This is a genomic window from Ruegeria sp. H8, assembly GCF_056532905.1.
Window position 1 is genome coordinate 620,479 of sequence record NZ_JBQFNY010000001.1, and the last position, 112,208, is coordinate 732,686.

Here is a 112,208-nt window from a genome sequence, read left to right on the forward strand (position 1 = left end):
CCTGACCCAGTTCCACCGGGTCCAGCCCCAGCAGCAAGTGATGCATGACCGGGTTGCAGACGAACACAGTTTCCACGATCAGAGAGGCATCGATGCTTGCCTCTTCGGCAATCGACGTGGCCAGGTCATTGATTGCCTCGCGCACTGCCTTGGTCATTTCCTGATCACCGCCGGGGTTCATCATGGAATACGAAACACGGCTCATCAGGTCTTCGCCGAACCGGATCTGGGGATTCATGAGGCCAGAGGATGCCTTGACCTCGCCGGTTTCCAGATCGGTCAGATGCGCGGCGATGGTGGTCGAGCCGAGGTCGATGGCCAGACCATACAGCCCGCCTTCATGCAGGCCGGGCCAGATTTCGACGATACGCGCCACGCTGTCTTTGTGACCTTTGTGGACCGCCACGGTGACTTCCCATTTGCCCTTGCGCAGAACCGGTTGAAGTTTGGACATAAGCGTCAGGTCCGCCGTGACGGCTTCGATGTCCCACTGTTCGCGCAACGCGCGCTCGAGCCGTTCCAGATCACCGGTGGGCGAATGCATGTCGGGTTCTTCCACCACAACGAAGTAAAGGCGCGTGGCCGGGTCCATCGTGATGGCACGCGCGGCTGCCGCCTTGCGCACGACTTGCCGGTGCACCTGGCTTTCGGGCGGTACGTCGATCACCACATCGCCCTGAACCGAGGCCTGACAGCCCAGACGGCGGCCCGGTTTCAGACCGCGTTTGTCGTCATAACGCTGTTCGACGGCGTTCCATTCGCTCAACGCATCCTCTGACACCTTGACGCCGTGCTTGGGAAATTCGCCATAGCTGGGTGTGATCTGGCACTTTGAACAGATGCCGCGGCCCCCGCAGACCGAATCCAGATCCACCCCCAATTGACGGGCCGCCGTCAGAATTGGGGTGCCGACGGGGAAGTGCCCGCGTTTGCCGGACGGGGTAAAGACGACAAGAGGGTCGGTGGTCATCAGTGACATACCTTTTCATATTCGCGCGTATGCCGTGCAAGATATGGGTTTGCGCGAAAAGGGAAAGGCCATCAGCGGCACGATCTGCACAACGAGCGTCGTTTTCTTCCACTGCATCGACAACCAGAGCCAAAGAGTTGCCCCCAAGGGCTTTTCCTTTGGTTCAATCCATGTAATAGGGTCACCGCCAAACGGGCTTTTGCATGGGGTATTCAGATGCAGATTCGTGAGGCACTTACCTTTGACGACGTTCTCCTGGTTCCGGGCGCATCTTCCGTGCTGCCGGCAACAGCGGATACGACCACGCGTGTGACGCGCGAAATCACCATGAACATCCCATTGTTGAGTTCGGCCATGGACACCGTGACCGAGGCGCGCATGGCCATTGCCATGGCTCAGGCGGGCGGCATCGGTGTGGTACACAAGAACCTTTCGGTGGAAGAACAGGCCCGCGAAGTCCGCCGGGTCAAGCGGTTCGAATCCGGTATTGTCTATAACCCCGTGACGTTGCGGGTGGATCAGACATTGGCCGACGCCAATGCGCTGGTACAGCGCTACAACTTCACCGGTTTTCCAGTCGTCGACGAGCAGGGCCGCGTGGTGGGTATCCTGACCAATCGCGACATGCGCTTTGCGAACTCGGACGATACACCGGTACACGCGATGATGACTTCGGAAAACCTGGCGATGCTACAGGAACCGGCCGATCTGGAAGAAGCCAAAAGCCTGATGCGGGCGCGCCGTATCGAAAAGCTGCTGGTCGTGGATGGCGAAGGCAAGCTGACCGGTCTTCTGACGCTGAAGGATACGGAACAGGCCGTTTTGAACCCAACCGCCTGCAAGGACCGCCTGGGTCGCCTGCGGGTTGCTGCGGCGACGTCGGTCGGAGATGCCGGGTTCGAACGGTCCGAACAATTGGTGGATTCGGGTGTCGACATCATCGTCGTCGATACGGCGCATGGTCATTCTCAGGGCGTGCTGGACGCTGTAAAGCGGGTCAAGACCCTGTCGAACGAGGTTCAAATCATTGCCGGTAACGTTGCAACCGGCGAGGCGACCAAAGCGCTGATCGATGCTGGTGCCGACGCGATCAAGGTGGGTATTGGCCCGGGGTCGATCTGTACCACACGGATGGTGGCGGGGGTTGGTGTTCCTCAGTTGACCGCGATCAGCGATTGTGCGGCAGCAGCGGGCGACGTTCCGGTCATCGCGGATGGCGGTATCAAGTTCTCGGGTGACTTTGCAAAGGCGATTGCCGCCGGGGCATCCTGTGCCATGGTCGGGTCGATGATTGCGGGCACCGACGAAAGCCCGGGCGAGGTGATCCTGTATCAGGGCCGTTCGTTCAAATCCTATCGCGGCATGGGCAGCTTGGGTGCAATGGCGCGCGGATCAGCCGACCGCTATTTCCAGAAAGATGCAGCCAATGACAAACTGGTGCCCGAAGGCATCGAAGGGCAGGTGCCCTACAAAGGCTCGGCCAGTGCCGTGATCCACCAGCTGGTTGGCGGCTTGCGTGCGGCGATGGGGTATACCGGCTGCGCCACCATCGAAGAGATGCGCAAGAACTGCAACTTCGTGAAAATTACGGGCGCCGGTCTGAAGGAAAGCCACGTCCACGATGTTCAAATCACTCGCGAAAGCCCGAACTACCGGGTCATGTAAGCCATCCAGCAAGACACAAGGCACCCGGGAACGGGTGCCTATTTGCCACTTGGATCGGCCAGCCGGGCCCATTTCCGCCGAGGTATTCCACAATGACACCCGCCGCCCGTGTTCAGGCCTCGATCGAAATTCTGGATGATATTCTGGCTGGCGCGCCGGTCGAAAAAGCACTCACCGGCTGGGCGCGGCGCAGTCGCTTCGCCGGATCTAAGGATCGGGCAGCCATTCGCGATTACGTATTCGACGCACTGCGACGCAAGCGCTCGTATGCGGCGTTGGGAGGGTCCGACACCGGGCGCGCTTTGATGATCGGTGCGACCCGTGCGTCAGGCGGGGATCTGACCGACCTGTTCACCGGCGACCGTCACGCTCCGATGCCGGTTGAGGAAACGGAAACGGCGCGAGATTTCGCGTCCGAGGCCGAAAGATATGACATTCCGGAGTGGCTGTGGCCTCGGTTCGTTGACTCTCTGAAGGATGCCTTGGTTCCTTGCGCGATGTCATTGCAGAACCGGGCACCTGTTCACCTGCGGGTCAACTTGCGAAAAACCGATCTGGGCGGGGCCATCGACGCCTTGAAGTCCGAGGGTGTGATCGCCCATCCGGTTCAGGTATGCCAAACCGCGCTCGAGGTGACAGAGGGGGGCCGGCGCATTGCCCAAAGCCAGGCCTATGCCCGGGGTCTGGTCGAGCTTCAGGACGCTGCAAGCCAGGCGGTCGTGGCCGCGCTGGATCTGCGGCCGGGGATGCGTGTTCTGGATTATTGCGCGGGTGGCGGCGGCAAGGCGCTGGCGCTTGCAGCGCACGAGGGCGTCGAAGTGTTTGCACATGATGTGAATGCCGGTCGCATGAAGGATATTCCGACCCGGGCGGAACGAGCAGGTGCAAAGATAACCATCCTCAACTCCGATGACCTTACAGGTGTTGATCCGTTTGATGTGGTTTTGGTTGATGCGCCGTGCTCTGGCAGCGGATCGTGGCGAAGGGCGCCTGCCGGGAAATGGGCCTTGACCGAGGATCGCTTGCGGGACCTCACCGCCATTCAGGCCGGTATTCTATCGGACATTGCGCCTTTGGTGCATCCGGGCGGCCTGCTGGCTTACGCAACCTGTTCGGTTCTGAACGATGAAAACGGCAAGATCATAGACGATTTTCTGGATCAGTTTTCCCAGTGGCGGGAAACCTTCCGGAAAACGTGGCACGTTACACACGAATCTGACGGGTTCTTTACGTCGCACTTGACGCGCTGAGCTTTTGGCAAATAACAACCTTGGGTAGATCGCTGCTTTCCGAACGCCGTTAAGCGGGAATTAACCAATTTTGGCCGTTATAGCCGATAACTTTGCGCCCGAGCCGTTTATGTCTGACACAGCAGAATTTTTCAGCGACCCATCTCTTGTCCACACGCCGTCGGCATCTCGTCTATGGTCGTTGGTGGCGGTGGCATTGTTGATCAGCATTGCCCCCATGGTCGGGTTGCTGCCACCGGATTGGACCATGGGCATGATGGTCGCGGGAACTTCGCTTTTGATTGTGGCACTATGCGTCGTGATCAAGGGCCAGGTCGACGCCAGACATGCGCAACAAACCACTGCCGTCATGGCCGCGTTTGCAGAACAGGAAGAGTCACCTTTCCTGATCGCAAACACCTATGGCGACATTCTGGCGTCCAACGCAGCAGCACGGGAACAGTTCGGCGCGGCGAAAGGAGCCAGCCTTGAAAGCTGCCTCGGTTCGACGTTCTCGACCCCTCAGGTGATTTTGTTGAGGTTGCAATCTCAGGCCCGATCCTTCGGTCGGGCCCGCGAAGACTGCGTGATCAGGGGAAACACAAACAGTGTCACCGTGTTTCAATTGGCTCCCGACATTTTTTGCTGGCGGTTTCAACAGTCAGAACAGGAAAGCTGGGAGTCTCTCAACCTGCCGGTTCTGACCATCGGATGCGCGGGTGACGTGGTGCGCCCGAATCCGGCGGCGAAAAAGTTGCTTGGGCCGCGTCCCGGTCGGGTGCGCGACATCTTCGGTGATGCTGATCCCCGGATCGGAGCCTCAAACATCATCAAGTCACAGGACGGAATGATACCGGTCGCCGTGACGGAACTTTCCCGATCCAGCAAGGAACGAAGCCTTGGTTTGGTCCCGCTCATTGAAACTCCGACGCCCGGGGCCAGCACGTCTTTTGCAGATCTTCCGGTTCCGGTTCTCACCCTGTCTCCGGCGGGGGCCATTCTGAATGCCAACAGGCTGGCGAATAAGCTGCTTGGAAATGAAAGCCTGGAAGGCACGAACATAGCCGACATCATGCGGGGTATGGGGCACCCCATTCTGGATTGGCTGGCACGGACGGCCGCGCAAGAAGATGCGCAACGATCCGAGTTTCTTCAGTTGACCCGAAAAGACAAGGAAGTCTTCGTACAGGTCACGCTGAGCCGTGTCGTTGTCGATGGCAATATCTGTCTGATCGCGGTTCTGAGTGATGCGACCGAGCTGAAGACTTTGGAGGCTCAATTTGTACAAGGGCAGAAAATGCAAGCTGTGGGTCAATTGGCCGGCGGGGTCGCACATGATTTCAACAACCTGCTGACGGCCATTTCCGGGCACTGCGATCTGCTGTTGTTGCGTCACGATCAGAATGACCCGGATTATGGGGATCTGGTTCAGATCAATCAGAACGCCAACCGGGCCGCTGCGCTGGTCAGCCAGCTTCTGGCATTCTCGCGCAAACAGACGCTCAGGCCCGAAGTTCTGGATTTGCGCGACACGATCTCAGATCTCATTCACTTGTTGAACCGGTTGGTGGGCGAGAAAGTTCTGCTGACCCTCAGCCATGATCCGGTGTTAAAGCCGGTTCGGGCGGACAAACGGCAGCTGGAACAGGTGTTGATGAATCTGGTCGTCAACGCGCGCGATGCTATGCCTGACGGGGGCGAGATCCGCATCGAGACCGAGGTATTGAACCTGTCGCAACCGCTCAGCAGGGACAGGGCGACCGTCCAGCCCGGCGAATACGTTACGGTCAGGGTCATGGACAGCGGCGTGGGAATACCTGCCGACAAACTGCAAAAGGTCTTCGAGCCGTTCTATACGACAAAGCGCACGGGCGAGGGGACAGGGCTTGGGCTTTCAACAGCGTATGGCATCGTCAAGCAGACGGGCGGCTTCATCTTTGTCGATAGCACGGTGGGTCGAGGCACCGAATTCACCGTCTTTCTGCCGGTTTGCGCCACGGTGGCAGAGGCTGAACAGGACACTCCGGCCCAGCCCGAAGCTCAAAGCGCCCGGCAAGGAGAGGGTGTCGTGCTTTTGGTTGAAGACGAAGCACCGGTCCGCGCCTTTGCAACCCGGGCCCTGCGGCTCAAGGGCTACACTGTGCTGGAAGCGGATTCGGCCGAGGAAGCCCTGCGACTTCTGGAGGATCCATCTTTGAACGTGGACGTATTCGTAACGGATGTGGTCATGCCCGGCATGGATGGGCCGACCTGGGTGCGCAAAGCTCGGGAAACACGTCCGGATGCCCGCGTGGTCTTCGTATCGGGGTATACGGAAGGTGCCTTTGGCGATTCAGAACCCGAGATCGCCAATTCGACCTTCCTGCCCAAGCCGTTTTCTCTCACCCAGTTGACCGAGGCGGTTTTCCAACAGCTGAACTGAGCACCCTACAAGGCTGCATCGTGGAGCGCGAACTCCTCTGCGTGTCTTTTGCGAAATTTCTGACGAGTCTCTGGCGTCAGCGTCAGATCACCCGGTGGTGATACATTCTCTTGCGGCAGGTCGATCTGCATATTCAGTCGCGCTTGCAGGAAGTCGAGAATTTTGTCCCGGTTTTCGTATTTGAAAATATGCGTGGCGCCGCGACCATTGCTGCGGGTACGGAAAAACTGGCTTTGGCTGCCAACATCGGCAAAATCCGGGCGCGGGTTTGACATATAGGCCTGCACAAACGTGTCGAAACTCATGTCTCGGGTCGAATGGACGTGACCGACCAGATCGGCGCGGCTGCGAAATCGATACCAGCTGCCCAGCCAGTCAACGGGTTCGCGAACAACTGCCAGGATCTCCATCTCGGTATCGTACATTTTCCGAAAAATGTTCTGGAAAAACCGATCATACCTGCGCACCGGAGCATGTTTAAGCTCGGGCGGGTGAGTGACGACGATATCAGCGCGATCCCGCAACGCCGTGTGATAAGCCGTGCTGCCGGTTTTCGGAACGGCAAGGAAGGCAAGGCGTTCCTCATAGAAAACAAGCATTTAATTGCTCCAATTGTCATCCGGCTATGCGCGCAGATTGTCGTAAAGGACTTCTTAATACAATTGCTGAAGTTTAAATCCCGTAAGTTTTTATTGAAATGTTCTTCTTTTGGTCCCATAAGGAACAAGAGGCGAACAAAGCAGCGATTGCCGCCCGATCAAGGGTGTGACAAAAGGGAAGGCGACAGGACAATGGCGGATCTTCTGACAATGAGCGACAAGAAAAACGCAGACAAGCAAAAGGCGCTCGACAGCGCGCTGGCCCAGATCGAACGGCAGTTCGGCAAAGGCTCCATCATGAAGCTTGGCGAAGGCGCCAAACAGGACATCGACGCAAGTTCGACAGGCTCGCTCGGGCTGGATATTGCGTTGGGAATCGGCGGTCTGCCCATGGGGCGGATTGTTGAGATTTACGGCCCCGAAAGCTCGGGGAAGACGACGCTGACGCTGCATTGCATTGCAGAACAGCAGAAACGCGGCGGCGTCTGCGCCTTTGTCGACGCCGAGCACGCGCTGGACCCGCAATATGCGCGAAAGCTGGGCGTTGATCTGGATGAGCTTCTGATCTCGCAGCCCGATACCGGAGAGCAGGCGCTGGAGATCACCGATACACTGGTGCGCTCGGGCGCGGTCAACATGGTCGTGGTCGATTCGGTTGCGGCGCTGACGCCGAAATCCGAACTGGAAGGCGACATGGGTGACAGCAATGTTGGCGTTCAGGCCCGACTGATGAGCCAGGCGATGCGGAAACTGACGGGCTCGATCAGCCGTTCGAACTGTATGGTGATCTTCATCAACCAGATCAGGATGAAAATCGGCGTGATGTTCGGCAGCCCCGAAACCACCACCGGCGGGAATGCACTGAAATTCTACAGCTCGGTCCGTCTGGATATCCGCCGCATCGGCGCGATCAAGGACCGGGACGAAGTTGTCGGCAACCAGACGCGCGTCAAGGTCGTCAAGAACAAGGTTGCACCCCCCTTCAAGCAGGTAGAATTCGACATCATGTACGGCGAAGGCATCAGCAAGATGGGCGAGCTGCTGGATCTGGGTGTCAAAGCCGGTGTGGTCGAAAAGTCAGGGTCATGGTTCAGCTATGGCGACGAACGGATCGGGCAGGGGCGTGAGAATGCCAAACAATATCTGCGCGACAACAGCCGTATTGCCTTTGAGATCGAAGACAAGATTCGGGCGGCTCACGGGCTGGATTTCGACATGCCTCCGGGCGCAGCCGAGGATGATGACATCCTTGAAGCCTGACGATCGCTGACGGGGCTCGGTACGTTCCCGACCCAACATGTTATGTTGAAAATACCATGAACAAGGCGGTCCTCGGGCCGCCTTGTTTCGTTCGGACGCGCCTCTGCTGTGGACACTCGTTTGACAGGGGGATAAACCTGCGGGGACCAATTTTTTGTGCGCCGAGAGAGCCCTATGCCAACCCTGAACGACATCCGATCGACCTTTCTGAACTACTTTGAAAAACAGGGGCATGAGGTCGTGGCGTCCAGCCCGCTGGTGCCGCGCAACGACCCGACGCTGATGTTCGTCAATTCGGGCATGGTGCAGTTCAAGAACCTGTTCACCGGATTGGAAACACGTGACTACAAGCGCGCCACCACGGCGCAGAAATGCGTGCGTGCCGGCGGCAAGCACAACGATCTCGACAATGTGGGTTACACGGCGCGCCACCATACATTCTTCGAGATGTTGGGGAACTTCTCGTTTGGTGATTACTTCAAACACGAAGCGATCCCATTCGCGTGGGAGCTGATCACCAGGGAATTTGGGATCGACAAGAACCGCCTGCTGACAACGGTCTATCATACCGATGACGAAGCGTTTGAAATCTGGAAAAAGGTCGGTGTACCCGAAGACCGGATCATCCGCATCGCCACCAGCGACAATTTCTGGCAGATGGGCCCGACCGGCCCCTGCGGCCCATGTACCGAGATCTTTTATGACCATGGGGATCACATATGGGGCGGTCCTCCGGGCTCTGCCGAAGAGGACGGCGATCGGTTCATTGAAATCTGGAACGTCGTCTTCATGCAAAACGAGCAGTTCGAAGACGGCTCGATGGTCGAGCTCGACATGCAGTCGATTGATACGGGCATGGGGCTCGAGCGGATCGGTGCATTGTTGCAGGGCAGCCATGACAATTATGACACCGATCTGTTCAAGGCACTGATCGAGGCATCGGCCGATGCAACTGGCGTGGATCCTTACGGGGATCAGAACGTGCACCACCGCGTGATCGCGGACCACCTGCGTTCGACTTCGTTCCTGATTGCTGATGGCGTGATGCCCAGCAATGATGGCCGCGGCTATGTTCTTCGCCGCATCATGCGTCGTGCCATGCGTCATGCGCATCTGTTGGGTGCCAAGGATCCGGTCATGCACCGGCTCGTCCCGTCATTGGTACAACAGATGGGCGGTCACTATGCCGAGTTGACCCAGGCACAGCCATTGATCGAAGAGACCTTGTTGCTTGAAGAAACGCGTTTCAAGCAGACGCTGGACCGGGGGTTGAGGCTGCTGGACGATGAGGTGTCTGGCCTTTCCGAGGGTGCGCCTTTGTCCGGTGAAGCGGCATTCAAACTGTATGACACCTACGGTTTCCCACTGGACCTGACACAGGATGCTCTGCGTGAAAAAGGCCGGACAGTTGACACCGAAGGCTTTGAAACGGCGATGGCCGAACAAAAGGCCAAAGCGCGGGCTGCCTGGGCCGGGTCCGGTGAAGCCGCGGATCAGGCGGTATGGTTCGATGTTCTGGACAGCGCCGGAGCGACCGACTTCCTTGGCTATGACACCGAGAAAGCCGAAGCTCAGGTTGTGGCACTGGTTGTCGACGGTGCCTTGGTTGACAAGATCGAAGCGGGCAACAGCGGCTGGGTCGTGGTGAACCAGACGCCGTTCTATGGCGAAGCTGGTGGCCAGGTGGGCGACACTGGCGAGTTGCGGCGTCTTGAAGATCGCGATCACCTCAGCCGGGTGGAGGACACCAGAAAATTCGCCGATGGGAAGGTCTATGCACATAAGGTGACGGTCTTCAGCGGTGCCGTGTCAAAAGGCGATTCTGTCGAGCTGGAAGTCGATCATGCGCGCCGCACGGCAATCCGGGCCAACCACTCGGCCACCCACTTGCTGCATGAAGCGCTGCGGGAAACGCTGGGCGACCATGTGGCGCAGCGCGGCTCGCTGAATGCGGCGGATCGTCTGCGGTTCGACTTCAGCCATTCCAAAGCGCTGAGCCTGGAAGAAATCCAGAAGATCGAACGTGAGGTGAACGATTTCATCCGCCAGAACTCGGCTGTCGAGACACGGGTCATGACACCGGATGACGCGCGCAAACTGGGCGCGCAGGCACTGTTCGGCGAGAAATACGGTGACGAGGTGCGTGTTGTTTCGATGGGCAAGGCACCTACGGGCAAGGGCTATGATGGCGAAACCTGGTCGATCGAACTGTGCGGCGGCACCCATGTGCGCCAGACGGGTGACATCGGCACCTTTGTCATCCTGGGCGACAGCGCAAGCAGTGCAGGCGTGCGCCGCATCGAGGCACTGACCGGGGATGAAGCGCTCCGTTACCTTTCGGCACAGGATCATCGTCTTGCGCAGGTGGCGTCGGAACTGAAGGCGCAGCCGGATGATGTGGTGGCCCGCGTGAAAAGCCTGCTGGAGGAACGCAAGTCATTGCAGAACGAAGTGGCTCAACTGCGTCGAGATCTGGCGATGGCCGGCGGGAGCGGGCAGGGCGGCGGTGCCGAAGCGCGTGATGTGAACGGCGTGAAGTTCATAGCGCAGGCCCTCAGCGGGGTGTCCGGCAAGGATCTTCCGGCATTGATCGACGAACACAAGGCGCGTCTTGGGTCGGGGGCGGTGTTGCTCATCGCGGATACCGGCGGCAAGGCCGCGGTTGCGGCTGGCGTCACCGAAGACCTGACAGGAACCGTTTCGGCGGTCGATCTGGTCAAGGCCGCCGTGGTGGAATTGGGCGGCAAGGGCGGCGGCGGCCGCCCGGATATGGCCCAGGGCGGTGGACGGGATGCGTCAAACGCGGATTCGGCGATCAAGGCCGCAGAACAGGTTTTAGGAGGATAAGATGGCCGCACTTTGGATTGCACATGTGACGGTGACCGATGCTGAGGCGTATGGAAAATATGCCGAATTGGCCGGGCCAGCCATTGCCAAGCACGGGGGCACTTTCATCGCCCGTGCGGCGCGTTACGTTCAGTTGGAAGGCAAGGAACGGCCACGCAACGTTGTTGCCCGTTTCCCGTCGCTTGAAGCGGCTGTCGAATGCTATAACTCGGATGACTATCAACAAGCATTGAGTCATGCGCGCGACGCCAGTGAACGTGAATTGGTTGTGGTTGAAATCACGGAGTGAACGTCTGCGTTCACGAAGTGTAGCGCGGTTTGCCCGGTAAACGGGCAGCCAATAGGCAATCATTGGCTTATGCCACGATCGACCTTGGAAACTCAGCTCGCAAATATGGGCTGAGTTTATTTTTTCATTATTTCAATTACTTGTCAGGCCACGCCGTCGCGGATTTGCGCGTTTAGCGCCTGAATTGTGGCTGCTTCACCCAAATTCTTGCGCAAAAAGGTCAGATTGACGGACGAATTTCCGCCCTTTTTCCCCTTCAACTTTTTAGGTGATTGCCTGCGCGGGGTTGTTCGCGGATAGTTTCACGAATCGGAATGCGACCCTGTTTGACGTGCAATCGTACGAAGAACATCGGATTGGGGTACAGGCATGAAACACTTCACAAATCTGGCCAAGCGGTTTGGTGCAAGACTTCTGCCGGTTTCAGTGCGGGCCTTCAGCATCAGTTTTTTTGGCGTTTGCACCCTAGCGGTGGTCCCCGTCGCACATGCGTCCGGGAACGGGTTTATCCCAAGTGTCGCGTCCTCGCCGCCACCTTCAGGGGCGGCAAATCTGTGCGCCGAGTACAAATGGGCCTGTGCCGAAAAACGATCCGTGTCCATGTCCAGCCAGCAAGAACTGAAGGTTGTCGAACAGGTGAATCGGCGCGTGAACAGATCGACGCGAGAAGTCACCGATCAATCTCAGTACAAAATGACCGAGCGTTGGGCGCTTCCCACGGACAGGGGGGGCGATTGCGAAGACTTCGCGCTGTTGAAGAAAAGAGATTTGATCCATGCCGGCGTCGATCCAAGTAAACTGTTGATCGCGACGGTTCTGGACACGCGTCGGGTGCCTCATGCGGTGCTGGTGTATCGCTCTTCAAACGGTGATTTGGTTTTGGACAACCTCACGAACCGTATCAAACCCTGGACGGCGACGCGGTATCTGTTTCTTCGCATGCAAGACCCGAACCGCCCCGGACGTTGGGTTGGTGTGTACGGCCATAGCTGAGGAAACCTGAAAGTCTTTTTGAGAAACTGAATACCGGTGCAATCGTATCTTGCACCGGTATTTTTGCTTCCAAATTAAAACGTTTCGCCGCCGCCTTCGTTTTCGCCGCCGCCTTCGTTTTCACCGCCACCTTCGTTTTCGCCGCCGCCTTCGTTTTCGCCGCCGCCTTCGTTTTCGCCACCACCTTCGTTTTCACCGCCACCTTCGTTTTCACCGCCGCCGCCAGAGCCGCTGCCTTCGCCCCCTAGGCCAGTGCCACCGCCGCCGGTGCCGCCGTTTTCACCGCTTGTACCGCCGGTTCCACCGCTTAAACCGCCACCACCACCGAAAGCCGAGCCGCTGTCGACTGTCTCATCGGACGGACCATCTCCGGATCGCTGATCACTTGCGCCGATCGACGCCGTCGGCAAATCTGAAAGCAAGTCTGCAAGTGGCGCACATTCAGCACCTACACGCGCCAGAATTTGATCGAAATCGTGCCGGCGTTGAATGTATCGGATCATACCCGATGTCACAGCGTCACACTCACATAACACCTGTGCGGATGCAGCGGATTGTCTGGCTGTTTGAACGGTGCATGTTCCGGCGGCGAAAGCTTCACCCGTAGGCGAAAACAAAAATGTCGTAGCGACAAAATACAGCGGGATATTGCGGGACCGGATACCCATGTGGAACTCCTCGAAACTCGATACTTTACTACGTGTTCATATGAACCACCGCAGCGAGGGTGTTTATGAACGACGTCACACAACTGGCATATTTTCACCTTAAACGGGTCTCAATCACAACATGTGGATTGGGGGAGTGATGGAGAATTAATGCAACCCAAAGAAGAAAGTCTACTCTTTTCAATTGAAAACCGGGCGTAGTGCCCGGTTGTCCGTTTTTTATCTTTTGTCCGTTTGGACGCAAAATTGCCACACTTGGGCAATTGTTTCCGATTGCGGCAGCGGTCTGCCGGGTAAATCAGGCCGACTTGGCCATCCGCTTGCGCTCGTGCGGGTCAAGATAACGCTTGCGCAAGCGCACTGCATTCGGGGTGACTTCGACCAGTTCATCGTCGTCAATATAAGCAATTGCCTCTTCCAGCGAGAACTGAATATGCGGCGTTAGACGAACCGCATCGTCCGAGCCACTCGCGCGTACGTTTGTCAGCTTCTTGCCTTTCAGCGGGTTCACTTCCAGATCATTGTCACGAGAATGCTCGCCAATCACCATGCCTTGATAGACATCCGTTTGAGGACCGACAAACATCCGGCCACGCTCTTCCAGGTTCCACAGGGCATAGGCCACGGCTTGGCCATTCTCCATCGAGATCAGAACGCCCGCTCGGCGGCCCGGGATCGGGCCTTTGTGCGGCGCCCAGCCATGGAACACGCGGTTCAGAACGCCTGTGCCGCGGGTGTCGGTCAGGAATTCGCCGTGATAGCCGATCAGGCCACGGGACGGTACATGGGCAATGATGCGGGTCTTGCCGGCACCTGCGGGGCGCATCTCGACCAACTCACCTTTGCGGGCCCCGGTGATCTTTTCGATCACGGCGCCCGAGTATTCATCGTCAACGTCAATGGTGACTTCCTCGATCGGTTCCAGCCGCTGGCCGTTTTCTTCACGGAACAGAACCTGAGGGCGCGAGATGCTGAGTTCGAACCCTTCACGGCGCATGTTCTCGATCAGAACACCCATCTGCAACTCGCCGCGGCCCGCGACCTCGAAAGCCTCGCCGCCGGGTGTGTCGGTGACGCGAATCGCGACATTGGATTCGGCTTCTTTCATCAGGCGATCACGGATGACGCGCGACTGAACTTTCTTGCCGTCACGACCGGCCAACGGAGAATCATTGATACCAAAAGTTACGGTGATCGTCGGCGGGTCGATGGGCTGTGCAGGCAGGGCTTCTTCGACCTGCGGAGCAACCAGAGAATCTGCCACGGTTGCTTTGCTCATGCCGGCGATGGTGACGATGTCACCGGCTTCGGCCACATCGATAGGTTGCTGTGCCAGCCCACGGAACGCCAATATTTTAGAGGCGCGAAAGTTTTCGATCAACGATCCGTCACGGCTCAGGGCTTTCAGGCTGTCGCCAGCTTTCAATGTGCCGCTTTCCACACGACCCGTCAGAATGCGGCCGATGAATGGATCGCTGCCCAAAGTGGTGGCCAGCATCCGGAACGGTTCACCCTTATGCGCGATCTGTTTCGGGGCAGGAACGTGATCGACGATCAGATCAAACAGTGCGCTCAGGTCCTTGCGCGGGCCGTCCAGCTCCATATCCGCCCAGCCGGAACGGCCCGAGGCATACATGGCCGGGAAATCCAATTGATCATCATCGGCACCGAGGTTGGCAAACAGGTCAAAGCATTCGTCCAATGCGCGGTCAGGTTCCGCATCCGGCTTGTCGACCTTGTTCAGAACCACGATCGGGCGCAGGCCCAGCGCCAACGCCTTCGACGTCACGAATTTGGTCTGTGGCATCGGGCCTTCGGCGGCGTCAACCAGCAGGACGACACCATCGACCATGCTGAGGATACGCTCGACCTCACCACCGAAATCGGCGTGGCCGGGGGTGTCGACGATGTTGATGCGTGTGTCTTTCCATTCGACCGAAGTTGCCTTGGCCAGAATGGTGATGCCACGCTCGCGCTCCAGATCGTTGCTGTCCATGGCGCGTTCCGCCACGGCCTGGTTTTCCCGGAACGCGCCGGATTGTTTGAGCAGCTCATCCACCAGGGTCGTCTTGCCGTGGTCCACGTGAGCGATGATTGCGATATTGCGCAGGTCCATGAGAGGTCAGCCTTTGAACGGAAAGTTGCCGCGCGCATAGCGCGGCGCGACAAAATATACCAGCCCTAACCGTGGATCAGTGACCGGCAGTCTTGGAAAAGAGGTGAATGATCAGGATTCCGGACAAGATCAACGTCAACCCCAGGATCGCAGGCCAATCCAGCCTTTGGCCGAACACGATGAATCCGATCACGGCGATCAGAAAGATGCCCAGACCGGACCAGATCGCATAAACGATACCGACAGGCATGTATTTCAGCGTCAGCGCCATGAGGTAAAATGCGAGTCCGTACCCTACGACCACAAGGATGGACGGCCAGAACCGCGTGAATTGTTGACTAGCCTGCAAGGCCGTGGTGCCAATGGTTTCCGCAACAACAGCCAGCATCAGATACAGATACGCTTGGGGCATTTTGATCCTCGAAACAGGAAAGATACCCTCGCGTTGAGCATGAAACCGAAGGGGTGGGCAAGGCGATTTTTTGGGTCTGAGGATATGAGAATACCATCTGAGGTCAGGTATACCTGACTATTCAGAGAATCGAATTGGTGTAGTCTTCTCAACGTATTTTATGATTTGTTATTGAGTTTTGAGTTATGACGACATTTTCGAAATCCGTAATATTTGCTGCGGGTCTGATAGTGGCGATTGGGTGGCTTGCTGACGGGGGGTCCGTCGAAGTTGAAGCAGCCAACATGGTTGAACAGTTTGATGGTAGTAGTGTTTTTTAAGCGCCACGTAGAGCTTAGCAGGGAAAAAGGAGCCGTCGGGCTCCTTTTTTCTTTTCTGCCTAGTGGTGTACAGACTCGGCGCTTTGGAAGTGTGCAGCCAGTTGCGGTTGCAGCCAATCCCACAGCCCGGGAGAACCTGCTGCAATCGCAGGCTGAACGCGTGCCTCAAGCTGGGCATATGTTACCTTGTAATCGACCCACGATCCGCCACCGGTTTCCAGATTGGCGACAGGTGTCTGAAAACGATCAACGGCTTTGGCGAACCTGGCGTCGGGGCTGTCTGCCGCTTCAAACTCGTGCCACAATGTCGTGAAGGTGTTGGATTGCGTGTCGGGCAGCAACCCGAACAAGCGCTTGGCCGCCGCTTGTTCCTTGGCTGCTTGCGCTGCGTGATCGACCTGCCCGTGGATCGGATTGTCGCCAGCGTCGATTTCAACAATATCGTGCAGCAACAGCATTTGAAGGACCCGATCAACACTGATCCCTGTGGGCGCATTTTCAGCCAGGACCCAGGCGTAGAGCATGATGTGCCACGAGTGTTCTGCCGAGTTTTCGAAACGATCACCCGCCATCAGCCGCGAGGCACGAAGAACAGACTTCAGCCGATCAGCTTCGGTCAGAAACGCCAGCCGTGTCGTAAACGCGTTGGCCTGCGTATCTGCACCAGCCAGCAGGTTTGCGGCGTGCTCGTAGGCCAGTGGAAAAACCTGTTCCAGATAGGCGGCGCGACCGCCTTCGAGATTTGAACGCGCTATGTCCACGTGATCCGGATCTGGGTTCGGGGCACACAGAACCTGAAACAGTGGCTGACAACGATCCAGAACCTTTGCAAACCGGGCGTCGGCGGTCTGATCCTCTTCAAATTCACGCCAGACAGCGTGAAACGCATCGGCCTGATCCTTTGGCAAAAGCCCAAACAGTTCTTTGGCTGCAGCTTGCTCAGCTTTGGCAACCAAGTTCCAGTCAGTCTTAAGGTGGATTGGATGGTCGCCGACAACGATTTCAACAAGGTCATGCAGCAACAGCATGCGTAAGACCCGATCAATCGAGACATCCGGCCCTGCCAACGGGGCCATGACAAGGGCCCACAAGGCCAAATGCCAGCTGTGTTCTGCCGAGTTTTCGGGTCTGGACCGGTCAAGCAGGACATTTGCCCGCTCGACCATTTTCAGTTCGTCGGCCCGTTTCAGAAATGCGATTTGCGCCGGCAAACGGTCGGTCATTGCTTTTCGATCGCCTTCTGCTTTGCACGATGCGCAGACAAGCGTTTGATCACGAACTGCCTGGCTTTCCGTTCAGCCAACCGAACACGAATTTCCGTCAGAAACGCCTCTTCCAGAGACTGAGACGCGGCCCCGAGCACTTCACCAACTTCGACAAAGAACCTGTCTTCGCCCGTCTCATCCATTACCTTCATCGTATCTTCGGCCAGTTTGGCGGCAAGAGATGTGATGGTGTCGGACATCAGCGGGTGTTCTCGGTCAGGCGGCGTTTCACATAGTCGCTGACATTGGTGATCAGCGTGTCCATGTGACGATCCTGAAAGAAGTGATCTGCACCTTCCACTTCGGTGTGCGTGATGGTGATTCCCTTCTGCTCGTGCAGCTTGTTCACCAGCGAGGTCGTGTCAGCCGGTGGCGCCACCCTGTCAGCCGTTCCGTTGATGATCAGGCCGGAAGACGGGCAGGGGGCAAGGAACGAAAAGTCATACATGTTTGCAGGGGGCGATACACTGATGAACCCCGTGATTTCAGGGCGGCGCATCAGCAGCTGCATACCGATCCACGCACCGAACGAAAAACCTGCGACCCAGCAGTGTTTCGAATTGTTGTTCATCGATTGCAGGTAGTCCAGCGCCGATGCCGCATCGCTCAGCTCGCCCACGCCCTGATCATACTCGCCCTGGCTGCGACCGACGCCGCGGAAGTTAAAGCGCAACACGGTGAACCCCATGTTGTAGAAGGCATAGTGAAGATTGTAGACCACCTTGTTGTTCATGGTCCCGCCGAACTGAGGGTGCGGGTGAAGCACGATGGCGATCGGTGCGTCTTTTTCCTTTTGCGGGTGGTAGCGGCCTTCCAGGCGGCCTTCGGGTCCGGGAAAAATCACCTCGGGCATGTGTGCTTTGGTCCTGTCTTTTTCGTGCCGATGCCCGGATATACTTGACGATAATCGTCGGGCACCTTAGAACGGTTCTAATTATGTTGCTTGGCGCATACCAGCGCTGTCAGTCGGAGATACGCACTGGCAACGTCGGCGTCAATGATTTCGCGCAAATCCTGCTGAAAGGGGGCATGGAATGAAGCTGTCGACCAAAGGGCGTTACGCAATGGTCGCCCTGGCGGATATTGCGCTCCAGCCGACGGAACGACTGGTGACGCTTGGGGAAATCTCCGAGAGGCAGGACATTTCGTTGCCATATCTCGAGCAGCTCTTCGTCAAACTCCGCCGGGCGGACTTGGTGTCTTCCGTGCGGGGGCCCGGCGGCGGGTATCGACTGGCACGCCCGGCATCCGAAATTCGTGTCGTCGAAATTCTGGCGGCCGTGGACGAAACCGTTGATGCGCTGCAAAAAGGGGCCGGAGCGTCCGGGGCCTCGTCCGGCAGCCGCGCTCAATCATTGACCAATCGGCTTTGGGAAAGTCTCAGCGCGCATGTCTATGTGTTCCTGCATCAAACCCGTTTGTCAGATGTGATCAAGAACGACCTCGCCCCGTGCCCGGCCGTTCCGAGCCTGTTTTCCGTTGTAGATGAATGATCTTAACGGGCGGGATATGAAATGAAGTCTGTCGGCAAAAAGATGTATCCATGAAACGTGTTTATCTGGATCACAATGCAACAACGCCGCTGCGCCCCGAAGCGAGGGACGCGATGATTGCGGCGATGGAAGTCTGCGGCAATCCCTCGTCGGTTCATGCGGAAGGTCGGGCCGCCAAAGCTCTGATCGAGCGCGCCCGGGCTCAGGTTGCATCGGCCTTTGGGGCGGATGGTGCGGATATCGTCTTTACATCTGGTTCAACCGAAGGTGCGGCACTGGCATTGTCGGGGCGCCAATTGCACGGCGCGGCGATTGAACATGACGCGGTAAGAGCCTGGATCAACGAGGATCTTACGGTTTCCGAGGCCGGAGACGTGCAGGTAACCGCGCCTGAAATGTCGACATTGCAACTGGCAAACTCAGAGACGGGGATTGTTCAAACACTGCCGTCCGGCCTGGCCGTGACAGACGCCACACAGGCTTTTGGCAAGCTGCCCGTCGCGTTCAACTGGATGAATGCCCAGATGGCCTTGGTCTCGGCGCATAAACTGGGCGGTCCAAAGGGTGTAGGTGCCGTTGTGATACAACGCGGAACCGATCTGGCGGCACAGATCAAGGGGGGCGGCCAGGAAATGGGCCGCAGGTCAGGAACCGAAAATGTAATTGGTATCGTGGGGTTCGGGGCCGCAGCTGAAGCTGCGATGCGGGATCTGGCCAATGGCGTTTGGGAGCAGGTCGAAGAATTTAGAAATATTCTAGAAAACGCTCTTGAGGCCGCTGTAAAATCACCTATTTTTGTCGGGAAAGGGCGGCAACGCCTGCCGAACACCCTGTGTTTTGCTGCGCCCGGGTGGAAGGGTGAAACCCAGGTCATGCAAATGGACCTGTCGGGATTTGCGGTCAGTGCGGGCTCTGCCTGTTCCAGCGGCAAGGTTCGTTCCAGCGCGGTGCTTACCGCCATGGGATTTGACGAGGAAACGGCCAGCAGCGCAATCCGCGTATCGCTGGGACCTCGGACAACGGAAGAAGATGTGCTGCGTTTCGCCGAAACGTGGCTTGAGAAAGAGAAAAAGCATCGCGCGCGCGCCGCGTGATCTGACGGAGGTTAAGTTATGGCCGCTTTGGACCAGACCCAGGTGAAAGAGGGTGTCGATCAGGAAACCGTGGATGCGGTTCGCGAGGTCGGAACCTATAAATACGGCTGGGACACGGACATCGAAATGGAGTACGCGCCGAAAGGTGTGAACCCGGACATCGTTCGTCTGATCTCGGAAAAGAATGAAGAACCGGAATGGATGACCGAGTGGCGTCTGGCCGCGTTTGAACGCTGGACCAAGATGGAAGAACCGAAATGGGCCATGGTCACATATCCGAAGATCGATTTTCAGGACCAGTATTACTATGCGCGTCCGAAATCGATGGAAGAGAAACCCAAATCGCTGGACGATGTCGACCCAAAGCTGCTGGCCACTTACGAAAAGCTTGGTATCCCTCTGAAAGAACAGATGATTCTGGCCGGCGTCGAAGGTGCTGAGGATGCGCCGGCCGAGGGTCGCAAGGTTGCTGTGGACGCGGTGTTCGACTCGGTGTCCGTCGGCACGACCTTTCAGGCCGAACTGAAAAAGGCCGGTGTGATTTTCTGTTCGATTTCCGAAGCGATCAAGGAACACCCTGAGCTGGTCAAAAAGTATCTGGGCACTGTGGTCCCGGTGTCGGACAACTTTTATGCAACTTTGAACTCGGCCGTGTTTTCGGATGGGTCCTTCGTCTACATTCCGCCCGGTGTCCGCTGCCCGATGGAGCTGAGCACCTATTTCCGCATCAACGCCGAAAACACCGGCCAGTTCGAGCGCACGCTGATCATCGCTGACAAAGGCTCGTACGTGTCCTATCTGGAAGGCTGCACCGCGCCCCAGCGCGACACCGCGCAGCTGCACGCGGCCGTGGTCGAGATCATTGTCGAAGAAGACGCCGAAGTGAAATACTCGACCGTTCAGAACTGGTTCCCGGGCGATGAGAACGGCAAGGGCGGCATCTACAACTTCGTGACCAAGCGCGCCGATTGCCGGGGCGACCGGTCCAAGGTGATGTGGACGCAGGTTGAAACCGGCTCGGCCGTGACGTGGAAATACCCGTCCTGCATCCTGCGCGGCGATGAAAGCCAGGGTGAGTTCTATTCCATTGCGATTGCCAACAACTATCAGCAGGCCGATACCGGCACCAAGATGGTTCATCTGGGCAAGAACACCAAGTCGCGCATCGTGTCCAAGGGCATCAGTGCGGGCAAGGCGCAGAACACCTATCGCGGTCTGGTCTCGATGCATCCGAAGGCCAAGGACAGCCGCAACTATACCCAGTGTGACAGCTTGCTGATCGGCGACAAATGCGGCGCGCATACGGTTCCGTATATCGAGGTCAAGAACAACTCGTCCCGCGTTGAGCATGAGGCGACGACGTCCAAGGTGGATGACGATCAGCTGTTCTATTGCCGTCAGCGCGGCATGGATGAAGAAGAGGCCGTGGCCTTGGTGGTCAACGGGTTCTGCAAAGACGTTCTGCAAGCACTGCCGATGGAGTTCGCCATGGAAGCGCAGCAATTGGTGGCAATCTCGCTGGAAGGGTCGGTTGGCTGATGACGCGGGCGTCACGAAGCGGCATCCGGAAAGAAGACGTGCTGACCTGGTTGGGTTACGCGTTGCCGGTTCTTGGCGGTCTGCTGGGTATGGCTTACGTCAACATCAACCACATGGAATTCATCAACCCGGTTTGGGCGGTTGGCGGAGGGGCGATCCTGGGCTGGATCGTCGCGCGTCTGATCCGCAAGTTGCTGGGATAAGAAGGTTTCGGGGCCACGGTGCCCCCTGCGATACGCAAAAGGATAAAAAATGCTGGAAATCAAGAATCTGCACGTGAAGCTTGAAGAAGAAGACAAGCAGATCCTAAAGGGTGTGGACCTGACGGTTGAAGCCGGCAAGGTACACGCGATCATGGGGCCGAACGGGTCGGGCAAGTCAACACTCAGCTACGTGCTGTCGGGCCGCGACGGGTACGAAGTAACCGAGGGTTCCGCCACGCTGGATGGCGAGGATCTGCTGGAGATGGAACCGGAAGAGCGCGCCGCTGCCGGCGTGTTTCTGGCGTTCCAGTACCCGGTCGAGATTCCGGGCGTGGGCAACATGACCTTCCTGCGCACCGCCGTGAATGCACAGCGCAAGGCGCGCGGTGAGGACGAGCTGTCCGCCGCGGATTTCCTCAAGGAAGTGCGTGCCAAGGCCAAGACGCTGAAGATCGACGCGGATATGCTCAAGCGTCCGGTCAATGTGGGCTTCTCGGGCGGTGAGAAAAAGCGCAATGAGATCCTGCAAATGGCCATGCTGGAACCCAAGATGTGCATCATGGACGAAACCGACTCGGGTCTGGATGTGGATGCGATGAAGCTGGTCGCCGAAGGTGTGAACGCCCTGCGAGATGAAGGTCGCGGGTTCCTGGTCATCACCCATTACCAGCGCCTGCTGGATCACATCAAACCCGACGTCGTGCATATCATGGCCGATGGCCGCATTGTCAAAACCGGAGGCCCAGATCTGGCGCTTGAGGTTGAAAACAACGGTTATGCCGACATTCTTGCCGAGGTGAACTGATGGCCTTGCCCGAAGTCAAACAAACCGCGACCGAGGCCCGGCTGTCTGCCTTGACCATGCCCGACGCGGGATGCACCCGCGCCGCGCGCGAAGACGCGCTGGCCCGTGTTCTGGAAACTGGTCTGCCCGGACGGCGTGACGAATATTGGAAATACACTCAACCGGACACTCTGGTCTCGCCAGACGCGCCTCCGGCTGCGGTGTTTGCCGATGATGAGCCGTTGATGTTCAGCGGACTCGACCGGCTGAACATCGTCTTCGTGGACGGTGAATTCAGCGCCGAAGAGTCGGACGACCTGACGCTGGAAGGCGTGACCATCGATAGGCTCGAGGATATCTGCTGCAAGGACATTCATTGGGCGAAAGACCTGTATGGCGTGCTTGAGACGCGCGGTCAGTCTCCGGTCCAGCGCCCGCTGGCGGCGCTGAACACGGCTTTTGCGTCGGATGGTGTGGCCATTCATGTCACCGGCAAACCGTCCAAACCGATCAACCTGATCTATCGTCATGCGTCGCCGACCTCGGATGCGATCCTGCACCACGTTATTCGCGTCGAAAGCGGGGCCGAGGCCACCATTCTGGAAACCGGTCCGGCTGCGTCACGCTTCAACAAATGCATGGAGATCGACATCGCCGACAAGGGCACGCTGCACCATGTGCGCGCCCAGGGCAGGGACCATGAACGCCGGGCCGCGACCCATATGTTCACCCGTCTGGGCACGGAATCGGTCTATAAATCCTTCACTTTGACCGTGAATGGCGTGCTGACCCGCAATGAGCAGGTCGTCGAGCTGACAGGCGATGACGCGGTCGCCCATGTGGCCGGAGCCTGTGTTGGCGATGGCGACTTCCATCATGACGACACGGTTTTCATCACCCATGATGCGGTGAACTGCGAAAGCCGTCAGGTGTTCAAGAAAGTGCTGCGCAACGGAGCGACGGGCGTGTTTCAGGGCAAGATTCTCGTGAAGGAAGGCGCCCAGAAGACCGACGGTTACCAGATCAGCCAATCGCTGCTTCTGGATGATGACAGCCAATTCCTCGCCAAGCCCGAGCTTGAGATCTATGCCGATGACGTGGCGTGTTCGCACGGCTCGACCTCGGGTGCGATCGACGAAACCGCGCTGTTCTATCTGCGGTCCCGTGGCGTGCCGGTCAAGGACGCAACCAACATGCTGACTTTGGCCTTTCTTGCCGAAGCGGTGGATGAGATCGAAGACAGCGCCTTGGCGGAAGAGATCGTAAGCCGTCTGGAAGGGTGGCTGGCGCGTCGTAGCTGATGGCCGTCTCGTCTGACATATTGGCCACATACCGAGGGCCGGGGCGCGTGGTGCGCCGGCTTCTTGAAATGGGTCAGCGGGAAGACAGGGCGCTGGTGTTTGTCATGGCGTTTTGCTTGGTGGCTTTTGTCGCGCAAATGCCCAGCCTTGCCCGCAAAGCGCATCTTGAAGGCGTCGAGCTGAACATGCTTTTGGGCGGCGCTTTGCTGGGGTCGGTGTTCATACTGCCGTTGTTTTTCTACACGCTGGCGCTGATTTCGTATTGGGCGGCGCGGATGACGGGCGGGCAGGGCACTGCTTATGGCGCACGACTTGCCCTGTTCTGGGCGTTGTTGGCATCTGCCCCCCTGGTCTTGCTGAATGGTCTGGTTGCCGGGTTCATCGGGCCCGGGCCCGCTTTGACAATTGTGGGCATCGCCTGGGTTGCTGTTTTTGTCTGGTTCTGGTTATCCGGTCTGAGACAAGTACAAAGGTCCGCTGCATGACTATCAATTCCCTCGGCGCTCTGGCGGTTCTGACGATCAGAAGCCCAGACCAAGCCGCCCGCCAGCTGTTGTCCCTGAAACCGGGGCGGGAAGGGTTGTGGCTGGCCTTTGCGCTGGCAGTGGTTTTGAACTGTCTCGTGCAGTTGGGAATCGATTTGTCGGTGCCCGTGCCGCAAGGTCAAATCGCACCGCCTCCCGAAAGCATCCCCGTTGTTTTGCTGCGATCCGCCGGAGCAATGCTGCTGAGCATCCTCGCGTTCTTCGTCGTTGGAAAAGCGATAGGCGGCAAAGCAAGCTTTGACGATCTGATGGTCCTGACGGTGTGGTTGCAGTTCCTGCAAATCGTCGCCCTGGTCATGACCCTTATTCTAAGCCTGACGATGCCGTTTCTGATGATGATGATGCTGTTCGCGACGGCGATCCTGAGCCTTTACATCACGCTTCATTTCCTGAACGAAGCGCATCAATTCGGATCCCTTTGGAAGTCTTTCGCCGTAATTCTGTTGTCAGCCCTGATTGCGGTTCCCTTCGTCCTGTATTTAACACCGGCCGCGCCTGTCTAGGAAAACCGTATCATGTATGATGTGCAGAAAATTCGCTCTGACTTTCCGATCCTGTCACGTCAGGTGAATGGCAAGCCGTTGACCTATCTGGACAACGGTGCGTCTGCTCAAAAGCCTCAGGTCGTCATCGATGCGGTGACCCGTGCCTATTCCGAAGAGTATTCGAATGTTCACCGTGGATTGCACTATCTGTCCAATCTGTCGACCGAGAAATACGAAGCTGTCCGCGGCATCATCGCCCGTTTTCTGGGGGCATCGAACGAGGATGAGATCGTTCTGAATTCCGGAACGACCGAAGGGATCAATCTTGTTGCCTATGGCTGGGCCATGCCGCGCCTGGAAGCCGGGGATGAAATCGTCCTGAGCGTCATGGAGCATCACGCCAACATCGTGCCCTGGCATTTCCTGCGGGAACGGCAGGGCGTTGTTCTGAAGTGGGTGGATGTGGACGCTGACGGGGGGCTGGATCCGCAGGCGGTAATCGATGCGATCGGCCCGAAAACCAAACTTGTGGCCGTGACGCAATGTTCCAATGTTCTGGGTACCGTCGTGGATGTCAAAGCCATCACCGAAGGTGCACATGCCAGGGGCGTCCCGGTGCTGGTTGATGGCAGTCAGGGCGCGGTGCATATGCCGGTGAACGTGCAGGACATCGGTTGCGACTTTTACGCCATTACCGGCCACAAGCTGTATGGCCCGTCGGGGTCGGGTGCGATCTACATCAAGTCCGAACGCATGGCCGAGATGCGCCCCTTTGTCGGTGGCGGTGACATGATCAAAGAGGTCAGCAAGGATCAGGTGATCTACAACGACCCGCCAATGAAGTTCGAGGCCGGAACACCCGGCATTGTCCAAACAATTGGCCTGGGCGTTGCGCTGGAATACATGATGGATTTGGGAATGGACAACATTGCCGCCCATGAATCCGACCTGCGGGACTATGCGATGCAGCGCCTGAACGGTCTCAACTGGCTTCAGGTTCAGGGCACGCGGCCAGACAAGGCAGCCATCTTCAGCTTTACGCTGGACGGGGCCGGCCATGCCCATGATGTATCCACGATATTGGACAAAAAGGGGGTTGCCGTCCGCGCCGGGCATCACTGTGCGGGCCCGCTTATGGATCACCTGGGCGTCACGGCGACCTGCCGTGCCAGCTTTGGTCTATATAACACGACGGATGAGGTCGACACACTGATCGAAGCGCTTGAATTGGCGCATGATCTTTTCGCCTGATTTTGGTTTCAAAGAGGGTGCAACAATCACGATTTTCAGTTGCACCCGGATTGGAACAAGGTTAGCTAACGGCCAAGGCACCTGTAGCTCAGCTGGATAGAGCGCTGCCCTCCGAAGGCAGAGGCCAGAGGTTCGAATCCTCTCAGGTGCGCCACCATCGCCATATTTCTAAGGCTTTTTGGCAAAACAGGAACTTCTGCGCCGAATTGGCAGAAGTTCGCGGGCCACATGGCCGTCGCTAATGAAGGACAAGCGTCCTGCGCTGGTCCGAGGATATGCGCAGCATAGCGTTATTCAACATCTACCCCGGCCAAGCGCTTCTTTAGCTTTGACGTTTTCGGTTTCCAGCGCCCGAAGCTTCTTTGCTTCCGACAATTTCAACCCACGTCTGCTATTGAAACTACGAAAGGTGCCCTGGCTGATCCCTTCTCGGGATATTTTCAATGCGAATACCCTTTCGGGCCATGGATAGTGTCTGCAAGCCTCCGTTCTTCGCCCGCTTGCCACCACCCTATTAATCCTGACAATCATTTTGAGGCTTAACCCCTCAAGCAGTGGTTTTTTTGATGTACACTTTCCGAACGAGGCTGGCGCGCGTCAGCTCAAATGGAGGAAGGAATGTGAAAGTCATCTCTTCAAATAAGAAGCTGATAATCGTTGTCGTGATTGTAGCACTATTGGGTAGCGCGATTACCGGGGTTTCAGCTTCAAGCGTTTTAGGATGGATCGTGGTCGCCGTAATTCTGGCGTTTATCCTTGGAAAGCTGACCGATGATGAAGAACCCGAAAGCGATGATGATTCAGAAAGCGACAATGCTTCCGGTTCCAGTGTTCCCACTGACGTCGGTTATGAAAAGTCTCGTGAGACCAGCAATTCCACTGCGGCGACAGCATCCAGCAATGACACCGGAGGCGGTGATGCCGGCGGCGGAGGGGGTGACGCGGGGTGTAACTGGCCGCCCCAGTCAAATCCCTGTCAACTAAGCCGAGATCGTGAAGTCGCTGTCTTAGCCGCGCCAGGTGCGGACGACACCGCAGTCCATATGCACGAAATTGGACCCGTAATATTGACCGACACCGCCGGCCCGGCATGACATAGCAGCCTTAGCCATCTGCGAGACGGAGCGGGAAGACAGGCGCAGGTCTGCCGCCTGTCCCTTCATATGAAGGGACTTCCGGGCGACGCCGCGAGAGCGGGCGCGGAGCATGGCGTTGGTCTGGGGGGAGCGATAGCCCGACAGCAACATGTAAGGTTCGTTGACATCCAGAAGGTTGTGTGATGCCGCCATGATATCAATCGTGCGTAAATCGATGGATTTTACGTGATCCGTGCGCCAATCGCGCATGAAATGGTTCACTTCTTTGACAGCGTCCTTGATATACTTACCATCGACCCAATAAATCATGTCCAACCGTTCGCCCGTGCGACCGGAATACATGCGAATGCGACGGATATCGCCGCCGCCGCGCAAAAAGCCTGCTGCTTTGGAGTAGGTGGGTGCTGCTGCGACTGCTGTTGCTGCAAACGCACCCAATAGGGCACGTCGGGTCAAACCCGAGGAACTGCTCTTGGTCATTTTGGTTCGTCCCGTACTGTTCCTGCCTGCGCACGATGTTACGCGCGCTGTTTTAATTTTTTCCCATCCCAGATGCGGAATTTATGACACAATCGGATTCGACGGCCAAGAAGTGTTTCATAGTCACCTTTTCAAGGGGGAATTTTCGGCAGATTTTTGCGCAAATGTCACAGCCGGGCGCAGAATATTTGCAGGTGTGGGCTGCGCATCACCGGGCCGATGCAAACGCGCATCAGACGACAACAGAAGCAATTCGGTAAGGAATTTGTGAATAGACAAGTCTGCGCAGTCAAACTCATAGTTGTTCGACGCACGTATCACCAACCAAGCCATTGATTCCAAGGCCATCCAATGCTTTCTGTTTTCCGAACACGTACCAGTATCCTGCTTGCCGCCTGTTTTGCGGCCACTGCCAGTATGGCAAACACCACTTCTGAACCTGCGCACAACACGGCGTTTCAGATGGCTGTTGCAGAACATACCCCACGGGAATCGCAGATCGCAGAGTTTTACCGGACAAACGGGTTTTCGCCGATTTGGGTGGGTGAATCCGATGAGCATATGCAACGCCGGGCCGCATTGATCCAGGCACTGTCACATGCGCATCTGCACGGTCTGCCGCGGGCCGATGCGACAGTTTCATCCTTGATGCAGAAAATGCAGGATGCGCGCTCGACACGCGACCTTGGCGCCGTTGAAGCGGAACTGAGCCGGGTTTTCGTAGAGTTTGCCGACGCATTGTACTCGGGTTTTCTTAGGCCCGGAAACATCGACGATGGACTTGTTCGGTCGGTGGATCGTCGCAGCGCGGCCGAGCATCTGAACGCCCTGAACACACATGGCGCCGCGTATCTTGCGCAATTGGCTCCTCAAACCCGTCAGTACCGGGCTCTGATGAAGCAGAAACTGGCGCTTCAGGCCTTGATAGAACAAGGCGGTTGGGGGGCGACTGTCCCGGAAACCAAGCTGGAATACGGGGATACCGGGCCCAATGTCGTGAAGCTTCGCAATCGGCTGGTGTTGATGGGCTACATGAAACCATCGGCCAGCCCGTCTTTCGACGCCGCGCTGCTGGAAGGGGTCAGGGCTTTTCAAATCGCGCATGGATTGGAACCCGATGGCGTTGCCGGCAAGGGCACGATTGCCGAGTTGAATCGCCCGGCCGTGGACCGGCTCAAGGCTGTTTATGTCGCTCTGGAACGGGAACGCTGGCTACCTCGGGAACGCGGCCCGCGTCATATTCTTGTCAACCAGACAGATTTTTCGGCAAAGATCGTGGATGACGGGCAAGTCACGTTTGAAACCCGTGCGGTGATCGGCAAGAACACGCATGATCGCCGCAGCCCGGAGTTCTCGGATGTGATGGAACATATGGTGATAAACCCCAGCTGGTATGTTCCGCGCTCGATCATCACCAAGGAATACCTTCCGAAGCTGAAAGCCAACCCCAACGCGGTCGGTCATATCCAGATCACGGACAGCAGGGGGCGGCAGGTCAATCGCGGGGCGGTTGATTTCAATCAGTTCACCGCGCGAAGCTTTCCTTTTGCGATGCGCCAGCCGCCCAGCAAAAGCAATGCTTTGGGGCTGGTCAAGTTCATGTTCCCCAACAAGTACAATATCTATCTGCATGATACGCCTCAGAAAAGCCTGTTCGCGCGTGAGGTGCGGGCGTTCTCGCACGGCTGCATCCGACTGGCTCAGCCTTTCGAGTTTGCTTATGCATTGCTGGCCAAACAGGAAGAGGACCCCAAAGCATTCTTTCATCGTGTTCTGAACACGGGAAAGGAAACCAAGGTTGATTTGGAACAAAAAGTTCCGGTCCACCTGATCTATAGAACGGCATATGTCGGGCCAAAAGGCGAGGTGCAGTATCGCCGCGATGTCTATGGCCGGGACCGCAAGATTTGGGAGGCCCTGCAAAAGGCAGGGGTGGCCCTGCCGGACGTTCAGAGTTAAGCACAGGGCAAATCCTGCCAAAAGGAAGCCCGAGATGCAGTTTACCATTCAGCAAATCGCCGACGCTTTGGGTGCCGAATGCCAAGGCGATGGTGGCCTGACGATCGTGCGGGCCGCCGAGCCGGGCGATGCCGGACCAACAGATCTGGCCATGGCCATGTCACCGAAATACGCCGAAGCGCTTTCGAAAGGGGACGCGCGCGCCGCCGTTCTGTGGGAAGGCGCGGATTGGCAGGCCATGGGGTTACGAGCGGCTATTTACGTGAAGCGTCCGCGCATGGCGATGGCGGGGATCACCGCAATGCTGGATCGCGGGCAAGGGATTGAACCGGGCATTCACCCTTCCGCTGTGATCGATCCAACGGCCGAAATTGGACCAGATGTGGCGATAGGACCTCTGACTGTTGTTGGTGCTCGGGCGCGAATAGGTTCGGGCTCGGTCATCGGTGCACACTGCGTGGTGGGAATGGACGCCATTCTTGGCGAACAGGCCCTGTTGCGCGAAATGGTTAGTATTGGCGCGCGCGCACAAATCGGGGATCGGTTCATCGCGCAACCCGGTGCAAGGATTGGCGGCGACGGGTTCAGTTTCGTAACGCCCGAGGTCTCTGGCGCTGAGCGCGCCCGCGAAACGTTGGGCGATCAGGGCGACGCCAAGGCCCAAAGCTGGCTTCGCATCCATTCTTTGGGCGCGGTTGAGATCGGTGACGATGTCGAGGTTGGCGCCAATTGCACTGTCGATAATGGAACCATCCGCAACACGCGGATCGGTGACGGCACCAAGCTGGATAATCTTGTCCATGTCGGGCACAACACCCGCGTCGGGCGGGATTGTCTGCTGTGCGGTCAGACGGGTGTGTCTGGCTCGGTCGAGATCGGCAACAACGTTGTTCTGGGTGGTCAGACCGGAGTGGTCGACAATATTTTCATAGGGGACGGCGTCATTTCGGGTGGGGGCACGAAGATTCTGTCAAATGTGCCCGCCGGGCGCGTCATAATGGGGTATCCGGGCATCAAAATGGAGACCCATACCGATGTCTACAAGGCGCAGCGGCGACTGCCCCGAATGGCACGCGACGTTGAGGCACTGAAAAAGGCTGTTTTCAAACAGACCCCAAGCGATTAAATCATCGTCAAACTGAAAATCAGGGGATCGACATGAGCATCAGCGACCGCGTCATCGCAATCATTGCAGAGCAGGCCGTGCTGGAGCCATCGGATGTGACGCCCGAAAGCACGCTGGAAGATCTGGGAATCGACAGCCTTGGTCTGGTCGAAAGTATTTTTGCCATCGAGGAAGAGTTCGACATTTCAATTCCGTTCAACGCCAACGAACCCGAGGCCAACGATTTTGACATATCCAATGTCGCTGCGATCATTGCCGGGATCGAAAAGCTCGTGTCGGAAAAGGTCTGACTGACGCTCATGAAACGTGTTGTCATTACCGGCGCAGGTACGATCAATTCACTGGGCCATTCGGTTCCTGACACGCTGGAAGCCATGCGCGAAGGCCGTTGCGGCATCTCGGAACTGGAATTTCGGGATGTTGATCGGTTGGCCATCAAAATCGGCGGGCAGGTTCGCGGCTTTGAGGCTGAAGGTCGGTTCAACCGTCAGCAGATGTCGTTGTATGACCGGTTCACTCAGTTCACTCTGACCGCCGCCAAAGAGGCCATCGATCAGTCCGGCATCGAGTTTCACGGAGAGTTGGCCGCAAAATCAGGTGTTGTTTTGGGGACCGCCGGCGGTGGCGTATCGACCTGGGATGACAATTATCGCTCGGTTTATGAGGACGGAAAGAACCGGGTACACCCGTTTGTTGTTCCCAAACTCATGAACAATGCGGCGGCCAGCCATGTTTCTATGGAACACAATCTCAAAGGCCCCAGCTTCACCGTGTCGACCGCCTGCGCGTCGTCGAACCATGCCATGGCACAGGCCTTTCAGATGGTCCGAAGCGGCATGGCCCCGGTCATGATCACTGGCGGATCCGAATCCATGTTGTGCTTTGGAGGCGTCAAGGCCTGGGAAGGGTTGCGCGTCATGTCCAAGGATGCGTGTCGACCGTTCAGCGCCAACCGCAACGGAATGGTACAGGGCGAAGGGGCCGGGGTCTTTGTTTTCGAGGAATACGAACACGCCCGCGCCCGTGGCGCCGAGATCATGTGCGAAGTCGTTGGTTTTGCCATGTCGTCGGATGCGGCCGATATCGTGATGCCCAGCAAGCAAGGGGCTTCAAGGGCCATGTCAGGTGCCTTGGCCGACGCCAGATTGAATGCAAGCGATGTGGGCTATATCAACGCACACGGCACCGGGACGGCCGCGAATGACAAAACCGAATGCGCCGCCGTTGCGGATGTTTTTGGGCCCCATGCTGACGACCTGATGATATCGTCGACCAAATCCATGCATGGTCACCTGATTGGTGGAACCGGTGCGGTGGAACTCTTGGCATGTATCATGGCGCTACGGGACGGTGTGATTGCACCCACCATCGGATACGAGGAACCCGATCCGGAATGCGCGCTTGATGTTGTGCCGAACGAGGCTCGGGAAGCCAAAGTTGACGTCGCGCTCAGCAATGCGTTTGCTTTCGGCGGGCTGAATGCGGTTTTGGCGTTGAAGCGGATTTGATCCGCGAAGCGCCGCCGCAGTCGGTGCGGCGGCACAATCGTAAACGCACCCTCAGTTCGCGTTGACGGTCAGAGTGTCATAGCCGGACGTAAAGCCGGACAACGACATTTCCATCTCCAGTACCTGATCAGGGAAGCGGGCCGGAACCAGCGAAAAGATCGCCTTGGTGCCAGCTTTCATTGCATCGATATCGCCTTGGCTCAGGCCCAGCTGCGCGACGCAGCCAACAGGCAGGCAATGATGATAGTTGTACAACTTGCGGGGCGCACCATCGATGGACAGGGCGAGCTGAGCTTGCAGCAGTGTTTCCAAGGGAACGATCACATTCGCCCATGCAACTGCCGCGCCGCCCTCGGGCAGTCTTCCAATCGACACCTCAGCTATCGGATCACCCTGGTTGCCCTTCAGAATCTGGACGATGGCGCACGGGTCTTCGCCTTGCTGCGCCTTGATGCAGGACAAGTCCCAGTCGCCGAACTTTTCCTTGACGAACTGTTCTCCGGGGCGCGGGCCTTCCTGACCCAAATCGAGACCGTTGTCCGGTTCGGGGGTCGTTGTGTCCTGCGCATATGCTGCGCCACATAGAAGAATTGCCGCCACTGTACTTAGCGAGAGGATTTTCTTGATCATGAATGCCTCGACTTGATGCTTGAGCTTTTTGCTTCGTTTAACACTCTTCCGAACTGGTGTCAGGCACTAACAGAACGCCATGTCTGAACGTGAACGGATTCTTGCCAGAACACCAGAAACCAACTGCCCTGAGACAGAAAAAGAGAGCTGTATAAGCCAGCTCTCTTTTCCAAAAGGTTCTCCCCGTCGGACTGGCCGACTTATTTATGCGCAAACCCTACGAAAGGGGTGCAGACGGGTCAACAGCTATCCTCAAATTTTAATATTACGGTCAGAACTTTGAAACCAAATTTGAACCTGCAAAAAAGCCGTGCCCGAAGGCACGGCCAGTCGACAGGGAGGAAGTCTGCCCCACGTGAAGGAAACAAACGCGGGGCAAATTGACTATCGCAGTCAAAGGTTAACTTTGTATGCTGGTCACGGATCGGTGAAACATAAGGCAATGTTAATGGGCAAGAATATATTTTTGGGTGGCGGAGGCGAAGGCTATGGCCAGCCGCAGGAACTGGCGCTGAAATATGCGAACCGCCATGGGCTGATTGCCGGCGCCACCGGGACCGGTAAGACCGTAACGTTGCAAATCCTCGCGGAAGGCTTTTCCCAAGCCGGAGTTCCGGTGTTTTTGTCCGATGTCAAAGGCGATCTGTCGGGCCTGGCTTTGCCCGGAAGCGACGCGCATAAACTGCATCAGGCATTTATGGATCGTGCCAAACGCATTGGGTTCGACGATTTTGCCTATTCCGCCTGCCCGGTTACGTTCTGGGATCTTTTTGGCGAACAAGGCCATCCGGTGCGGACGACGGTCACTGAAATGGGCCCTTTGCTGCTGTCCCGGTTGATGGAATTGAGCGAAGCGCAGGAAGGCATCCTGAACATCGCGTTCCGCGTGGCCGATGAAGAGGGAATGCCTCTTCTGGATCTCAAGGACCTTCAGGCGCTGCTGGTCTGGATCGGCGAGAACCGGGCCCAGCTTTCATTGCGATATGGCAATGTATCGACATCCTCGATCGGCGCGATCCAGCGGCGATTGCTGGTGTTGGAAAATCAGGGCGGAACAAAGCTGTTTGGCGAACCTGCGCTGGATCTGTCCGATCTGATGCGCACCGATGAAAACGGGCAGGGGATGGTTAACATCCTTGCTTCGGACAAACTGATGGCCGCGCCACGGCTGTATGCGACATTCCTGCTGTGGCTGCTGAGCGAGTTGTTCGAGGAGCTTCCCGAAGTCGGTGATCCTGACAAACCCAAGCTGGTGTTCTTCTTCGACGAGGCCCATCTGTTGTTTGACGGTGCTCCGAAAGTGTTGGTGGACAAGGTCGAACAGGTTGCCCGCCTGATCCGATCCAAAGGGGTGGGGGTTTACTTCATCACCCAAAATCCGGCTGATATACCCGAGGATATTCTGGGCCAGTTGGGCAATCGCGTTCAGCACGCATTGCGGGCCTTTACGGCGCGTGACCGAAAGAACCTGCGCCTGGCGGCGGAAACCTATCGCGAAAACCCCGCCTTCAACACCGAAACCGCAATCCGTGAGGTGGGCGTTGGCGAGGCTGTCACGTCGATGCTTCAGAAAAAAGGCGTTCCCGGAATCGTCGAGCGCACATTGATTCGTCCGCCGGGATCCCAGTTGGGGCCCATTTCTGATGCCCAGCGGCGGGCCATTCTCGATGCCTCGCCGATGGCGTCTAAATATGACAATGGAATTGATCGAAAATCGGCCTTTGAAATCCTTCAGGCTCGGGCTGAGGCCGCCGCTAAGGCCGCTGAACAGGCAGAGGCCGATGAAGTTCTGGAGGCACAATCACCGATGGAACGAGAGTATTCTTCGGCCCGCAGATATTCGGGAACCCGGGTCGGCAGATCCTCTTCTCGGGTGCAACGGAGCAAAGACACGTTTGCATCTGCGATGACCGACGCGGTTATCAAAGAACTTAAAGGAACGACCGGACGCCGGATCGTTCGCGGTATTCTGGGTGGATTGTTCCGCAACAGATGACGAAACGGCGCCCATCACGGGCGCCGCATTGCTTACTTCAGACGACGCTGGCCTTCCTGACGGCAGTAGGCGTCAGCCTCCGGCACGGACATTTTCGAAGCCGGGAAGTCAATCGCCCGGTCCCAGGTCACCCGGTCGTGACGATATAGCTGACAGGTTACGACACCTTTGGGCGTTTGAACCTTGACGGGAGTTGTTTCAAGTTCTTCCGGAGTGGGAATGCAGGCGGTTGTTACGATGGCAACAACCGGAAACAGAAGTAGTGTCTTGAACCGTGGTGCTTTCATTTTTGACTCTTTTCAAAACGTGTAAATGATCGTTACAGATCGGCGAAGACGGATGTGAGTGCCGACGACATACCGCAAAAAGAAAACACTGCGGTGGGTCCGTTTATTCAGAAAATCGTTAAGAATCAAGAAACCGTGCCGAATAAGAGGCACGGTTTCGCATATTGAAGGGGGATGTGATCTATTTTTCCGGGATCAGCCCTCTTGGGCTGAATCTGAGAACAATCAACAGGATCAGACCCATCGTGAACAGGCGCATATGTGCGGCGCTGTCCAGCAGGTGGGCTTTCAATGCACTTCCGTCCGGCAAGCCGGCGGTAATGACATTCATCAGCCACAAGCCGATCGGTTCAACCTGAACCCACAGGAACCAGATCAGGAATGCGCCCAGAACGGCCCCGAAGTTGTTGCCCGAACCACCCACGATCACCATCACCCAGACCAGAAAGGTAAAGCGCAGCGGTTGATACGCGCTTGGCGTCAACTGGCCGTCCAGCGTTGTCATCATCGCACCCGCGATACCGCAAACGGCCGAACCCAGTACGAATATTTGCAGATGACGACGGGTGACATCCTTGCCCATGGCCTCAGCCGCCACTTCATTGTCACGGATTGCGCGCATCATCCGGCCCCACGGGCTTTTCAGCGCCATCTGTGCCATCCAGAGCAGAACCAGAAGCACTATCATGAACAGCAGCGAATAACCGAGTTTGACCGAAAGGGTGGACGCGGTGACGGGATCCAATCCCAACCATTCAGCCCGCGCCAGAAAGGCCGGGTCGTTCTGCAAATCCACTTCGTAGCCCACAACAGGGGACGGGCGTGGGATGCCGTAGACGTTCTTGACGCCCCGGGCCAGCCAGTCTTCGTTTTTCATGACTGCAATGATGATTTCGGCGATACCCAATGTGGCAATCGCCAGATAATCCGAACGAAGGCCCAGCGCCGTTTTACCGATCAGCCACGCAGCACCTGCCGCCAGCAAACCGCCCGCCGGCCAGGCCAGCAGAACGGGTAGGTTAAGACCTCCGATATTGCCGGAAATCGCCGGGTCGATGGCCTCGACCGCCGCAATGCTGGGATCGAACACCGCGCGATAGACAAAAAAGCCCACGACAAGAACGGCGATGATCGTCAGGGTTTGCACACGGCCCTTCGGCAGCTTTGTTGCCACCAGAACGGCGGCAACCACTGTCGCGGCGCCCAGCAGCAAAGACAGAACGATGCCATAACCTCCGGCGGCCCAAGCACCGGGCGTGGGCGGCGTTGAAACCAGTACGACGGCCAGACCGCCCAGTGCGACAAAGCCCATCACGCCCACATTGAACAGACCGGCAAAACCCCATTGCAGGTTTACTCCGATCGCCATGATGGCGGAAATCAGCCCCATATTCAGAATCAGGATCGCGGTGTTCCAGCTTTGCGTGAAACCGGTCAACAGGATCAGGCCGCCGACGATTACGAACAGCAGCGTGTTTTTGACAGAGTCGGTCATACGGCCTTTCCCTTGAAAAGTCCCGTGGGCTTGAACAGAAGCACGATCAGCAGGATGACAAAGCTGACCGCGAACTTGTAATCGGTCGAGAGGAGCTGGACCAAACCTGACGGCGCCAGACTTTCAGGAGACACATAGGTCAGCACCTTCTTCCAGGCGTATGTTATCGTCACTTCGGAAAACGCGATGATAAACCCGCCTGCGATGGCGCCCAGAGGATTGCCTAAACCACCCACGATGGCCGAGGCAAAGATCGGCAGCAGAAGCTGGAAGTAGACGAAGGGTTTGAAGCTTTTGTCCAGCCCGTAAAGAACGCCAGCAGTTGTGGCCAGCGCCGCAACGATGATCCATGTGATCATCACCACACGTTCCGGGTTAATGCCTGACAGCAGCGCCAGATCCTCATTGTCCGAATAGGCCCGCATCGACTTGCCCGTGCGCGTCTTGTTCAGAAACCAGAACAGCAGCGCCACGGCAACAACGGCCACGATCACCGTGATACCTTGCGACGTCTTGATGGCCAGACCCTCACGCAGACCGGTCATCGCCTTGAAATCGCGTGCCGAAACAATGAACCGAGCCCCATCCGAGAACCGTTGGTCATCCGGCCCGATGATAAACCGGACAAGGCCGTTCATGATGAACATCACGCCCATGGAGACGATCACCAGAATAACGGGCTTTGCCTTTTGTTCACGGTAGAATTTGTAGACCAGCCTGTCGGTGATCAGCACCAGCACGATACAGCCCAGGATGGCAAAGGGCAGGGCAAGCAGGGCGGTTGGCAACGGTCCAAAGCTGATTCCGGCGGCCTGCAACCCCCATGTGACCAGTACAGCGACCATCGCGCCAAAGGCCATGGTGTCACCATGGGCAAAGTTCGAAAACCGCAGGATGCCGTAGATCAGGGTCACGCCAAGCGCGCCCAATGCCAGTTGGCTGCCATAAGCGACCGCTGGAACCAACACAAAATTCGCAAGCGCAACAAGCGCGTTGAGTAGATCCATTATTTCTTCTCACTGTCCGGGTGCGGCTTTATGGCACGACGCCGACGAAAGACACAACAATTTGGAACATGATTTTTAGGGCTTTATGCATGTTTTTATGCCGCTTGGCAGGCTTCGGACACGCTGGCAGAGGCCCCTTGGTTCTTCCCCAAAGAAAAAGACCGCGCCTCAATGAGGGGCGCGGTCCGAAATCATGAAAGATCGCGGGTCTAGGCACCGGTTTCCGTGCATTGGCCGCGATCATTTTGCAGAACCGGGCGGCGGATGGACAGGTTGTAGGACAGATCCGGGCTTTTGACGAAGAACGTCATGACATGCTGCTCGGTCGTCAGGATGAACGTCAAGTTGTTCAGCCCCGGAAACACCTGCGCATCCCCGGTCGTGTCACCGAATTTGACCGATCCCTTTTGCGCACCTTCGAACCGTGTCAGCCGATACTCGGTTCCATCAATTTCCGATGTACACACAAATTCGCGCTGCTGAGCGACGGCGCCGGTTGCCAGTTGTGCGGCCAGGGCGGCGATCATCCATTTTTTCATTTTGACGTCCAATTCTTGTGTCCCCAACCGGGGCGCGTTTCGGGGATTGGTTTAGGTGTTCGGGCGCAGCGATATTTTTGAAATTGGGCCTGATTAAAGCAGCAGATTGGCATTCGGCGCGTTTTCAAAGTCTTTTTTCCGCAACGGCCCGCAAGAGATTAATTGATATTTTTCAGATGCCTAATACAGGCTCTCATGTCCTGAGCCTCGGTTTGAAGCACCGGTTGCCATGTTCTGGCCTTCAATTTTGCGCATTGCGATCAAGCAAATGGACCAGCCGAGAATCTCGACTGGCCCCACATGAAAATCTGCCATTGAAAAGCGCCGATCAGCCGCCCAAAAACGACTTTCGCACCTCGGGGTCGGCCAGCAGTTCCTTGCCCGTTCCGGTATAGGCGTTGCGCCCCTGAACCAGAACGTATCCCTTGTCGGCAATCTCCAAGGCCTGGCGGGCGTTTTGCTCGACCATCAGGATCGGCAGGCCGGTGCGGGACACTTCGATGATCCGGTCGAACAACTCATCCATCACGATCGGCGAAACACCTGCCGTAGGCTCGTCGAGCATCAGCACCTTGGGCTGGGTCATCAGGGCGCGGCCCACGGCAACCTGTTGGCGTTGTCCGCCCGACAGCTCTCCGGCGGCCTGATTGCGCTTGTCGCGGAGGATGGGGAACAGGTCATAGACCTGCTCCATCGTCTGGCTGATGTCGTCGCGACGGATGAAGGCGCCCATTTCCAAGTTTTCCTCCACCGTCATCGAGGTAAAGATGTTCTGTGTCTGCGGCACAAAGCCCATGCCACGCATAACCCGATCCTGCGGGGTGAGGTTTGTAATATCCTCGCCATCCAGACGCACAGACCCTGAACGGACATCCAGCATCCCGAACACGGCTTTCATCGCCGTAGACTTTCCCGCACCGTTGGGGCCGACGATGACTGCGATTTCACCCTTGTCCACCGCGATGGTGCAATCATGCAGGATGTCGGGCCCTTTGCCGTAGCCACCCGTCATGGTGTCGCCGATCAGAAACGGGCCGCCCCCGACCTTATGCGTCGCACCACTTTTGCGATGGGCCGGCGTCATGGTGCCGACACCGTGCGGATTGGTGATCGAGGCGTCCTTGTTGCCCTTGTCATCCTGATAGGGGTTGTCGCTCACGCGCCTGCCTCCAGTTTGTCTTTGTTCTTCAGGCCGGTGCCCAGATAGGCTTCGATCACGTGCTCGTTCGCCTTGATCTCGTCCAGGGTACCCTCAGCCAGAACCTTGCCTTCAGCCATGCAAATAACCGGATCACAGATTTTGCCGATGAAATCCATGTCATGTTCGATGACGACGAAGGTATAGCCGCGTTCCTTGTTCAGGCGCAGGATCGTGTCAGCAATGGTCATCAACAGGGTGCGGTTCACACCCGCGCCGACCTCGTCCAGAAACACGATCTTGGCGTCCACCATCATCGTGCGGCCCAGCTCCAGCAGCTTTTTCTGACCACCCGAGACCTGACCCGCTTTGTGATCGGCCAGATGTTCGATGGTCAGAAACTCCAGCACCTCATCGGCCTTGGCCTTCAGCGCGCGTTCTTCATCAGCGATGCGCTTGCGGGCAAACCACGTGTTCCACAGCGACTCGCCTGATTGCGCGCCGGGCACCATCATCAGGTTTTCACGGCAGGTCATCGACGGGAATTCATGTGCAATCTGAAACGTGCGCAACAGACCCTTGTGGAACAATTCATGCGGGGGCAGACCGGTGATATCTTCGCCATCCATCACCACCTTGCCGCTGGTCGGCGGCAGAACACCTGCGATCACATTGAACAGAGTGGTTTTTCCTGCCCCGTTGGGCCCGATCAGGCCGGTGATCGACCCTTTCTGGATTTCCAGCGATGCCCCGTCCACCGCATGAAATCCGCCGAAATGCTTGTGCACGTCCTCGACGACGATCATCTTTTCCCCTTGCCGCCTGTTCGGCGCTGTTGTCTCGACCCCGTTTGCCGGGTGCGGTCTTTTTTCATTGAAACAGCCCGGACACAAGGCCCGGGCTGCTTGCATTCATAGCCTTTGGCGATCAATCAACGGAAGTTGACGGTCTTGTTTTCACCGTCGGTCACTTCGATCTCACGATAGGACCCCGCGCTTTCGCCGGGGCCGATCAGCTCAACACCGGACGCACCGACATAGTCGATGTCCTGACCGTTTGCCAGCAATTCCAGACCCTTGGCCAGTTCGCCGGGATAGATCTTTTCGCCCGGAGCGTTGGCGACGTCCATGATCTTGGCGCCATAGTCGGCCGGATTGGTCGATCCGGCAGCCTGCATGGCCAGCATGAACAAAGCCGCAGCGTCATAGGATTCGGGCGAATAGGGCGACGAACCGTCGAACCCTGCCGCTTCGGCCATGGCAAAATACTTCTCGGCGCCTTCACCGCCCGAACCGGCGATCTGACCGAACGAACCGTTCAGGTCGGGGCCGACATTGGCCGGCAGCGAGTCACCGATCATGCCGCCGGGCAGGCCAAAGGTGTCAAACGCACCGCTGTCCAGCGCCGACTGAATGATGCCCAGACCGCCCTGATCCAGATAGCCCGCAACGACCAGAATGTCGCCACCGGCCGAGGCCAGAGCACCAACTTCGGCCGAATAGTCGGCCTTGCCATCCTCATGCGCTGCAACGATGGTCACTTCACCACCCGCTGCTTCGAAAGAGGTTTGGATCGCGTCCGCCAGACCCTTGCCGTAGTCGTTGTTGGTATAGGTCAGAGCGATCGAGTTGATGCCGCGATCCTTCAGGATATCCGCCATCACCTGGCCTTCGCGCGCATCTGACGGCGCGGTGCGGAAGAACAGGCCGTTGTCTTCCATGGTCGACAGGCCCGGCGAGGTCGCCGAGGGTGAGATCATGACCATGCCATTCGGAATCGCGACGTTCTGAAGGATCGCACCGGTCACGCCCGAGCAATCGCCGCCTATGATTCCGGCAACACCGTCCGCAATCATGCGTTCGCCGTTCGAAGTGGCCAAACCGTTATCAATGCAGCCGGTGTCGGCGCGCGATGCGGTCACTTTGGATCCATCCAGCAGTTTTCCGGATTCGGTGACTTCCGCCATCGCCAATTCAGCGCCCGAACCCATTGCAGGTGCCAGCGATTCAATTGGACCGGTGAATCCGAACAAAACACCAAGCGTGATGTCCTCGGCCAGCGCAGGTCCGGCCAGCAAAGCGGATGCTGCAGTTGCTGTAAGCAGCTTTTTCATATGGTTACTCCCTATTGTGAACGTATTCGTTCTGGCCACGAACCTAGGCAAGCTGCCCGGAAAAGAAAAGTCCTAACGCAATCGTGCTTTTATCGATCGGAAATCTATCTGTTTTGTTAGGGTTTGCCCAAGATTGTCCGGAGAGGGGTCAACATGCGCAGAGCTGCCGCGATTCTGTTCTTCACTTTTTGCACTCAAAGCGCCTTTGCACAGGCGGTGTCGACCTCGGTCGGGAAAATTGAACTCACCGAAATGGCAGGCGGGCTGGATACGCCCTGGGCCGTCGGCATCCTGCCTGACGGCAGTTTTCTTGTCACCGAACGGGACGGAAACCTGCTGTATGTTCAGGACGGAGAGGCGAAAGCCATATCCGGCGTTCCCAAGGTTGCAGCTTCGGGGCAGGGCGGATTGCTGGACATCACGATCCCGCGCGATTTCAATCAAAGCCGCGAGGTCTTTCTGACCTTTTCAAAACCGCAAAAGGGTGGCGCAGGCACGGCTGTCACCGTCGCGCGCCTGTCTAAGAACGGCACGCGTCTGACGAATCTGCGGGTCATTTTCGAGGCTTCCCCCGGCGGATCAGGCGGGCGGCATTTCGGCTCGCGCGTTGTAGAAGCCAATGACGGCACGCTTTTTGTAACCATCGGAGATCGAGGGGATGCGCCACAGGCGCAGGATCGCTCGAACGCCATAGGGTCCGTGATCCGTATCAACCGCGACGGCTCGGTGCCGTCGGACAATCCTTTCATCGGGCAGGCAGATATCCGACCTGAAATCTGGACCTATGGGCACCGCAACCCACAGGGGGCCGATCTGGATGCGCGCGGCCGATTGTGGGTGTCGGAACACGGGGCGCGCGGCGGCGACGAGGTGAACCTTGTCAAACCCGGCGCCAATTACGGCTGGCCGGTCATCTCGTACGGCACGCATTATTCCGGAGAGAAGATCGGCGAGGGCACCAGCAAGCCCGGTATGGAACAGCCGCGCCTGTACTGGGACCCGTCGATCGCGCCGTCGGGGTTGATGGTCTATTCCGGCGATATGTTTCCTGAATGGCGGGGCGACATTTTCGTGGGCTCGCTGAAATTCGACTATATCGCGCGGCTGTCTGGAGATCCGCTGCGCGAGGTCGAGCAGATCAAGGGCCCCGAGACCGAACGGGTCCGTGACATAGTGCAGGCCCCGGATGGGGCGATCTGGTTCATTTCAGTAGGGCAGGGCGCGGTTTACAGGATGTCTGTCAAACAGTGACATACGAAGCATGCCAGCAGACTTTACAATTCCATTTGCGCGTTTCCATCGTCGCAGTCACTCTGTCCAACAGGTTACACGGTTAAGGGGATACCAATGAGTGATTTCGACATTGAATTGAGCACAAGTATCCCGCCAAGAACCGAGCTGAATATTATTTTGGAGCAATATTATGCTCTTATCGCTCAAAGAATGCAGGGTATGGGGTTCGAATTGGATCCTTCCGCACCGCAAAGCGCACTTGAGGAATTCTGGGCGAACACGGATGACTACATGCCTCCGAACGGATGCCTAATCGTCGCAAGAAACCGAGGTGGCAAAATCGTGGGGTGTGGAATGATGAAACGGTTTGATCAGTCTACCGGCGAGTTGAAACGTGTATTTGTAACCGAAGACGCTCGGGGTACCGGAGTCGGGCGCGCATTGATTCAAGCACGAGAACAAGCCGCCAGAGCTATGGGGCTGAAGCGGTTGATCGCAGATACACTCACCCCAAATGTGGAAATGCGGTCTTTGTATCCCAAGCTCGGGTTTGTGGAACTGGACTCTCCGATCAAGACAACAACCTACAAAGATCAGCCCATGCTCCGACCGCACTTGCACTATTTCGTCAAAGAGCTTTGACGCTGAACCTTAGACTGAAAGTCTTCCACTTTGCGCACCACGTTCGCGATAGGGCGTGGTGTTGTAATGCGCCCGGTAGCATTTCGAGAAATGGCTGGGCGAGGCGAACCCACAGGCCAGCGCCACGTTGATGACGCTCATATCGGTCTGCATCAGCAGGTTGCGGGCCTTGTGCAGGCGCAGTTCCATGTAATAGCGCTTGGGGGAACGGCTGAGATACCGGCGGAACAGACGCTCCAGCTGGCGGGTTGACATACCCACGTCCTTGGCAAGGATCGAGGGCGAGATCGGCTCTTCGATGTTTTTCTCCATCATCAGGATAACCTGGCTCAACTTCGGATGCCGCACACCGATTCGGGTCGGAGTTGACAGGCGCTGCGTGTCCTGGTCGGTTCGAATCGAGGAATAGATCATCTGATCCGCCACCGCGTTGGCCAGATCCTCGCCATAGTCATCTGCAATCAGTTTTAGCATCAGGTCAATCGACGAGGTGCCGCCCGCAGTCGTCATGCGACTGCCATCGATCTGAAAGACGGCTTTGGTCAGCTCGACCTCATCGAATTCCTCGATGAAACTGTCAGAGTTCTCCCAATGGATCGTTGCCTTCTTGTTGTCCAGCAACCCGGCCTTTGCCAGAGTATAGGCCGCAGTGCAGAGGCCACCGATCCGCAATCCCCTTCGGGCTTCGCGCCGCAGCCAGTTCAGCACGCGCTTGCTGGTGGCCGCCTGAACGTCCACACCACCGCAGATCAAAACGACGTCGTCGCGCTGTAGCTCTACCAGATCACTGTCCAGCTTGAACTCGGTCCCGGCCGAGCAGGTTACCGTTTCCCCGCCTTCTCCCATCAGCTTCCAGGTGTAAAGCTGTCTGTTCGCCATGCGGTTGGCGATGCGCAGACTGTCAAGCGCCGAAGCAAAGGACAGAAGCGAGAATTTGTCCAGAAGGACAAACACGAAATTCCGGGGTGGGGCCGCAGTGTCTTCCACCGTGACAACTTGGCGTTGCTCTTGCATGGCGAGATGTCCTTGCTTCGCTGCTGGTCAGTTTATTATCCAGCGGCAGATTTGACAGCCACCATGATCAAAGCTTGTTTACGTCGTCAAGAGGCGCAAATGGGATATGGTCACTCTTCATTGCATTTTGTATAGAGACCACCTGAAAACTTCAGCGGAGACCAAAGCTATGACCGAATGGCAAAAATCGAACTGGCGCAACAAGCCCCGGGTTCAGATGCCAGATTATACCGACGCGGCCGCGCTGGCCAAGGTCGAGGCTCAGCTTTCAAAGTATCCCCCGCTGGTCTTTGCCGGCGAGGCGCGGCGTCTCAAACAGCATCTGGGTGCCGCCGGTCGCGGCGAGGCCTTCCTTCTGCAAGGCGGGGATTGCGCTGAAAGCTTTGAACAATTCAGCGCTGATGCGATCCGTGACACGTTCAAGGTGATGCTGCAAATGGCGATGGTTCTGACTTATGGCGCCAAGGTGCCGGTGGTCAAAGTCGGTCGTATGGCCGGACAATTTGCCAAGCCACGCAGTGCCCCGACCGAAGTTGTGGATGGTGTGGAACTGCCCAGCTACCGCGGCGACATCATCAACGAATTGGCCTTCACACCCGAAGCCAGGATTCCGAATCCCAACAAGATGTTGCAGGCCTATACGCAAGCGGCGGCGACATTGAACTTGCTGCGCGCATTCTCGACCGGTGGATTCGCGGATATGAGCCGCGTTCATGCCTGGACTTTGGGTTTCGCGGATGAACAGGACGTTCAGAAATATTCCGAGGTTGCCGATCGCATTCAGGACACCATCGACTTCATGGAAGCCGCTGGAATCACTGCGGAAACAACCCATGAATTCTCGACCGTCGAATTCTACACCAGCCACGAAGGGCTGCTGCTTGAATACGAAGAGGCACTAACGCGTCTGGATTCCACCTCGGGCAACTGGCTGGCTGGCTCTGGTCACATGATCTGGATCGGCGACCGCACCCGTCAGCCCGACGGCGCGCATGTCGAGTTCTGCCGCGGGGTTCTGAATCCGATCGGTCTGAAATGCGGCCCGACCACCACGGCCGAGGACCTCAAAGTTCTGATGTCCAAGCTGAACCCCGACAACGAAGAGGGGCGTCTGACCCTGATCGCGCGCTTCGGTGCGGGCAAGGCGGGCGAGCATCTGCCGCGTCTGATCAAGGCGGTCAAGGAAGAGGGTGCCAAGGTCACTTGGGTCTGCGACCCGATGCACGGAAACACGATCAAATCGGCCACGGGCTATAAAACCCGCCCGTTCGATTCTGTTCTGCGCGAGGTGCGTGACTTTTTCGGAGTGCATCAGGCCGAGGGAACCATCCCCGGTGGCGTGCATTTCGAAATGACCGGGCTGGATGTGACCGAATGCACCGGCGGTGTACGTGCCGTGACCGAAGAGGACCTGTCGGACCGCTACCACACCGCTTGCGATCCGCGCTTGAACGCGTCGCAGTCGCTGGAACTTGCGTTCCTGGTGGCGGAAGAGTTGACCAACCTGCGCCGCAACGGTTCGAAACGCGCGGTAAGCTGAGCGCATCTGTAACACTGACAACAGCGGGCCATCGGCCCGCTGTTTCTGATCACGGCTATCTTGCGTGTTTCAATCGTCGCGAGACACCACCAGATGAAGATGGCCGGCAGAGCGTTTGAATTCGCGTTGTTCCTCGGCAAAAACTTCCACAGGACGGCGCAGAGTGGGCGCGGGCACCTTAATTTCAGAAACCGGTTTGATCCGCGTATCGGCCAGTGAAAACCGGCGCGGTGTCTTGCCGATTGCGCCATCGGCGATCATGACCCCCAAAACACGACTGACATCCCCAAGGTCGCTTTTCAGTGGCAAAAGGATCATCCGGGCCTGCATCCGGGTACGTCCCAACACCCCGCCCGAGGTCAGACTCAATTCGGCAACAGCGGGGGATGCAAATACCTGTTCCAGAACATCCTTGGTTTGCGCACGGGCATCCGGTTGAAAGAACGCGGTCAACGGCATCCCTCGCACTTCCATCCCTGCAAGCGCGTTCAGATGGCTGCCTGCCAGACGAAATCGGGCCAGGCCGGGTGCGATGCGTTCCAGGATGAACGTATATTCAAGAACATTCTCAAGACCGCGCGGGTCGATTTGAGACCGCATGGGCACGCTGTCGCCGCTCAACAATGCGGTCCAATACGCCTCGGCCTGGCGGATCGGCGATAGGCTGCGCCCACTGTCAAAGCGATCCATTGCGACGATCTTTCCAAATTCTGACCCGGAACCTATCCCGAAAAAGGTTTTCATTTTCATCACCCTACCGTCAATTGTCCGCCTTTTTCATAAAATGCAACACATTGGAAGCATCTGCGGCCCGCAAACCATTGCTATGGGCATTTTGACTCGGGTTAATTCAATTTTGGAGCAATTCTTTAACGAATGGTTAACTTGCGCCAAACAATTGCGTCGTCAGCAAACTCTTGCTCTGCACCAGTCAATGGCATTAGGTGCGGCACATGCTCGAAACAGCAGGGGAACAGGAAAGGGCCATCATGATCAGATCCATGACCGGGTTTGCCTCGGGGAAGGGAACTTTCGGCCCGCACAGTTGGTCGTGGGAACTTCGCAGCGTAAATGGCAAGGGGCTGGACATGCGTCTGCGCGTGCCCGACTGGTTGACCGGCCTCGAAGTCGCGTTACGGGCGTCCCTTTCCAAATCCCTGAGCCGGGGAAACGTGACCCTGTCGATGCGCTTGAACCGCGAGGATTCTGCCCCGGAACTGGCCTTGAACGAAACCGCGATGGCTGCGGCCCTGACGGCTCTTGAGCGGACGGAAGCGCTGGCGGCTGCGCGCGGCATCACGCTTGCGCCGTCGCGTGCGTCAGATCTTTTCGCGCTCAAGGGGGTGATGGACGCAGGAACTGAGGCCGACGATCCGGCTCCGCTTGTCGCTCATCTGACGTCCGAATTCAAAGATCTTCTGGCGGCGTTCATAGATATGCGCAAAACCGAAGGGGCAGCTTTGGCCGCGGTCTTGAATACGCAACTGGATCAGGTCGCGGAACTGACGGCGCAGGCCGCAGAGATTGCCGAGCAGCGCAAGGACAAGATGACCGAGGGGCTGCGCGAGAATCTCGCGCGGGTGCTGGAGAATGCGCAGGGCGCGGATCCCGATCGTGTCGCGCAAGAGCTGGCGATGATCGCGGTCAAGGCGGATATCACCGAAGAAATCGACCGCCTGACCGCGCATGTGGCGGCCGCTCGTGAGTTGTTGGCACAGGACGGGGCCGTGGGCCGCAAGCTGGATTTCCTGATGCAAGAGTTCAATCGCGAAGCCAACACGCTGTGTTCCAAGGCGCAAAGCTCGGACCTGACATCGGTCGGGTTGGAACTGAAAGCGGTGATCGATCAGATGCGCGAGCAAGTGCAGAATGTGGAATAAGAATGGGAACGACTGACATGGCGGACCGCCGAGGCCTACTAATCATCCTGTCTTCTCCGTCCGGAGCGGGCAAATCGACCCTGGCCAGACGGCTGATGGCCTGGGATACGGATCTGGAATTCTCGATCTCGGCGACGACCCGCGCCCCGCGCCCCGGGGAAGAGCATGGGCGCGAGTATTTCTTCCTTTCCGAGGACGAGTTCAAACAACAGGTCGCTGATGGGCAGATGCTGGAACACGCCCATGTATTCGGAAACTTCTATGGTTCGCCTGCCGAGCCGGTCAAAAATTCGATCAATGCCGGTAAGGACGTATTGTTCGACGTCGACTGGCAGGGCGAGGTGCAGATCCGAAATTCGGATCTGGGCAAACACGCGTTGTCGATCTTCATTCTGCCGCCGTCCATCCCCGAGCTGCGCCGCCGGCTGGAAACACGCGGGCAGGACAGTGATGACGTCATCGCCCGTCGAATGCTCAAAAGCTGGGATGAAATCAGCCACTGGGGCTATTACGACTACGTCCTGATCAACGATGACCTCGAGGCAACCGAAGAAAAGCTGAAAACCATCGTCAGCGCGGAACGGATGCGTCGCATTCAGCAACCCAGGTTGCAACAGCACGTCCGCAAGTTGCAGAGAGAATTCGAGGGACTGTCATGACCATTTATGCTTTGGGAGAGCAAGCTCCGCACATTCACGAGGACACCTGGGTCGCGCCGGATGCCAATCTGATTGGCAAGGTTGTGCTGGAGCAGGGGGCCTCGGTCTGGTTCGGCTGTACGATTCGCGCGGATCACGAAGAAATCCGGATCGGCGAGGGCAGCAACGTTCAGGAAAACTGCGTGATGCATATCGACGCCGGCTTTCCCCTGACGATTGGTCGAAATTGCACCATCGGGCACAAGGTGATGCTGCATGGCTGCACCATAGGCGAAAACACGTTGGTCGGAATGGGCGCAATCGTCCTGAACGGGGCAAAGATCGGTCGGAACTGCCTGATCGGAGCAGGGGCCCTGATCACCGAGGACAAGGAAATCCCCGACAATTCGCTTGTCATGGGATCGCCGGGCAAGGTCGTGCGCCAGCTGGATGAGGCCGCAGCCCAAAGGATCACGTTCAGTGCGCTGCACTATCAGGAAAACATGCGCAAATTCCGCGAAACCCTGAAACCTGCGCTTTGACGCGACGGAAAGAGTGGGTTTTGAACCATGACCGAAGACGTTCTTGAGGACATTGTTCTTGCGATCCCTCTGCCGGCGCTGATGGTGGATCAGACCGAACGGATCATTGCCGCGAACACAGATGCAACGTCCCTTCTGGGCCAGAACATTGTTGGACGTCATTTTGCGACCATATTGCGACAGCCACAGGTTCTGGACGCGATTGAGCAAAGCCTGACAAGCAGAAGCGCAAAGAAAGCACGTCATCTGTCAAATGACGGTGCGCAGGACACAACATACACAGTTGAATGCAGATACATGAACGGGGTCGCTTCCGAAGGGGCCGTCATGGTCACGTTTCAGGATACCACCCATCTGGAGCACGCCAGTCAGATGCGGAGGGATTTCGTGGCCAATGTCAGCCATGAATTGCGCACGCCGTTGACCGCCTTGATGGGGTTTATCGAAACCCTGCGCGGTCCGGCACGGGACGATCCCGCCGCGCGTGACCGGTTCCTCAAGATCATGGCCGATGAGGCCAACCGGATGAACCGTCTGGTCGGGGATCTGTTGTCGTTGAACCGGGTCGAAAGCGAAGAACGTGTTCGACCCAAGCAACAGCTGGAACTTACCGGTCTACTTCAATCCACAATAAACTCGCTGCGGCCCCTTGCGGAGGATGCTGGCGTGGTTTTGTCGCTGGATGTGAAAAACGGCCCGCTTTCAGTCACCGGTGACAGCGACCAGTTGCGACAGGTTTTCACCAATCTCATCGAGAACGGGATCAAGTATGGCGCCAGTGGCGGTAGTGTTACGGTACGTGTCCTGCCGGCGGACAGGGATCCGGCGATGCGCGGCCCGGCTGTCCGAATCCAGTTCATAGACAAAGGGCCCGGCATAGATGCCGTTCACCTGCCGCGCCTGACAGAGCGATTCTATCGCGCCGACAGCCACAGGTCGCGGCAACTGGGCGGAACCGGGCTTGGCCTTGCGATCGTGAAGCACATCGTCAATCGCCATCGTGGAAGACTTCGTGTCGAAAGCGAATTGGGAAAAGGTTCTGTTTTTACGGTCATTTTGCCCCGTTGAAACAACTTGGAATGCAAGTTTGCTTTTAATCTGACCCCACGGGGCATTGGCTGTTCCAGGGGTCAAACGCAAAAAAATGCCTTGCTGTCATAAAACCGTTACGCATGTGTCACAAAAGGCTTACGCACGCCCCATAGGGGTCCCCGCAGGATCATCATGGTGGTGATCAAGTACACCTTTTCAGGGAGACTGAAATGTCCTTTGTAAAACTGTCGGCATCTGCGCTGGCTATCACTGCCGTCTCGGCGACCACTGCTGCGGCGCGTGACAACGTTCAGATCGCCGGTTCGTCGACCGTTCTGCCTTATGCCTCGATCGTAGCCGAACTGTTCGGTGAAAATACAGACTTTCCAACTCCGGTTGTTGAATCCGGCGGTTCGTCGGCTGGTCTGAAGCGTTTCTGCGAAGGCGTTGGCGAAAACACCATCGACGTTGCAAACGCGTCGCGCGCGATCCGTGAAAAAGAGATCAAAGCCTGCGCCGAAAACGGTGTGACCGACATCATGGAAGTCCGCATCGGTTATGACGGCATCGTATTCGCAAGCCAGCAGACCGGGCCTGCCTTCACCGCGTTCGAACCGTCCGACATTTTCAACGCTCTGGGTGCAAAAGTTCTGAAAGACGGTGAGATCGTTGACAACCCGTACAACACCTGGGCCGAGTTCAACCCAGAACTGCCCGATGTTGAAATCGCAAGCTTCATCCCGGGCACCAAGCACGGCACCCGCGAAGTGTTCGAAGAAAAAGTTCTGCTGATCGGTTGTCAAGAAACCGGCGCCATGGAAGCCATGATCGCGGGCGGCATGAGCGAAGACGACGCTGAAGATGCCTGTCTGGCGGTTCGCACCGATGGCAAGTCGGTTGATATCGACGGTGACTACACCGAAACCCTGGCGCGTATCGACACCAACCCCAACGGTATCGGCGTGTTTGGTCTGGCGTTCTACGAGAACAACACCGACAAGTTGAAGGTTGCCACCATGTCGGGTGTCGCGCCGTCGACCGAAACCATCTCGACCGGCGAATATCCGGTTTCTCGCCCGCTGTTCTTCTACGTGAAGAAAGCTCATATCGGCGTGATCCCGGGCCTGAAGGAATACGCGCAGTTCTTCACCCATGACGAAATCGCCGGTCCGTCGGGCCCGCTTGCCAATTATGGCCTGGTCGCCGATCCTGAGCTGGCAAAAACTCAGGACGCGATCGCCAACGAAGTCGCCATGGGTTCGGGCAGCTGAGCCTGACACTGTTCTAATGCAAATAGGGGCGACGGATCAGTCGCCCCTTCACTGTCTTTTTACTACTCGCAATCGAAGGCAATGGGGGTGTCATGCCGATACTTTGGCTCTTTCTGATCGTTTCGGCGATCGCGGCTGTCGGCTATCTGTTGGGACGCACACGCGCACTGCAAAACGCAGATGGTGACAGTCGGAATCTGCATTCCCTGCCATCATTTTACGGCGCAAACGTTGCGCTGAAGACACTTGTTCCGGCCTTCGGTCTCTTGATCGTGTGGCTGTTGGCGCAGCCTTTCTTCCTCAATGCGCAGGTGTCGGACATGATACCGGACTCCGTGATAAAGGAAGGTTCCTCTCGCAGCCTGGTGATGGCCGAAGTACGCCGCACGGCCGCCGGGCTGGACAATGCGGTTGCGCTTGGAACCCTGACCGAGAACGCCGCCAGTGATGCCGATGCAAATATCGGCGAGATCACCCAGCTTTTGAAGGACGCGGGGCAGGTGGTGACCTCGGACATCACTCAACCGGTACTGCGGGCTGCGCAGAGCTATCGCGCCATGAGCTCGACCGGGTATGCGATCATGTCCATTGCCGTTATCGCGGTTGCCTTGATTGGTGCCTTAGCGGGCTGGTTGCAAACCAACGCCGAATACCGTGCGCGCAACGTTGTGGAACAGGGGGTTCGTGTCTTGCTTCTGGCGGCCGCGTCGGTTGCAATCCTCACAACGGTGGGCATTGTCCTGTCTCTTGTGTTCAACACCTGGGAATTCTTCAAACTGTACCCCGCGTCAGATTTCTTTTTCGGCATGACCTGGGCGCCCAGCTTTTCGGGCCGCGGCGGGTTGTCCGAACTCGGGATCTTGCCGCTGCTGTGGGGGACGCTCTACATCTCTGTCGTGGCGTTGCTGGTTGCAGTGCCAATCGGGTTGTTCGCCGCGATCTATCTCAGCGAATACGCTTCGCCCCGCTTGCGGTCCGTCGCCAAGCCGCTGCTTGAGGTGCTGGCCGGGATTCCGACCATCGTTTACGGTCTCTTCGCTTTGTTGACCGTTGGCCCGCTGCTGTTGGATGTTTTTGGTGAAAGTGGCCTGGGCTGGATGAAAGCCGGCACCGCCGTCATGACTGCGGGTCTGGTGATGGGGATCATGTTGATCCCGTTTGTCTCATCACTGTCTGACGACATTATCAACGCGGTGCCGCAGGCCATGCGCGACGGTTCCTACGGTCTTGGCGCCACGCAATCCGAAACCATCCGTCAAGTCGTTCTGCCCGCCGCGTTGCCCGGTATCGTCGGCGCGATTCTTCTGGCGGCATCGCGCGCCATCGGCGAGACCATGATCGTGGTTCTCGGGGCAGGGGCCGCGGCCCGCCTCAGCCTGAACCCGTTCGAAGCCATGACAACTGTGACAGCCAAGATCGTCAGCCAGTTGACGGGGGACGCCGACTTTGCCTCGCCCGAGGCGCTGGTCGCCTTCGCGCTTGGCATGACCCTTTTCATTCTAACCTTGGGGCTCAACGTGTGTGCCCTGTATATCGTGCGCAAATACCGGGAGCAGTACGAATGACCGACACCAGTATGCAAAGCCCCCAATCCGGTCGCCATACGATCTCGCTCACGGCTTCGGATGAACGCACGAAGAAACGTGCCAAAGCCGAGAAACGGTTCCGTGCTTATGGCATCGCCGCAATCGCAACCGGTCTGTTCTTTTTGGTTGTTCTGTTCGCTTCGATCCTGTCGCAGGGGATTCCGGCCTTCCAACGCACGGTCGTCAGCATTGAATTCACACTGACCGAACCGCAGCGGGACGAGGCCGAAGGGGCCCTGTTCAAGACAAAAGTCTATTCCAACCTGTTCGTCGCCCAGTTGAACAGTGAACTTGCTGAACGCGGAATCAGCGTTGATTTTGATGAGGCCGCGATCGAGCGTCTTTTGGGTAAAGTCGGCGGCACGATCCGGACCTTTTACACCGAAAACCCCGACAAGCTGGGTGAGCCGGTCCAATTCGATCTGGCAGCATCCAGCCGGGTGGACGGGTATTTCAAAGGTCGCGTATCCCGCGACACGATACAGGACAGCCGGTTTCTGCAAAAAAGTGATCTGGATCTGGTCGATGCGCTGGAACAGGCTGGCATCATCAAGCAGGCATTCAACTGGCCCTTCATCACCGGCGCGGACGCAGGCGTGGACAACCCCGGCGGCGCAGGCATCGGTGTCTCGGTTGTGGGATCCTTCTTCATGATGCTGGTCGTTCTGTGTCTGTCTCTGCCGATTGGCGTTGCAGCTTCGATCTATCTCGAGGAGTTTGCGCCGCAAAACAAGTTGACTGACCTGATCGAAGTGAACATTTCGAACCTGGCCGCGGTTCCGTCCATCGTCTTCGGTATTCTGGGCCTGGCCGTTTTCATTCAGTTCATGCACTTGCCGCAATCGGCACCGCTGGTCGGCGGTCTGGTTCTGACCCTGATGACGCTTCCGACGATCATCATCTCGACCCGCGCGTCCTTGAAGGCCGTGCCTCCGTCGATACGCGACGCGGCGCTTGGGGTAGGGGCGTCGAAAATGCAGGCGGTGTTTCACCACGTGTTGCCGCTGGCTGCGCCGGGCATTCTGACAGGTACCATCATCGGTCTGGCGCAAGCCTTGGGTGAAACCGCACCTCTTTTGCTGATCGGCATGGTGGGGTTTGTCGCACGCGGATATCCCGACGGCTTTCTTGCAGGCTTTACCGAGCCGAATTCAGCCATGCCCGCCCAGATCTATACATGGGCCGCACGTGCTGACGTTGGCTTTTACGAGAAGGCGTGGGGTGGGATCATCATACTTTTGATGTTCCTGCTGACCATGAATATCATCGCAATCATCTTGCGCCGCCGCTTTGAACGTCGCTGGTAAATGGGGGCTGGAATGAACGACATGACACGAGTGGAGAGAACCGTGGACTCCAAAGACATCAAGATCAACGCCAAGAACGTACAGGTTTTCTACGGTGAAACGCATGCCATCAAGGACGTGAGCGTTGAGATCGAAGAAAAGACTGTCACGGCCTTCATCGGGCCATCTGGTTGTGGCAAGTCCACCTTCCTGCGCTGCCTGAACCGAATGAATGACACCATCGATATCTGCCGCGTCGAAGGCGACATCCTGCTGGATGGTGAAGACATCTATGACAAGCGTGTCGATCCGGTCCAGTTGCGCGCCAAGGTCGGAATGGTGTTTCAAAAACCCAACCCGTTCCCGAAATCGATCTATGACAACGTGGCCTATGGCCCGCGCATTCACGGCATGGCCCGCAACAAGGCGGAACTGGATGAAATCGTGGAAAAATCCCTGCGCCGCGGCGCGATCTGGGATGAGGTCAAGGATCGTCTGGATGCACCGGGCACCGGCCTTTCCGGCGGCCAGCAGCAGCGTTTGTGCATCGCCCGGGCCGTCGCCACCGAACCCGAAGTTCTGTTGATGGACGAGCCGTGTTCGGCTCTTGATCCGATTGCGACCGCACAGGTCGAAGAGTTGATCGATGAACTGAGGTCGCGGTTTTCTGTTGTGATCGTCACCCACTCGATGCAGCAGGCGGCACGGGTCAGTCAGAAAACGGCCTTCTTCCACTTGGGTAATCTGGTTGAATTCGGTGAAACCGGCCAGATCTTTACCAATCCGATAGATCCGCGCACGGAAAGCTACATTACAGGCCGTATCGGCTAAGCACAGGTATCTGACAATGAGCGAACAACATATTGCAACTGCTTTTGATCGTGACCTCGAGGCGATCCAAGCGCATATCATGAAGATGGGCGGACTGGTCGAGGCCGCCATCATAGGCGCGGCCCGCTCGCTGGAAACGCGCGATGAAGAGTTGGCGCAAGAGGTGCGAAAAGGCGACAAAGCCATCGACGCGCTTGAAGAACTGATCAACGAAGAAACGGCCAGGTTGATTGCGTTGCGTGCACCCACCGCCGGTGACTTGCGGCTGATCCTGTCGGTTCTCAAGGTATCCGGCAACCTTGAGCGCATTGGCGACTATGCCAAGAATATCGCCAAACGAACTACGGTTCTGGTCAATGCCAGCGAGATCTCCGGCAGCGCTGCGGCCCTGCGCCGTATGGCACGCGAGGTCGAGCGGATGCTGCGTGATGCGCTGGATGCCTATATTCAGCGCGATGCGGAACTGGCCACAGACGTCATCAACCGTGATGAAGAGGTTGACCAGATGTATAACGGCCTGTTTCGAGAGTTTCTGACGTTCATGGCCGAAGACCCACGCAATATCTCGGCCTGCATGCACCTGCATTTCATCGCCAAGAACATCGAACGCATGGGCGATCACGTAACCTCGATCGCCGAACAGGTCGTGTATCTGGTCACCGGCGACCGCCCGTCCGAAGCCCGGCCCAAGGCTGACACCACGTCGCAAACCGTGTAGGAGACGAGTGAGATGTCCGCAGATCAACCTACCGTTCTGGTTGTAGAGGATGAAATGGCCCAGCGTGAGGTTTTGGCCTACAACCTGGAAGCTGAAGGGTTTCGGGTTTCCAAGGCCGGCAACGGCGAAGAAGCCATGCTGTTGGTAGACGAAGACTGTCCGGACATCATTGTTCTGGACTGGATGATGCCCAATCTAAGCGGTATCGAAGTCTGCCGACGCTTGAAAAGCCGCCCGGACACGCGTTCAATCCCGATTATCATGTTGTCGGCCCGGACCGAGGAAGTCGACAAAGTCCGCGGTCTTGAGACCGGCGCGGATGATTACGTGGTCAAGCCATATTCCGTGGTCGAACTGATGGCGCGCGTTCGCACGCAATTGCGCCGCGTCCGTCCTTCGACCGTTGGTTTGCGCCTGGAATTCGATGACATCATTCTTGACTCCGAGACGCACAAGGTCAGTCGGGACAACAAACCGTTGAAACTTGGGCCGACCGAGTTCCGGCTTCTCAGCACATTCATGGAAAAGCCGGGCAGGGTCTGGAGCCGCGAGCAATTGCTGGACCGGGTTTGGGGTCGCGACATCTATGTTGATACCCGAACCGTCGATGTTCATATCGGGCGTTTGCGCAAAGCTCTGACGCAATATGGCGGGACCGATCCAGTGCGAACCGTCCGCGGCGCTGGATACGCCTTGGGGTAACCACATCCTGCGTACATGACGCCAAAATCGTTTGATTTTTTTTGCAGAACTCGTATTTGTGGCTGGCGCCCCCGTGGCGGTAATCTGTATTCGTATAATCTGTATTATGGTAAATTAAGGTCACTTGTAACTTGGCCGCAAAGTGAACACTCTGCCCGGAACACGCAAAACTTGATTTGGAATGCGCCATGGAGCTCAGAGATAAAACTGTTATCGTGACCGGTGCAGCAGATGGCATTGGCCGGGGTCTGGCGGAACGTTTTGCTCAGGAAGGTGCGCGCGTCATCTGTTCGGATATTGACGAGGCCGGAGCCCGTGACATCGCGACCCAAACTGGGGGCGTTGCGTTCACATGTGACGTCTCGGATGAGGAACAGATCAAGGCGTTGATTGATTTCACCGAAGATACTGTTGGCCCAATTGATCTGTTTTGCGCAAATGCTGGCATCCTGACGCTTGGCGGTCTGGACGTTCCCGATGATCAATGGGAAAAAATTTGGAAAATCAACGTGATGTCGCACGTGTGGACCGCGCGCCATTTGGTGCCTCGCATGATCGGTCGCGGCGGCGGATATATTCTGACGACGGCCTCTGCGGCGGGTTTGCTGAACCAACCGGGTGCAGCGCCATACGGTGTCACGAAACACGCGGCGGTCGGATTTGCCGAGTGGCTGTCGCTGACATATGGCGCCAAAGGTCTGCGGGTTTCGATTCTTTGTCCTCAGGCGGTTCGGTCAAAAATGACTGAAGGACATGAGGTTTCAGTAGCATCGATCGACGGAATGCTGGAGCCCGAAGACGTTGCTGAAACCTGCGTACAAGCCATCCGGGAAGAACGATTTCTGGTTCTTCCGCATCCGCAGGTTTTGGATTATCTGCAACTCAAAGCGGCTGACTACGATCGCTGGCTGGGCGGGATGCGAAAGTTGAATCAACATTTTACGCCAGATACCTAACGTTTTCTCTGAACCTTCCTCATAAGACCTTCCTGAGCCACCGACGCGACCAGGGTTCCGTCTTCTGAATAGATCGATCCGCGATTGAAGCTGCGTCCCTGCCCCGTCCACGGAGAATCCATCACATACAGATGCCAGTTCTGAAATTTCACGGGTGCATGAAACCACAAAGCATGGTCCAGACTGGCGCCGTTGAACTCTCCGGAAAACCAACTCAGCCCGTGCGGTCGCAAACCTGACGACATCAGGTTCATATCAGACGCATAGGCCAAAAGCAGATGTTGAGTTTTTGCGTCCGCAGACGCGGCAGCCGCCATGCGAAACCAGGTTTTGTTGCGGTCGTCGGACACTTCGGGGTTGAACGGATCCAGATGGTCCACCTCGCGGACTTCGATCGGGCGTTCACGCAAAAGCTCACCGCGAAAACCTTCTGGCACGCGATCGACATATGCGTGTCGAAGCTCGGAACGCGATGGGTATGTCTGCGGAGGATTCACGGTTGGCATCGGATGCTGATGATCCCAACCTTCATCCTGAACGTGAAAGGAAGCTGACATATTCAGGATCTGCTTGCCATTTTGAATGGCAACAACGCGACGGGTTGTGAACGACCCACCGTCACGCGCCCTATCCACCTGATAAATAACAGGTTTATCTGGATCCCCGGGTCGGATGAAATAGGCGTGCAGGGAATGGCACAACCGGTCTTCCACGGTTCTGTATGCCGCGGCCAAGGCCTGCGCAATGACCTGACCGCCGAAAATTCGGGTTGGTGTTTCTCCACCCGATCCTGTGCCGCGGAAAAGATCGACTTCAAGCCGTTCGATATCCAGAAGGTCCAGTAAGATGCGTTCCGCTTCGGTCATTGTCTGCTCATGGGCTAATTGATCGAAACCCGGGTATCAGCCTAGGCAAAATCATTCAATCATGGCGGCGTGCACCAAGGCCTTGAGTTCAGCCCGGGATGGATAGGAACTGGACGGCGACAATTGCGTGAAGAACACAGCCGTCAGATCGTTCTGCCAGTCGATCCAGAAATAGGTCGAGGCCATGCCACCCCAGCTGAAATCACCAACGGATCCGGGCACGCGCACCCGACCCGGATTCAGGACAATAGATCCTGCAAGGCCAAATCCCATGCCTTCCATGGGCTGTTCCGCAAAGCTCTTTGGTCCCATCGAAGCGATATCGCCCGGCAAGTGGTTGCGCATCATGAAGTCCACCGTTTTCGGGCCAAGCAGTTGATGCCCGTTGCCGGACCCGCGATTGCTAAGCATGTCGACGAATTTGACATAGTCATCGATTGTGGAAACCAGCCCGCCGCCGCCCGAGAACGTTGTCGCATTCACAAATGGAGAAGCTTCGTGGGCATCCACCAGACGCAAGGTATCGCCTCCCTGTTCCGCGGAATTCAACGCCATCGCATCGCCGGCCAGCGGCGTATAAAGCGAGGCGAACCGGTCCCCTGCCCCGTCGGGCACGGAAAACCCGGTTTCGCGCATCTCGAGGGGCGCCAAGATTTCCTGCCGGAAGAATTGTTCCAGGGTCTGTCCCGAGACGACCTCGACAACGCGCCCAAGCACATCGGTTCCAACCGAATATTCCCACCGTGTTCCGGGCTGGAAAGCCAAGGGTAACTCTGCCAGTTCACGTACGCGATCTTTCAGAAGGCCCTGATTTGGTTTGAATATAAGGTCCTTTTCATCCATCGCCTCCGGTAGAATCCCAGGGTTGAACGGATAGCTGAAACCGCTGGTATGGGTCAGCAACTGATGAAGGGTCGGGCTTGCCGCGTCCTCGGTTTGATCCAGCTTGTCCGCGCCGGTTACCAGAGCCTGCATCTGTTTGAACTCGGGAAGGAAATCCGAAAGCGGTGCGTCGAGGTGAAACAGCCCACGTTCCGCCAGCATCATCAAGGCAACAGACGTAACGGGTTTGGTCATCGAGTAGATGCGCACCAGCGTATCGCGTTGGAACGGCAAGTCCTCTTCAAGATTTCGCAGGCCGCTGGAGTGGAAAAAGACCTCATCCCCCTCGTGCTTCAGCAAAAAGGTCGAACCCGCGTACTTGCGCTGCTCAACATAGCTGTCCATCCAGATGCGAATCCGGTTCAGGCGCGTTTCATCGAACATGACTTGTTTTCGAAGCATTTTTGAGTTCCACCAGAAGTTGACTAATATCGTGTACGCGTAGGGCCTGAAACAACAGCAAAACCCGGGCTGAAATGAATGGTTATACAAGCAGAGCCAAGAGGCACGCCTTAAATCCAAGTGATACAGTGAAACCGTCACAGATTCGCTTGTAAATTGTTGGACGGCGACGTGCCGGATTGGCCTGGAGGAATAGCATGACGCAAAGCATAGATTTCGTTTACGATTTTTGCAGCCCAAATGCCTTTCTGGCCCACAAGATGCTGCCAGAGCTGGCCGCGCGGCATAGTGCCAAGATCACGTATTCCCCTGTCCTTCTGCCTGTTGTTTTCAAGGCAACGCACAACCAGAGCCCGTTTCACGCGTTTTCCGAAAACCGCCAGAAAACCGCCTATCTTACTCATGACTTGCATCGGTTCGCGCGGCGTCGCGGGCTGAGCTTTCACATGAGCCCGCATTTTCCGATCAATACGAAATTTGCGATGCGCGGCGCCCGGTTCGCTAGTGGTAAATCATGGGAAATCAAATACATAAACGCCATCTTTGATGCCATATGGGTGCATGGCCAAAAGGCGGATGAACTGGCCGTTCTGATTGACATTCTACAGGAAAATGAACTGCCGGTTCGCAAGCTGCGCGAGGCCATGACAAGCCCTGAAATCAAACAGGACCTGAAGGATCAGACCAAATCGTTCGTGCGCCGCGGCGTTTTTGGCGTTCCCAGCCTGTTTTACGGATCTGAAATGTTCTTTGGCAAGAACAGCTTGCCGAACCTGGAAATTGAACTGTCGAAAAACAAGAAACGACACAAATCCAACACGTTGTGAACAGGATCGGTTTTAATCGCAGCGCGTCTCAGAACGCTTCGGCAAAGATATTGCCCGACGTTACAACGTTGATCCCACCAGAAACCGGGATGATCGAACCGGTTACATAACTGCCGCCGCGTCCACACAGAAACAGCACGCACCCCGCTATATCTTCATCACAGCCGACGCGCCCAAGAGGCACTGACTTGCCGACCTTTTCACGCTTGTCCTCATCCGCCGTAGCAAAGGCTGTCATCCGCGATACGAACGGCCCCGGAGCCAGCGCGTTGACCGTCACGTGGTAAGGCGACAGTTCCTTGGCCATGATTTTTGTCAAATGCAGAACCGCAGCTTTCGAGGCTGAATAGCTATAGGCGCCATCCCCCATGGGAACCTCTCCCATCACGGATCCAACATTCACGACCCTGGCCGGATCGTCTGCGGTTCCGGATTGCATCAACATCGGCAGCAGCCTCTGAGTAAGCTCGAATACCCCGGCCACGTTGACCGACATCACCTTGTCCCACGCGTCATACGGAAACTGGCCCAAGGGTGCCCCCCAGGTCACGCCAGAGTTATTCATAAGAATATCAATCCCTTCCGTCCGTTCCTGAATGTCCGAAACCAGTTTGGCGATACTTGCCTCGCTGCTGATGTCTCCGGCAAACCCTTCGGCACTTCCCGGTGCCTCCAGTGCATTCAGCTCAGCGGCGGCCGCGACACAGGCGTCCCCGTTTCGAGAAGCAATCAACACGCGCGCGCCGGCCCTGACCAACGCCTCTGCGGCCATCCGACCGATACCCGTGGCGCCTCCGGTGACCAATGCGGTTTTGCCGGGCAGCGAGAAAAGGGTATCGGGGGTCATTGTCGTGTTCCTCTGCTAAATCTGATTTCGGTTGCATTCCGACCCGGTTCAAAGCCTCGTTGTCTTTACGGCAATTAGCCGCCCGCTGCGTTGGCACGAAACCGGGTTGCACCAAAACTCCACATGACAATCTTCAATCGCATCAGAGACAGTTTGCAAGGATTACTCAGCGTCGCAAAGCGCCGGCTGGTAAGCCCGGATAGTTCCAATGTTCCGATACTGATACCGACGACGATGCGCCCGAAAACCTGTTTTCTGGCAATCGAAAAACGGACGTAAATGCACGGCCCAAGTCCAAACGGACGCGTGGTGTCGTCATGTCGAATGACTGAACTTGGTTTCCTCTTCCATCTCAAGGTCTGTTTTCAGGGCAACTGTCTGTATTCAATCCACCAAAGTCAGGTAGACAACCCGGCCTTTTCGCGTCTATGAACCAAGTATGGGGATCGTGAAAACATGCATAACGTTTTGGTATTGAATGGCCCAAACCTCAATCTGCTTGGCACACGGCAGCCCGAGGTTTACGGCAGCACGACACTACATATGATCGAGGATCGTTGCGTCCAGCATGGCGCCTCCATTGGGCTGGACGTCACCCACCTGCAATCCAATCACGAAGGTGTGCTGCTTGACGCCATTCACGCGGCCCGCGGTGTACAAAGCGGGCTGATACTGAACGCAGGCGCGTTCACGCATACGTCGATTGCCCTTATGGATGCGATTGCATCGGTGGAACTGCCGGTTGTCGAAGTGCATCTTTCCAACATTCATGCCCGGGAAACGTTTCGGCACAGGTCCTACATAGCCCCTGTCGCACTGGGTCAGATCTGCGGATTCGGTGCCCACAGCTATATCCTCGCGCTGGATGCGCTCGCGGCTCATCTGAAAGCAGGCAGCACGACATGAAGCTCAAGGAATATCTTCGGTTTGTCAGCTACGCCAAAACCCTGGAAGACCTGTGGGATGCACATTGCCGCCAAATGGCCGAATTTGGTTTTACCCGCCTGATCTATGGGTACACGCAATTCCGGACGGCCACGTCTCTGGGTGATCCAGAAGATTTCGTAATCCTGACGAACCACAAACGGGCCTATGTGGACGGGTTCATCAAGGATGGTCTGTATTTTCACGCTCCTATGTTGAAGTGGGCCTTGGACAACGAAGGCGCCGCCAGCTGGAAAATGTTGCAGGACATGAACTCGGGCGGGACGATGACCGCGAAGGAACGCGAAGTTTTCGAGTTCAACAAATCCATGGGCGTGGTTTCCGGTTATACCGTCAGCTTCAACTCGGTTTCCATGCGCTCGAAAGGGGCGATTTCCCTGTCGGCCAATAATGGGTTGAGCCAGGAGGATGTGGATGCGGTCTGGGAAGAGCACGGCGAGGACATTCTACTTATGAACAATGTCGCCCACCTGAAAATCCTGACATTGCCGTTCCATCCGCCGAACCGGGCACTTACCAAACGCCAACGCGAAGCTTTGCAGTGGGTTGGTGACGGGAAAACCACTCAAGACATCGCGCTGCTGATGGGTCTGACATCTGCAACGGTGGAAAAGCACCTGCGACTCGCGCGCGAGGCGCTTTCGGTCGAAACGACGGCGCAAGCGGTTCTCAAGGCGTCACTGCACAACCAGATGTTCATTATGGAAGCATAACCGCAATATTTTGACGCTATCCCGCGTCAGTTTACCCTAGGTAAGGAAATCACTACTTTTCAAACCAATCGGAAAAGTTGCAAAGTGAGAGTGTTCCGTGAGTGGTGGCTTTAGCCAGGGAACATTGGATTGGATCTTTGCAATAACAAAGCTCTCCGATCACTCTGACAAGGGGGCGCCTATTTGTCCGCGTACCGGTGTCGGAATTTTGGGGGGCCTCGACCATCCCCATCATGCGGGGCCCTCCAATTCTTCTCTTCATTTCAGAATTTTGAAATCCGCCGATGGCAGAAAAAAGGGTTACGCAGTGCGTAACCCTTTAGATTTGTTGGGAAAGGCCGTTGCTGGTACTTTCCCTGTGCCCTTTTAGCCTTGCGCGGCTTTGGCGACTTCGGCGGCGAAATCTTCTTTTTCAACCACGATGCCTTCGCCAACTTCCAGACGGATGAAGCCGGTGATGGTCGCGCCTGCTTCCTTGGCCGCTGCTTCGACGGTCAGGTCAGGGTTCACGACAAATTGCTGGTTCAGCAGAGTCGATTCCGCGACGAATTTCTTCATGCGGCCTTCGATCATCTTTTCGATCACCTGCTCCGGCTTGCCGGATTCGCGGGCGATGTCCATCTGGACCTGCTTTTCTTTCTCGACAACTGCCGGGTCCATGTCTGCTTCGGACAGGGCCGCCGGGTTCACAGCCGCGATGTGCATTGCAACCTGCTTGCCAATCGCTTCGTCGCCACCGGTCAAAGCAACCAGAACGCCGATTTTGCCCATGCCGTTGGTGGCCGCATTGTGGACATAGGACACAACGGTGTCGCCCGACAGTTTCGCCATGCGACGCACCGACATGTTTTCACCGATGGTGGCGATTTTGTCAGTCAGGGTGTCCGCGACGGACTTACCGCCCAGATCTGCTACCAGCAGCTGCTCTACGTTTTCGACGCCTTCAGCCGCATATGCAATCTTGCCGACCATTTCCTGGAATTCGGCGTTTTTCGCGACAAAGTCGGTTTCCGAGTTCACCTCAACAGCAACACCGCTGCCGCCATCGACGTGAACTGCAACCAGACCTTCAGCTGCGGTACGGCCCGATTTCTTGGCCGCCTTGGCCAAACCTTTGGTGCGCAGCCAGTCAACGGCTTCATCCATGTTGCCGCCAGTTTCAGTCAGCGCTTTTTTCGCGTCCATCATGCCTGCGCCGGTCGAGTCGCGCAGTTCTTTAACCATTGCTGCTGTGATTGCCATCTTTAGGCTCTCCTCAATTCAAATGGAATTGGGGCAGGTCTACCCTGCCCCACATGTCATTTACGTGACGGGCAGCTTACGCTTCGGCTTTGGCTTCCGGAGCAGCTTCTTCAGCGGGTGCTTCTTCCGCAACGGCTTCTTCAACCGGTGCTTCTTCGAATTCACCCAGGTCAACGCCAGCGGCACCCAGCTGAGCGGTCATACCGTCCAGAGCGGCGCGTGCGGCCAGATCGCAGTATAGCGAGATCGCGCGGGCTGCGTCGTCGTTGCCGGGGATGATGTAGTCAACACCGTCGGGCGAGCAGTTGGTGTCGACAACAGCCACAACCGGGATACCCAGCTTGTTGGCTTCGGCGATGGCCAGTGCTTCTTTCTTGACGTCAATGACGAACAGCAGATCAGGAACGCCGCCCATCTCACGGATACCACCCAGCGAAGCCTGCAGCTTGGCCTGGTCACGTTCCATGCCCAGACGCTCTTTCTTGGTCAGGCCTTCTGCGCCCGATTCCATGGCTTCGTCGATTTGGTTCAGACGGTTGATCGACTGGGAAACGGTTTTCCAGTTGGTCAGCGTGCCGCCCAGCCAGCGGTGGTTCATGTAGTACTGAGCCGACTTTTCAGCCGCTTCTGCGATCGGGCCAGCAGCCTGACGCTTGGTACCAACGAACAAAACGCGGCCACCTTTGGCAACGGTGTCACGAACGGCCTGCAGCGCCTGATCCAGCATCGGAACGGTCTGGGTCAGGTCCATGATGTGGATGCCATTGCGCGAGCCGTAGATGAACGGGCCCATGCGGGGATTCCAACGCTGTGTCTGGTGGCCGAAGTGAACGCCAGCTTCCAGCAGCTGACGCATGGTGAACTCGGGAAGAGCCATGCTGTATTTTCCTTTTCCGGTTTACGCCTCGGCGGGGGTGAAAGAAGCGAATGCTCCAACCGGCGGGCCAGATAGGGATGTCTCCCCTACAAGGCCCAAACCCCGCCTGCGGGTTTGAATGGCGCGCGTATACGGCAGGTTTAAAGGCAGTGCAAGGGTCAAAGCCTTATTTTTCAAGCCGCGCCAATGCATGCGCGTGGCGCACTGCCGCCTCGCAATGGGCCGCCAGTTCCTTGCGGTTGGCGAAATCCCTGACCCGGGCGGGAGAGTGATAGATCAGTTCAACGGACCCCTGCCTGCGCGCGCCCAATGTCTTGAGCAGATGGGGCGCGAAATCCATATCGCCCCACCAGCCATAGAACCGGTCAGGCTGACCTTTCGGGGCGTGAAACACCACCGAGACCGGTTGAACATACATGAAATCCCGCAACTCGTCCGCGAAGAAAGCGGCAAAGAGCGTTGTTTTAAATGGCAAAACACGCAATCCGTCGGTCGAGGTGCCCTCGGGGAAAAACAACAGCTTATGTCCGGCCTTCAGGCGTTCTTCGAAGATCGCCGTCTGCTCGCGTGCCTTTTTGCGATCCCTTTCGATGAATACGGTCCCGGTGGCCCGTGCCAACCACCCGATACCCGGCCAGTTCGCAACTTCTGCCTTGGACACGAAGTAGACCCTTTTGCGGGCGTTCAGGGCAAAGATATCCAGCCAGGATGTGTGATTGGCGACAACGGCACCGTGTTCCTTCATCAACGCGCCCGAGCAGCGAAATCCGATTCCCAGGATCCGGAACGCGTTTCGGCAAACGAACTGGCTGATGAACGGTGTAACGGGGCGACGAACACCACAAAGTGGCAACTCGATCAGTCGAATGGCCAACAGAACAAGCAGCCCACCGAACACAAGGATGGCCAAGGGCAAGCCCCTCAGGATCACCAGAATCCAGCCGACAAAACCCAGTTCGATCGGATCCGGCGCATCCTCACTGTTCCAAAGCGGATCATTCACCGGATCAAGCTCCGCCATAGATGCGCTTCTGCCGCTCGTTCATACGGGTCGTATCCAGGATCAGGCACACATCGGTTGTGTTGAAGGAATGATCGATGAACGCCCCCTCACCCACAAACCCGCCAAGCCTCAGATAGGCTTTGATCAGGGCCGGAACCTGCACCATGGCACGGCGACGATCCAGCGCGTCCGGTGCGACAAGATCCATGGTCTGAAACACGCTCGGCTGGGCGCGCACCCGCAGGTCTGGCGGCGCCAGATGATTGTGGTGCAGCATCGACAGCGGCTGGGCCAGTTCCTGAACATCCGTGCCGTGAAAGCTGGCGACGCCGAACAGAACTTCGATCTGGCGTTCGGCCACATAGCGAGAGAGACCATTCCAGAGATGATACATGGCCGTACCGCCCCGATAGTCCCTGTGCAGGCACGACCGGCCCAGTTCCAGCAACTTGCGGCCACTTTGCTTGAGAACGCTCAGATCGTATTCGTCTTCGGAATAAAACTGCCCCAATTCAGCAGCGCGATCCCCCGGTAACAGCCTGTAAACGCCGACTACTTCTCCGGTCGCATCATCAATGGCCAGCATGTGATCGAAATAGGGATCAAACCGGTCCCGTTCCAGCCCGGCCACATGATCGACCAGAGCCCCTCCGCCGCCGAGTTCGCGCACAAATACGTCATAACGCAACCGCTGCGCTGCGCGCAGTTCGTCCTGGGTTTCCGCCAGTTTGATCGTGAACGAGGGGCCAGCGTCCGGCATGTCAGACTTATCAATCCTGTTATATCAACGCGGCTGATACCTCAGTTCTTCGGGGGAAGGCAACAAGTGGAGATCTGGTCTTTTCCGTTAACTCTTCTTAAACCAGTTTCACGGATCAAAGACCGGCATCAGGGCGATGCGTGTTCCGTCGATTACCACTTTCCCCTGCTCGCGAAAGTTTACGGTGATCTTGCCTGCGATGTTGGATTGAACCTGTCCGACACCCCATTCGGGGAAATCCGGGTGGCGAACAAACATGCCCGGTGCAAGAATAGCATTCATGTCTGTCATTTGGGGCTTCCGGTTCCTGCGGCAGATACCGCAGGAGGTACGCATGGGCAACACGAACGTCAACCTGGCTGAATTGATCGGCTCACGGATCTGCCACGATTTGATCAGCCCGATCGGGGCAATCACCAACGGGCTGGAACTGTTGGACATGGTTGGTGCTGTTCAGGGCCCCGAGATGGAGTTGATCTCGGGCAGCGTCGGCAGTGCGGGCGCGCGTATCCGGTTTTTTCGGGTTGCCTTCGGATCAGCAGGAGAACAGCCGCTGGGCCGGGCCGAAGTGGCCGAACTGCTCAAGGACATCGAACGCACCGGACGGGTGCGGGTAAACTGGTATATGACCGAGCCCATGCCGCGCAACCAAATCAAGCTGGCGTTTCTTGCGCTCATGTGCTGCGAAAGTGCCATGCCGATGGGCGGAGAGGTTGAGATCGAGAACCAAGGCACCAATTGGACAGTGACCGGAACTGCCGACAAGTTGAACGTAGACAATACCTTATGGAAACACGTTGCAACCGGCCGGTTCCCCAACAAGATTACCCCCGCGCAGGTCCAGTTCGCTCTGCTGCCGGAAACGGCACATGCGATGGGTCGACGCGTTTCCGTGGAAACCGCCGCGACCCGCCTTGTGCTGCGTTTTTAATTCCGAATTGTTCCGTTCCCGCGCACCAGATATTTGAAACTGGTCAACTGGGCGGCCCCCACTGGGCCGCGGGCATGCATTTTGCCCGTGGCGATACCGATCTCGGCGCCCATCCCGAATTCACCACCATCGGCGAACTGAGTCGAAGCGTTGTGCATAAGGATCGCGCTATCCAAACGCTCAAAGAAACGGGCCACGGCCGTGTCATCCTCGGTCATGATACAATCTGTATGGTTCGACCCGTAATGCTGGATATGCGCAATGGCAGCATCGATATCGGCGACGGGCTTGGCCGCAATCACACTGTCCAGAAACTCTTTTCCCCAATCCTCCGCCGTCGCGGGAATTGTACCCTCGACCGCAAGTGCGCCTTCGGCGTGAACCTCGACCCCTGCTTTCAGCAACGCGGTGATCACGTCACGCCCCAGCGTTTCGGCGATGTCCTGATGGATCAGCAGGCATTCGGCAGCGCCGCAGATCCCGGTACGACGCGTCTTGGCATTCAACACCACGTCCAGCGTTTTCTGCGGATCTGCGGCCTTGTCGACATAGATGTGCACGATGCCTTCAAGATGGGCAAAAACAGGCACACGGGCCTCACGCTGGACCAGCCCGACCAAGCCCTTGCCGCCGCGCGGAACGATGACGTCGACATAGTCGGTCATGGTCAGCAATTCCTGAACCGCCGCACGGTCACGTGTCGGCACCAGTTGAATCGAATCTTCCGGCAGATCGGCGGCCTTCAGCCCCTCGACCAGGCAGGCATGAATCGCTGTCGAAGAATGAAAGCTCTCGGAGCCGCCACGCAGAATGACGGCATTTCCGGATTTCAGACACAGCGCACCTGCGTCGGCCGTGACATTGGGGCGGCTTTCATAGATCACGCCGATCACACCCAGCGGGGTGCGTACGCGTTGGATTTTCAATCCGGTCGGGCGGTCCCATTCGGCCAGCACTTCGCCCACCGGATCGGTCTGATCAGCCACCGCGCGCAGACCATCGACCATGCCCTGAACACGCGCCTCATCCAGCATCAGCCGATCCATCATCGCCGGGCTCAGACCTTTCTCGCGGCCGAACTCCAGATCCTTCCGGTTGGCTTCGATGATCTGCGCCCGATTGGCCCAAACCGCGTCGGCCGCAGCAATCAGGGCGGCATGTTTGCGTTCTGGGCTTGCAAAAGCCAGATCGCGCGATGCCGCTTTGGCACGTTTCCCAAGATCAGCCATCAGAGCGGGAATGCTGTCGAAATCTTTCATGTCGCGTGCCTTTCAGGTCATCTTTTTCAGTATTTACAGGGCCAGGTCATCCCGGTGAATAAGGGCCGCACGGCCGGGATATCCAAGGGTCGCCTCGATCTCGGACGATTTGCGCCCCTTGATCGCGTCAGCCTCCTGCGCGGTGTAACGGCTGATCCCCTGCGCCAGCCGGCGGGCTTTGGGGTCAAGGATCGCGACAGGGTCGCCGCGCCCGAAATCGCCGGTCACTTCGACAATACCCGCGGGCAACAGGCTTTTGCCATTTGCCAGCGCGTTGGCAGCCCCTTCATCGATGGTGATTTCGCCACGCGGTTTCATGGCTGAAATCCAACGTTTGCGCGCAGCATGCGGGTCCAGCGTTGCGGTGAACCACGTCGAATTCGCGCCATTTTCCAGCGTTTTCAGAGGGCTCAGAACCGATCCTTCCGTGATCGCCATCGCACATCCGCCCGCGGTGGCCATCTTGGCGGCCAGCAGCTTTGTCTTCATTCCGCCCTTTGACAGACCAGAGCCCGCATCACCCGCCATGGCTTCGATCTCGGGCGTGATCTTGTCGATCGTTTCGAAACGCGTGGCCGAGGCGTCCTCGTTGGGGTTGCCCGAATAGAATCCATCGACATCCGACAGCAGGATCAACTGATCCGCCCCCACGGTCACGGCAATTTGCGCGGCCAGACGATCATTGTCGCCATACCGGATCTCGTCCGTTGCCACGGTATCGTTTTCGTTGACGATCGGCACGACACCCAAACCCAGCAGCGTTTCCAGGGTCGCGCGTGAATTCAGATAGCGGCGGCGATCCTCGCTGTCCTCCAATGTCACCAAAACCTGCGCCGTGGTGATCCCATGAGGTGTCAACGCCTCTTCATATGCGCGCGCCAGACGAATTTGCCCGACGGCGGCGGCAGCTTGCGATTTTTCCAACGGCAATGTCGCCATGGGCAGACCCAAAACGCCGCGGCCCAGTGCAATCGACCCGGACGAGACGAGGATTACATCTGTCCCCTGCCCCTTGAGCCATGCGACATCCTGAGCCAACGAAAACAACCATTCATTGCGCAACAGGCCGGTTTCGCGATCAACCAGCAAAGCCGACCCGATTTTGACAACCAATCGGTGCGCTGAAGTCAGGGTTGCCAAGGCTGCGCCTCCTCAGCGGGTTTCTGACGCACACGATTGTCATCGATATGGCCGCGCAGCGCGCGCAAAACCTCGGTTACACCTTGATGAGCAACACCGGACATCATCATCACCGGGCCGCCAACGGCCTCTTCAAGCTCGGCTTTGGCCAGATCACGTTCTTCGTCATCCAGTGCATCGACCTTGTTCAGGACGGTGATCCGGGGTTTCTGGGCCAGCTCGCCGCCATAGGCCTCAAGCTCGTGGATAATCGTGCGGTAGTCTTCGGCAACCGTTTCCGAGGTACCATCGACAAGATGCAACAGCACGGCACAGCGCTCAACATGACCAAGAAAGCGGTCTCCGATCCCGCGTCCCTCATGCGCGCCTTCGATCAGGCCGGGGATGTCGGCCACCACGAATTCCACGTTGTCGACCCCCACGACACCCAGATTTGGGTGCAGCGTGGTAAACGGATAATCCGCGATCTTGGGCCGCGCGTTTGACGTGGCTGCAAGAAAGGTCGATTTGCCTGCATTTGGCATGCCCAGCAGACCCACATCGGCGATCAGCTTCAGACGCAGCCAGATCGTGCGGTCAATGCCGGCCTGCCCCGGATTTGCACGCCGGGGGGCCTGGTTGGTAGCCGATTTGAAGTGCAGATTGCCGAAACCGCCATTGCCCCCTTTTGCCAGCAGAACGCGCTGACCCACCTCGGTCAGATCGCAGATAACGGTTTCTTCATCCTCATCCAGGATCTCGGTGCCGACAGGCACGCGCAGGACAATGTCATCGCCATCCTTGCCGGTACGTTGCTGGCCCCTGCCCGGCTGGCCGTTCTTGGCAAAGAAATGCTGCTGATACCGGAAGTCGATCAGGGTGTTCAGCCCGTCCACGACTTCGACCCAGACAGACCCGCCCTTACCGCCGTCCCCGCCATCAGGGCCGCCGTATTCGATGTATTTTTCGCGTCGGAAGCTGACGCAGCCGCTACCGCCGGCCCCGGACCGGATGTAGACCTTTGCAAGATCGAGAAATTTCATGGTCTGTCCCCTACTGCAAAGGCCCCATCGGCCACAAGTCAGAGTTTTTTACTGTATGTCCAGGTGGGCACATTCGCATCACGCGCCACCGAATAGCTTTCTGCATCGCCAAGATACTGGAACCCGCAATGAGTCAGGACCCGGGCCGAGGCCGGATTGTCCTGAAACACGCTGGCAAACATCGTCGCGTTTTTCAGCGGGTTGGCATTTACCAGTGCTTCAACAGCCATCGACGCAATGCCGGTGTTCCAGTAGATCGGCGCCACCCAATAGCCGACTTCGGACTGGTTCCGATCCAGCCGCTTCAGCGTGATCAGACCAATCAGTTCCGGACCGCCGTCCTTGGTGGCATCCATAACCCAGACGTCCTCGTCCCGGTCTTCGGCCATCGAGCGCGTCACAAAGGCCTCGGTCGAGCCGGGGGCCAAAGGATGCGCGATACTCGTCGTCATGCGCGCCACACGCTCATCACCGGCATAGTGCTCGATCAGCCCCATATCCGACCGACGCAGAGGGCGCAGATCGAACCGCTCGGTTTCTATGACCGGCTGATTTATTATTGTTTCAAGTTTCATGGGTGTGTTCCTCCTCCGAACAACACGAAAAGTACGGACGCAACCGTAAGGCCTGCCAACGTCCACATCAGATATTTTTCAACGGGTCGTCCTTCAACCGCATGGGCAATTCTATCGCCCGCAAAAGTCCAGATCGGATGAAGGATCACCTGGCAAAACAACAAACACAGAGCAATCGTAACCGTCGCTTCGAAACTGGGGGTGCCCGCAGCCACGAACCCGGTGAACCCGGCAATGATCATGGCCCAGGCCTTGGGGTTGAGCGGATGAACAATCAGCCCGGCCAGAAAGCCGGGGGCGTTCCCTTCAGCCTGTTGTCGCGACAAACGCGTGTTGGCAATCTTCCACGCCAGCCAAAAAATATAGGCCGCTGACGCGTATTTAAGCACCGTAAACACCGCGGGTGCCTGATCCGCGAGATGCAGCAATCCAAAGCCGACCGGCCAAATGATCAGCTGCTTTCCAAGGACAACACCCCCGACAAAAGGCAACGCGGCGCGAAAGCCAAAACGCGCACCAGTACCCAGCAGGACCATGTTGGCCGGTCCCGGCGTGCCGACCTGGCTGGCGGCAAAGATCAGGAAACTGGTGGTTGCGACTGTCATCGGTTTGTTTGATCACGGCTGCGTTAAAACGAAAAAGGGACCGGCACTTTGTGCCGGTCCCCCATGAATTTTTCTTAAACCTTCTGGGTTTCGGCTTACTCCGCGGCCTCCGCCACTGGCAGGACCGAAATGAAGGTGCGGTTTTTGAGCCCCTTGTGGAACTTCACGGCGCCATCAGTGGTTGCAAAGATGGTGTGATCCTTGCCCATACCGACGCCTTCGCCCGGCCAGAACTTGGTGCCGCGCTGACGCACGATGATGTTGCCTGCGATGGCAGCCTGGCCACCATACAGTTTGACGCCAAGGCGACGACCCGCTGAGTCGCGGCCGTTACGGGAGGAACCGCCAGCTTTTTTATGTGCCATTCTCTCTCTCCTTAGCCTTTGGCCAGCTCTTTGGCCTGCTCAACCCATTCGGGTTTCACTTTGACCGTTTCGATAGCAGCAATCTGCTCGTCCGACAAGGCGGCCAGAGCGGCAAAGCTCTCGATACCGGCTTCGGCAAGCTTCTTGGCAGCGGCAGGGCCGACGCCGTTCAGCTTGGTCAGATCGTCCGCAGCAACAGCGGCAGGTGCCTCTGCCTTGGCTTCGGCTTTCTTGGCAGGCTTTGCAGCAGGTGCCGCTTCGCCAGCCGGAGCCGAACCGGTTGCAGCCTTGATGCCCGACTTGTCAGCGTCAGACGACAGGATGTCGGTGATCTTGACCAGTGTCAGCTTCTGACGGTGGCCAACGGTACGCTTCGAGCTGTGCTTACGACGACGCTTGACGAACTTGATGACCTTGTCACCTTTGATCTGTTCGATAACTTCGGCCTGAACGCCTGCGCCTTCGATGAACGGTGCGCCAACGACCGGAGCGTCGCCACCCAGCATCAGAACATCGTTGAATTGAACTTTTTCACCTGCGTCGGCAGCCAGCTTTTCAACGCGGAGGATATCACCCGCCTGAACCTTGTACTGCTTGCCGCCAGTCTTGAGGACCGCAAACATGCGTCTTTCCTTTGTCTAACCGCGTTCTGTGGTCCCCTTTCGGGAGTTTCCGGCCCCAAGACACTTGAAAGCCACCTCGAACAGCGCGCCCTTTTCGGGCTGTGTGAATGACCATCAGGACATCCCAAGGGTCAAATAATAACGATACCCGGCACGGAAAACCGGCCGGGATGCGCGCTTATCCATAGATCGCCGGGAAAAGTCAACACCAAAGCGTCGTCAGAGATCAGACGCCCTGAGTGTCTGTGCGACCGCCCGCCCCAACCGGAAAGAGATATCGTTGAACATCCGGTCAAAGCCGTCGAAAAGCGCCTCATTCAGGGCGCGCCCGGTTTCGGTTCTGGAGAACGCAATATTCTCGCGCATCTGGGTCTCATCCAGAGGCCGATAGGCCATCAGAAGAAAGGAATAAAGCCACGCCTCGGTTTCTGCTGAGCGGCTTTCTTTCTGTGACAGAAGTTCGGCCAGCAATTCCTGATCGTCGCCTTGCGCGTCGACATCAAGGCCCTTAAAGAAGCTGTAGTCGGAACTCAGCGCCCCATGAACGTTCTTTTCGACAAGGTCATTTGCCTGGATGTACTCATCGACCAACTCGAAACGAGTCGAGTCGCGCTCAACGGACTCGTAAGCTTCGCGCGCCATGTCCTCAATGGCCGGGTCCGACATCGCCTGCCGGGCCGAGTTTTCCAGCGACACGATCGTCTGACCAAGATCGCTTTCAAAAAACAGGATCGCCTGATCAAGCTGCGCAACTGACAGACCCGCCTCAAAGGCATCCGTCAGGAATTTCTGCATCCAGACCGGGTCGTAAATATCTTTGACCTGCGCTTCAAAATGGGCGCCGCCGGTATTGTCCAACAGCGTTTCGTCAAGTTCCTCGCGGTGCCCCTGACCTTCCTGTACGAGAATTTCCATCACATGCGACAGGTGCATGGCCTGCGCCAGCCGGTCGACCCTTTGATCGGCCAGCAATTGAGCGCCCCACAGAACAAACGCAATCGCCAGAAAAACGCGGTGCATCAAATATCCTGCGCGGGATGCAGTTCGGCCATTCGGGCCGCAAGTACTTCGAACCGCATGGCCATGATTTCGTATTGGATCGCGTTCAGCAGTTCATACACTTCCTGCATCAGGGGTTGTTCCAGCGCCTCGACATACGAGTCGACATCCGCATCGGAAAAGTCCTGATAGGTATAGGCTGCCCCCGCAAGGCTGGACAGTTGCAGTGACTGGCGCATACCGGCTTCGTTCCGCTTCATCAGCGCACGCAATTCATCGGCATCCAGTTGCAGGTCAATGACACCTGATGCGCTGGCTGCCAAAAGAAAACGCACCTGAATTTCTTGCAGGGCCCGCACTGCGGTACCGGTCGAATCGATCGCCTTGTTCATTCGTTTGAAACTTTCGACCCGTTGCGATCCGTCCTTGATCAAGTCTGCGATGATTTTTTGGCCTTCCAGCTGCTTGGCCTCATCGTCCTCAAGCATATGCGAGGCGTTTTCCGCCTCAACCAAGCGCTGACCCAGATCCGATGCATAAAAGTCAACCGCATGTGTCAGGGCCTCATCACTCAAGGTTTGTTCGAGGATGGAAACCGCGGTTTCGTGCATGGCGCCGACTTCGAAGACTTCGTCTGCCAGACGCGTCCAGTCCGAACCGAAGCCATCGGGATCAATCCCCAGCATCTGAGGGGCAGACATCGAGCTCAGCGCGATGCTTTCCAGGGCAACGTCAAACCCGGTCGTGGTCAGAAAGGCCTCTATCCGATCACGGCTGGCGGCGGAAAGTTCCAAGGGGATCAGAACAAGCGCAAAGAGCGGGGCCAGAAACCAAAAGGCGGAGCGGCGTACAAACTGTATCATGAATATCAGACTAGGAGTTTTGCGCTGGCAGGCAACGGAAAATCCCGGGTTTCTTCAATTCCCGAATTTTCTGCTTGCACCCCTGCCCGTTCCTCACTAAATCCCCCCCTCACAGACCCCCGCGGAGAGGTGCCGGAGTGGTCGAACGGGGCGGTCTCGAAAACCGTTGTGGGTGCAAGCCCACCCAGGGTTCGAATCCCTGTCTCTCCGCCACTATCCCAACGCAGGCTCAATGCTGCCTTTTGGCCCACAAGAAGCGCCCGAAAATTGGTTGCGTCTGCGGGCCATTCCCGGCGGATCGCCGCCAAAACAGGGCACGACATCTTTGTGCAGGCGTGTTCTTGCCGCGTTTCGAAGGACAATGAGCATAGCCCGGCTTATACTCTATTCTGCTGAGAATTATCGGGAATTCCCCTTTGTACCTGAGTTATTTTTAGCGCATTCCGGCGACACAATTTCCAAAGGAGACACACATGTCGCGTACTCTTATTCTTGCCATCGTCATCGCCGCAATTGGCGCTGGCGGATACTATTACCTGAATCAACCCGAACCCTCACCCGCCGAGCGTTTGGAAACCGCGGCAGAAGAAGCCGCCGAAGCGGTGACAGACGCAGCTTCATCTGTACAGGACGCTGCCTCTGACGCTGTCGATGCCGCGACCGAACAAGCCGCCGAAGCAGCGTCGTCGCTGACGGACCAAGCGACAGAAGCGGCGTCATCGGTTGCAGATCAGGCAAGCGAAGCCGCGTCATCGGTGGCGGATCAGGCCTCTGACGCTGCTCAGGAGGCCAGCGATCAGGTGGCCGCGCTGGCCGGTCAGGGGCAGGAGTTGCTGAACTCATGGATTCAGGAAGGCAAGCTGGACCCGACCAACTTCGACTATGATGGTATTATGACATCCATTCAGGACAGCACTCTGGCCACCGATCTGAAAGATCAGGCGATCAAGATTGTGAATGATATCAAGGATTCGCCTGAAATGATTGTTCAGAAAATTCAGGAACTGACCAACCTGCTGACCCAACAGTAAAGTGTCGAAGGCCGATCCACGGGTCGGCCTTTGCCCCGGGGGCGCATCTGCGCTGCCCCTACGTTACGGTGTCGTTGAATTGACCTCTTGCGCGGCTTTTGATTGGCTGTGCCTGACATAAAGCCCGCGCCCTGCCCGACTGGTCTGAGGCTTTTCGGACAAGGGGCGCGCTTTGATTCAGCCAAATTCGAGGATCAACCGATGACCGACCTGCCCCAGACTATGTTCGCCGCAATCCTTAAGCATGACGGGTATTCCGGTACGGCCACCGGACCAGCCATTGAAAACGCCGCCGACTGGTTGGAAGAAGCCGAAGTTCCCACGCCGGAACCCGGCCCGGGCCAGGTACTGATCCGTTTGCGCGCGGCTTCGGTCAATCCATCCGATCTGCATTTCATCAAGGGGGAATACGGGCAGCCTAGGGTCAAGGGATCCCCTGCCGGCTTTGAAGGATGCGGAGACGTCGTAGCCGCCGGCAAGGGCGCCGAGGCCCTGCAAGGGCAACGCGTCGCGTTCGTCGCCGCCGGATCGGGGGCCTGGGCGGAGTATGTCGTCACGCAGATGCAGATGTGCATCCCTCTGCGCCCTGATATCTCGGACGATGACGGGGCCGCCCAGATCGTCAATCCAATGACGGCGATGGCCATGGTGGATATGGCCAAGGCCGACGGCGATGCCTTCGTCGTATCAGCCGCGACCAGCCAGTTGGGCAAGCTGATGTGCAGCCTTGGTCGGGATCTGGGTTTGAAGCCGATCGCTTTGGTGCGTCGGGCCGAGACCGCAGAGATGTTGAAAGACCTTGGCGCGGCCGAAGTGCTTGTGACAACCGACGAAGGCATTTTCGCAAAGTTTGCGGATCTGAGCGCGCAGCTGAAACCGCGCGTGTTTCTGGATGCCGTGACGGACCAATTGTCCGAACAATTGTTCTGTGCCATGCCCAACCGGGCGCGCTGGATCAGTTATGGCAAGCTGTCTACCGAGGCGCCGACGCTGACTCAGACAGGGCAGTTGATTTTCATGGGAAAGCGGATCGAAGGGTTCTGGCTGACAAGCTGGATGATGTCGACCCCGCCCGCCGATCAGATGCGAGTTGTGGCCGAGGTTCAGGCCCGGTTTGCAGACGGGCGCTGGAAAACGGATGTTTCTGAACACCTTACACTCAGAAATCTTGTACCAAACCTGGCTGATGCGCTGAAAAAGAGTGACGGCAAGGTGATAATAACGCCATAGTAGAACAAACCCGCGTCACCGGAGGATGCGCGCGGGCGGAACGCGACACCGGCAAACCGGTCGAGGGAGGACAGTTTGGATAACGCGCAGCTGCTGATCAGCGGACTGGCAAACGGGTGTGTCTATGGCCTGATCGCGCTTGGCTTTGTTCTGATCTACAAGGCGACCGAAGCGGTAAATTTCGCGCAGGGCGATTTCATGATGCTGGGGGCCTTTGTCACCATCGGCCTGACCAATACCGAATATATGGGCCTGCCGTTCTGGCTGGCCCTGCCGATCTCGCTGGGGATCATGGGGGCATTGGGATATCTTCTGGATCGCCTGATCATCCGTCGCCTGTTTGGCGAAAGTCAGACCGCCGTCGTAATCCTGACCATCGCCCTGGGCTTCGTGATCCGTTTCGTGGCCGGATTGATCTGGGGGCACGAACCGCAAACGCTGCAAAACCCGCTTGCGGGGAAAGAGCTGCGCTTTGGCGGCCTTGTGCTGGGGCTGGAGGATGTCGCCGTGATCGTCGTCACCATCCTGCTGACATGGGGCCTTTACGTTTTCTTCAACCGTTCCAAACTCGGGCTGGCGATGCAGGGGGCGTCGCAAAACCAGCTGGCGGCGTATTACATGGGCGTGCCTGTCAAGCGGGTTCAGGGGTTCATCTGGGCGCTGGCCGGGATCGTTGCGGGGATTGCGGGCATTCTGTTCGCCGCCAAGGGCGCCGTGGATCCGACAACGGGATTGCTGGGCATCAAGGCATTTGCCGCCGCCGTCATCGGAGGGTTCGGAAGCCTGCCCGGGGCGCTGGCCGGTGGTCTTGTCGTCGGGGTGATCGAGCCTTTCGCCAGCCGCTATATCGCGGCGGGTTACAGCCAGATCGCACCATACGCCCTGCTGCTTGCCGTGCTGATCTTTCGTCCCAACGGGTTGTTCAGTCAGGTTCGGGTCAAAAAGGTCTGAGCCGTGCGGATCATCTTCAAAACCGACTACATGCAGGATATCCGCCCGTGGAAAGACCGTTACCAGTTTGTCCTGTATCTGATCCTTCTGACGGTGGTTACCGCAGCCCCCTGGTGGCTGGATGAGTTCTATCTGGGCGAGCTGACCAACGTCCTGATCTGGGCCATTGCCGGATTGGGTCTGATGGTCCTGACCGGGCATACAGGGCAAGTCAGTCTGGGCCACGCGGCCTTTCTGGCTTTTGGCTGCTATGCCAACGTTGCCCTGATTGAAGCCGGGGTGCCCTTTCTTCTCGCTTTTCCGCTGGCCGGCATCCTGACGGGGATCGCGGGCGTGACCGTTGCGGTCCCTGCCCTGCGCCTGCATGGCATCTATCTGGCCATCTTCACCATGGCGCTTTCGATCCTGATGGACGACATCATCGTTCTGTCCGAACCCATCACCGGCGGTGTTGCGGGCAAGTATGTCGGCGGGGTCGAAATCTTCGGCCATCTGGTAGACCGCTGGGGAACGCCCGATCAGTTCTTCTGGCTGGTCCTGACCGTCGCCGTTCTGGTCACACTGGGATATATCAACCTGCTGCGCGCGCCTTTGGGCCGCAGCTTTATCGCTGTGCGCGACTCTGAGGTTTCGGCCCAGGCGATGGGAATCGATATCGCGCGGACAAAGATGATCTCTTTCGCCTTGTCCTGCGCGGTGACGGGCTGGGCCGGGGCACTGATGGGGTTGTTCGCCGGAGCGTTCAACAACGAAACCTTCAGTGTTCTGATCTCGATCCAATTGTTGATGATGATCGTGATCGGTGGGCTTGGATCGATCCACGGCGCGTTTCTGGGCGCGATCGTGATCGGGTTCCTGCCGCAGTTTCTGTCGATCTCAAAAGAATATGCCGGCGCTCTGTTCGGTGGCAGTACGGTGGCCATACCGGGATTGGAGTTCGGCATCTTCGGCATGATCCTGATTGCCTTCATCCTGTTCGAACCCATGGGCATCTATGGCCGCTGGCTGAAAATCCGCACCTGGTTCGAGCTGTTCCCCTTCTATCGAAAGGACATGTTCAAACGGCAGAAGTCTTATCTCAAGACGGAGCGTCTGAGATGAGCTTGCTGGAGTTCGAAAATGTCACCCTCAAGTTCGGCGGCCTGACGGCGGTGGATGACCTGTCATTCGATGTTCGGGAAGGTGAGGTTTTCGCCATCGTCGGTCCAAACGGTGCGGGCAAGTCCACTGTTTTCAACCTGATTTCCCGGTTCTACGATCCCGTTGACGGGGCGATCCGGTTTGACGGACATGATCTGCTTCAGGTCAAACCGTCCGGCGTCGCCGCCTATGGCGTGGCGCGGACCTTCCAGAATATCGAACTGTTCGAACACGCCACCGTTCTGCAAAACCTGCTAGTCGGGCGGCACCGCCACCGCAGGACAAACCTGATTACCGAGATTCTGTTCACCCCGTCCGCAAAGCAACAGGAACTGGAAAACCGCGAGAAAGTGGAACGGATCATCGATTTTCTCGACCTGCAAGCCTATCGCGACAAGATGATATCCGGGCTGCCCTACGGCGTACGCAAAGTGGTCGAAGTTGCACGGGCTTTGGCAACTGACCCAAAACTCTTGCTGCTGGATGAGCCGGCCTCGGGGTTGTCCGTCGAAGAGACAACGGACATGCGTTGGTGGATCGATGATATCCGACGGCAGATGGGCATCACCGTTTTGATGGTAGAACATGACATGGGCCTGGTCTCGGGCGTGTCAGACCGGGTTCTGGCCATGGCAGATGGTGCCAAACTGGCGCTTGGATCCCCGGCCGAAGTTCAATCGCACCCGGCGGTGATTGAAGCTTATCTGGGGAAAGCCTCATGAGCGCGCCAATCCTGAAAATCCGAAATGTCGAAAGCTTCTACGGCCCGATAATGGCCATTCGTGGCGTTTCTCTGGATGTTCACGAAGGTTCGATTGTCTCGATCCTTGGAGCAAACGGTGCCGGCAAGACGACGTTGATGAAAACCGTCTCCGGGGTGATGGACCCGGAAAAAGGCACGATCACCTTTGATGGAGACGACATTCAGGGGGCCGAGCCGCATACCGTCGTCCAGCGCGGGATCGTGCATGTACCCGAAGGGCGCGAGGTGTTTCCTCTGCTCACCGTCGATGAAAACCTGAGCCTCGGCGCGTATACCCGAACGGACAAAGTGCAGATCGACCAGGATCGCGAGCTTGTTTTCAGTTACTTTCCCGTTCTGAAAGATCGTCGCACGCAAGAGGCCGGCACCCTTTCGGGCGGGCAGCAACAAATGCTGGCAATCGGACGGGGGCTGATGGCCCGTCCCCGCATCATGCTGCTGGATGAACCGTCGCTGGGTCTGTCACCGCTTTTGGTTCAGGAAATTTTCGCCATTCTGAAACGTCTGAACGAAGAACAGCATATGACGATGCTGCTGGTCGAACAGAACGCCAATGCGGCGTTGCGGCTGGCGCATCATGGATACGTGATGGAGGTAGGCCGCATCGTCATGGATGGTGCTGCGGATACGTTGCTGAAATCCGAAGACATCCAGAACTTCTATCTTGGCGTGCAGGAAGAAGGCGCACGCGAAAGCCGCCGTTGGAAACGCAAGAAGACGTGGAGGTAAGCAAGATGGATGCCACGCCCCTCGCCTCGCAGGTCAAGATCAACGGCGTTGAACTGAATGCAACCCCCGGACAACGCCCGTTGCGCGTGGATGGGTGCACCACCATCAGCATGCTGTTTCAACACCGTTGCGCGGAACTGGGGGATCGTACAGCCCATCGCGAAAAGGATCTGGGCATCTGGAAGTCATATTCCTGGGCCGACTACTGGCAGCACGCCAAGTGGATCGGGCTTGCCCTGCGCAAGCTGGGCCTGGAACGCGGTGACGTTGTTTCGATCCTGTCCGAGGACCGCAAGGAATGGATGTGGTTCGATATGGGCATTCAGTGCGTCGGGGGCATTTCTTCTGGCGTCTACACCACGGATTCGGCCAATCAACTGCAATATCTGGTCAACGACAGTGGCAGCAAGTTCCTCATCGTCGAGGACGAAGAGCATTTGGACAAATTTCTGGAAGTCGAAAATCAAGTTCCGGATCTGATCAAGGTGATCATTCTGGAAGACGAAGGCTTGCACGACCTGACCCATCCGCGCTGCATGATGATCGACGATCTTTACGCTTTGGGCCAGCAGGCCGAACAGGAAGATCCGGGACGGTTCGAAGCCGAAATCGCATTGGCCAAACCTCAGGATACAGCTTTGCTGGTTTATACATCCGGCACCACCGGCCAGCCCAAGGGCGCGATGTTGAGCCATGAAAACATCTTGGCCGGCATTGAGGCCGGTGCCTGGTCATTGCCAACGCAGGCCGGTGACGAACAACTGTGTTTCCTGCCCCTCTGCCATATCCTGGAACGCGACGTATCCGTCTATTTTCCACTCGCCGCCCGCTGCACCGTGAATTTCGCGGAAAGCCCTGAAACGGTCTTTGCAAATCTGCAAGAGGTCTCGCCTTCGACCTTCACGGCGGTCCCGAGAGTTTGGGAAAAGATCTATGCGCATGTGCAAATCCTGGCGCAGGATGCAACGCCGTTGGGTCGAATGGCATACGATCTTGCCCTGAAGGCCGGCGCACGGCGGGCCGAGTACGTGAGTTCGGGAAAACCCGTTCCCGCCGCCATCGCAGCCCGGTTCTGGGTTTGGGATCAGTTGGTTCTGAAGAATCTGCGCCGGATGCTCGGTTTGGACAAACTGCGCCGGGGTGGCACGGGTGCTGCGCCTATCTCGGCGGATTTGTTGAAATGGTACTGGGCTATCGGTGTGCCGATCGTCGAGGGTTTCGGCATGACCGAAACGTCCGGCCTCGCCACACTCAACACCGTGGAAAGCAACAAGATCGGAACCATCGGCAAGGTCGTCCCGGGGTGCGATATCCGCATCTCGGACGAAGGTGAAATTCAGCTCAAGGGCATGAACATCTTTCAGGGCTATTGGCGCAACAACGCAAAGACGGCGGAAAGCTTTACCGCCGATGGCTGGCTGCGCACCGGCGATATGGGGCGTATCGACAAGGACGGGTACGTTACCATCACCGGCAGGTTGAAAGACATCATCATCACCGCCGGTGGCAAGAACATCACCCCGGCCGAAATCGAAAGCCGGCTGAAGTTCAGCCATTACATCTCGGACGCGGTGATCATCGGCGACCGGCGCAAATACCTCACGGCGCTGATCATGATCGATCAGGAAAATGTCGAAAAATATGCGCAGGACCAGAAAATCCCTTTCTCGAACTTTGCCTCGCTTTGCGCCGCGGCCGAAGTCAAGGAACTGATCGGCGCCGAAGTGGCCGCAGTGAACAAGGAATTCGCGCGGGTTGAACAGATCAAGGATTTTCGCCTGATCGACGTTCTGCTGACCGCCGAGGATGACGAGCTTACCGCCACGATGAAGCTGAAACGCGGCCTAGTCGAAAAGAAACACGGACATCTGATTGAAGACATGTACACTTAGCCAAAGAGTTTTCGGGAGGAGAAAGATGAAGAAGTCATTCAAATGGCTGGCCGCCGCCACGGCGTTGACCGCCTCGGTAAGCATAGGTTGGGCTCAGACGCAGGGCGTGACGGATGATGAGATTGTCATCGGGTCCGTCAACGACCTGAGCGGCATCTTTGCCGCGGTAGGTGTCCCGGCGACCAAAGGTGCGAATGTGGTATTCGACCGGGTGAACGAAGCCGGTGGCATACACGGGCGCAAAATCCGCTATGTGGTCGAGGACAACGGATACCAGATGCCGCGTGCAATGCAGGGCTACAACAAACTGCTGAACCGCGACAAGGTGTTCGCCATGCTGCAATCGCTTGGCACGCCGATGAACATGGCCGGGTTCAAGCTGTTGGATCCCAAGGGCATTCCCAACGTGGCACCTCTGACCGCTGCGCGTCAGATGTTGCAGGAACCGATGCGGAACAAGTTCACGTCTTTCTCGACCTACTATGATCAGGCGCGTGTCGGTGTGAAATATCTGGCCGGCGAATTTGAATCAAAAACGGTCTGCACCATGTATCTGCCGACAGATTTCGGCGAGGAAATTCTTGAAGGCAGCAAGGCCGGCGCCGAAGAAGCCGGGATCGCTTTTGGATCTGAAACGACCCACAAGCCGGATGAGACGGATTTTGTCGGGTCGCTCAGCAAGCTCAAGGAAGAAGGCTGCGATATCGTCACCATGGCGCTTGGGGTGCGGCAGGCGATCACCGTAGTGGGCACCGCCAAGAAGATGGGCCTGACGGACATGAAGTTCCTCGGCACTTCGGCCAGTTTCCTGACTGTCGTGGCGCAGGTTCCCGGTGGGGTGACTGACGGGTTCTATGCAGCAGCCTCGTGGCAGGATCTTTGGGCGCGTGCGGACCAACCTGCCCCGGCGGCGTTTATCGAAGAGTACAAGGCCGCGACCGGCGAAGATCCGGTTGGATTTGCCATGTTGGGCTATTCCGCTGCCGAAATGATGGTCAAGGCGCTTGAGGCCGCGGGCCCTGACCTGACGCATGACAGCTTTATCGAAGCGATGGAAACACTGGATTATCAGGACGATCTGGTCGGCAACCACATTACCTATGGCCCTGACGACCATCAGGGCGCGGATACGGTTTTCGTCAATGTCGTTGAAAACGGCGCGTGGAAACTGGTTTACGAAGAATAAGATTTCCCGCAAAACAATGCAAAAGGGCTCGCAATTGCGAGCCCTTTCTTTGTTGGGTGTCCCCGGCGAATTAACGCTTGGAGAACTGGAACGAACGGCGGGCTTTGCGCTTACCGAATTTCTTACGTTCCACAACGCGGCTGTCGCGGGTCAGGAAGCCAGCAGCTTTCAGAGCACCACGCAGGTTCGGATCGTACAGTTGCAGCGCCTTCGAGATGCCGTGCTTGACCGCACCGGCCTGACCGGTCAGGCCACCGCCTTTGACAGTGGCGACAACGTCGAACTCGCCTTCGACACCAGCAACCTGAAACGGCTGGCGCAGGATCAGTTGCAGAACGGGGCGTGCAAAATAGACATCCTGATCCTTCCCGTTCACGGTGACCTTGCCGGAACCCGGCTTGATCCAAACGCGGGCAACAGCGTCTTTACGCTTGCCGGTGGCATAGGAACGGCCCAGTTCGTCACGTACGGGTTCACGCACGATGACTTCTTCGGCCACGGTTTCAACGCCTGCGACGGCGCTCAGCTCTTCGAGAGTATTGATCTGATCAGCCATCGGTCATTAGCTCCGGGTGTTTTTCTTGTTCATGGACTTGACGTCCAGAACTTCGGGCGCTTGCGCCTCGTGGGGATGCTCGGCACCGGCATAAACGCGCAGGTTGGTCATCTGCTTGCGCGCCAGGCGGTTGCCCGGCAGCATGCGCTTGACCGCCTGGGTCACGACGCGCTCGGGGTGTGCACCTTCCAGGATCTGCTGTTTGGTGCGCGACTTGATGCCGCCCGGGTGGCCAGTGTGCCAGTAGAAGTTTTTTTCGCGCTTCTTGCCGGTCATCTGGATCTTGTCAGCGTTGATCACGATGACGTTGTCGCCCATGTCCATGTTCGGGGTGAACGACGCTTTGTGCTTGCCACGCAGGCGCATGGCGACGATCGAGGCGAGACGGCCCAGAACAACGCCCTCGGCGTCGATCAGGATCCATTTCTTGTCGATGTCTGCAGGTGTTGCAGAAAAGGTTTTCATGGCAGGATAGTCCTGTTTGATGTGAAAGACCGCCCCAAGCGAGGCGGCCCGAATTCGATGGATGCGTATCTAGACACGCATGACCGCCACGTCAAGCGACCAAACGCCATTTAAAATGTTTTAAAACAATGGCTTGTTAAATAGGTATTATTTTACCCCACAATTTCAGCACGAAAATCGCTTCAATTTCGACACTCTGATACACTCGGTTGGAATTGATCATGCCCAACCACGGAGGATCACATGCAGGATTTGACGCGCAAGATTGAAAACTATGGCGCGGCCTGGCAGGAAAAGTCCGCCGATAAACGGCTTGCGCTTCTGACCCGGTGCTTTGCGGAAAACGGTCGGTACGTGGATCCGACAGCCGATGTTTCAGGCCGTGAACAGTTGAGTGCACATATCGGCGAAGTCCTTTTGACTTCGAATGGGCGTGTCGAAATCACCAGCAGTCCTGTGTCGCACCATGATGTCATCCACTTCACGTGGCATATGGTGGCCCCCGACGGCGCAATCATGGTGGCCGGGCATGATTTCATTCGATTGGACGAGGACGGAAAAATTGCCCATCTGGCCGGATTCTTTGGCGACCCGCCGCCGCTGAGTTGAATGCTAGACGCTGATCTGTTCAGGCGGATTGTCCAGCAAAGCGCGCAACCTCAGCATTGCGTCCTCGAACCGTTCCAACGAAACGTGGCCATTCATTGCGATGCGTACGGCGTTTGGCGCGCGCCCGTCGCGCAGGGCAAACTCATCCGCTGATCTGAGTTGAATGCCTTCCCGCTCTGCCGCGCGGCTGAACGCGGCAGACCGCCACCCCGATGGCAGGTTCAGCCAGATAAAAGGCACATCCGGTGCCCAGTTCAGATCGAACCCACCCAGCGCATTGACGGTGATCCGAACATAATCGCCCATCCGTTTGCGCACATCCTGAGCAATCTGGCGGGTACGCGGATCCGACAGCAGCAGCCGGGTCAGTTCGGCCAAGGGTTGAGCCAGGCCAAAATACCCATATTCGGCCGATCGGCGCAGATCGGCGCTGCGATCCTTTGGGGCAATGGCAAAGCCAACGCGCAAAGCCGGTGTGAGTATCTTTGAAATGGACGACACGTGCCAGCCCCGCTCGGGTGCAAGCGCGCGATAACTGGGTTCGCGCGCTTCCCCCATGCGATAGCAATCGTCCTCCACGATCTGAAGGTCGAAGCGCCGGGCGACGTCCACGACCTCTTTCCTGCGTGCCAGCGGCGTGTGGATGCCGGTGGGGTTCTGAACTTCTGGCGAGACGCAAACGGCCTGAGCATTGGTTTGCCGCAAAACATGCTCCATCGACGCCGGATCGATGCCCCATTTGTCCATCTTGACGCCAATGACTTCGGCGCGCATCAACTCTCCGGCCCGACGAAACCCGGCGTAAGAGAGGTCTTCAACCAACACGATTGGTTTGGGTCCGCGCAGGATGGTCTGGAACACCAGACACAATCCGTTCTGCCCGCCATGGGTCAAGACGATGTCATCATGGGTCAGCGGGCCCAGCGGCAAATCCGACAGCCAATCCACGACCGATTGCCTCATGGGTTGATACGCGTCCCGCGTGGGGTAATTCAGAAACAACCCGGGATCAGCTTGCGAAACCTTTTGCAGGCATTCCCGGATGAGCGCGACCTGCCCCGCATCCGGCAAACGCGGGCTGAACAGGCTGACATTGGCGTTGTGCTTATCTTCCCTCAGATGCAGTTGCCTGGCCCAGACATCATCCAGAATCGGTGATTTCGGCGGGGCCACAAATGTACCGCGCCCAACCTCGGCATGGAGCAAGCCTTCGTCCGTCAGGATCGTATAGGCACGTGCGACTGTACCAGGTGTGATTTGCAGGCGATACGCCAGTTCACGAACCGGCGGAAGCTTGGCGCCAACATCTAATTTCTTGTCACCAATGGCTTTTCTTATTGCGTCAGCAACCAATGTGTATTTCGGACCCTTGGATTTTGGCAGAGCCTCCGGCCAAATTGTATCCATTACAATTCTTCCTTTGCCTTTGACACAATTTCGAATGTATCAAATTTATGTACCAAGCAATACTGTTTTGTGTCAATACAATTTGAAAGGAATTCCGAGATGACACGCACAATGCACACCACCGCCCTTCTGCTGCTGAACGACAGCCCACGGCTGCCTCTGCTCGCGGCTCTGGCCGTGCGGTTTGCGGCGGCGGTCACTCAATGGGAACGCCGTCGCCGCAGTCGCGTCAATCTGAGCTATCTGGATGACCGTCTGCTTCAGGACGTCGGGCTGACCCGCCATCAGGCTGGCCGGGAAACAAAGCGCTTTTTCTGGCAGCCCTGACTGATCCCCAGTCCCAATTATTGGGACCTCTTCCTGGGCCGGGGCCTGTCCCCGGCCTTTTTTATCCGAAATTCGCGGCAGCTGACCCTGCTGGCGGCAGGGAATAGGTCATCGTTGCCCGTGCAACCGGAAGATCACTGCCTTCCGAATATAAAAGCACATCCCCAACGGCCAGTGTTTTTCCCAGCTTCAACAAACGACAGGCCGCAATCATATCGGCGCCGCCTTCCGGCTTGCGCAGGAAATCAAAGGAACTGTTGGTGGTAACGGCCAGTGACTGACGCCCTTTTCGTGCCAGAACCATCGCATAGACACTGACATCGGCAAGCCCGAACATCGACGGGCCGGAAACCGTGCCCCCGGGGCGCAGATGTTGATCCTGAACCACAAGGCGCATGGTGATCGTGTCTTCGGTCAAATCTTCAACGACGAAATCCTTGTGCACCTGCGGGAACACCTCTTTGAGGTATTGTGACAGTTCGTCCCGATTCATTGCCAAAGCCATACTTCCCCTCCTGCTCTTGCCGACCTAGAGTTGGCCCAACTTGGGAACGGAGGGCAAGATGGCAATTCTGGAACGTTACGACACGGGCGCGGTGGCACGGCTGACACTGAACGCCCCGGACCGGCTGAACGCATTGAGTGATGAGATGCTGGCTGCGCTGCAAGCCGAACTTGATGCGCTGCGCGACGACGGCTCGATTCGGGCCGTAGTCCTGTCAGGGGCGGGAAAGGCGTTTTGCGCCGGGCATGACCTGAAGCAGATGACGGCCGGACGCCAATCCGAAGATGGTGGCAAAGCTTACTTTCAAGATCTCTTTTCCCGTTGCGCCCGGATGATGATGTCGATCCAGTCCCTGCCGCAACCCGTTATCGCGCAAGTCCATGGCATTGCGACCGCCGCCGGATGTCAGCTGGTTGCAACCTGCGATATGGCGGTGGCCGCAGAAGGAACACGGTTTGGCGTCAACGGGGTCAATATCGGCCTGTTCTGTTCCACGCCGATGGTGGCTCTCAGCCGCAACATCCCCAGAAAGCAGGCATTGGAAATGCTGACCACCGGCGAATTCATTTCAGCAGAGCGCGCCGCCGAATTGGGGCTGGTAAATCGCGTCGTTCCAGAAGCGCTGCTGGAACAAGAAGCCAACGGGCTTGCGGAACTGGTCGCATCCAAGCTTGGCGTCGCCGTGAAGATCGGCAAAGAAGCGTTCTATCAACAGCTGCAAATGCCTTTGGACCAAGCTTATGCCTATACCGGAGACGCAATGGCGCAGAATATGTTGTACCGCGATACAGAAGAAGGCATTTCCGCCTTTATTGAAAAGCGCCCCCCGAATTGGACCCAATGACGCAATTGTTTTGAACATTTTTTGCCACTGTCTTCATTTTTGCACTTTTCAAAAGGGCAACTCTGTGGCAAAGCTGGGTCGAGGCCAAGGCCTCAAGACACTTTTGGGTCGCCGTGGGCGGAAGGTCCCTCCAGCTGGTCTCTCTCACCAGCGCTGACATTCCCGCAGCGGCGACCCCAAGACCCCTCCAGCAAATCAGTCACATACAATACGGCAGTTGCGCCTGTGTGTGCGGTGCCCTATGTGGCTGCACATGACACAAGTTTTGCATATCGTCGGCGGTGGAATGGCCGGGTCCGAAGCGGCCTGGCAAGCCGCTGAAATGGGCGTTGACGTGATCATTCATGAAATGCGCCCCACCGTTGGCACCTTCGCACATCAGACAGGAAACCTGGCGGAAATGGTGTGTTCAAACTCGTTCCGATCGGATGATGATGAACAGAATGCCGTCGGTCTGCTGCACTGGGAAATGCGAGTAGCCAATGGGTTGATCATGACAACCGCCGACGCGCACAGGCTTCCTGCAGGGGGGGCTCTGGCCGTGGATCGCGACCCGTTTGCCGAAACGGTCACCGCAAAACTGCGCGCCCACCCACGCGTGAGCGTCACCGATCAGGAAGTCACCTCGCTGCCTGATGACGGCCATTGGATATTTGCGACCGGCCCGTTGACCTCACCCGCATTGGGGGAAGCCATCCGGGCGGAAACGGGATCGGACGCGCTGGCGTTCTTCGATGCAATCGCGCCCATTGTCTATGCCGACAGCATCGACATGAGCAAAGCGTGGATGCAATCCCGGTATGACAAAGGCGAGACCGAGGAAGAACGCACGGCTTACCTGAACTGCCCGATGGACCGTGATCAATACGAGGCTTTCATCGACGCCCTTCTGGCAGCGGAAAAAACCGAGTTTCACGAAGGTGAGACCGCAGGCTATTTTGATGGCTGCCTTCCCATTGAAGTCATGGCCGAACGCGGGCGCGAGACACTGCGCCACGGTCCGATGAAGCCTGTTGGGCTGACAAACCCTCATGCGCCTGACGTCAAACCCCATGCCGTGGTTCAGTTGCGGCGCGATAACGCGTTGGGCACATTGTTCAACATCGTGGGGTTTCAGACCAAGATGAAACACGGCGCCCAGACCGACGTGTTCCGCATGATCCCCGGCCTGGAAAACGCCAGCTTTGCCCGGCTGGGCGGCATCCACCGCAACACGTTCATCAACTCTCCTACCCTGCTCGATGCACAGATGCGCTTGAAATCCAAGCCCAACATCCGCTTTGCCGGCCAGATTACGGGCGTCGAAGGCTATGTTGAAAGCGCCGCGATGGGATTGCTTGCCGGTCGCATGGCCGCCGCGGAAATACAGGGTCGTGATTTGCCTGAAGTACCCAAAGACAGTGCAATGGGTGCGTTGATCCATCACATTACCGGCGGGGCCGAAGCCAAGACGTTTCAGCCGATGAACGTAAACTTTGGCCTGTTCCGCCCCGTGGACGGCCTGAAAGGCGGGCGGCGCGGCCGGAAGGACCGGTACAAGGCCTATACCGATCGTGCCAAGACAGAATGGCAAACCTGGTTGGATCAATGCTGACTGGACGCGCGGCGTGATCTCGGCCTAGCATGACGGGATGAGCGACAAGTTCCTGGACAGCACCTACGATCTCGACACGCCTGAAGACACTGAAACGCATTACCAGAACTGGGCCGCGACCTATGAAGAAGAGGTCGCGGAACAGGGATATGCAACCCCGGGACGGGTGGCCGCGGCTTTGTGGCAATTCCACCCTCACCCCCAAACGCCGATTCTGGACTTCGGCTGCGGAACGGGGCTTTCCGGTCTCGCCTTGCGGGCGGCGGGATTTGAGGTCATCGATGGTATCGATCCCACCCCCAAAATGCTGGAAGAGGCAGAGGCCAAGGGTGTTTACCGAAGTTTGACCGGGTTTGACATCACCAAACCGGCCCCGCTCAGGCGCGGCGCGTATTCGGTGATCACCGCCATCGGTGTCATCGGTCAGGGCGCGGCCCCGCCCGAGACATTCGACCAGTTGATGCACACCTTGCCCAAAGGTGGGTTGCTGGCGTTTTCCCTGAACGATCATGCGCTGAAAGATCACAAATTCACCTGCCGACTGACGGATTGGGTCGACATGGGTGCCGCGCGTTTGTTATTTCGTGAACACGGGCCGCACTTGCCCGGCATCAACCTTAACTCTGACGTGTATGTTATAGAAAAAGCGTGACTTTCGTAACGCGTTTCGCGCCATCCCCGACTGGCCCGCTTCACCTTGGGCACGCGTATTCTGCGATGATCGCCAGCGACATGGCCAGATCCGAACACGGCCGGTTCTTGCTTCGCATCGAAGATATCGATCGGTCCCGCTCGCGTCCGCATTGGGAGGATCAGATCTATGATGACCTCAATTGGTTGGGGCTGACATGGCCGGAACCGGTGCTGCGTCAATCAGATCGGCTGAGTATCTATGATCGCGCGTTGGAGCGGTTGTGGATGAAAGGTCTTCTGTATCCTTGCCTGTGCAATCGCAAAGATATTGCCGCCGCCGCAAGCGCGCCCCAGGAAGGCGCGCCCTTGCTTGGTCCAGACGGAATTATCTATCCCGGTACGTGTCGAAAAATTAACCAGGGCATAGACTTAAGTCAAAATCCTCACCCAAGGGACCAGGTGTTGCGACTGGATGTTGCCAAGGCCTGTCGAACAATCCACGATCCGGCCAGATTCCAATTCTTGGAACTGGGCTCCGGCCCCGGTGGCGAAACAGGAACAATTGCTTTCACCCCGGAAGAGTTGGAAACCAGTGTCGGCGATATCGTTCTGGCCCGCCGCGACATGGGCACGTCCTACCATTTATCCGTCGTTCTTGACGACGCGGCCCAGGGGATCACCCATGTGGTCCGAGGTCAGGATCTGTTCGAAGCCACACGCATCCATGTGCTGCTTCAGGTGCTGTTGGATTTGCCGACGCCTGTGTATTATCATCACGATCTGATCCGCGATGACGCCGGCAAACGGCTGGCGAAACGCGACGATGCGCGTGCCATCGCGAAATACCGGGCCGATGGTGCCAGCCCGGCAGACATCCGGCATATGGTGGGGCTTTGATCTGACTCGGTTACTCCATCGGGGCCATCAGTTCGGTCTCGGCTCCGTCCCGCACCGCAGTATAAAAGCACGTCCGGCGGTTGGTGTGACAGGCAGCACCGGTTTGACGCACCAGAACCAACAGGCAATCGCGGTCACAGTCGATACGGAAATCCACCAGTTCCTGCACATGGCCCGAGGTTTCGCCCTTGATCCAGAAAGACTGGCGCGAGCGCGACCAATAGGTCACCCTACCCGTTTCCAGCGTCTTTTCAATGGCCTGTGCGTTCATCCATGCCATCATCAGCACTTCGCCCGACACCTCATCCTGCGCAATTGCCGGAATCAGTCCCGCCTCGTTATATTTCAGAGTTGATGGATCAAACGCGACGGGGTGAGACATGACAAAAACCTTTTGCATCCGTTGGGTTGGTCACTATGTATGAGGAACACACGACGAGGGAAAGCCATGAGCGGCGAGAACGACCTGATCAAGCTGTATTCCGGACGCATTCTGGCGTTGGCGGCGGACATCCCGCATCTGGATCGGTTGGAAAACCCGGATGCAACGGTCAAGAAACGCTCGCCTCTTTGCGGCTCTACCGTGACGGTTGATCTGAAGGTTCAGGATGGACGTGTCAGCGCCTTCGGGCAGGATGTCAAAGCCTGCGCGCTGGGACAGGCCTCGGCTTCGGTGGTTGGCGACGCGATCATTGGTGCCACGCGCGCGCAGGTCGAAGCAGCGCGCGATCAGCTTGCGGCCATGTTGAAAAAGGACGGCCCCGCCCCGGATGCGCCGTTTGACGGTCTTGAGGTCCTGATGCCGGCGCGGGACTACAAGAACCGCCACGCGTCAATTCTGCTGGCGCTGGATGCCGCCGCCGAAGCCATGGCGCAGGCCGAACAGGCAGATTGCGCCTGATCATAGCTATTTGATGTAAACCCGTTTACCTTCCGCTTAAATTTAAGGAGGGATGGGTTTTGGAAAATCTACTCGAGCATTTTGTAACTCTTTGGGTCGTGATTGACCCGATTGGAACTATTCCCGTTTTCATTGCCGTCACTGCGGGGCTAGAGGCCGCCGCGCGTCGCAAAACAGCTTTGTTGGCATCGATAATAAGCGCCGGCGTCCTTTTGTTCTTTCTCGTGTTTGGGCAATTGCTGATCGAAGCGCTGGATATTGGACTGAATTCATTTCAGGTCGCAGGCGGCATCATCCTGTTTCTGTTCGCTCTGACCATGATCTTTGGCGAAAGCAAACAAGACATAGAACAGCGTCAGGCCGAAGAGGATCAGGAAGATAAGTATCACAAGCAGAATCCCGCGATATTTCCTCTTGCTGTTCCATCTCTGGCCTCGCCCGGCGCGATGCTTGCAGTGGTGATCCTGACGGACAACCATAGATACAGTGCAGCCGATCAGGGGATTACCGCATTGGTCATGCTGTCGGTTTTGGTAGTTGCCTTCGTTCTCATGCTTCTGGCCGAACCGATCATCCGCCTGATTGGCCATTCAGGAGCAGCGATCATCAGCCGTATCATGGGGATGATCCTAGCCTCGGTCGCGGTCAATTCGGTCCTGTCCGCATTGCTTGAGATTTTCAAAACCGGCCAGTTGTAAAAAAACCGCCGCACCTTCCGGGCGAAAGGGCGGCGGCAGGCATTGCGTGTCTCGCGTGGGGTCCGGAGTACCGCACGGGGCCGAGGCAAGGCCCCTCAAGGGGTTTGGGACAGGCAGGTCACCCTTGACTGAAATGGGGATGACAGCGCGGTTTTTTTCGGCACGAGATCGCAGGCAGAAAGGTTTAGAAGCCAACCGGCAGGTGCAAGGCGACCATCAGGATCACGACCAGAGACATCACGCCCACGGCATCCTGTAGGATCGTCGATTGTGAGCGGCTGAATACGGTCTTGATCTGGGTCAGCATAGGGTCACCTCCGGTCAGAGCTTTAATCCTTTGTTGACCTTTTGTTCTCATATTTACCCGAGTCGGTAAAGAACTTTTTAAGAACATTTGTGAACTTTCTGGAACTTTTTGCCTAACCCACTGAAATCAAACGGATCGCCTGATCCTGCTTCATCAGCCACAAAACTACGCGCGCCGCGCGGCCCCGGTCCGAGGTCAGCTTGGGATCCGCATTCAGCAATGCCCGGGCATCGGATTGGGCCACGGCCATCAAGCCGGCCTGACGCTCCAGATCCGCAATCCGGAACTTCGGCAGACCGGACTGAGCGGTTCCGATCAGATCTCCGGCACCACGCATTTCCAGATCGGTTTCCGAGATACGGAACCCGTCTTCGGTTTCGCGCAGAACCTCCAACCGCTTACGTCCCCCCTCGCTGAGCGGTGGTTGATACATCAACAAACACGTCGATTCCGCATCACCACGGCCCACGCGACCGCGCAATTGATGCAGTTGGGCCAGACCAAAGATTTCGGCCCGTTCGATGACCATGATCGTGGCATTGGGCACGTTGACCCCCACTTCAATGACGGTCGTGGCCACAAGAACCTTGGTGGCCCCATTCTGGAATGCAGACATTGCCGCGTCTTTTTCGGCCGGCGGCATCTGCCCATGAACCAGCCCGACCACACCTTCGCCCAATATGGCACGCAAGCGTTTGAATCGTTCTTCAGCGGCCGTCAGGTCCGAAACCTCTGATTCATCGACCAAGGGGCAGACCCAGTAGCACTGCCGCCCCTCATCGATCGCGCGACGCAGGTGGGATACGACCTCGTCCATGCGCTGCGTGCTGACTATCGCCGTCTTGATCGGTTTGCGCCCCGGCGGCTTTTCGTCCAGCACCGACACATCCATGTCGCCATATTGCGCCAGCGCCAGACTGCGTGGAATAGGTGTGGCGGTCATCACCAATACATCCGCGCCCTGCCCTTTTTCCGACAGCTCCATCCTCTGACGCACGCCAAACCGATGCTGTTCATCAACTATGGCCAAGCGCAGCGCTTTGAATTCAACATCACTCTGAAACACGGCATGGGTGCCGACCAGAATTTGGATATTGCCATTTTTCAAAGCCTCAAGCTTGGCGCGCCGCTCTGCGCCCTTGTCACGCCCGGTGAGCAGTTCCAGCACCACTCCGGCCTCTTCCGCCAGCGGGCGCAACCCTTCCAGATGTTGGCGCGCAAGGATCTCGGTCGGGGCCATCATCACGCCCTGTCCGCCTGCCTCGACCGCGATCAGAAGGGCCATGAAGGCCACTAATGTCTTGCCGGCCCCCACGTCACCCTGCAACAATCGGTTCATGCGGGAATCCGATGCCATATCGGCGGCGATTTCCTCGATCGCGCGGCTTTGTGCGCTGGTCGGACGATAAGGAAGGCTAGCCAACACCCTGGATTGCAACGCGCCAGTCCCTACGCTGACGACACCACGGGATTTCCGCTCTCGCTGACGCGCCAGAGCCAGCGTCATCTGATGCGCAAACAGCTCGTCATAGGCCAGACGCTGACGCGCGGGCGCAAATGGTGACACATCATCAGCCCCCTGAGGATTGTGGCCGGCACGAATTGCCGAGATCCAATCCGGCCAGTTTTGCTGTGCCATCTGCGCCGGGTCGATCCATTCCGCCAGCTCTGGCGCCCGCGCCAATGCGCTGCGGATGGCCTTGAACGCCGTCTTTTGAGTCAGCCCCTGTGTCAGATGGTATACCGGTTCAAACTCCGGAATTTCACTGGCTTGCTCGACCGGCAACATATGATCCGGATGCACCATCTGAGCCATGCCGTCGAACAGCTCCAGCTTGCCCGAGATCACACGGCGGGCGCCCTGAGGCAGCACTTTTTTCAGATAGTCCCCGCGCGCGTGGAAGAAAACCAGCTGAAAATCGGCCTGGCTGTCTTCGACATGCACGCGGTATGCGCCACCCTTGTTTCGAGGCGGCCTGTGTGGGCCGACCGTCACTTCGACCGTCAACGTCGCAGGCAGATCGACGCCCTGAATCGTCTCTCGCCGACGTCGGTCGACGACCGCATAAGGCAGGCCGAACAGAACGTCGCGTGGGCTTTCAACGCCGGCCTGTTGCAGGACGTGCGCGGTCTTGGGGCCGACGCCCTCGAGTGTCTCAAGCCCCGCAAACAGCGGGAACAGCTGTTCCGGCCTCCCGCTCATGCGCCTTCGATCAGCTGCAACCAGCCATCCTCATCCAGAGTTTCGATACCCAGCTCTGCCGCTTTCCTGGCTTTCGAACCCGCTCCGGGTCCGGCGACCAGAATGTCGGTTTTCTTGCTGACGGAACCGGAAACCTTCGCTCCCAACGCTTCGGCCCGTGCCTTTGCCTCGGCGCGGGTCATCTTTTCCAGAGTACCGGTGAACACAACCGTCTTGCCAGCCACAGGGCTGTCTGAGGCGGGCGCATCAGGTGCGACGATTGTCAGTTCCTTGCGCAACGTATCGAACGCGCGCCTCTCTTCCACGTTCGAAAACGCATCGGACAGGGACAGACCCAGCGTTGCGCCGATCCCGTCTATTCCGATCAATTCAGCCCAGGCGGCATTGGCATCCGGCGGAACGCGCGCCGCGGTTATGGCCGCATCCCGCACTTCCTTGACACGTGCCCGACGACCTTCTGCCAGCGCGGCCGCCCGTTCGGCATCCTCGGCCTCATCCGCTTGCCGCTGAGCCAGAGCTGCCGGGCGGGCGGTGTCCAGGGCCTGCGTCATGGTCTCCCAATCGCGGTAAAACAGCGCCAGATCGCGCGCTCCGACCTCGCCGACATGTCGAATGCCCAAAGCGAACAACAGGCGCGCAAATGGAATAGTCCGCTTTTCGTCGATCGCGGCAAACAGATTTCTGGCCGAGGTTTCCCCCCACCCATCCCGGTTTTTCAGCCGTGCCAGATTGGCCCTGTCACGCTGTTCCAATGTAAAGATATCCGCCGGAGTCTTTATCGGAAGGATCGGATCATCATAGAACATCTCGATCTGTTTCGCGCCAAGGCCTTCTATGTCAAACGCCTTGCGCGAGACGAAATGTTTCAGTTTTTCAACGGCCTGCGCGGGGCAAATCAAGCCACCGGTGCAGCGGCGGACCGCATCGCCTTCTTCACGGATCGCCTCGCTTTGACATTCCGGACAGCGCGTCGGAAAGGTAAAGGGCTGCGAACCGGCCGGGCGCTTGGACAGATCAACATCTGACAGTTTCGGAATCACATCCCCGGCGCGGTATACCTGAACCCAGTCACCGACACGTATATCCTTGCCATCGCGGATCGTGCCGCCCTTGGCATCGCGCCCCGCGATATAGTCTTCGTTGTGCAATGTGGCGTTGGACACAACAACACCACCCACAGTCACTGGATGCAACCGGGCAACCGGGCTAAGCGCGCCTGTACGACCGACCTGAATGTCGATCGCCTCCAGCCTCGTCCAGGCCAGTTCGGCCGGGAACTTGTGAGCAATCGCCCATCGCGGCGTAGTTGAGCGGAACCCCAAACGCGCCTGAAGCGACAGATCATTCACCTTGTAGACGACCCCGTCGATGTCATAGCCCAAGGTGGAACGTTGCGCTTCGATATCCCGGTAATGTTCCAGCATCTCTTGCGTCGTTTTGCACAGGCGGGTCAGGGGATTCGTCGAAAATCCAAGTGATTTCAACCGCTCGATCGCCCCTATCTGCGAGTCGGACAATGGCTCTGAAACCTCTCCCCAGGCGTAAGCAAAGAAACGCAACGGGCGCGAGCGCGTGATTTCCGGATCCAGTTGCCGCAAAGACCCCGCCGCCGCGTTTCTTGGATTGGCAAAGGGTTTTCCGCCGCGCTCTGCCTGCCGCGCGTTCAACGCCTCGAAATCCGCGTGAGACATGTAAACCTCACCCCTGACTTCCAGAACCTCGGGCGCGTTTTTCAGGTGCTGCGGGATATCGGATACCGTGCGGGCGTTGGCAGTTACGCTTTCACCGACTTCACCATCTCCGCGCGTGGCAGCCTGAACAAGCCGTCCGTTTTCATACCGCAATGACAGCGACAGGCCATCAATCTTGGGTTCGGCGGTGTAGGCCAGACTTTCACCAGCCCCAATGCCCAGGTATTTCCGGATCGACCTGTCGAAATCGGCCACGTCGTCATCATCGAAAGCGTTGCCCAGCGACATCATGCGCACGGCGTGCGTGACTTTCGAAAAACCATCAGCAGGCTTTGCACCCACTTGATCCGTCGGGCTGTCGGGACGCTTGAGATGAGGGAAGCGCGCTTCTATCTCGGCATTGCGCCGTTTGAGAGCGTCATAGTCGGCATCCGACATGTCAGGCGCATCAGCCGTATGATACAGCGTGTTTGCTTTCGACAATAGTTCGGCCAGACGTGCAAGCTCGGCACGCGCCTCATCTTCCGTCAGCTCGGATATGGAAATAAAGTTGCTCATGGCCTCGCCCTGTCACGCGTACTTGGACCTCAGTGATAGGGCGAGGCCATGGCCAGGTCCAGACGTGCTGAGCCGTGAGTGCAATGTGCCGCCCTGGACCACCGGCGGCACGGGTGTTTCAAATCAAAGCCCGACTGCCATCCGTGTTTCGTCCAGCGTGTTGCTTTGCGGATCTCGCAGCACATAGCCACGGCCCCAGACGGTTTCGATATAGTTCTGTCCGCCGGTCGCGTTGCTGAGCTTTTTGCGCAGTTTGCAGATGAACACATCGATGATTTTCAGTTCAGGTTCATCCATGCCGCCATACAGGTGGTTCAAAAACATTTCCTTGGTCAAAGTCGTCCCCTTGCGCAGGCTGAGCAGCTCGAGCATCTGGTACTCCTTGCCGGTCAAATGAACCGTCTTGCCATCCACTTCCACGGTTTTTGCATCAAGGTTCACCGCAATTCGCCCTGTATGAATGATCGATTGCGAATGCCCTTTGGAACGGCGGATGATGGCATGGATGCGTGCCACCAGTTCTTCGCGATGGAAGGGTTTGGTCAGATAATCATCGGCGCCAAAGCCGAATCCCTTGATCTTGCTTTCGGTATCATCAGCACCGGACAAAATCAGAATCGGCGTTTCCACCCTGGCGATCCGCAACTGGCGCAGAACCTCATGCCCGTTCATGTCCGGCAGGATCAGATCCAGCAAGATCAGGTCGTAATCATAGAGTTTCGCCAGATCAATTCCTTCTTCGCCAAGATCCGTCGCATAGACGTTCAGGTTCGCATGCGTCAGCATCAGTTCGATGCTTTTGGACGTGGTCGGATCATCCTCGACAAGAAGTATGCGCATTTTTCACTGCTCCAATTCGGGTCAATAATTCCAATTAAAATTAAACCTGACCAAGAATGGTTAATCTGACGTTACCGTTGAATCATTTATTCACGCTCTCCTTTAGGTTGTCGATACTTTTTTAGCGCCGTCGCCTTCAACGCCTCGACGCCGTGTTCCGCGACCAAAGAAACCCAACCGTTGAATTCTTCGTCGCTCAGGCCGTATTTCTTTTTTGCGTCAGACAGGCTGATCAGCCCGTAAAGCACGCCACGCACGACAAGAATCTTGCGTGACGCCACCCATCGCCTTGTGTTCGCGGGCGGTAAATCCGCATGCGTCAAAATGGATCCATCCGGCAGAGCAACAGACCTTGGCCCTTCAACTTTGTGCAAATACATCGCTTTACCCTTCTTGCTGCACCAAAGCTGCCCTCAGCCTACTTAAAGTCGCGTGAAACCGCCCCTTGAGAGTGTGTAGAATTTTCCTATATTCTGCCGGTCTTTCTTAACCCGGACTGGAATCTGCAATGGCCCTCGATACCGAGACCCCGCTGAACTCGCTTGGCTTTGCCAAACCACCCTCGGAAACGCGGGTCGTTGTGGCGATGTCGGGGGGCGTCGACAGTTCCGTTGTCGCGGCCTATCTGGCCGATCAGGGCTATGATGTGGTCGGTGTGACTTTGCAGCTATATGACCACGGCGCGGCATTGGCCAAGAAAGGTGCCTGTTGCGCTGGAATCGATATTCATGATGCGCGACGCGTGGCGGAAGAACGCGGATTTCCACATTACGTTCTGGATTACGAGAACATCTTCAAGGATGCCGTGATCGACGAGTTTGCCGACAGCTATCTGGCCGGCGCGACGCCGGTTCCCTGCATCCGCTGCAACGAGCGCGTGAAATTCAAGGACCTTCTGGAAACCGCCAAGGATCTCGAGGCAGACTGCATGGCCACCGGCCATTACATTCAGCGCAAGATGGGCGCCAACGGACCGGAACTGCACAGCGCCGAAGACGCCAATCGCGATCAGTCCTATTTTCTGTTCTCGACCACGCCAGAGCAATTGAATTTTCTGCGCTTCCCGCTGGGCCACCTGCCGTCAAAAGACGCAACCCGTGAGATGGCGGCGCAGTATGGGCTGTCGGTGGCGGACAAGCCCGACAGCCAGGATATCTGCTTCGTGCCCGACGGCAACTATGCCAGCGTCATCGAAAAACTGCGCCCCGGAGCCGCAGAACCCGGCGAGATCGTTCACGCCGATGGCCGCGTACTGGCGCAGCACAACGGCGTGATCCACTATACGATCGGGCAACGTCGCGGTCTTGGTATCGGCGGCCTCAGCGAGCCGCTTTACGTCGTCAAACTGGACGTCGACAAAAAGCAGGTCATTGTCGGCCCGAAAGAGATGCTGGCAACGCGCGTCGTTCCGGTGCGCGAGATCAACTGGCTGGGCGATGAACCCTTCTCGTCACGCGATGAATGGCATCTGTCCGTCAAAGTCCGCTCGACCCGCCCGCCACGCGAGGCAATCATTCGGCCGCTGTCGGACACCACGGCCGAGGTCGAACTGCTGACCCCCGAGGAAGGAATCTCGCCAGGGCAGGCCTGCGTATTTTACGCAAACGAAGGCAGCCGCGTGTTCGGCGGCGGCTGGATCTGGCGTGGGTATTAGGCTGAAACCGGCTCGACCTCGGGTTCGATCTGAATCTGCAATGCATCGTTGAACCGATTGAACGCACCGCACAAGGCGATGCGCCAGGTCAGCTCAACGATCTGGGCATCGGTGAACCATTCCCTCAGATCCGCCACTTCGGCATCCTTCATACGGCCCGACCGGATCGTCACGGCTTCGGCATAGCGCACGACCGCCTTGTCACAGGCATCCAGTTCCGGATGATCCTCGACGTCCGGCAGACGCGCCGCCCCTTCGGGGCTCAGCCCCGCCACGGTCAGCAGCGGTGTGTGATGCGAGACGCAATAATCGCAGGCATTCAGTTTTGAAACCGTCACCATCGCCAGCTCCAACGCACGGCGCGGCAGGTTCTCCTGCTCTCGCAGGGTCGTCAGCATTCCCGTGACGTGGTTCAGAACCGGAGGGCAATACGCTGCGACGCGGGCCCAGTTGTCAAATGGTCCGTAGGCGCCCAATGCAGCGTGGGACGCGCGCGCGTCGGCCGTCATTTCCTGATCCGACAAAGGGGGGATGCGGGTCATGTCGAAAGCTCCTTTTCTGGGTCACGATACCTTGGACCTGCGTTCCTGCAACAGACCTTTGCAGGTCACATATGCGAGACGAAGTGCTCTCTTTGCCGGGTCACACCATATCGGTGGGAGAGTTGAAGAGAATATAGAGCCCGACGCAGACCATGATATATGGCGCAATCCGATCCAGCCGGGCAACGCGCGGGCCAAGGCTTTTGGCGTGGGGCGCCCCCCATGCCGCAACAACAACCAGCAAGGCGGCCGCGCTGGCGGCACCGATCAACGCCACGACCCGATAGGACGGCGCCGAATCCGCAAGCAGAGGGGTCATTACCGCAAAACTGTCTATCGAGAGGCTCAGGAAAAGCGTCACCACCGACGTCACCGCCCCTTTTGACTCCGCACCTTCGGGGTCCGCCTCGCGAAACTGATACCAGATCCCACGCAAGCCAAACACCAGTGGGACAAGGCCAAGATAGCCGATCCAAAACGGAAGGCCGCTCTGGTTCAGGCCCACGGCCACGGTCATGGCCAGGGATAGTACGATCGTCTGAGCGACGGCAAAGCCCACGATCGCACGGCGCTGTTCCATCACCAGAATCAAGCCCAACAAGACAGCCAGATTGTCCAGATTGGTAGAGATCATCGCGATCCCGGCAGAGACTGCAAACAGCGCGTGATCAAGCATTGCGTGGCTGCATTCTGTTCAAAACCGCCCGCGCCGCGCGCAAGCCGGGTGCTTCGCCCCCACGCCCCAACCTGTCCATGGTCAGGTTCATGGCTTGCTGTTGCGCATCGGGGGCGTCGGCGACATTTCGCAAGGCTTCGGCGATTTTTTGAGGCTGACAATCATCCAGCAGACATTCCGGCACGGCGCGTGTTTCCGAAACCAGATTGACCAATGTAACGGTGTCAAGCTTGACCATCCGTTCCGCCATTTTCTGCGTCAGCCAGTTGAGTTTGTACGCAATGACCATCGGCGTATTCTGCGCCGCAAGTTCCAGCGAAACCGTTCCCGAAGCAGCAAGGGCAAGATCTGCGGCGCCAAAGGCCGCTCGTTTGTCGGCCGTGGCTTGCTCTGCCCCCACCTGGCGCGGGTCCAGCACCACGGGGGTGCCAGGCCATTCTGGCACCAGGTCGTTTATCAGATCGGTTGTCGCACCTACGGTCGGGATCACCACGCGGTAATTCGGGTGGTCATCGAAAAACAACCGCAACGCGCCGCCGAAAGACTCTGCCAGACGTTCGATCTCACCCCGCCGAGACCCGGGCAAGGCCAGCAGGATCGGCGCATTGCCCAGATCAAAGCGGTGGCGGAAGGCGGCGATCTCATCTGGTGTTGCAATCGGTTCGCCAACCACTGGATGGCCGACAAAGTCGCATTCCATCCCTGCCCGCTCCATGTACGGAGGTTCAAAAGGAAGAAGCGCCAGCACATGGTCGATGACCTTTGCCATCTTGCCTGCACGCCCGGGGCGCCAGGCCCAGACACTGGGGGCAACATAATGCACGGTTCGGATGTTGCTGTCGGCTTTTACGATTTTGGCGACGCGCAAGCTGAAATCCGGGCTGTCTATGGTGATTAGAACATCCGGTTTCGTGTCCAGCACCGCCTGTGCCGTCTCGGAAATCCGCCGTTTCAGGTGGAAAAACTTCGGCAGCACTTCGACAAGCCCCATGACCGAGAGTTCGGACATCGGGAACCGGCTGCGCAGACCCTGCGCTTGCATCAGCTGGCCTCCCACACCGTCGAATTCAACCTCGGGCACCAGGGTTTTCAACCCCTCCATCAGCGCGCCGCCCAACCGGTCGCCCGAAGGTTCACCGGCGACCAGAAAGACACGCATCAGACCGCCCGCTCGCGGACATAGAGAAACAGACCCAGACGGTTGCATTCAGCGATGACACGCTCTTTTTCCAGAACCAGTACACCGCCTTTTTCCAAAACGATCCCGGACAAACCTGCCGCAACCGTGTCGGTAACGGTTTTCGGCCCGATGGCGGGCAAATCGGCGCGCCGATCCTGATCGGGTTTGGGACCTTTGAACAGAATGCCGCCGCCAGCGTCGGGGCGTTGGGTCAGGGATTGCAGCATCCACGCGGTGCCGAACACCCCCTCGATGGCCAGCGCCTGCCCTTTGGACACGGCACAAGCCTGCCCCGTATCCGCCGCCCCCATTGCCCGAAGAATCCCGGCGGCGCGGTCAGCGTCGGCCATGTCGGCGTCCGAGGGCTGAGCCTCGGTCAGACATCCCACAGGCGGCAACAAACCGGGCGCGATCTCATGCGCGGCCCTGAGGGTGAGGCCGGCCCCTTCAAGAATTCCGATCACGGCGCGCAAAGCTCCGTCATCCCCGGACAGGATGGCCTTTTGGATGATCGGAACCAATGGCAGCGTCGCGGCGTCGATGCGCGATGGGTCGATTGGCGGGCGCCGAACAGCGCCGGCCAGACAGATATCGGTCACGCCCCGCGCCTTCAGGTCAGCGATGAAACTGCCCAGCTGTTCCAGAGGAAACACGACATCCGCACTCAGGGTGTCCGGCAGAAACCCCTCCATCGCGCAGATCAGAGGACGTTCTGCCAACTGCGCAACAACTTCGGTCGGCAGCGCCCCGGTTCCCGCAATCAACGCAAGCATGACCCTATTTCCTCGGGGTCAGGAAGGATCGGTCACTGTGGCCGGTGACGAAATCCACGATCTGCTGCACATAGTGGCTTTCGTTGCCTTCACCGATCCGGCTGGCGCGATCCATAAAGGTGCCTTCGCCGTCGGACAATTCCTTGAAGGCCGCGCGCAGCGCCGAGATATCCTCACGCGATACACCCTTGCGCTTGAGACCGACGAGGTTAAGGCCATCCAGCTCACCCCTCGACGCCTGTACCAGGCCGTAAGGAATAACATCCTTGGGCACCATGGTCAGCGCGCCAATAATGGCCCCGCGTCCAACGCGCACCCATTGATGCAACCCCGAAATGCCACCGACGATCACGTCGTCTTCGACGATGCAATGCCCCGCCGCGCCGGCATGGTTCACCATGATCACACGGTTGCCGATCTGAACGTCATGGGCCACGTGAACACCCGCCATCAACAGACAGTCGTCACCGATCCGCGTGACCCCTCCGCCACCTTCCGTACCGGTATTGATTGTAACATGCTCGCGAATGCGGTTGCGTTTGCCAATCTCAAGCCGGGTGTTTTCGCCACTAAATTTCAGATCCTGAGGGATCTCACCAATCACCGAGAAATTGAACACAACGGTATCTTCGCCAATCGAGGTGTCGCCCGTCACGACCACATGCGATTTCAACTCGACCCGATCGCCCAGTTTCACCTGTGGGCCCACGTGGCAGAAGGGACCGATGATACAATCCTGTCCAATCTGCGCACCATCTTCAATAATTGCGCTGGGATGGACTCCGTTCATGTTGTTTTTTCCATATCCCAGTCGACATAGGCCGAGAATTCCGCCTCGGCGGCGACTTCGCCTTCGACTGTTGCGCGGCCGCTGAATTTGAACAGCTTTCCGCCTTTTTTTCCACGCACGGTTTCCACATGCATTTCCAGCACATCTCCGGGCACAACCTTGCGGCGGAATTTGCACTTGTCGATGCTCATGAAGTAAATCAACAACTCGGTGTCGATGACGTCCATTCCCACACCCAGCATCACACCGGCGGTCTGCGCCATTGCCTCGACAATGGTGACACCCGGCATGATCGGCGTACCGGGGAAATGCCCCTGAAAATGTGGTTCGTTCATGGTGACGTTTTTGATTCCACGCGCCGACTGATAGCCCGAGATATCTACCACCTTATCGACAAGCAAAAACGGATAGCGGTGCGGCAGAATCCTCTGGATTAGCTGAATGTCTGCGCTTTTGGTTTCAGTGCTCATGATGCAGATATCCCGTTTTGGATGTTTCTTTTTTTGCGTGGTTAGCAATACAGCACTGCAAGGGCAAGCGAACCTATTCGCCCTGATCCTCTTGCAAGTCGCTTCCATCACCAATCGCAGCGTTTATTCGGATAATTGCGGCATCGGTAATGTCTGACGTGCTTACGACGACGTTGGATCGCTCGATCATCACGCTGGCTCCAATTTCGCGCAACAGATCGACAAGCACCGGGCGCACAATCTCGGAAAAGGTCTGCTGGGCTTCTTCACTGCGACGAGACAGAACATCTAGCTTTGCCCTTTGCCCCTCACGATGGGACTGAACCTTGAGGTCAAACGCCTCGGCCAGGGGGCGGAACTCGTCGGCCGACATGGTGGCGCGCTGCTCGGTGAGTTCCTTTTCTTCGCGGCTCAGTTCCGCGACAATCCGTTGGTTTTCTTCGGCCAGTAAGGCGCTTTCCTTTTCAATTTCGCGCAAAACGCGCTGTCCAAACGCGGACTTGGCAAACAACTCTTCACTGGACAGGGTGACAACACTGGATTGTGGCATACCAAGCTGCTGAGCATTTGCCAAAGGCGCCGAAACCGTCGTCATAAAAGCGCACAGGGCCCAAAGCGGGCCCCGTGTTCTGCCAAGCAATCTGTTCAGCATCGCGGATCAGAACCGGGCCTGGATCGTGAAGTCAAAGTTCTGCTCCTTGTCGAAAGATTCTTTCTTGAGAGGCTGCGAGAAGTTGAACTGCAACGGCCCGAACGGAGTTTCCCAGAGCACCGAAATTCCGATCACGTGCCGGATCGATCCGTTTGCACCGACAATAGTTGCACCTGCCGTATTGACGTTGTCGATGTTGTAGAGGTTGCCAACATCATAGAACAAGCCACCGCGCAGACCGAGTTCCTCGGGAAGACCCAGCGGGAAGTCGGTTTCGAAACGGGCAACCCAGTAGTAGTTGCCCCCGATCGCGTCATCCTGACCGTTGGACAGGTCACGCGGTCCGATACCCGCAGGTTCGAAACCCCGGAAAGTATTGGGGCCCAGCACAAACCGGTCAACAGTACGGCTGAAATCGTTTCCGCGCCAATGCAGAGCGCCCAGTTCCATCGTTGCCCGAAGCACCACCTCTTCGTTCCAAACACGGGTTTGCGCGATGCCACGAGCCGTGGTCTTGAAGAATTTGTTGTCCCCTCCAAGTCCGGCGGCATCCACACCTACTTCAAACAGAACGCCAGTGTTGGGGTCCAGGCCGCCGAGACGGCTGTCATAAATGTAGGACAGTCCCAACGAACTGGACGTCCGTTTGCCCTGCGCAATTTCTGAAGAAATCACCGCACCGTTAACTTCGTTGCTCTGCTGCGTCATCTCGCTGCGGTCCCAGCCATAACGGAGCCGCAGAGCCGACAACTCACCAATCGCGTAGGTCAACTGCGGTGTGAAGAAAAGACTGCTTGTATCGTAACTTGCAAACCCGGAATTGGTAGCCGACAGCCCCAGACCAAGATCAAAGCGCAGCTTGCGGCCCAGCAGATAGGGCTCGGTAAAGCTGAGTGTGTATTGTTCCGAGTCCTGTGCTGTAGATATTAAAACTCCAAGGTTCTGGCCTCGGCCCAGGAAGTTGGATTCGTTCAGACCAATTGCAATCCCGAAACCGTCCGTAACCGAGTAGCTGCCTCCAAGGCTCAGCGAGCCGGTGGGTTGTTCTTCAACGTCTACGTCCAGAATGACCTGGCTAGGCGACGATCCCTCGCGCGGTTCGACTTCGGCGACGGCAAAGAAGCCCAAGGCATTGATACGCTCCGCAGCCTGACGGATTTCGCGTGGATTGAACGGGTCACCTTCAACAGTGTCAAACTGCCGGCGGATCACTCGGTCCAGGGTGGTTGTGTTGCCTTCAATATCGATCCGCTCGACAAAGATCCGAGGACCTTTTGTCAGAACAAATTCGACATCCAAAGTCAGATCGCGGTCATTGCGCGTAACACGTGGTTCCACCCGAAGGAAATCCACGCCTTGCTTCAGGCCCAGTCGCTCTTGTCTTGTAATCGAGTTTTCAACAAGCGTCGGCGTATATGTCACGCCGGGTTTGATCTTCAGCGCGTCCTGATAAGGTGCCGGGTCGACGCCCGGAATTTCGCTGACGGTCGTGATTTTACCGAACGAGAATTTTTGGCCCTCGGTTACATTCATCACCAGGAAAAAAGCATCCCTTTCACGGGTAAACTCGACATTGGCGCTGTTCACGCGGAAGTCGACATAGCCTCGTGAAAGGTAGAAATCCCGAATGACTTGCTTGTCGAACTCGATACGATCGCCGATGAACGTGTCGTTCCGGAAGAACGTCCGCAGGAAGGTTGCCTGCTTGGTTTCCAGAACACGGCGCAAACGACGGTCCGAAAAGGCACGGTTGCCAACAAAGCTGACACGTTCCACTTCAATGGTCGTGCCTTCTGCCACTTCAAAAACCAGATCAACTCGGTTGTCGCTACGGCGGATAATCCGAGGGATTACGGTCGCGGCAACTCGGCCTTGGGCTGAATACACTTCAGCAATCATGTCGGCGTCAGACTCGGCCAACTGTGGGGTAAAGACGCGGCGCGGCTGAGATTCGATAACGTCCAACAACACGTCGTCTTTGACACGGGCGTTACCCTCGATGCTGATCTGATTGATCGTCGGATACTCCTGAACCGTGATGACCAGCGTAGACCCCCGCGGTGTCAGCTCAACTGTTTCAAATACACCACTGTCAAGCAAACGCTGATAGGCATCATTGAGCTGGCCCGCAGTTACAGTCTGGCCAGGTTCGATTCCCGTTCGGGCGATGATCGTACCGGTTTCAATCCGGCGATTGCCCTCAACATCAAACGAATTGATCGTATAGTTTTGCGCCTGTGCTGCATGCGGAAAAGTCATTAAGCTTGCAGCAACAAAAAGGAAAAGAACCGCTAGCGCCTGCCACAAAATATTGTTTGTTGGCATTTGCTGCCCGCAGGATGTGCCCGCCCCTCGCCTGTCAGTCATTTTATGCTCTACCCAGAATTTAAGACTTTAATGCTGAGTAGCGGGATTGAATGAGCTTGTCAAAAGGCGAAATAGAAGCAGCCGCGAAGACTGCCATTCAAATTGACGACGTTAATTTCAGTAAGAATCACATGGTCGCCAGATAGGCGGCACCTGCCATGGCCAACGCCGTAACCGCAAAGCTCAACAGAACATCCCAATTCAGCACGAACAGGAAGCTAAAGCTCTGATACGATTTTTTCAGCGTTTTGGTCATGGCTTTTCCCTCAGACGCAAAGATCATAACGTCAGAATGAGGCAATATTGCGGCCCAATCTTGCGCCGCGCGCCACAATCAGCAAAACAGATCGTTGCTCACTGAAAACAGCATGAGGGTGAGAATTAAGGTGATCCCTACCCCCATGAGCACCCGCAAGGCCCCATCACTGGGTGGTTTCCCTGCAATGGCTTCATAGGCGTAGAACACCAGATGCCCCCCATCCAATGCCGGGATCGGAAACAGGTTCAACAATCCCACCGCCGTCGACAGAACCGCGATGAAGAAAATGAAGTTCTGCGCCCCCTGACTGGCCATTGCCCCCGAAGTTTCGGCAATTCCGATCGGCCCCGAGATGTTGCAGGTGCTGATTGCCCCCGTCACCATGTGCCACATACCCGACAGCGACCCTTCGATGATACGAACCGTCTGTCTGACACCGCCGGTCAGTGAATCCAGAATACCGGCCGGTTCAGTTGCCGGCTCCAGCATCATGCCCCCGATGATCCCTATCCGCCAATGGGTGACGAATCCGCCATCCGGCTGAGGTTCGTCCGTGCGTCGCGGGGCCAATGCGAATTCCAGCTCGGACCCATCCCGCCAGACGTCTAACAGCAGAACCCGGCCGTCGGACCCTTCGACGAAGTCCTTCAGCTGCTCGAAGGCAAAGATCGGTTCCCCGTTCACCGCCGTGATGACATCGCCTTGTTTTAGCTGAATATCCATCGCCGCACTGCGTGGGGCCACTTGGCGGATCAGGGGTGGAAACATCCATGGTGCTTGTACATCTAGGGTTTCACCGTCCCGGTTCACCGTGTAGTCCAGAACCGGTTCCACAGGCAGCGCCTCGATAAAGTCCTGCCAGGCGCCCTCTTCATCATAGTCAGGTGTCGGGATACCGGCGATTGCGGTGATCACATCACCTTCTCTCAGTTCCTGCACAGTGCCCGGCAAGGGTTGCAACGATCCGACTGTAAGCGGCTCTTTCGATACGCCCTGTGACCAGAAAATCAGGCCAAACACCAGAATGGACATGACAAAGTTGAAGACAGGTCCGGCCGCGACCGTTGCGGCCCGTGCCCACAAAGGGGCACCGTGCATGGTGCGGCGCAGCTCTTCCGGGCTTTGGGTGGCGATGCCTTCCATCGCCTTTTCATCCTTGCCCGATGCTGCATTGGCATCGCCCAGGAACTTTACGTACCCCCCAAACGGCAGCAACGCGATCTGCCATCTGGTCCCCCGTTTGTCGACACGGCTCCAGAGAACCGGGCCAAACCCGATCGAGAACACTTCGGCATGGATACCGGACCAGCGCCCCACAATGTAGTGGCCGTATTCGTGCACCGCGACGATGACCGACAATGCGATGACAAACGCGACAATCGTCCAGAGAAGATTGCCAAATTGCGGGATTAGGGAAAGTACGTCCAAAATTCTATCCTGCTCGTTCCACCACAGCGTCATCGACCCACTGACGTGCCAGATGGTCTGTTCGCTGTACGTTATCAAGGGTCATCGGGGCATCAATGAGGCTGTCTGACGCGTCGAACCTGTCGAGAACCGCTGCGACGGCATCAGCCATATCCAGAAATCCGGTCCGTCGCGCGATGAAATGATCCAGCGCACGTTCCTTCGCGGCGTTGAAAACAGCGCCCGCCAGGCCGCCACGTGCCATCACGTCCCGGGCCAGTTTCAATGCGGGATAACGTGCCAGATCCGGCGCGTTGAAACGCAGTTGCCCCAGCTTGGCCAAATCAAGGCGCTGTATCGGCAATTCCCGTCTTTCGGGCCAATGCAGCGCATAACCGATGGCGTGGCGCATATCGGGTGCCCCCATATGGGCCATCATCGCACCATCACGATAGCCAACCAGGGCGTGTACTATGGATTCCGGATGCACCAGCACTTCGATCTGATCCGGTTCAACACCGAAATATTCTTTTGTTTCGATGACTTCCAACGCTTTGTTGAACATCGATGCGCTGTCGATAGTGATACGCTGCCCCATATCCCAATTCGGATGGCTGGAAGCTTGTTCAACAGTCGCGTTCACCAGTTCTCTCAGGGGCCAATCTCGGAACGCCCCGCCGCTGGCGGTGATGATCACACGCTCGACTGTTTCGACGTCTTCACCGACCAAAGCCTGAAACACTGCCGAATGCTCGCTGTCGACCGGCAGCAATCGCGCACCATGCTGTTTGGCCGTTTCCAGAACCAATGATCCTGCGCAGACCAATGTCTCTTTGTTGGCCAGTGCCAGGGTCGTCCCCTGTTTCAACGCCTCGATCCCCGGCGCCAACCCGGCCGAGCCGACAATGGCCGACATGATCCAATCCGCCGGACGGGCCGCGGCCTCGACAATGGCACGCGGGCCCGCAGCCGCCTCGACGCCACTGCCGGACAAAGCGGAACGCAGGTCATCAAGCCGGTCTTCATGAGCGGTGACGGCAATATCGGCACCGAGCCGACGCGCGTCATCCGCAAGCCTTTGAATATTGACACCACCGGTCAAGGCCACGACGTCATACTCGGACGGTGCGCGCGAAATCAGATCAATCGTGTTCTGCCCGATCGACCCGGTGGCTCCAAAAACAGATACCTTTCGCATTACATTTCACCCGGCGAATAGATCAGCCCCGCGATAAGAACAAACAGCGCGGCACCCATCATGCCATCGAACCGATCCAGAAAGCCGCCATGGCCCGGTATCAGGTTCGAACTGTCTTTGACACCGAACTTGCGTTTGACCGCGCTTTCGACAATATCACCGGCTTGGCTTGCCATTGAAGCCAAAACAGAAACAACGACAAAAGCGAATCCAAAGCCGGCCAGGCTTGCAAAAACCGCGCCGACACATGCCGCGGCGGCCCACCCTCCGGCGGTTCCCGACCACGTCTTCTTCGGGCTGACCTTGGGCCAGAATTTCGGGCCACCAACCGCCTTACCCACGAAATAGCCCGCGACGTCCGTGGCGACCACGACAGCAATCAGCCAAACCATCCAGCCAAAACCGGAATTTTCCCGGATCGAAATGAAACCCAGCCCGGCCCCGACGATCCAGACCACGAACATCCCGAACAGAACCTTCGAACGACTGATCTGCCCCACTCCCACAAGCGCAGGCGCAAGCACGACCGGCAAAGTGTAAATCGGCGGCAGATGATAGCTGAGAACCACGGTGATACTTGTCAGAATCCCCAATTGAACGGCCACGCCGCGGGCTTGCGGGTCGATCATCCGAACCAATTCCCACGTCATCAGACCACAGGCTGCGGCAATGAAGGTTTCGAACCACCACCCGCCAAGCCAGACTTCGATTGATCCGATCACGACCAGAACTGCAGCAGAAAGAACCCGTGTTGTCAGGTCAGACCATCGGCCGTCTCTCATGCCAGAACCGCTCCGAACCGCCGATCTCTGGTGCCGTAATTCTGGCACAGACGGGCCAGCTCAGCAGCAGTGAAGTCCGGCCAGAGGGTGTCGATGAATTCATATTCCGAGTAAGCCGATTGCCAAAGAAGAAAGTTTGAAATCCGCGCTTCACCGCTGGTTCGAATAACAAGGTCGGGATCAGGAAGAACCCGCGTATCCAGATACTTAGGAAGAGTTTCTTCATCTACCTCTTCGGGTTTCAGCCGCCCTTCAGCCACATCCCGCGCCAGACGCTTGGTGGCGCGTGCTACTTCGTCGCGCCCACCGTAATTCAGCGCGACGGTCAAATGAACCAGATCGTTGTTCTTGGTTTCTTCTTCCAGCGAGTCCATCAACTCGATCAACTTGGAATCCAGCCGGACTCGATCTCCGATGAACCGAACGCGGATGCCATTATCCGCAAGTGTACGGGTTTCCTTGATGATATAGCGGCGGAACAGGTTCATCAGGCCGGCCACCTCGACCTGGGTCCGCTTCCAGTTTTCGGTCGAAAAAGCGAACACTGTCAGGTACTTGATCCCCAAACCTGGGCAGGCCTCGACAACCTCGCGCACGCGCCGCGCACCGGCATGGTGGCCGAACAGCCGGGGACGGCCGCGTGCCTGCGCCCAACGACCATTGCCATCCATGATGATGGCCACATGGCGCGGGCCGGACTCCAGCTCGGTTTGCGGGTCTTTTGGCATCAGTTCGGCTCAGACCTGCATGATTTCGGCT

Annotated in this window: 117 protein-coding genes and 2 tRNA genes (2 of these 119 only partly in view); 58 read left to right on the forward strand and 61 right to left on the reverse strand. The window is 57.3% G+C overall.

Annotated elements, in window-relative coordinates; translation table 11 throughout:
• Positions 1-970, reverse strand: the beginning of a protein-coding gene (locus ACR0A2_RS03030) for an ASKHA domain-containing protein (RefSeq protein WP_480834464.1). The gene continues 1,076 nt to the left of window position 1, outside the view; the window shows 970 of its 2,046 coding nt (coding positions 1-970); its start codon is at positions 968-970; its stop codon lies beyond the left edge, outside the window.
• A 216-nt stretch (positions 971-1,186) separates the two neighbouring features.
• Between ACR0A2_RS03030 and guaB the strand changes: the two genes are divergently transcribed.
• The 3 genes from guaB to ACR0A2_RS03045 all read left to right on the forward strand — a co-directional run bounded on the left by guaB (position 1,187) and on the right by ACR0A2_RS03045 (position 6,286).
• Positions 1,187-2,635, forward strand: a complete 1,449-nt coding sequence (guaB, locus tag ACR0A2_RS03035; protein ID WP_171168056.1) for an IMP dehydrogenase — start codon at positions 1,187-1,189, stop codon at positions 2,633-2,635.
• A 92-nt stretch (positions 2,636-2,727) separates the two neighbouring features.
• Positions 2,728-3,885, forward strand: a complete 1,158-nt coding sequence (locus tag ACR0A2_RS03040) for an RsmB/NOP family class I SAM-dependent RNA methyltransferase (protein WP_480834016.1) — start codon at positions 2,728-2,730, stop codon at positions 3,883-3,885.
• A 109-nt stretch (positions 3,886-3,994) separates the two neighbouring features.
• The gene (locus tag ACR0A2_RS03045) at positions 3,995-6,286 is read left to right on the forward strand and encodes an ATP-binding protein (protein WP_480834017.1); all 2,292 of its coding nucleotides are present in this window, start codon (positions 3,995-3,997) and stop codon (positions 6,284-6,286) included.
• Between the two features lie 5 nt (positions 6,287-6,291).
• On the opposite strand, the gene ACR0A2_RS03050 is transcribed toward ACR0A2_RS03045, so the two are convergent.
• Positions 6,292-6,885 carry a gamma-glutamyl kinase gene (locus ACR0A2_RS03050; protein WP_480834018.1) on the reverse strand — a complete coding sequence of 198 codons (594 nt, stop codon included), beginning with the start codon at positions 6,883-6,885 and terminating at the stop codon, positions 6,292-6,294.
• A 192-nt stretch (positions 6,886-7,077) separates the two neighbouring features.
• On the opposite strand from ACR0A2_RS03050, the gene recA reads away from it, so the two are divergent.
• The 4 genes from recA to ACR0A2_RS03070 all read left to right on the forward strand — a co-directional run bounded on the left by recA (position 7,078) and on the right by ACR0A2_RS03070 (position 12,274).
• On the forward strand, positions 7,078-8,145 hold the full coding sequence (gene recA, locus ACR0A2_RS03055; RefSeq protein ID WP_152458025.1) for a recombinase RecA: 1,068 nt from the start codon (positions 7,078-7,080) through the stop codon (positions 8,143-8,145).
• A gap of 174 nt (positions 8,146-8,319) precedes the next feature.
• Positions 8,320-10,992: an alanine--tRNA ligase gene (alaS, locus tag ACR0A2_RS03060; RefSeq protein WP_480834020.1), complete on the forward strand. Its 2,673-nt coding sequence runs from the start codon at positions 8,320-8,322 to the stop codon at positions 10,990-10,992.
• Between the two features lies 1 nt (position 10,993).
• A complete protein-coding gene (locus ACR0A2_RS03065; protein WP_170344227.1) occupies positions 10,994-11,281 on the forward strand; it encodes a DUF1330 domain-containing protein in 288 nt (95 codons plus the stop codon).
• Between the two features lie 369 nt (positions 11,282-11,650).
• Entirely contained in the window at positions 11,651-12,274 is a 624-nt protein-coding gene (locus ACR0A2_RS03070) for a transglutaminase-like cysteine peptidase (protein ID WP_480445160.1), read from the forward strand.
• Between the two features lie 74 nt (positions 12,275-12,348).
• Here the strand turns inward: ACR0A2_RS03070 and ACR0A2_RS03075 are convergent, their stop codons facing one another.
• The 6 genes from ACR0A2_RS03075 to ACR0A2_RS03100 form a co-directional block, all read right to left on the reverse strand.
• Positions 12,349-12,942 (reverse strand): hypothetical protein, encoded by a 594-nt coding sequence (locus tag ACR0A2_RS03075; protein ID WP_480834022.1) that lies wholly within the window; start codon positions 12,940-12,942, stop codon positions 12,349-12,351.
• Between the two features lie 298 nt (positions 12,943-13,240).
• Complete coding sequence (gene typA / locus ACR0A2_RS03080) at positions 13,241-15,058, reverse strand: translational GTPase TypA (protein WP_152458021.1); 1,818 nt, start codon at positions 15,056-15,058, stop codon at positions 13,241-13,243.
• A gap of 76 nt (positions 15,059-15,134) precedes the next feature.
• Positions 15,135-15,470 carry a DMT family transporter gene (locus ACR0A2_RS03085; RefSeq protein WP_480834023.1) on the reverse strand — a complete coding sequence of 112 codons (336 nt, stop codon included), beginning with the start codon at positions 15,468-15,470 and terminating at the stop codon, positions 15,135-15,137.
• Positions 15,471-15,849: 379 nt separating this feature from the next.
• Positions 15,850-17,013, reverse strand: coding sequence for an HD domain-containing protein (locus ACR0A2_RS03090; RefSeq protein ID WP_480834024.1), 1,164 nt, complete (start codon positions 17,011-17,013; stop codon positions 15,850-15,852).
• Positions 17,010-17,255 carry a hypothetical protein gene (locus ACR0A2_RS03095; protein ID WP_152458018.1) on the reverse strand — a complete coding sequence of 82 codons (246 nt, stop codon included), beginning with the start codon at positions 17,253-17,255 and terminating at the stop codon, positions 17,010-17,012. The genes ACR0A2_RS03090 and ACR0A2_RS03095 overlap by 4 nt, the downstream gene beginning before the upstream one ends.
• Positions 17,255-17,908 (reverse strand): alpha/beta hydrolase, encoded by a 654-nt coding sequence (locus ACR0A2_RS03100; RefSeq protein ID WP_152458017.1) that lies wholly within the window; start codon positions 17,906-17,908, stop codon positions 17,255-17,257. The genes ACR0A2_RS03095 and ACR0A2_RS03100 overlap by 1 nt, the downstream gene beginning before the upstream one ends.
• A 181-nt stretch (positions 17,909-18,089) precedes the next feature.
• Between ACR0A2_RS03100 and iscR the strand changes: the two genes are divergently transcribed.
• From iscR to ACR0A2_RS03150, 10 genes are all read left to right on the forward strand, one after another.
• Positions 18,090-18,548, forward strand: a complete 459-nt coding sequence (gene iscR / locus ACR0A2_RS03105) for a Fe-S cluster assembly transcriptional regulator IscR (RefSeq protein WP_152458016.1) — start codon at positions 18,090-18,092, stop codon at positions 18,546-18,548.
• 50 nt (positions 18,549-18,598) lie between these two features.
• Positions 18,599-19,642, forward strand: a complete 1,044-nt coding sequence (locus tag ACR0A2_RS03110) for a cysteine desulfurase family protein (protein WP_480834025.1) — start codon at positions 18,599-18,601, stop codon at positions 19,640-19,642.
• An 18-nt stretch (positions 19,643-19,660) separates the two neighbouring features.
• Entirely contained in the window at positions 19,661-21,181 is a 1,521-nt protein-coding gene (gene sufB / locus ACR0A2_RS03115; RefSeq protein ID WP_480834026.1) for a Fe-S cluster assembly protein SufB, read from the forward strand.
• Positions 21,181-21,384: a hypothetical protein gene (locus ACR0A2_RS03120; RefSeq protein ID WP_152458013.1), complete on the forward strand. Its 204-nt coding sequence runs from the start codon at positions 21,181-21,183 to the stop codon at positions 21,382-21,384. Before sufB ends, ACR0A2_RS03120 begins: the two co-directional genes overlap by 1 nt.
• Positions 21,385-21,433: 49 nt before the next feature.
• Positions 21,434-22,189, forward strand: coding sequence for a Fe-S cluster assembly ATPase SufC (gene sufC, locus ACR0A2_RS03125; protein WP_152458012.1), 756 nt, complete (start codon positions 21,434-21,436; stop codon positions 22,187-22,189).
• Positions 22,189-23,469 carry a SufB/SufD family protein gene (locus ACR0A2_RS03130; RefSeq protein ID WP_152458011.1) on the forward strand — a complete coding sequence of 427 codons (1,281 nt, stop codon included), beginning with the start codon at positions 22,189-22,191 and terminating at the stop codon, positions 23,467-23,469. Before sufC ends, ACR0A2_RS03130 begins: the two co-directional genes overlap by 1 nt.
• Positions 23,469-23,954 (forward strand): YIP1 family protein, encoded by a 486-nt coding sequence (locus ACR0A2_RS03135; RefSeq protein WP_480834027.1) that lies wholly within the window; start codon positions 23,469-23,471, stop codon positions 23,952-23,954. Before ACR0A2_RS03130 ends, ACR0A2_RS03135 begins: the two co-directional genes overlap by 1 nt.
• The gene (locus ACR0A2_RS03140; protein WP_480834028.1) at positions 23,951-24,517 is read left to right on the forward strand and encodes a YIP1 family protein; all 567 of its coding nucleotides are present in this window, start codon (positions 23,951-23,953) and stop codon (positions 24,515-24,517) included. The genes ACR0A2_RS03135 and ACR0A2_RS03140 overlap by 4 nt, the downstream gene beginning before the upstream one ends.
• Positions 24,518-24,529: 12 nt before the next feature.
• The gene (locus tag ACR0A2_RS03145; RefSeq protein ID WP_480834030.1) at positions 24,530-25,750 is read left to right on the forward strand and encodes a cysteine desulfurase; all 1,221 of its coding nucleotides are present in this window, start codon (positions 24,530-24,532) and stop codon (positions 25,748-25,750) included.
• A 77-nt stretch (positions 25,751-25,827) separates the two neighbouring features.
• Positions 25,828-25,904 (forward strand) — tRNA-Arg (locus ACR0A2_RS03150).
• Positions 25,905-26,297: 393 nt separating this feature from the next.
• On the opposite strand, the gene ACR0A2_RS03155 is transcribed toward ACR0A2_RS03150, so the two are convergent.
• Both ACR0A2_RS03155 and mepK read right to left on the reverse strand, forming a co-directional pair.
• On the reverse strand, positions 26,298-26,588 hold the full coding sequence (locus ACR0A2_RS03155) for a hypothetical protein (protein ID WP_480834031.1): 291 nt from the start codon (positions 26,586-26,588) through the stop codon (positions 26,298-26,300).
• Positions 26,589-26,757: 169 nt separating this feature from the next.
• Positions 26,758-27,327, reverse strand: coding sequence for a peptidoglycan L,D-endopeptidase MepK (mepK, locus tag ACR0A2_RS03160; RefSeq protein ID WP_152458006.1), 570 nt, complete (start codon positions 27,325-27,327; stop codon positions 26,758-26,760).
• Positions 27,328-27,678: 351 nt separating this feature from the next.
• On the opposite strand from mepK, the gene ACR0A2_RS03165 reads away from it, so the two are divergent.
• The 4 genes from ACR0A2_RS03165 to ACR0A2_RS03180 are packed head-to-tail and all read left to right on the forward strand — an operon-like array spanning position 27,679 to position 31,920.
• Entirely contained in the window at positions 27,679-29,286 is a 1,608-nt protein-coding gene (locus ACR0A2_RS03165) for a L,D-transpeptidase family protein (RefSeq protein WP_480834032.1), read from the forward strand.
• 34 nt (positions 29,287-29,320) lie between these two features.
• Positions 29,321-30,412, forward strand: coding sequence for a UDP-3-O-(3-hydroxymyristoyl)glucosamine N-acyltransferase (gene lpxD, locus ACR0A2_RS03170; RefSeq protein ID WP_480834033.1), 1,092 nt, complete (start codon positions 29,321-29,323; stop codon positions 30,410-30,412).
• A 32-nt stretch (positions 30,413-30,444) separates the two neighbouring features.
• Positions 30,445-30,702, forward strand: coding sequence for an acyl carrier protein (locus ACR0A2_RS03175; protein ID WP_152458003.1), 258 nt, complete (start codon positions 30,445-30,447; stop codon positions 30,700-30,702).
• A gap of 9 nt (positions 30,703-30,711) precedes the next feature.
• Positions 30,712-31,920, forward strand: a complete 1,209-nt coding sequence (locus ACR0A2_RS03180; protein ID WP_171231625.1) for a beta-ketoacyl-[acyl-carrier-protein] synthase family protein — start codon at positions 30,712-30,714, stop codon at positions 31,918-31,920.
• Positions 31,921-31,971: 51 nt separating this feature from the next.
• Here ACR0A2_RS03180 and ACR0A2_RS03185 read toward each other — a convergent pair whose 3' ends face one another.
• Complete coding sequence (locus tag ACR0A2_RS03185) at positions 31,972-32,550, reverse strand: invasion associated locus B family protein (RefSeq protein WP_480834034.1); 579 nt, start codon at positions 32,548-32,550, stop codon at positions 31,972-31,974.
• A gap of 448 nt (positions 32,551-32,998) precedes the next feature.
• Here ACR0A2_RS03185 and ACR0A2_RS03190 point away from each other — a divergent pair, with 448 nt between their 5' ends.
• Positions 32,999-34,546: a helicase HerA-like domain-containing protein gene (locus ACR0A2_RS03190; protein WP_480834035.1), complete on the forward strand. Its 1,548-nt coding sequence runs from the start codon at positions 32,999-33,001 to the stop codon at positions 34,544-34,546.
• Between the two features lie 32 nt (positions 34,547-34,578).
• Here the strand turns inward: ACR0A2_RS03190 and ACR0A2_RS03195 are convergent, their stop codons facing one another.
• From ACR0A2_RS03195 to ACR0A2_RS03225, 7 genes are all read right to left on the reverse strand, one after another.
• Positions 34,579-34,833, reverse strand: coding sequence for a hypothetical protein (locus ACR0A2_RS03195; RefSeq protein ID WP_171115893.1), 255 nt, complete (start codon positions 34,831-34,833; stop codon positions 34,579-34,581).
• Positions 34,834-35,014: 181 nt separating this feature from the next.
• Entirely contained in the window at positions 35,015-36,328 is a 1,314-nt protein-coding gene (locus tag ACR0A2_RS03200) for a branched-chain amino acid ABC transporter permease (protein ID WP_480834036.1), read from the reverse strand.
• Positions 36,325-37,335 (reverse strand): branched-chain amino acid ABC transporter permease, encoded by a 1,011-nt coding sequence (locus ACR0A2_RS03205; protein ID WP_152457997.1) that lies wholly within the window; start codon positions 37,333-37,335, stop codon positions 36,325-36,327. Before ACR0A2_RS03205 ends, ACR0A2_RS03200 begins: the two co-directional genes overlap by 4 nt.
• A gap of 209 nt (positions 37,336-37,544) precedes the next feature.
• Positions 37,545-37,874: a hypothetical protein gene (locus ACR0A2_RS03210; protein WP_171115897.1), complete on the reverse strand. Its 330-nt coding sequence runs from the start codon at positions 37,872-37,874 to the stop codon at positions 37,545-37,547.
• A gap of 328 nt (positions 37,875-38,202) precedes the next feature.
• A complete protein-coding gene (locus ACR0A2_RS03215; RefSeq protein WP_152457995.1) occupies positions 38,203-39,033 on the reverse strand; it encodes an ABC transporter ATP-binding protein in 831 nt (276 codons plus the stop codon).
• Positions 39,030-39,818 carry an ABC transporter ATP-binding protein gene (locus tag ACR0A2_RS03220; RefSeq protein ID WP_480834037.1) on the reverse strand — a complete coding sequence of 263 codons (789 nt, stop codon included), beginning with the start codon at positions 39,816-39,818 and terminating at the stop codon, positions 39,030-39,032. Before ACR0A2_RS03220 ends, ACR0A2_RS03215 begins: the two co-directional genes overlap by 4 nt.
• A gap of 125 nt (positions 39,819-39,943) precedes the next feature.
• Positions 39,944-41,125 carry an ABC transporter substrate-binding protein gene (locus ACR0A2_RS03225; protein ID WP_224855817.1) on the reverse strand — a complete coding sequence of 394 codons (1,182 nt, stop codon included), beginning with the start codon at positions 41,123-41,125 and terminating at the stop codon, positions 39,944-39,946.
• Positions 41,126-41,278: 153 nt separating this feature from the next.
• Between ACR0A2_RS03225 and ACR0A2_RS03230 the strand changes: the two genes are divergently transcribed.
• The gene (locus ACR0A2_RS03230) at positions 41,279-42,376 is read left to right on the forward strand and encodes a PQQ-dependent sugar dehydrogenase (RefSeq protein WP_480445137.1); all 1,098 of its coding nucleotides are present in this window, start codon (positions 41,279-41,281) and stop codon (positions 42,374-42,376) included.
• A 96-nt stretch (positions 42,377-42,472) separates the two neighbouring features.
• A complete protein-coding gene (locus tag ACR0A2_RS03235) occupies positions 42,473-43,000 on the forward strand; it encodes a GNAT family N-acetyltransferase (protein ID WP_480834038.1) in 528 nt (175 codons plus the stop codon).
• A 9-nt stretch (positions 43,001-43,009) separates the two neighbouring features.
• On the opposite strand, the gene ACR0A2_RS03240 is transcribed toward ACR0A2_RS03235, so the two are convergent.
• Positions 43,010-44,014, reverse strand: a complete 1,005-nt coding sequence (locus ACR0A2_RS03240; RefSeq protein WP_171168156.1) for a GlxA family transcriptional regulator — start codon at positions 44,012-44,014, stop codon at positions 43,010-43,012.
• Between the two features lie 169 nt (positions 44,015-44,183).
• Between ACR0A2_RS03240 and ACR0A2_RS03245 the strand changes: the two genes are divergently transcribed.
• Complete coding sequence (locus ACR0A2_RS03245) at positions 44,184-45,554, forward strand: class II 3-deoxy-7-phosphoheptulonate synthase (protein WP_152457989.1); 1,371 nt, start codon at positions 44,184-44,186, stop codon at positions 45,552-45,554.
• A gap of 69 nt (positions 45,555-45,623) precedes the next feature.
• Here the strand turns inward: ACR0A2_RS03245 and ACR0A2_RS03250 are convergent, their stop codons facing one another.
• A complete protein-coding gene (locus tag ACR0A2_RS03250) occupies positions 45,624-46,298 on the reverse strand; it encodes a PAS domain-containing protein (protein ID WP_480834039.1) in 675 nt (224 codons plus the stop codon).
• A gap of 245 nt (positions 46,299-46,543) precedes the next feature.
• On the opposite strand from ACR0A2_RS03250, the gene ACR0A2_RS03255 reads away from it, so the two are divergent.
• From ACR0A2_RS03255 to ACR0A2_RS03305, 11 genes are all read left to right on the forward strand, one after another.
• Positions 46,544-47,434: a YicC/YloC family endoribonuclease gene (locus tag ACR0A2_RS03255; RefSeq protein ID WP_480834465.1), complete on the forward strand. Its 891-nt coding sequence runs from the start codon at positions 46,544-46,546 to the stop codon at positions 47,432-47,434.
• A gap of 17 nt (positions 47,435-47,451) precedes the next feature.
• Positions 47,452-48,093, forward strand: a complete 642-nt coding sequence (gene gmk / locus ACR0A2_RS03260; RefSeq protein ID WP_152457986.1) for a guanylate kinase — start codon at positions 47,452-47,454, stop codon at positions 48,091-48,093.
• Positions 48,090-48,614 (forward strand): gamma carbonic anhydrase family protein, encoded by a 525-nt coding sequence (locus tag ACR0A2_RS03265; RefSeq protein WP_480834040.1) that lies wholly within the window; start codon positions 48,090-48,092, stop codon positions 48,612-48,614. Before gmk ends, ACR0A2_RS03265 begins: the two co-directional genes overlap by 4 nt.
• 27 nt (positions 48,615-48,641) lie before the next feature.
• Positions 48,642-49,682 carry a sensor histidine kinase gene (locus tag ACR0A2_RS03270; RefSeq protein ID WP_480834041.1) on the forward strand — a complete coding sequence of 347 codons (1,041 nt, stop codon included), beginning with the start codon at positions 48,642-48,644 and terminating at the stop codon, positions 49,680-49,682.
• Between the two features lie 194 nt (positions 49,683-49,876).
• A complete protein-coding gene (locus ACR0A2_RS03275) occupies positions 49,877-50,917 on the forward strand; it encodes a substrate-binding domain-containing protein (RefSeq protein ID WP_480834042.1) in 1,041 nt (346 codons plus the stop codon).
• A 92-nt stretch (positions 50,918-51,009) separates the two neighbouring features.
• Positions 51,010-52,482, forward strand: a complete 1,473-nt coding sequence (gene pstC / locus ACR0A2_RS03280) for a phosphate ABC transporter permease subunit PstC (protein ID WP_480618449.1) — start codon at positions 51,010-51,012, stop codon at positions 52,480-52,482.
• Positions 52,479-53,810 carry a phosphate ABC transporter permease PstA gene (gene pstA / locus ACR0A2_RS03285; protein WP_152457981.1) on the forward strand — a complete coding sequence of 444 codons (1,332 nt, stop codon included), beginning with the start codon at positions 52,479-52,481 and terminating at the stop codon, positions 53,808-53,810. The genes pstC and pstA overlap by 4 nt, the downstream gene beginning before the upstream one ends.
• A gap of 12 nt (positions 53,811-53,822) precedes the next feature.
• Positions 53,823-54,620 (forward strand): phosphate ABC transporter ATP-binding protein PstB, encoded by a 798-nt coding sequence (gene pstB / locus ACR0A2_RS03290; RefSeq protein WP_480834043.1) that lies wholly within the window; start codon positions 53,823-53,825, stop codon positions 54,618-54,620.
• A gap of 16 nt (positions 54,621-54,636) precedes the next feature.
• A complete protein-coding gene (gene phoU, locus ACR0A2_RS03295; RefSeq protein ID WP_480834045.1) occupies positions 54,637-55,338 on the forward strand; it encodes a phosphate signaling complex protein PhoU in 702 nt (233 codons plus the stop codon).
• 12 nt (positions 55,339-55,350) lie between these two features.
• Positions 55,351-56,040, forward strand: coding sequence for a phosphate regulon transcriptional regulator PhoB (gene phoB, locus ACR0A2_RS03300; protein ID WP_152457978.1), 690 nt, complete (start codon positions 55,351-55,353; stop codon positions 56,038-56,040).
• 188 nt (positions 56,041-56,228) lie between these two features.
• A complete protein-coding gene (locus tag ACR0A2_RS03305) occupies positions 56,229-56,996 on the forward strand; it encodes an SDR family oxidoreductase (RefSeq protein WP_480834046.1) in 768 nt (255 codons plus the stop codon).
• Here ACR0A2_RS03305 and ACR0A2_RS03310 read toward each other — a convergent pair.
• Both ACR0A2_RS03310 and ACR0A2_RS03315 read right to left on the reverse strand, forming a co-directional pair.
• A complete protein-coding gene (locus ACR0A2_RS03310) occupies positions 56,993-57,862 on the reverse strand; it encodes an acyl-CoA thioesterase (RefSeq protein ID WP_171204759.1) in 870 nt (289 codons plus the stop codon). The two genes, ACR0A2_RS03305 and ACR0A2_RS03310, sit on opposite strands and share 4 nt — an antisense overlap.
• A 51-nt stretch (positions 57,863-57,913) precedes the next feature.
• On the reverse strand, positions 57,914-59,128 hold the full coding sequence (locus tag ACR0A2_RS03315) for a serine hydrolase domain-containing protein (RefSeq protein ID WP_480834047.1): 1,215 nt from the start codon (positions 59,126-59,128) through the stop codon (positions 57,914-57,916).
• A 215-nt stretch (positions 59,129-59,343) separates the two neighbouring features.
• Between ACR0A2_RS03315 and ACR0A2_RS03320 the strand changes: the two genes are divergently transcribed.
• Entirely contained in the window at positions 59,344-59,973 is a 630-nt protein-coding gene (locus tag ACR0A2_RS03320; protein ID WP_171639500.1) for a 2-hydroxychromene-2-carboxylate isomerase, read from the forward strand.
• A 28-nt stretch (positions 59,974-60,001) separates the two neighbouring features.
• On the opposite strand, the gene ACR0A2_RS03325 is transcribed toward ACR0A2_RS03320, so the two are convergent.
• Positions 60,002-60,820, reverse strand: a complete 819-nt coding sequence (locus tag ACR0A2_RS03325) for an SDR family oxidoreductase (protein ID WP_171228760.1) — start codon at positions 60,818-60,820, stop codon at positions 60,002-60,004.
• A gap of 456 nt (positions 60,821-61,276) precedes the next feature.
• On the opposite strand from ACR0A2_RS03325, the gene aroQ reads away from it, so the two are divergent.
• A complete protein-coding gene (aroQ, locus tag ACR0A2_RS03330; protein ID WP_152457974.1) occupies positions 61,277-61,726 on the forward strand; it encodes a type II 3-dehydroquinate dehydratase in 450 nt (149 codons plus the stop codon).
• Positions 61,723-62,478, forward strand: a complete 756-nt coding sequence (locus tag ACR0A2_RS03335) for an autoinducer binding domain-containing protein (RefSeq protein WP_480834049.1) — start codon at positions 61,723-61,725, stop codon at positions 62,476-62,478. Before aroQ ends, ACR0A2_RS03335 begins: the two co-directional genes overlap by 4 nt.
• 366 nt (positions 62,479-62,844) lie before the next feature.
• Here ACR0A2_RS03335 and tsf read toward each other — a convergent pair whose 3' ends face one another.
• From tsf to ACR0A2_RS03360, 5 genes are all read right to left on the reverse strand, one after another.
• Positions 62,845-63,720, reverse strand: a complete 876-nt coding sequence (tsf, locus tag ACR0A2_RS03340; protein WP_480834050.1) for a translation elongation factor Ts — start codon at positions 63,718-63,720, stop codon at positions 62,845-62,847.
• Between the two features lie 76 nt (positions 63,721-63,796).
• Complete coding sequence (gene rpsB, locus ACR0A2_RS03345; protein ID WP_152457971.1) at positions 63,797-64,597, reverse strand: 30S ribosomal protein S2; 801 nt, start codon at positions 64,595-64,597, stop codon at positions 63,797-63,799.
• A 166-nt stretch (positions 64,598-64,763) separates the two neighbouring features.
• The gene (gene olsA, locus ACR0A2_RS03350; RefSeq protein WP_171639501.1) at positions 64,764-65,618 is read right to left on the reverse strand and encodes a lyso-ornithine lipid O-acyltransferase; all 855 of its coding nucleotides are present in this window, start codon (positions 65,616-65,618) and stop codon (positions 64,764-64,766) included.
• Complete coding sequence (gene olsB, locus ACR0A2_RS03355) at positions 65,605-66,360, reverse strand: L-ornithine N(alpha)-acyltransferase (RefSeq protein WP_171639502.1); 756 nt, start codon at positions 66,358-66,360, stop codon at positions 65,605-65,607. Before olsB ends, olsA begins: the two co-directional genes overlap by 14 nt.
• A 108-nt stretch (positions 66,361-66,468) precedes the next feature.
• The gene (locus ACR0A2_RS03360) at positions 66,469-66,651 is read right to left on the reverse strand and encodes a DUF3553 domain-containing protein (protein ID WP_050602459.1); all 183 of its coding nucleotides are present in this window, start codon (positions 66,649-66,651) and stop codon (positions 66,469-66,471) included.
• A 43-nt stretch (positions 66,652-66,694) separates the two neighbouring features.
• On the opposite strand from ACR0A2_RS03360, the gene ACR0A2_RS03365 reads away from it, so the two are divergent.
• Positions 66,695-67,291: a histidine phosphotransferase family protein gene (locus tag ACR0A2_RS03365; protein ID WP_171639503.1), complete on the forward strand. Its 597-nt coding sequence runs from the start codon at positions 66,695-66,697 to the stop codon at positions 67,289-67,291.
• On the opposite strand, the gene ACR0A2_RS03370 is transcribed toward ACR0A2_RS03365, so the two are convergent.
• From ACR0A2_RS03370 to ACR0A2_RS03410, 9 genes are all read right to left on the reverse strand, one after another.
• Entirely contained in the window at positions 67,288-68,550 is a 1,263-nt protein-coding gene (locus tag ACR0A2_RS03370; protein WP_480834052.1) for a glutamate-5-semialdehyde dehydrogenase, read from the reverse strand. The genes ACR0A2_RS03365 and ACR0A2_RS03370 overlap by 4 nt on opposite strands.
• Before the next feature lie 33 nt (positions 68,551-68,583).
• Positions 68,584-69,690, reverse strand: a complete 1,107-nt coding sequence (proB, locus tag ACR0A2_RS03375; protein WP_480834053.1) for a glutamate 5-kinase — start codon at positions 69,688-69,690, stop codon at positions 68,584-68,586.
• Positions 69,678-70,712 carry a GTPase ObgE gene (gene obgE / locus ACR0A2_RS03380; protein ID WP_480834054.1) on the reverse strand — a complete coding sequence of 345 codons (1,035 nt, stop codon included), beginning with the start codon at positions 70,710-70,712 and terminating at the stop codon, positions 69,678-69,680. Before obgE ends, proB begins: the two co-directional genes overlap by 13 nt.
• A 38-nt stretch (positions 70,713-70,750) precedes the next feature.
• The gene (locus ACR0A2_RS03385; protein WP_152457964.1) at positions 70,751-71,287 is read right to left on the reverse strand and encodes a GNAT family N-acetyltransferase; all 537 of its coding nucleotides are present in this window, start codon (positions 71,285-71,287) and stop codon (positions 70,751-70,753) included.
• On the reverse strand, positions 71,284-71,892 hold the full coding sequence (locus ACR0A2_RS03390) for a LysE family translocator (RefSeq protein WP_480834055.1): 609 nt from the start codon (positions 71,890-71,892) through the stop codon (positions 71,284-71,286). The genes ACR0A2_RS03385 and ACR0A2_RS03390 overlap by 4 nt, the downstream gene beginning before the upstream one ends.
• Positions 71,893-71,987: 95 nt before the next feature.
• Entirely contained in the window at positions 71,988-72,257 is a 270-nt protein-coding gene (gene rpmA / locus ACR0A2_RS03395) for a 50S ribosomal protein L27 (RefSeq protein WP_039535512.1), read from the reverse strand.
• Positions 72,258-72,268: 11 nt separating this feature from the next.
• Complete coding sequence (locus ACR0A2_RS03400) at positions 72,269-72,880, reverse strand: 50S ribosomal protein L21 (RefSeq protein ID WP_480618472.1); 612 nt, start codon at positions 72,878-72,880, stop codon at positions 72,269-72,271.
• Between the two features lie 219 nt (positions 72,881-73,099).
• On the reverse strand, positions 73,100-73,900 hold the full coding sequence (locus tag ACR0A2_RS03405) for a DUF2059 domain-containing protein (RefSeq protein ID WP_480834056.1): 801 nt from the start codon (positions 73,898-73,900) through the stop codon (positions 73,100-73,102).
• A complete protein-coding gene (locus ACR0A2_RS03410; protein WP_171639507.1) occupies positions 73,900-74,742 on the reverse strand; it encodes a DUF2059 domain-containing protein in 843 nt (280 codons plus the stop codon). Before ACR0A2_RS03410 ends, ACR0A2_RS03405 begins: the two co-directional genes overlap by 1 nt.
• Before the next feature lie 123 nt (positions 74,743-74,865).
• Here ACR0A2_RS03410 and ACR0A2_RS03415 point away from each other — a divergent pair.
• The 9 genes from ACR0A2_RS03415 to ACR0A2_RS03455 all read left to right on the forward strand — a co-directional run bounded on the left by ACR0A2_RS03415 (position 74,866) and on the right by ACR0A2_RS03455 (position 83,664).
• A tRNA-Ser gene (locus tag ACR0A2_RS03415) sits at positions 74,866-74,955 on the forward strand.
• 260 nt (positions 74,956-75,215) lie between these two features.
• Positions 75,216-75,773, forward strand: coding sequence for a hypothetical protein (locus tag ACR0A2_RS03420; RefSeq protein ID WP_480834057.1), 558 nt, complete (start codon positions 75,216-75,218; stop codon positions 75,771-75,773).
• 201 nt (positions 75,774-75,974) lie between these two features.
• Entirely contained in the window at positions 75,975-77,003 is a 1,029-nt protein-coding gene (locus tag ACR0A2_RS03425) for an alcohol dehydrogenase catalytic domain-containing protein (protein ID WP_480834058.1), read from the forward strand.
• 75 nt (positions 77,004-77,078) lie between these two features.
• A complete protein-coding gene (locus ACR0A2_RS03430) occupies positions 77,079-77,954 on the forward strand; it encodes a branched-chain amino acid ABC transporter permease (protein WP_171168199.1) in 876 nt (291 codons plus the stop codon).
• Between the two features lie 3 nt (positions 77,955-77,957).
• Positions 77,958-79,055 (forward strand): branched-chain amino acid ABC transporter permease, encoded by a 1,098-nt coding sequence (locus ACR0A2_RS03435; protein WP_480834059.1) that lies wholly within the window; start codon positions 77,958-77,960, stop codon positions 79,053-79,055.
• Entirely contained in the window at positions 79,052-79,816 is a 765-nt protein-coding gene (locus tag ACR0A2_RS03440) for an ABC transporter ATP-binding protein (RefSeq protein WP_480834060.1), read from the forward strand. Before ACR0A2_RS03435 ends, ACR0A2_RS03440 begins: the two co-directional genes overlap by 4 nt.
• On the forward strand, positions 79,813-80,586 hold the full coding sequence (locus tag ACR0A2_RS03445; RefSeq protein ID WP_480834061.1) for an ABC transporter ATP-binding protein: 774 nt from the start codon (positions 79,813-79,815) through the stop codon (positions 80,584-80,586). The genes ACR0A2_RS03440 and ACR0A2_RS03445 overlap by 4 nt, the downstream gene beginning before the upstream one ends.
• Positions 80,587-80,591: 5 nt before the next feature.
• Complete coding sequence (locus ACR0A2_RS03450; protein WP_480834062.1) at positions 80,592-82,478, forward strand: AMP-dependent synthetase/ligase; 1,887 nt, start codon at positions 80,592-80,594, stop codon at positions 82,476-82,478.
• 25 nt (positions 82,479-82,503) lie between these two features.
• Positions 82,504-83,664 carry an ABC transporter substrate-binding protein gene (locus tag ACR0A2_RS03455; protein ID WP_480834063.1) on the forward strand — a complete coding sequence of 387 codons (1,161 nt, stop codon included), beginning with the start codon at positions 82,504-82,506 and terminating at the stop codon, positions 83,662-83,664.
• 70 nt (positions 83,665-83,734) lie between these two features.
• Here ACR0A2_RS03455 and rpsI read toward each other — a convergent pair whose 3' ends face one another.
• Entirely contained in the window at positions 83,735-84,220 is a 486-nt protein-coding gene (rpsI, locus tag ACR0A2_RS03460; protein WP_152457951.1) for a 30S ribosomal protein S9, read from the reverse strand.
• Positions 84,221-84,226: 6 nt separating this feature from the next.
• Positions 84,227-84,685: a 50S ribosomal protein L13 gene (gene rplM / locus ACR0A2_RS03465; protein WP_480834064.1), complete on the reverse strand. Its 459-nt coding sequence runs from the start codon at positions 84,683-84,685 to the stop codon at positions 84,227-84,229.
• Between the two features lie 243 nt (positions 84,686-84,928).
• On the opposite strand from rplM, the gene ACR0A2_RS03470 reads away from it, so the two are divergent.
• Positions 84,929-85,294, forward strand: coding sequence for a nuclear transport factor 2 family protein (locus tag ACR0A2_RS03470; RefSeq protein WP_480445101.1), 366 nt, complete (start codon positions 84,929-84,931; stop codon positions 85,292-85,294).
• A 3-nt stretch (positions 85,295-85,297) separates the two neighbouring features.
• Here the strand turns inward: ACR0A2_RS03470 and ACR0A2_RS03475 are convergent, their stop codons facing one another.
• Positions 85,298-86,701, reverse strand: coding sequence for an aminotransferase-like domain-containing protein (locus ACR0A2_RS03475; RefSeq protein WP_480618481.1), 1,404 nt, complete (start codon positions 86,699-86,701; stop codon positions 85,298-85,300).
• Between the two features lie 99 nt (positions 86,702-86,800).
• Here ACR0A2_RS03475 and ACR0A2_RS03480 point away from each other — a divergent pair, with 99 nt between their 5' ends.
• Positions 86,801-87,028, forward strand: a complete 228-nt coding sequence (locus tag ACR0A2_RS03480) for a DUF1127 domain-containing protein (protein ID WP_171115969.1) — start codon at positions 86,801-86,803, stop codon at positions 87,026-87,028.
• Positions 87,029-87,089: 61 nt separating this feature from the next.
• Here the strand turns inward: ACR0A2_RS03480 and ACR0A2_RS03485 are convergent, their stop codons facing one another.
• Positions 87,090-87,533 (reverse strand): PaaI family thioesterase, encoded by a 444-nt coding sequence (locus ACR0A2_RS03485; RefSeq protein ID WP_171228740.1) that lies wholly within the window; start codon positions 87,531-87,533, stop codon positions 87,090-87,092.
• 58 nt (positions 87,534-87,591) lie between these two features.
• On the opposite strand from ACR0A2_RS03485, the gene ACR0A2_RS03490 reads away from it, so the two are divergent.
• The 4 genes from ACR0A2_RS03490 to gluQRS all read left to right on the forward strand — a co-directional run bounded on the left by ACR0A2_RS03490 (position 87,592) and on the right by gluQRS (position 91,501).
• A complete protein-coding gene (locus ACR0A2_RS03490) occupies positions 87,592-88,377 on the forward strand; it encodes an enoyl-CoA hydratase (protein ID WP_480445097.1) in 786 nt (261 codons plus the stop codon).
• A 253-nt stretch (positions 88,378-88,630) separates the two neighbouring features.
• Positions 88,631-89,971, forward strand: a complete 1,341-nt coding sequence (trmFO, locus tag ACR0A2_RS03495; RefSeq protein ID WP_171639517.1) for a methylenetetrahydrofolate--tRNA-(uracil(54)-C(5))-methyltransferase (FADH(2)-oxidizing) TrmFO — start codon at positions 88,631-88,633, stop codon at positions 89,969-89,971.
• Positions 89,972-90,008: 37 nt separating this feature from the next.
• Positions 90,009-90,623 carry a class I SAM-dependent DNA methyltransferase gene (locus ACR0A2_RS03500; RefSeq protein ID WP_480834066.1) on the forward strand — a complete coding sequence of 205 codons (615 nt, stop codon included), beginning with the start codon at positions 90,009-90,011 and terminating at the stop codon, positions 90,621-90,623.
• Positions 90,620-91,501 carry a tRNA glutamyl-Q(34) synthetase GluQRS gene (gene gluQRS, locus ACR0A2_RS03505; protein ID WP_480834067.1) on the forward strand — a complete coding sequence of 294 codons (882 nt, stop codon included), beginning with the start codon at positions 90,620-90,622 and terminating at the stop codon, positions 91,499-91,501. Before ACR0A2_RS03500 ends, gluQRS begins: the two co-directional genes overlap by 4 nt.
• A gap of 10 nt (positions 91,502-91,511) precedes the next feature.
• On the opposite strand, the gene hisI is transcribed toward gluQRS, so the two are convergent.
• Positions 91,512-91,901 carry a phosphoribosyl-AMP cyclohydrolase gene (gene hisI / locus ACR0A2_RS03510; protein ID WP_171228735.1) on the reverse strand — a complete coding sequence of 130 codons (390 nt, stop codon included), beginning with the start codon at positions 91,899-91,901 and terminating at the stop codon, positions 91,512-91,514.
• Positions 91,902-91,949: 48 nt separating this feature from the next.
• On the opposite strand from hisI, the gene ACR0A2_RS03515 reads away from it, so the two are divergent.
• Entirely contained in the window at positions 91,950-92,402 is a 453-nt protein-coding gene (locus ACR0A2_RS03515) for an iron-sulfur cluster assembly scaffold protein (RefSeq protein ID WP_152457940.1), read from the forward strand.
• 59 nt (positions 92,403-92,461) lie between these two features.
• Positions 92,462-93,100, forward strand: a complete 639-nt coding sequence (locus tag ACR0A2_RS03520) for a MarC family protein (protein ID WP_152457939.1) — start codon at positions 92,462-92,464, stop codon at positions 93,098-93,100.
• 184 nt (positions 93,101-93,284) lie between these two features.
• On the opposite strand, the gene ACR0A2_RS03525 is transcribed toward ACR0A2_RS03520, so the two are convergent.
• From ACR0A2_RS03525 to sciP, 5 genes are all read right to left on the reverse strand, one after another.
• Positions 93,285-93,407, reverse strand: a complete 123-nt coding sequence (locus ACR0A2_RS03525) for a hypothetical protein (protein WP_256367496.1) — start codon at positions 93,405-93,407, stop codon at positions 93,285-93,287.
• Positions 93,408-93,519: 112 nt separating this feature from the next.
• Positions 93,520-95,610 carry an ATP-dependent DNA helicase RecG gene (gene recG, locus ACR0A2_RS03530; protein ID WP_480834068.1) on the reverse strand — a complete coding sequence of 697 codons (2,091 nt, stop codon included), beginning with the start codon at positions 95,608-95,610 and terminating at the stop codon, positions 93,520-93,522.
• Entirely contained in the window at positions 95,607-97,859 is a 2,253-nt protein-coding gene (gene ligA / locus ACR0A2_RS03535) for an NAD-dependent DNA ligase LigA (RefSeq protein WP_480834069.1), read from the reverse strand. The genes recG and ligA overlap by 4 nt, the downstream gene beginning before the upstream one ends.
• A 123-nt stretch (positions 97,860-97,982) precedes the next feature.
• Positions 97,983-98,699 carry a response regulator transcription factor CtrA gene (ctrA, locus tag ACR0A2_RS03540; protein ID WP_480834070.1) on the reverse strand — a complete coding sequence of 239 codons (717 nt, stop codon included), beginning with the start codon at positions 98,697-98,699 and terminating at the stop codon, positions 97,983-97,985.
• Positions 98,700-98,785: 86 nt separating this feature from the next.
• Positions 98,786-99,079, reverse strand: coding sequence for a CtrA inhibitor SciP (gene sciP / locus ACR0A2_RS03545; RefSeq protein WP_170344350.1), 294 nt, complete (start codon positions 99,077-99,079; stop codon positions 98,786-98,788).
• A gap of 128 nt (positions 99,080-99,207) precedes the next feature.
• Here sciP and mnmA point away from each other — a divergent pair, with 128 nt between their 5' ends.
• Positions 99,208-100,353, forward strand: coding sequence for a tRNA 2-thiouridine(34) synthase MnmA (mnmA, locus tag ACR0A2_RS03550; protein ID WP_480834071.1), 1,146 nt, complete (start codon positions 99,208-99,210; stop codon positions 100,351-100,353).
• On the opposite strand, the gene ACR0A2_RS03555 is transcribed toward mnmA, so the two are convergent.
• The 14 genes from ACR0A2_RS03555 to frr form a co-directional block, all read right to left on the reverse strand.
• Entirely contained in the window at positions 100,350-100,895 is a 546-nt protein-coding gene (locus ACR0A2_RS03555; RefSeq protein ID WP_152457933.1) for a carboxymuconolactone decarboxylase family protein, read from the reverse strand. The two genes, mnmA and ACR0A2_RS03555, sit on opposite strands and share 4 nt — an antisense overlap.
• Before the next feature lie 100 nt (positions 100,896-100,995).
• Positions 100,996-101,571 (reverse strand): hypothetical protein, encoded by a 576-nt coding sequence (locus ACR0A2_RS03560; protein WP_480618496.1) that lies wholly within the window; start codon positions 101,569-101,571, stop codon positions 100,996-100,998.
• Positions 101,564-102,730 carry a lipid-A-disaccharide synthase gene (gene lpxB, locus ACR0A2_RS03565; RefSeq protein ID WP_480834072.1) on the reverse strand — a complete coding sequence of 389 codons (1,167 nt, stop codon included), beginning with the start codon at positions 102,728-102,730 and terminating at the stop codon, positions 101,564-101,566. The genes ACR0A2_RS03560 and lpxB overlap by 8 nt, the downstream gene beginning before the upstream one ends.
• Positions 102,730-103,524, reverse strand: coding sequence for an LpxI family protein (locus ACR0A2_RS03570; protein ID WP_480618500.1), 795 nt, complete (start codon positions 103,522-103,524; stop codon positions 102,730-102,732). Before ACR0A2_RS03570 ends, lpxB begins: the two co-directional genes overlap by 1 nt.
• A gap of 4 nt (positions 103,525-103,528) precedes the next feature.
• Complete coding sequence (gene lpxA / locus ACR0A2_RS03575; RefSeq protein WP_480445082.1) at positions 103,529-104,314, reverse strand: acyl-ACP--UDP-N-acetylglucosamine O-acyltransferase; 786 nt, start codon at positions 104,312-104,314, stop codon at positions 103,529-103,531.
• Positions 104,311-104,784: a 3-hydroxyacyl-ACP dehydratase FabZ gene (fabZ, locus tag ACR0A2_RS03580; RefSeq protein ID WP_152457928.1), complete on the reverse strand. Its 474-nt coding sequence runs from the start codon at positions 104,782-104,784 to the stop codon at positions 104,311-104,313. The genes lpxA and fabZ overlap by 4 nt, the downstream gene beginning before the upstream one ends.
• A 73-nt stretch (positions 104,785-104,857) precedes the next feature.
• Positions 104,858-105,334 carry an OmpH/Skp family outer membrane protein gene (locus tag ACR0A2_RS03585; protein WP_253283443.1) on the reverse strand — a complete coding sequence of 159 codons (477 nt, stop codon included), beginning with the start codon at positions 105,332-105,334 and terminating at the stop codon, positions 104,858-104,860.
• Between the two features lie 108 nt (positions 105,335-105,442).
• On the reverse strand, positions 105,443-107,695 hold the full coding sequence (gene bamA / locus ACR0A2_RS03590) for an outer membrane protein assembly factor BamA (RefSeq protein ID WP_480834074.1): 2,253 nt from the start codon (positions 107,693-107,695) through the stop codon (positions 105,443-105,445).
• A gap of 235 nt (positions 107,696-107,930) precedes the next feature.
• Positions 107,931-108,059 carry a hypothetical protein gene (locus tag ACR0A2_RS03595; protein WP_480834075.1) on the reverse strand — a complete coding sequence of 43 codons (129 nt, stop codon included), beginning with the start codon at positions 108,057-108,059 and terminating at the stop codon, positions 107,931-107,933.
• Positions 108,060-108,137: 78 nt separating this feature from the next.
• Complete coding sequence (gene rseP / locus ACR0A2_RS03600; RefSeq protein WP_480445080.1) at positions 108,138-109,490, reverse strand: RIP metalloprotease RseP; 1,353 nt, start codon at positions 109,488-109,490, stop codon at positions 108,138-108,140.
• Between the two features lie 4 nt (positions 109,491-109,494).
• On the reverse strand, positions 109,495-110,667 hold the full coding sequence (dxr, locus tag ACR0A2_RS03605) for a 1-deoxy-D-xylulose-5-phosphate reductoisomerase (protein ID WP_480834076.1): 1,173 nt from the start codon (positions 110,665-110,667) through the stop codon (positions 109,495-109,497).
• A complete protein-coding gene (locus tag ACR0A2_RS03610) occupies positions 110,667-111,449 on the reverse strand; it encodes a phosphatidate cytidylyltransferase (RefSeq protein WP_152457923.1) in 783 nt (260 codons plus the stop codon). The genes dxr and ACR0A2_RS03610 overlap by 1 nt, the downstream gene beginning before the upstream one ends.
• Positions 111,446-112,177, reverse strand: a complete 732-nt coding sequence (locus ACR0A2_RS03615) for an isoprenyl transferase (RefSeq protein WP_171116012.1) — start codon at positions 112,175-112,177, stop codon at positions 111,446-111,448. The genes ACR0A2_RS03610 and ACR0A2_RS03615 overlap by 4 nt, the downstream gene beginning before the upstream one ends.
• Positions 112,178-112,186: 9 nt before the next feature.
• Positions 112,187-112,208: the 3' portion of a ribosome recycling factor gene (gene frr, locus ACR0A2_RS03620; protein ID WP_171116013.1), read on the reverse strand. The gene runs 542 nt beyond the window's last position; 22 of the gene's 564 nt are visible here — the last part of the coding sequence; the start codon falls outside the window, past its right edge; the stop codon is at positions 112,187-112,189.

Bases quoted from the DNA above. Each gene is read 5' to 3' on its own strand.
- ACR0A2_RS03095 (WP_152458018.1), bottom strand. From the start codon at position 17,255: ATGTCCGACACCATCACATCTCTTGCCGCCAAACTGGCCGAAGATACG.
- ACR0A2_RS03500 (WP_480834066.1), top strand. From the start codon at position 90,009: ATGAGCGACAAGTTCCTGGACAGCACCTACGATCTCGACACGCCTGAA.
- ACR0A2_RS03140 (WP_480834028.1), top strand. From the start codon at position 23,951: ATGACTATCAATTCCCTCGGCGCTCTGGCGGTTCTGACGATCAGAAGC.
- ACR0A2_RS03180 (WP_171231625.1), top strand. From the start codon at position 30,712: ATGAAACGTGTTGTCATTACCGGCGCAGGTACGATCAATTCACTGGGC.
- fabZ (WP_152457928.1), bottom strand. From the start codon at position 104,784: ATGAGCACTGAAACCAAAAGCGCAGACATTCAGCTAATCCAGAGGATT.
- ACR0A2_RS03090 (WP_480834024.1), bottom strand. From the start codon at position 17,013: ATGACCGACCGTTTGCCGGCGCAAATCGCATTTCTGAAACGGGCCGAC.
- ACR0A2_RS03270 (WP_480834041.1), top strand. From the start codon at position 48,642: ATGACCGAAGACGTTCTTGAGGACATTGTTCTTGCGATCCCTCTGCCG.
- recA (WP_152458025.1), top strand. From the start codon at position 7,078: ATGGCGGATCTTCTGACAATGAGCGACAAGAAAAACGCAGACAAGCAA.
- ACR0A2_RS03335 (WP_480834049.1), top strand. From the start codon at position 61,723: ATGAAGCTCAAGGAATATCTTCGGTTTGTCAGCTACGCCAAAACCCTG.
- ACR0A2_RS03210 (WP_171115897.1), bottom strand. From the start codon at position 37,874: ATGAAAAAATGGATGATCGCCGCCCTGGCCGCACAACTGGCAACCGGC.
- ACR0A2_RS03205 (WP_152457997.1), bottom strand. From the start codon at position 37,335: ATGGATCTACTCAACGCGCTTGTTGCGCTTGCGAATTTTGTGTTGGTT.
- pstA (WP_152457981.1), top strand. From the start codon at position 52,479: ATGACCGACACCAGTATGCAAAGCCCCCAATCCGGTCGCCATACGATC.
- gmk (WP_152457986.1), top strand. From the start codon at position 47,452: ATGGCGGACCGCCGAGGCCTACTAATCATCCTGTCTTCTCCGTCCGGA.
- ACR0A2_RS03185 (WP_480834034.1), bottom strand. From the start codon at position 32,550: ATGATCAAGAAAATCCTCTCGCTAAGTACAGTGGCGGCAATTCTTCTA.
- lpxB (WP_480834072.1), bottom strand. From the start codon at position 102,730: ATGCGTGTCTTTCTGGTCGCCGGTGAACCTTCGGGCGACCGGTTGGGC.
- ACR0A2_RS03070 (WP_480445160.1), top strand. From the start codon at position 11,651: ATGAAACACTTCACAAATCTGGCCAAGCGGTTTGGTGCAAGACTTCTG.
- ligA (WP_480834069.1), bottom strand. From the start codon at position 97,859: ATGAGCAACTTTATTTCCATATCCGAGCTGACGGAAGATGAGGCGCGT.
- pstC (WP_480618449.1), top strand. From the start codon at position 51,010: ATGCCGATACTTTGGCTCTTTCTGATCGTTTCGGCGATCGCGGCTGTC.
- ACR0A2_RS03455 (WP_480834063.1), top strand. From the start codon at position 82,504: ATGAAGAAGTCATTCAAATGGCTGGCCGCCGCCACGGCGTTGACCGCC.
- dxr (WP_480834076.1), bottom strand. From the start codon at position 110,667: ATGCGAAAGGTATCTGTTTTTGGAGCCACCGGGTCGATCGGGCAGAAC.
- ACR0A2_RS03110 (WP_480834025.1), top strand. From the start codon at position 18,599: ATGAAACGTGTTTATCTGGATCACAATGCAACAACGCCGCTGCGCCCC.
- lpxA (WP_480445082.1), bottom strand. From the start codon at position 104,314: ATGAACGGAGTCCATCCCAGCGCAATTATTGAAGATGGTGCGCAGATT.
- olsB (WP_171639502.1), bottom strand. From the start codon at position 66,360: ATGCCGGACGCTGGCCCCTCGTTCACGATCAAACTGGCGGAAACCCAG.
- ACR0A2_RS03410 (WP_171639507.1), bottom strand. From the start codon at position 74,742: ATGATACAGTTTGTACGCCGCTCCGCCTTTTGGTTTCTGGCCCCGCTC.
- ACR0A2_RS03200 (WP_480834036.1), bottom strand. From the start codon at position 36,328: ATGACCGACTCTGTCAAAAACACGCTGCTGTTCGTAATCGTCGGCGGC.
- ACR0A2_RS03250 (WP_480834039.1), bottom strand. From the start codon at position 46,298: ATGAAAACCTTTTTCGGGATAGGTTCCGGGTCAGAATTTGGAAAGATC.
- ACR0A2_RS03265 (WP_480834040.1), top strand. From the start codon at position 48,090: ATGACCATTTATGCTTTGGGAGAGCAAGCTCCGCACATTCACGAGGAC.
- ACR0A2_RS03130 (WP_152458011.1), top strand. From the start codon at position 22,189: ATGGCCTTGCCCGAAGTCAAACAAACCGCGACCGAGGCCCGGCTGTCT.
- ACR0A2_RS03525 (WP_256367496.1), bottom strand. From the start codon at position 93,407: ATGCTGACCCAGATCAAGACCGTATTCAGCCGCTCACAATCGACGATC.
- phoB (WP_152457978.1), top strand. From the start codon at position 55,351: ATGTCCGCAGATCAACCTACCGTTCTGGTTGTAGAGGATGAAATGGCC.
- ACR0A2_RS03075 (WP_480834022.1), bottom strand. From the start codon at position 12,942: ATGGGTATCCGGTCCCGCAATATCCCGCTGTATTTTGTCGCTACGACA.
- ACR0A2_RS03310 (WP_171204759.1), bottom strand. From the start codon at position 57,862: ATGACCGAAGCGGAACGCATCTTACTGGACCTTCTGGATATCGAACGG.
- tsf (WP_480834050.1), bottom strand. From the start codon at position 63,720: ATGGCAATCACAGCAGCAATGGTTAAAGAACTGCGCGACTCGACCGGC.
- ACR0A2_RS03135 (WP_480834027.1), top strand. From the start codon at position 23,469: ATGGCCGTCTCGTCTGACATATTGGCCACATACCGAGGGCCGGGGCGC.
- ACR0A2_RS03235 (WP_480834038.1), top strand. From the start codon at position 42,473: ATGAGTGATTTCGACATTGAATTGAGCACAAGTATCCCGCCAAGAACC.
- ACR0A2_RS03475 (WP_480618481.1), bottom strand. From the start codon at position 86,701: ATGGATACAATTTGGCCGGAGGCTCTGCCAAAATCCAAGGGTCCGAAA.
- rpsB (WP_152457971.1), bottom strand. From the start codon at position 64,597: ATGGCTCTTCCCGAGTTCACCATGCGTCAGCTGCTGGAAGCTGGCGTT.
- ACR0A2_RS03045 (WP_480834017.1), top strand. From the start codon at position 3,995: ATGTCTGACACAGCAGAATTTTTCAGCGACCCATCTCTTGTCCACACG.
- ACR0A2_RS03230 (WP_480445137.1), top strand. From the start codon at position 41,279: ATGCGCAGAGCTGCCGCGATTCTGTTCTTCACTTTTTGCACTCAAAGC.
- lpxD (WP_480834033.1), top strand. From the start codon at position 29,321: ATGCAGTTTACCATTCAGCAAATCGCCGACGCTTTGGGTGCCGAATGC.
- ACR0A2_RS03470 (WP_480445101.1), top strand. From the start codon at position 84,929: ATGCAGGATTTGACGCGCAAGATTGAAAACTATGGCGCGGCCTGGCAG.
- ACR0A2_RS03325 (WP_171228760.1), bottom strand. From the start codon at position 60,820: ATGACCCCCGATACCCTTTTCTCGCTGCCCGGCAAAACCGCATTGGTC.
- ctrA (WP_480834070.1), bottom strand. From the start codon at position 98,699: ATGCGCATACTTCTTGTCGAGGATGATCCGACCACGTCCAAAAGCATC.
- recG (WP_480834068.1), bottom strand. From the start codon at position 95,610: ATGAGCGGGAGGCCGGAACAGCTGTTCCCGCTGTTTGCGGGGCTTGAG.
- ACR0A2_RS03595 (WP_480834075.1), bottom strand. From the start codon at position 108,059: ATGACCAAAACGCTGAAAAAATCGTATCAGAGCTTTAGCTTCCTGTTC.
- rpsI (WP_152457951.1), bottom strand. From the start codon at position 84,220: ATGGCTGATCAGATCAATACTCTCGAAGAGCTGAGCGCCGTCGCAGGC.
- alaS (WP_480834020.1), top strand. From the start codon at position 8,320: ATGCCAACCCTGAACGACATCCGATCGACCTTTCTGAACTACTTTGAA.
- ACR0A2_RS03065 (WP_170344227.1), top strand. From the start codon at position 10,994: ATGGCCGCACTTTGGATTGCACATGTGACGGTGACCGATGCTGAGGCG.
- ACR0A2_RS03255 (WP_480834465.1), top strand. From the start codon at position 46,544: ATGATCAGATCCATGACCGGGTTTGCCTCGGGGAAGGGAACTTTCGGC.
- ACR0A2_RS03370 (WP_480834052.1), bottom strand. From the start codon at position 68,550: ATGAAAGATTTCGACAGCATTCCCGCTCTGATGGCTGATCTTGGGAAA.
- aroQ (WP_152457974.1), top strand. From the start codon at position 61,277: ATGCATAACGTTTTGGTATTGAATGGCCCAAACCTCAATCTGCTTGGC.
- ACR0A2_RS03220 (WP_480834037.1), bottom strand. From the start codon at position 39,818: ATGATCGTCGTCGAGGACGTGCACAAGCATTTCGGCGGATTTCATGCG.
- sufC (WP_152458012.1), top strand. From the start codon at position 21,434: ATGCTGGAAATCAAGAATCTGCACGTGAAGCTTGAAGAAGAAGACAAG.
- ACR0A2_RS03315 (WP_480834047.1), bottom strand. From the start codon at position 59,128: ATGTTCGATGAAACGCGCCTGAACCGGATTCGCATCTGGATGGACAGC.
- iscR (WP_152458016.1), top strand. From the start codon at position 18,090: ATGAAGCTGTCGACCAAAGGGCGTTACGCAATGGTCGCCCTGGCGGAT.
- sciP (WP_170344350.1), bottom strand. From the start codon at position 99,079: ATGTATTTGCACAAAGTTGAAGGGCCAAGGTCTGTTGCTCTGCCGGAT.
- ACR0A2_RS03360 (WP_050602459.1), bottom strand. From the start codon at position 66,651: ATGACAGACATGAATGCTATTCTTGCACCGGGCATGTTTGTTCGCCAC.
- ACR0A2_RS03190 (WP_480834035.1), top strand. From the start codon at position 32,999: ATGGGCAAGAATATATTTTTGGGTGGCGGAGGCGAAGGCTATGGCCAG.
- ACR0A2_RS03425 (WP_480834058.1), top strand. From the start codon at position 75,975: ATGACCGACCTGCCCCAGACTATGTTCGCCGCAATCCTTAAGCATGAC.
- ACR0A2_RS03555 (WP_152457933.1), bottom strand. From the start codon at position 100,895: ATGACCCGCATCCCCCCTTTGTCGGATCAGGAAATGACGGCCGACGCG.
- ACR0A2_RS03165 (WP_480834032.1), top strand. From the start codon at position 27,679: ATGCTTTCTGTTTTCCGAACACGTACCAGTATCCTGCTTGCCGCCTGT.
- ACR0A2_RS03085 (WP_480834023.1), bottom strand. From the start codon at position 15,470: ATGCCCCAAGCGTATCTGTATCTGATGCTGGCTGTTGTTGCGGAAACC.
- bamA (WP_480834074.1), bottom strand. From the start codon at position 107,695: ATGACTTTTCCGCATGCAGCACAGGCGCAAAACTATACGATCAATTCG.
- ACR0A2_RS03450 (WP_480834062.1), top strand. From the start codon at position 80,592: ATGGATGCCACGCCCCTCGCCTCGCAGGTCAAGATCAACGGCGTTGAA.
- ACR0A2_RS03175 (WP_152458003.1), top strand. From the start codon at position 30,445: ATGAGCATCAGCGACCGCGTCATCGCAATCATTGCAGAGCAGGCCGTG.
- ACR0A2_RS03320 (WP_171639500.1), top strand. From the start codon at position 59,344: ATGACGCAAAGCATAGATTTCGTTTACGATTTTTGCAGCCCAAATGCC.
- ACR0A2_RS03195 (WP_171115893.1), bottom strand. From the start codon at position 34,833: ATGAAAGCACCACGGTTCAAGACACTACTTCTGTTTCCGGTTGTTGCC.
- ACR0A2_RS03440 (WP_480834060.1), top strand. From the start codon at position 79,052: ATGAGCTTGCTGGAGTTCGAAAATGTCACCCTCAAGTTCGGCGGCCTG.
- obgE (WP_480834054.1), bottom strand. From the start codon at position 70,712: ATGAAATTTCTCGATCTTGCAAAGGTCTACATCCGGTCCGGGGCCGGC.
- sufB (WP_480834026.1), top strand. From the start codon at position 19,661: ATGGCCGCTTTGGACCAGACCCAGGTGAAAGAGGGTGTCGATCAGGAA.
- phoU (WP_480834045.1), top strand. From the start codon at position 54,637: ATGAGCGAACAACATATTGCAACTGCTTTTGATCGTGACCTCGAGGCG.
- ACR0A2_RS03400 (WP_480618472.1), bottom strand. From the start codon at position 72,880: ATGTTTGCGGTCCTCAAGACTGGCGGCAAGCAGTACAAGGTTCAGGCG.
- olsA (WP_171639501.1), bottom strand. From the start codon at position 65,618: ATGGCGGAGCTTGATCCGGTGAATGATCCGCTTTGGAACAGTGAGGAT.
- ACR0A2_RS03445 (WP_480834061.1), top strand. From the start codon at position 79,813: ATGAGCGCGCCAATCCTGAAAATCCGAAATGTCGAAAGCTTCTACGGC.
- rplM (WP_480834064.1), bottom strand. From the start codon at position 84,685: ATGAAAACCTTTTCTGCAACACCTGCAGACATCGACAAGAAATGGATC.
- ACR0A2_RS03390 (WP_480834055.1), bottom strand. From the start codon at position 71,892: ATGACAGTCGCAACCACCAGTTTCCTGATCTTTGCCGCCAGCCAGGTC.
- ACR0A2_RS03050 (WP_480834018.1), bottom strand. From the start codon at position 6,885: ATGCTTGTTTTCTATGAGGAACGCCTTGCCTTCCTTGCCGTTCCGAAA.
- ACR0A2_RS03420 (WP_480834057.1), top strand. From the start codon at position 75,216: ATGTCGCGTACTCTTATTCTTGCCATCGTCATCGCCGCAATTGGCGCT.
- ACR0A2_RS03100 (WP_152458017.1), bottom strand. From the start codon at position 17,908: ATGCCCGAGGTGATTTTTCCCGGACCCGAAGGCCGCCTGGAAGGCCGC.
- ACR0A2_RS03385 (WP_152457964.1), bottom strand. From the start codon at position 71,287: ATGAAACTTGAAACAATAATAAATCAGCCGGTCATAGAAACCGAGCGG.
- trmFO (WP_171639517.1), top strand. From the start codon at position 88,631: ATGACACAAGTTTTGCATATCGTCGGCGGTGGAATGGCCGGGTCCGAA.
- ACR0A2_RS03585 (WP_253283443.1), bottom strand. From the start codon at position 105,334: ATGCCACAATCCAGTGTTGTCACCCTGTCCAGTGAAGAGTTGTTTGCC.
- mnmA (WP_480834071.1), top strand. From the start codon at position 99,208: ATGGCCCTCGATACCGAGACCCCGCTGAACTCGCTTGGCTTTGCCAAA.
- ACR0A2_RS03225 (WP_224855817.1), bottom strand. From the start codon at position 41,125: ATGAAAAAGCTGCTTACAGCAACTGCAGCATCCGCTTTGCTGGCCGGA.
- guaB (WP_171168056.1), top strand. From the start codon at position 1,187: ATGCAGATTCGTGAGGCACTTACCTTTGACGACGTTCTCCTGGTTCCG.
- rpmA (WP_039535512.1), bottom strand. From the start codon at position 72,257: ATGGCACATAAAAAAGCTGGCGGTTCCTCCCGTAACGGCCGCGACTCA.
- ACR0A2_RS03245 (WP_152457989.1), top strand. From the start codon at position 44,184: ATGACCGAATGGCAAAAATCGAACTGGCGCAACAAGCCCCGGGTTCAG.
- ACR0A2_RS03490 (WP_480445097.1), top strand. From the start codon at position 87,592: ATGGCAATTCTGGAACGTTACGACACGGGCGCGGTGGCACGGCTGACA.
- ACR0A2_RS03365 (WP_171639503.1), top strand. From the start codon at position 66,695: ATGGGCAACACGAACGTCAACCTGGCTGAATTGATCGGCTCACGGATC.
- ACR0A2_RS03560 (WP_480618496.1), bottom strand. From the start codon at position 101,571: ATGCTTGATCACGCGCTGTTTGCAGTCTCTGCCGGGATCGCGATGATC.
- pstB (WP_480834043.1), top strand. From the start codon at position 53,823: ATGAACGACATGACACGAGTGGAGAGAACCGTGGACTCCAAAGACATC.
- typA (WP_152458021.1), bottom strand. From the start codon at position 15,058: ATGGACCTGCGCAATATCGCAATCATCGCTCACGTGGACCACGGCAAG.
- ACR0A2_RS03305 (WP_480834046.1), top strand. From the start codon at position 56,229: ATGGAGCTCAGAGATAAAACTGTTATCGTGACCGGTGCAGCAGATGGC.
- mepK (WP_152458006.1), bottom strand. From the start codon at position 27,327: ATGACCAAGAGCAGTTCCTCGGGTTTGACCCGACGTGCCCTATTGGGT.
- ACR0A2_RS03275 (WP_480834042.1), top strand. From the start codon at position 49,877: ATGTCCTTTGTAAAACTGTCGGCATCTGCGCTGGCTATCACTGCCGTC.
- ACR0A2_RS03480 (WP_171115969.1), top strand. From the start codon at position 86,801: ATGACACGCACAATGCACACCACCGCCCTTCTGCTGCTGAACGACAGC.
- ACR0A2_RS03405 (WP_480834056.1), bottom strand. From the start codon at position 73,900: ATGCACCGCGTTTTTCTGGCGATTGCGTTTGTTCTGTGGGGCGCTCAA.
- ACR0A2_RS03145 (WP_480834030.1), top strand. From the start codon at position 24,530: ATGTATGATGTGCAGAAAATTCGCTCTGACTTTCCGATCCTGTCACGT.
- hisI (WP_171228735.1), bottom strand. From the start codon at position 91,901: ATGCAAAAGGTTTTTGTCATGTCTCACCCCGTCGCGTTTGATCCATCA.
- ACR0A2_RS03240 (WP_171168156.1), bottom strand. From the start codon at position 44,014: ATGCAAGAGCAACGCCAAGTTGTCACGGTGGAAGACACTGCGGCCCCA.
- ACR0A2_RS03120 (WP_152458013.1), top strand. From the start codon at position 21,181: ATGACGCGGGCGTCACGAAGCGGCATCCGGAAAGAAGACGTGCTGACC.
- ACR0A2_RS03040 (WP_480834016.1), top strand. From the start codon at position 2,728: ATGACACCCGCCGCCCGTGTTCAGGCCTCGATCGAAATTCTGGATGAT.
- ACR0A2_RS03610 (WP_152457923.1), bottom strand. From the start codon at position 111,449: ATGAGAGACGGCCGATGGTCTGACCTGACAACACGGGTTCTTTCTGCT.
- ACR0A2_RS03515 (WP_152457940.1), top strand. From the start codon at position 91,950: ATGAGCGGCGAGAACGACCTGATCAAGCTGTATTCCGGACGCATTCTG.
- ACR0A2_RS03570 (WP_480618500.1), bottom strand. From the start codon at position 103,524: ATGCTTGCGTTGATTGCGGGAACCGGGGCGCTGCCGACCGAAGTTGTT.
- ACR0A2_RS03615 (WP_171116012.1), bottom strand. From the start codon at position 112,177: ATGCCAAAAGACCCGCAAACCGAGCTGGAGTCCGGCCCGCGCCATGTG.
- ACR0A2_RS03485 (WP_171228740.1), bottom strand. From the start codon at position 87,533: ATGGCTTTGGCAATGAATCGGGACGAACTGTCACAATACCTCAAAGAG.